This window comes from Casimicrobium huifangae (assembly GCF_009746125.1).
GTDB classification, from domain to species: Bacteria; Pseudomonadota; Gammaproteobacteria; order Burkholderiales; family Casimicrobiaceae; genus Casimicrobium; species Casimicrobium huifangae.
In genome coordinates this window covers 3,102,712-3,217,465 of the sequence record NZ_CP041352.1, presented here as the reverse complement: position 1 = coordinate 3,217,465, position 114,754 = coordinate 3,102,712, and the positions used below count along the sequence as shown (strand labels likewise).

At 61.8% G+C, this 114,754-nt stretch carries 105 protein-coding genes and 1 tRNA gene (2 of these 106 running past the window's edge); 48 read left to right on the top strand and 58 right to left on the bottom strand.

All coding sequences use genetic code 11. The features are described 5' to 3' along the window. The 3 genes from FKL89_RS14535 to moaA all read right to left on the bottom strand — a co-directional run. Positions 1-1,007, bottom strand: the 5' portion of a protein-coding gene (locus FKL89_RS14535) for an NAD-dependent succinate-semialdehyde dehydrogenase (RefSeq protein WP_156863488.1). The gene continues 430 nt to the left of window position 1, outside the view; the window shows 1,007 of its 1,437 coding nt (coding positions 1-1,007); the start codon lies at positions 1,005-1,007; its stop codon lies off the left edge, out of view. 275 nt (positions 1,008-1,282) lie between these two features. After that, entirely contained in the window at positions 1,283-1,552 is a 270-nt protein-coding gene (locus FKL89_RS14530) for a hypothetical protein (protein ID WP_156863487.1), read from the bottom strand. A gap of 35 nt (positions 1,553-1,587) precedes the next feature. Further along, a complete protein-coding gene (gene moaA / locus FKL89_RS14525; protein WP_156863486.1) occupies positions 1,588-2,724 on the bottom strand; it encodes a GTP 3',8-cyclase MoaA in 1,137 nt (378 codons plus the stop codon). Positions 2,725-2,782: 58 nt separating this feature from the next. Here moaA and FKL89_RS14520 point away from each other — a divergent pair, with 58 nt between their 5' ends. The 12 genes from FKL89_RS14520 (at position 2,783) to FKL89_RS14465 (ending at position 13,568) form a co-directional block, all read left to right on the top strand. After that, a complete protein-coding gene (locus FKL89_RS14520) occupies positions 2,783-3,340 on the top strand; it encodes a DUF3305 domain-containing protein (RefSeq protein WP_238363371.1) in 558 nt (185 codons plus the stop codon). Further along, entirely contained in the window at positions 3,333-4,094 is a 762-nt protein-coding gene (locus FKL89_RS14515; protein ID WP_162527530.1) for a DUF3306 domain-containing protein, read from the top strand. The genes FKL89_RS14520 and FKL89_RS14515 overlap by 8 nt, the downstream gene beginning before the upstream one ends. Before the next feature lie 35 nt (positions 4,095-4,129). Next, complete coding sequence (locus tag FKL89_RS14510) at positions 4,130-6,169, top strand: 4Fe-4S binding protein (protein ID WP_238363370.1); 2,040 nt, start codon at positions 4,130-4,132, stop codon at positions 6,167-6,169. Then, a complete protein-coding gene (locus tag FKL89_RS14505; RefSeq protein WP_156863483.1) occupies positions 6,166-6,819 on the top strand; it encodes a TorD/DmsD family molecular chaperone in 654 nt (217 codons plus the stop codon). Before FKL89_RS14510 ends, FKL89_RS14505 begins: the two co-directional genes overlap by 4 nt. A gap of 32 nt (positions 6,820-6,851) precedes the next feature. Continuing rightward, the gene (locus FKL89_RS14500; RefSeq protein ID WP_156863482.1) at positions 6,852-7,058 is read left to right on the top strand and encodes a formate dehydrogenase; all 207 of its coding nucleotides are present in this window, start codon (positions 6,852-6,854) and stop codon (positions 7,056-7,058) included. Positions 7,059-7,109: 51 nt separating this feature from the next. Then, on the top strand, positions 7,110-10,028 hold the full coding sequence (locus FKL89_RS14495) for a formate dehydrogenase subunit alpha (protein ID WP_156863481.1): 2,919 nt from the start codon (positions 7,110-7,112) through the stop codon (positions 10,026-10,028). A gap of 10 nt (positions 10,029-10,038) precedes the next feature. Beyond that, positions 10,039-10,680, top strand: a complete 642-nt coding sequence (gene fdh3B / locus FKL89_RS14490) for a formate dehydrogenase FDH3 subunit beta (protein WP_181955199.1) — start codon at positions 10,039-10,041, stop codon at positions 10,678-10,680. Further along, positions 10,677-10,898 carry a hypothetical protein gene (locus tag FKL89_RS14485; RefSeq protein ID WP_156863480.1) on the top strand — a complete coding sequence of 74 codons (222 nt, stop codon included), beginning with the start codon at positions 10,677-10,679 and terminating at the stop codon, positions 10,896-10,898. Before fdh3B ends, FKL89_RS14485 begins: the two co-directional genes overlap by 4 nt. 28 nt (positions 10,899-10,926) lie before the next feature. Beyond that, positions 10,927-11,985 carry a formate dehydrogenase subunit gamma gene (locus FKL89_RS14480; protein WP_156863479.1) on the top strand — a complete coding sequence of 353 codons (1,059 nt, stop codon included), beginning with the start codon at positions 10,927-10,929 and terminating at the stop codon, positions 11,983-11,985. After that, complete coding sequence (locus FKL89_RS14475; RefSeq protein ID WP_156863478.1) at positions 11,985-12,386, top strand: hypothetical protein; 402 nt, start codon at positions 11,985-11,987, stop codon at positions 12,384-12,386. Before FKL89_RS14480 ends, FKL89_RS14475 begins: the two co-directional genes overlap by 1 nt. A 65-nt stretch (positions 12,387-12,451) precedes the next feature. After that, positions 12,452-12,539 (top strand) — tRNA-Ser (locus FKL89_RS14470). A gap of 252 nt (positions 12,540-12,791) precedes the next feature. After that, complete coding sequence (locus FKL89_RS14465; protein WP_156863477.1) at positions 12,792-13,568, top strand: hypothetical protein; 777 nt, start codon at positions 12,792-12,794, stop codon at positions 13,566-13,568. On the opposite strand, the gene FKL89_RS14460 is transcribed toward FKL89_RS14465, so the two are convergent. The 9 genes from FKL89_RS14460 to FKL89_RS14420 all read right to left on the bottom strand — a co-directional run bounded on the left by FKL89_RS14460 (position 13,558) and on the right by FKL89_RS14420 (position 18,166). Further along, on the bottom strand, positions 13,558-13,845 hold the full coding sequence (locus tag FKL89_RS14460; protein ID WP_156863476.1) for a hypothetical protein: 288 nt from the start codon (positions 13,843-13,845) through the stop codon (positions 13,558-13,560). The two genes, FKL89_RS14465 and FKL89_RS14460, sit on opposite strands and share 11 nt — an antisense overlap. After that, positions 13,842-14,153, bottom strand: coding sequence for a hypothetical protein (locus tag FKL89_RS14455; protein ID WP_156863475.1), 312 nt, complete (start codon positions 14,151-14,153; stop codon positions 13,842-13,844). The genes FKL89_RS14460 and FKL89_RS14455 overlap by 4 nt, the downstream gene beginning before the upstream one ends. A gap of 186 nt (positions 14,154-14,339) precedes the next feature. Beyond that, positions 14,340-14,819, bottom strand: coding sequence for a hypothetical protein (locus FKL89_RS14450; protein ID WP_156863474.1), 480 nt, complete (start codon positions 14,817-14,819; stop codon positions 14,340-14,342). 2 nt (positions 14,820-14,821) lie between these two features. Next, positions 14,822-14,977 (bottom strand): hypothetical protein, encoded by a 156-nt coding sequence (locus FKL89_RS14445; protein ID WP_156863473.1) that lies wholly within the window; start codon positions 14,975-14,977, stop codon positions 14,822-14,824. Further along, positions 14,974-15,363 carry a hypothetical protein gene (locus FKL89_RS14440; RefSeq protein ID WP_156863472.1) on the bottom strand — a complete coding sequence of 130 codons (390 nt, stop codon included), beginning with the start codon at positions 15,361-15,363 and terminating at the stop codon, positions 14,974-14,976. The genes FKL89_RS14445 and FKL89_RS14440 overlap by 4 nt, the downstream gene beginning before the upstream one ends. After that, the gene (locus FKL89_RS14435; RefSeq protein WP_156863471.1) at positions 15,360-15,584 is read right to left on the bottom strand and encodes a helix-turn-helix transcriptional regulator; all 225 of its coding nucleotides are present in this window, start codon (positions 15,582-15,584) and stop codon (positions 15,360-15,362) included. Before FKL89_RS14435 ends, FKL89_RS14440 begins: the two co-directional genes overlap by 4 nt. A 105-nt stretch (positions 15,585-15,689) precedes the next feature. After that, the gene (locus tag FKL89_RS14430) at positions 15,690-16,541 is read right to left on the bottom strand and encodes a hypothetical protein (protein ID WP_156863470.1); all 852 of its coding nucleotides are present in this window, start codon (positions 16,539-16,541) and stop codon (positions 15,690-15,692) included. Between the two features lie 18 nt (positions 16,542-16,559). Further along, the gene (locus FKL89_RS14425) at positions 16,560-16,862 is read right to left on the bottom strand and encodes a hypothetical protein (protein WP_156863469.1); all 303 of its coding nucleotides are present in this window, start codon (positions 16,860-16,862) and stop codon (positions 16,560-16,562) included. Between the two features lie 50 nt (positions 16,863-16,912). After that, the gene (locus tag FKL89_RS14420) at positions 16,913-18,166 is read right to left on the bottom strand and encodes a tyrosine-type recombinase/integrase (protein WP_156863468.1); all 1,254 of its coding nucleotides are present in this window, start codon (positions 18,164-18,166) and stop codon (positions 16,913-16,915) included. Between the two features lie 489 nt (positions 18,167-18,655). Here FKL89_RS14420 and FKL89_RS14415 point away from each other — a divergent pair, with 489 nt between their 5' ends. Then, the gene (locus FKL89_RS14415) at positions 18,656-19,501 is read left to right on the top strand and encodes a HoxN/HupN/NixA family nickel/cobalt transporter (protein WP_156863467.1); all 846 of its coding nucleotides are present in this window, start codon (positions 18,656-18,658) and stop codon (positions 19,499-19,501) included. A gap of 215 nt (positions 19,502-19,716) precedes the next feature. Here FKL89_RS14415 and FKL89_RS14405 read toward each other — a convergent pair whose 3' ends face one another. The 6 genes from FKL89_RS14405 to FKL89_RS14380 all read right to left on the bottom strand — a co-directional run bounded on the left by FKL89_RS14405 (position 19,717) and on the right by FKL89_RS14380 (position 29,674). Further along, positions 19,717-21,936 carry a TRAP transporter large permease subunit gene (locus FKL89_RS14405; RefSeq protein WP_238363609.1) on the bottom strand — a complete coding sequence of 740 codons (2,220 nt, stop codon included), beginning with the start codon at positions 21,934-21,936 and terminating at the stop codon, positions 19,717-19,719. An 8-nt stretch (positions 21,937-21,944) separates the two neighbouring features. Next, entirely contained in the window at positions 21,945-22,550 is a 606-nt protein-coding gene (locus tag FKL89_RS14400) for a TRAP transporter small permease subunit (RefSeq protein ID WP_156863466.1), read from the bottom strand. A 128-nt stretch (positions 22,551-22,678) separates the two neighbouring features. Further along, complete coding sequence (locus FKL89_RS14395; protein ID WP_156863465.1) at positions 22,679-23,794, bottom strand: TRAP transporter substrate-binding protein; 1,116 nt, start codon at positions 23,792-23,794, stop codon at positions 22,679-22,681. Between the two features lie 242 nt (positions 23,795-24,036). Next, on the bottom strand, positions 24,037-27,150 hold the full coding sequence (locus FKL89_RS14390; protein ID WP_156863464.1) for an error-prone DNA polymerase: 3,114 nt from the start codon (positions 27,148-27,150) through the stop codon (positions 24,037-24,039). Positions 27,151-27,183: 33 nt separating this feature from the next. Next, on the bottom strand, positions 27,184-28,614 hold the full coding sequence (locus FKL89_RS14385) for a Y-family DNA polymerase (RefSeq protein WP_156863463.1): 1,431 nt from the start codon (positions 28,612-28,614) through the stop codon (positions 27,184-27,186). A 13-nt stretch (positions 28,615-28,627) separates the two neighbouring features. Continuing rightward, positions 28,628-29,674 carry a hypothetical protein gene (locus FKL89_RS14380; protein WP_156863462.1) on the bottom strand — a complete coding sequence of 349 codons (1,047 nt, stop codon included), beginning with the start codon at positions 29,672-29,674 and terminating at the stop codon, positions 28,628-28,630. A gap of 126 nt (positions 29,675-29,800) precedes the next feature. Here FKL89_RS14380 and FKL89_RS14375 point away from each other — a divergent pair, with 126 nt between their 5' ends. After that, a complete protein-coding gene (locus tag FKL89_RS14375) occupies positions 29,801-30,130 on the top strand; it encodes an MmcQ/YjbR family DNA-binding protein (RefSeq protein WP_156863461.1) in 330 nt (109 codons plus the stop codon). On the opposite strand, the gene recJ is transcribed toward FKL89_RS14375, so the two are convergent. The 3 genes from recJ to FKL89_RS14360 are packed head-to-tail and all read right to left on the bottom strand — an operon-like array spanning position 30,121 to position 35,777. Continuing rightward, the gene (gene recJ, locus FKL89_RS14370; RefSeq protein ID WP_156863460.1) at positions 30,121-31,866 is read right to left on the bottom strand and encodes a single-stranded-DNA-specific exonuclease RecJ; all 1,746 of its coding nucleotides are present in this window, start codon (positions 31,864-31,866) and stop codon (positions 30,121-30,123) included. The two genes, FKL89_RS14375 and recJ, sit on opposite strands and share 10 nt — an antisense overlap. After that, positions 31,863-32,795 carry a hypothetical protein gene (locus tag FKL89_RS14365; RefSeq protein ID WP_156863459.1) on the bottom strand — a complete coding sequence of 311 codons (933 nt, stop codon included), beginning with the start codon at positions 32,793-32,795 and terminating at the stop codon, positions 31,863-31,865. Before FKL89_RS14365 ends, recJ begins: the two co-directional genes overlap by 4 nt. A 15-nt stretch (positions 32,796-32,810) precedes the next feature. Further along, positions 32,811-35,777, bottom strand: coding sequence for a DUF349 domain-containing protein (locus tag FKL89_RS14360; RefSeq protein WP_156863458.1), 2,967 nt, complete (start codon positions 35,775-35,777; stop codon positions 32,811-32,813). 126 nt (positions 35,778-35,903) lie between these two features. On the opposite strand from FKL89_RS14360, the gene FKL89_RS14355 reads away from it, so the two are divergent. After that, entirely contained in the window at positions 35,904-37,853 is a 1,950-nt protein-coding gene (locus FKL89_RS14355) for a DNA repair helicase YoaA (RefSeq protein ID WP_238363369.1), read from the top strand. Positions 37,854-38,158: 305 nt separating this feature from the next. Next, entirely contained in the window at positions 38,159-38,842 is a 684-nt protein-coding gene (locus FKL89_RS14350) for a DUF4286 family protein (protein WP_156863457.1), read from the top strand. Between the two features lie 19 nt (positions 38,843-38,861). Here the strand turns inward: FKL89_RS14350 and FKL89_RS14345 are convergent, their stop codons facing one another. Further along, positions 38,862-39,626: an outer membrane protein assembly factor BamD gene (locus FKL89_RS14345; RefSeq protein WP_238363368.1), complete on the bottom strand. Its 765-nt coding sequence runs from the start codon at positions 39,624-39,626 to the stop codon at positions 38,862-38,864. Positions 39,627-39,806: 180 nt separating this feature from the next. On the opposite strand from FKL89_RS14345, the gene FKL89_RS14340 reads away from it, so the two are divergent. From FKL89_RS14340 to FKL89_RS14325, 4 genes are all read left to right on the top strand, one after another. Then, positions 39,807-40,811: an RluA family pseudouridine synthase gene (locus FKL89_RS14340; RefSeq protein ID WP_156863455.1), complete on the top strand. Its 1,005-nt coding sequence runs from the start codon at positions 39,807-39,809 to the stop codon at positions 40,809-40,811. 51 nt (positions 40,812-40,862) lie between these two features. Continuing rightward, entirely contained in the window at positions 40,863-41,594 is a 732-nt protein-coding gene (gene pgeF, locus FKL89_RS14335; protein ID WP_156863454.1) for a peptidoglycan editing factor PgeF, read from the top strand. Positions 41,595-41,609: 15 nt separating this feature from the next. After that, a complete protein-coding gene (locus FKL89_RS14330; RefSeq protein ID WP_156863453.1) occupies positions 41,610-43,796 on the top strand; it encodes a RelA/SpoT family protein in 2,187 nt (728 codons plus the stop codon). A 100-nt stretch (positions 43,797-43,896) separates the two neighbouring features. After that, positions 43,897-44,868: a tripartite tricarboxylate transporter substrate binding protein gene (locus tag FKL89_RS14325; RefSeq protein WP_156863452.1), complete on the top strand. Its 972-nt coding sequence runs from the start codon at positions 43,897-43,899 to the stop codon at positions 44,866-44,868. 122 nt (positions 44,869-44,990) lie between these two features. Here FKL89_RS14325 and FKL89_RS14320 read toward each other — a convergent pair whose 3' ends face one another. Beyond that, the gene (locus FKL89_RS14320) at positions 44,991-45,737 is read right to left on the bottom strand and encodes an SDR family NAD(P)-dependent oxidoreductase (RefSeq protein ID WP_156863451.1); all 747 of its coding nucleotides are present in this window, start codon (positions 45,735-45,737) and stop codon (positions 44,991-44,993) included. A 138-nt stretch (positions 45,738-45,875) separates the two neighbouring features. Here FKL89_RS14320 and FKL89_RS14315 point away from each other — a divergent pair, with 138 nt between their 5' ends. From FKL89_RS14315 to FKL89_RS14275, 9 genes are all read left to right on the top strand, one after another. Next, a complete protein-coding gene (locus FKL89_RS14315; protein WP_156863450.1) occupies positions 45,876-46,604 on the top strand; it encodes a glycine-rich domain-containing protein in 729 nt (242 codons plus the stop codon). Between the two features lie 284 nt (positions 46,605-46,888). After that, positions 46,889-47,809, top strand: a complete 921-nt coding sequence (locus FKL89_RS14310) for a FadR/GntR family transcriptional regulator (protein ID WP_156863449.1) — start codon at positions 46,889-46,891, stop codon at positions 47,807-47,809. A gap of 2 nt (positions 47,810-47,811) precedes the next feature. Continuing rightward, complete coding sequence (locus tag FKL89_RS14305; RefSeq protein ID WP_156863448.1) at positions 47,812-49,278, top strand: FAD-linked oxidase C-terminal domain-containing protein; 1,467 nt, start codon at positions 47,812-47,814, stop codon at positions 49,276-49,278. Positions 49,279-49,360: 82 nt separating this feature from the next. Further along, positions 49,361-50,764: an FAD-binding oxidoreductase gene (locus FKL89_RS14300; RefSeq protein WP_156863447.1), complete on the top strand. Its 1,404-nt coding sequence runs from the start codon at positions 49,361-49,363 to the stop codon at positions 50,762-50,764. A 147-nt stretch (positions 50,765-50,911) separates the two neighbouring features. Then, positions 50,912-51,586, top strand: coding sequence for a glutathione S-transferase family protein (locus FKL89_RS14295; RefSeq protein ID WP_156863446.1), 675 nt, complete (start codon positions 50,912-50,914; stop codon positions 51,584-51,586). Positions 51,587-51,605: 19 nt separating this feature from the next. Then, a complete protein-coding gene (glcE, locus tag FKL89_RS14290; RefSeq protein WP_156863445.1) occupies positions 51,606-52,667 on the top strand; it encodes a glycolate oxidase subunit GlcE in 1,062 nt (353 codons plus the stop codon). Between the two features lie 80 nt (positions 52,668-52,747). Further along, positions 52,748-53,980, top strand: a complete 1,233-nt coding sequence (glcF, locus tag FKL89_RS14285; protein WP_156863444.1) for a glycolate oxidase subunit GlcF — start codon at positions 52,748-52,750, stop codon at positions 53,978-53,980. A 31-nt stretch (positions 53,981-54,011) separates the two neighbouring features. Further along, positions 54,012-54,428, top strand: a complete 417-nt coding sequence (locus FKL89_RS14280; RefSeq protein WP_156863443.1) for a thioesterase family protein — start codon at positions 54,012-54,014, stop codon at positions 54,426-54,428. Between the two features lie 108 nt (positions 54,429-54,536). Next, positions 54,537-54,920: a nuclear transport factor 2 family protein gene (locus tag FKL89_RS14275; RefSeq protein WP_156863442.1), complete on the top strand. Its 384-nt coding sequence runs from the start codon at positions 54,537-54,539 to the stop codon at positions 54,918-54,920. Between the two features lie 79 nt (positions 54,921-54,999). On the opposite strand, the gene FKL89_RS14270 is transcribed toward FKL89_RS14275, so the two are convergent. Further along, positions 55,000-57,645: a ligase-associated DNA damage response DEXH box helicase gene (locus FKL89_RS14270; RefSeq protein WP_162527528.1), complete on the bottom strand. Its 2,646-nt coding sequence runs from the start codon at positions 57,643-57,645 to the stop codon at positions 55,000-55,002. A 74-nt stretch (positions 57,646-57,719) separates the two neighbouring features. On the opposite strand from FKL89_RS14270, the gene FKL89_RS14265 reads away from it, so the two are divergent. Together FKL89_RS14265 and FKL89_RS14260 are read left to right on the top strand one after the other, a co-directional pair. Further along, on the top strand, positions 57,720-58,289 hold the full coding sequence (locus FKL89_RS14265) for an ECF-type sigma factor (RefSeq protein WP_238363367.1): 570 nt from the start codon (positions 57,720-57,722) through the stop codon (positions 58,287-58,289). Then, entirely contained in the window at positions 58,286-61,069 is a 2,784-nt protein-coding gene (locus FKL89_RS14260; protein WP_156863440.1) for a serine/threonine-protein kinase, read from the top strand. Before FKL89_RS14265 ends, FKL89_RS14260 begins: the two co-directional genes overlap by 4 nt. 219 nt (positions 61,070-61,288) lie before the next feature. Here FKL89_RS14260 and FKL89_RS14255 read toward each other — a convergent pair whose 3' ends face one another. The 7 genes from FKL89_RS14255 to FKL89_RS14225 form a co-directional block, all read right to left on the bottom strand. After that, entirely contained in the window at positions 61,289-61,753 is a 465-nt protein-coding gene (locus FKL89_RS14255) for a hypothetical protein (RefSeq protein ID WP_162527527.1), read from the bottom strand. A gap of 128 nt (positions 61,754-61,881) precedes the next feature. Beyond that, on the bottom strand, positions 61,882-62,466 hold the full coding sequence (locus FKL89_RS14250; RefSeq protein WP_156863438.1) for a hypothetical protein: 585 nt from the start codon (positions 62,464-62,466) through the stop codon (positions 61,882-61,884). Positions 62,467-62,650: 184 nt separating this feature from the next. Next, positions 62,651-62,983, bottom strand: coding sequence for a VOC family protein (locus FKL89_RS14245; RefSeq protein WP_156863437.1), 333 nt, complete (start codon positions 62,981-62,983; stop codon positions 62,651-62,653). A gap of 19 nt (positions 62,984-63,002) precedes the next feature. Continuing rightward, a complete protein-coding gene (locus tag FKL89_RS14240) occupies positions 63,003-63,572 on the bottom strand; it encodes a TIR domain-containing protein (RefSeq protein WP_156863436.1) in 570 nt (189 codons plus the stop codon). Positions 63,573-63,962: 390 nt separating this feature from the next. Then, positions 63,963-64,856: a thymidylate synthase gene (locus FKL89_RS14235; protein WP_156863435.1), complete on the bottom strand. Its 894-nt coding sequence runs from the start codon at positions 64,854-64,856 to the stop codon at positions 63,963-63,965. Positions 64,857-65,099: 243 nt separating this feature from the next. Continuing rightward, positions 65,100-66,359 carry a sensor domain-containing diguanylate cyclase gene (locus tag FKL89_RS14230; protein ID WP_156863434.1) on the bottom strand — a complete coding sequence of 420 codons (1,260 nt, stop codon included), beginning with the start codon at positions 66,357-66,359 and terminating at the stop codon, positions 65,100-65,102. 72 nt (positions 66,360-66,431) lie between these two features. Further along, positions 66,432-67,073: a glutathione S-transferase family protein gene (locus FKL89_RS14225; protein WP_156863433.1), complete on the bottom strand. Its 642-nt coding sequence runs from the start codon at positions 67,071-67,073 to the stop codon at positions 66,432-66,434. 102 nt (positions 67,074-67,175) lie between these two features. Between FKL89_RS14225 and FKL89_RS14220 the strand changes: the two genes are divergently transcribed. Beyond that, on the top strand, positions 67,176-67,967 hold the full coding sequence (locus tag FKL89_RS14220) for a CsgG/HfaB family protein (protein WP_156863432.1): 792 nt from the start codon (positions 67,176-67,178) through the stop codon (positions 67,965-67,967). A 202-nt stretch (positions 67,968-68,169) separates the two neighbouring features. Then, entirely contained in the window at positions 68,170-70,026 is a 1,857-nt protein-coding gene (locus FKL89_RS14215) for a GGDEF domain-containing protein (RefSeq protein ID WP_162527526.1), read from the top strand. Positions 70,027-70,045: 19 nt separating this feature from the next. Here the strand turns inward: FKL89_RS14215 and FKL89_RS14210 are convergent, their stop codons facing one another. From FKL89_RS14210 to FKL89_RS14150, 13 genes are all read right to left on the bottom strand, one after another. Further along, the gene (locus FKL89_RS14210) at positions 70,046-71,860 is read right to left on the bottom strand and encodes a M61 family metallopeptidase (protein ID WP_156863430.1); all 1,815 of its coding nucleotides are present in this window, start codon (positions 71,858-71,860) and stop codon (positions 70,046-70,048) included. Positions 71,861-71,921: 61 nt separating this feature from the next. Further along, on the bottom strand, positions 71,922-72,635 hold the full coding sequence (locus FKL89_RS14205) for an ABC transporter ATP-binding protein (protein ID WP_156863429.1): 714 nt from the start codon (positions 72,633-72,635) through the stop codon (positions 71,922-71,924). Next, entirely contained in the window at positions 72,632-73,375 is a 744-nt protein-coding gene (locus FKL89_RS14200; RefSeq protein WP_156863428.1) for an ABC transporter ATP-binding protein, read from the bottom strand. The genes FKL89_RS14205 and FKL89_RS14200 overlap by 4 nt, the downstream gene beginning before the upstream one ends. Positions 73,376-73,397: 22 nt before the next feature. After that, the gene (locus FKL89_RS14195) at positions 73,398-74,408 is read right to left on the bottom strand and encodes a branched-chain amino acid ABC transporter permease (protein ID WP_156863427.1); all 1,011 of its coding nucleotides are present in this window, start codon (positions 74,406-74,408) and stop codon (positions 73,398-73,400) included. After that, positions 74,405-75,334 (bottom strand): branched-chain amino acid ABC transporter permease, encoded by a 930-nt coding sequence (locus FKL89_RS14190; protein ID WP_156863426.1) that lies wholly within the window; start codon positions 75,332-75,334, stop codon positions 74,405-74,407. The genes FKL89_RS14195 and FKL89_RS14190 overlap by 4 nt, the downstream gene beginning before the upstream one ends. A 227-nt stretch (positions 75,335-75,561) precedes the next feature. Then, positions 75,562-76,737, bottom strand: coding sequence for an ABC transporter substrate-binding protein (locus FKL89_RS14185; RefSeq protein WP_156863425.1), 1,176 nt, complete (start codon positions 76,735-76,737; stop codon positions 75,562-75,564). Between the two features lie 129 nt (positions 76,738-76,866). Continuing rightward, positions 76,867-77,871: an amidohydrolase family protein gene (locus FKL89_RS14180; protein ID WP_156863424.1), complete on the bottom strand. Its 1,005-nt coding sequence runs from the start codon at positions 77,869-77,871 to the stop codon at positions 76,867-76,869. Between the two features lie 96 nt (positions 77,872-77,967). Continuing rightward, a complete protein-coding gene (locus tag FKL89_RS14175; RefSeq protein WP_156863423.1) occupies positions 77,968-80,088 on the bottom strand; it encodes an acyltransferase family protein in 2,121 nt (706 codons plus the stop codon). Between the two features lies 1 nt (position 80,089). Beyond that, a complete protein-coding gene (locus FKL89_RS14170) occupies positions 80,090-81,043 on the bottom strand; it encodes a DUF1853 family protein (protein WP_238363608.1) in 954 nt (317 codons plus the stop codon). Between the two features lie 40 nt (positions 81,044-81,083). Next, positions 81,084-81,746 carry an alpha/beta hydrolase gene (locus FKL89_RS14165; RefSeq protein ID WP_156863421.1) on the bottom strand — a complete coding sequence of 221 codons (663 nt, stop codon included), beginning with the start codon at positions 81,744-81,746 and terminating at the stop codon, positions 81,084-81,086. A 238-nt stretch (positions 81,747-81,984) separates the two neighbouring features. After that, positions 81,985-83,070: an ABC transporter substrate-binding protein gene (locus FKL89_RS14160; protein ID WP_156863420.1), complete on the bottom strand. Its 1,086-nt coding sequence runs from the start codon at positions 83,068-83,070 to the stop codon at positions 81,985-81,987. A gap of 237 nt (positions 83,071-83,307) precedes the next feature. Continuing rightward, the gene (locus tag FKL89_RS14155; RefSeq protein WP_156863419.1) at positions 83,308-84,348 is read right to left on the bottom strand and encodes an L-idonate 5-dehydrogenase; all 1,041 of its coding nucleotides are present in this window, start codon (positions 84,346-84,348) and stop codon (positions 83,308-83,310) included. Positions 84,349-84,476: 128 nt separating this feature from the next. After that, entirely contained in the window at positions 84,477-86,174 is a 1,698-nt protein-coding gene (locus FKL89_RS14150; protein ID WP_156863418.1) for an RCC1 domain-containing protein, read from the bottom strand. 173 nt (positions 86,175-86,347) lie between these two features. On the opposite strand from FKL89_RS14150, the gene FKL89_RS14145 reads away from it, so the two are divergent. Beyond that, on the top strand, positions 86,348-87,118 hold the full coding sequence (locus tag FKL89_RS14145; RefSeq protein WP_156863417.1) for a glucose 1-dehydrogenase: 771 nt from the start codon (positions 86,348-86,350) through the stop codon (positions 87,116-87,118). A gap of 60 nt (positions 87,119-87,178) precedes the next feature. Here FKL89_RS14145 and FKL89_RS14140 read toward each other — a convergent pair whose 3' ends face one another. Both FKL89_RS14140 and FKL89_RS14135 read right to left on the bottom strand, forming a co-directional pair. Then, positions 87,179-87,619 carry an acyl-CoA thioesterase gene (locus FKL89_RS14140; RefSeq protein ID WP_156863416.1) on the bottom strand — a complete coding sequence of 147 codons (441 nt, stop codon included), beginning with the start codon at positions 87,617-87,619 and terminating at the stop codon, positions 87,179-87,181. Positions 87,620-87,770: 151 nt separating this feature from the next. Continuing rightward, the gene (locus FKL89_RS14135; protein ID WP_162527523.1) at positions 87,771-88,361 is read right to left on the bottom strand and encodes a YkgJ family cysteine cluster protein; all 591 of its coding nucleotides are present in this window, start codon (positions 88,359-88,361) and stop codon (positions 87,771-87,773) included. Positions 88,362-88,559: 198 nt separating this feature from the next. Between FKL89_RS14135 and FKL89_RS14130 the strand changes: the two genes are divergently transcribed. The 4 genes from FKL89_RS14130 to FKL89_RS14115 all read left to right on the top strand — a co-directional run bounded on the left by FKL89_RS14130 (position 88,560) and on the right by FKL89_RS14115 (position 94,255). Continuing rightward, positions 88,560-92,123: an indolepyruvate ferredoxin oxidoreductase family protein gene (locus FKL89_RS14130; protein WP_156863414.1), complete on the top strand. Its 3,564-nt coding sequence runs from the start codon at positions 88,560-88,562 to the stop codon at positions 92,121-92,123. 35 nt (positions 92,124-92,158) lie between these two features. Next, positions 92,159-92,725 (top strand): DUF1439 domain-containing protein, encoded by a 567-nt coding sequence (locus FKL89_RS14125; protein ID WP_156863413.1) that lies wholly within the window; start codon positions 92,159-92,161, stop codon positions 92,723-92,725. A 24-nt stretch (positions 92,726-92,749) separates the two neighbouring features. Continuing rightward, positions 92,750-93,178, top strand: a complete 429-nt coding sequence (locus FKL89_RS14120; protein WP_156863412.1) for a GFA family protein — start codon at positions 92,750-92,752, stop codon at positions 93,176-93,178. Positions 93,179-93,349: 171 nt separating this feature from the next. Next, positions 93,350-94,255, top strand: a complete 906-nt coding sequence (locus FKL89_RS14115; RefSeq protein WP_156863411.1) for a hypothetical protein — start codon at positions 93,350-93,352, stop codon at positions 94,253-94,255. An 88-nt stretch (positions 94,256-94,343) separates the two neighbouring features. Here FKL89_RS14115 and FKL89_RS14110 read toward each other — a convergent pair whose 3' ends face one another. Both FKL89_RS14110 and FKL89_RS14105 read right to left on the bottom strand, forming a co-directional pair. Then, on the bottom strand, positions 94,344-95,633 hold the full coding sequence (locus FKL89_RS14110; RefSeq protein ID WP_156863410.1) for a choice-of-anchor X domain-containing protein: 1,290 nt from the start codon (positions 95,631-95,633) through the stop codon (positions 94,344-94,346). Beyond that, positions 95,623-96,483: a hypothetical protein gene (locus FKL89_RS14105; protein WP_156864717.1), complete on the bottom strand. Its 861-nt coding sequence runs from the start codon at positions 96,481-96,483 to the stop codon at positions 95,623-95,625. Before FKL89_RS14105 ends, FKL89_RS14110 begins: the two co-directional genes overlap by 11 nt. Before the next feature lie 433 nt (positions 96,484-96,916). Between FKL89_RS14105 and FKL89_RS14100 the strand changes: the two genes are divergently transcribed. Then, positions 96,917-98,158, top strand: coding sequence for a YjgN family protein (locus tag FKL89_RS14100; RefSeq protein WP_156863409.1), 1,242 nt, complete (start codon positions 96,917-96,919; stop codon positions 98,156-98,158). A 5-nt stretch (positions 98,159-98,163) separates the two neighbouring features. Next, positions 98,164-99,393, top strand: coding sequence for a M48 family metallopeptidase (locus FKL89_RS14095; protein WP_162527522.1), 1,230 nt, complete (start codon positions 98,164-98,166; stop codon positions 99,391-99,393). 24 nt (positions 99,394-99,417) lie between these two features. Here the strand turns inward: FKL89_RS14095 and FKL89_RS14090 are convergent, their stop codons facing one another. From FKL89_RS14090 to FKL89_RS14075, 4 genes are all read right to left on the bottom strand, one after another. Beyond that, positions 99,418-100,293 (bottom strand): alpha/beta hydrolase, encoded by an 876-nt coding sequence (locus tag FKL89_RS14090; RefSeq protein ID WP_156863407.1) that lies wholly within the window; start codon positions 100,291-100,293, stop codon positions 99,418-99,420. Between the two features lie 87 nt (positions 100,294-100,380). Continuing rightward, entirely contained in the window at positions 100,381-100,863 is a 483-nt protein-coding gene (bfr, locus tag FKL89_RS14085; protein WP_156863406.1) for a bacterioferritin, read from the bottom strand. Positions 100,864-101,136: 273 nt separating this feature from the next. Further along, positions 101,137-101,322: a (2Fe-2S)-binding protein gene (locus FKL89_RS14080; protein ID WP_156863405.1), complete on the bottom strand. Its 186-nt coding sequence runs from the start codon at positions 101,320-101,322 to the stop codon at positions 101,137-101,139. Further along, on the bottom strand, positions 101,319-102,110 hold the full coding sequence (locus tag FKL89_RS14075) for an FTR1 family iron permease (protein WP_156863404.1): 792 nt from the start codon (positions 102,108-102,110) through the stop codon (positions 101,319-101,321). Before FKL89_RS14075 ends, FKL89_RS14080 begins: the two co-directional genes overlap by 4 nt. A 109-nt stretch (positions 102,111-102,219) precedes the next feature. Between FKL89_RS14075 and FKL89_RS20375 the strand changes: the two genes are divergently transcribed. Then, a complete protein-coding gene (locus tag FKL89_RS20375) occupies positions 102,220-102,621 on the top strand; it encodes a hemin uptake protein HemP (protein WP_238363366.1) in 402 nt (133 codons plus the stop codon). A gap of 221 nt (positions 102,622-102,842) precedes the next feature. Here FKL89_RS20375 and FKL89_RS14065 read toward each other — a convergent pair whose 3' ends face one another. Continuing rightward, positions 102,843-104,054, bottom strand: a complete 1,212-nt coding sequence (locus tag FKL89_RS14065; RefSeq protein ID WP_156863403.1) for a BaiN/RdsA family NAD(P)/FAD-dependent oxidoreductase — start codon at positions 104,052-104,054, stop codon at positions 102,843-102,845. A gap of 33 nt (positions 104,055-104,087) precedes the next feature. Here FKL89_RS14065 and FKL89_RS14060 point away from each other — a divergent pair, with 33 nt between their 5' ends. The 4 genes from FKL89_RS14060 to FKL89_RS14045 all read left to right on the top strand — a co-directional run bounded on the left by FKL89_RS14060 (position 104,088) and on the right by FKL89_RS14045 (position 107,236). Further along, on the top strand, positions 104,088-104,540 hold the full coding sequence (locus FKL89_RS14060; protein WP_238363365.1) for a methyltransferase family protein: 453 nt from the start codon (positions 104,088-104,090) through the stop codon (positions 104,538-104,540). After that, positions 104,531-106,129, top strand: a complete 1,599-nt coding sequence (locus tag FKL89_RS14055) for a hypothetical protein (RefSeq protein WP_156863402.1) — start codon at positions 104,531-104,533, stop codon at positions 106,127-106,129. Before FKL89_RS14060 ends, FKL89_RS14055 begins: the two co-directional genes overlap by 10 nt. A gap of 151 nt (positions 106,130-106,280) precedes the next feature. After that, positions 106,281-106,487: a DUF2970 domain-containing protein gene (locus tag FKL89_RS20190; protein ID WP_162527521.1), complete on the top strand. Its 207-nt coding sequence runs from the start codon at positions 106,281-106,283 to the stop codon at positions 106,485-106,487. Next, on the top strand, positions 106,487-107,236 hold the full coding sequence (locus tag FKL89_RS14045) for a YoaK family protein (RefSeq protein WP_156863400.1): 750 nt from the start codon (positions 106,487-106,489) through the stop codon (positions 107,234-107,236). The genes FKL89_RS20190 and FKL89_RS14045 overlap by 1 nt, the downstream gene beginning before the upstream one ends. Positions 107,237-107,257: 21 nt before the next feature. On the opposite strand, the gene FKL89_RS14040 is transcribed toward FKL89_RS14045, so the two are convergent. The 4 genes from FKL89_RS14040 to FKL89_RS14025 form a co-directional block, all read right to left on the bottom strand. Further along, the gene (locus tag FKL89_RS14040; RefSeq protein ID WP_156863399.1) at positions 107,258-107,668 is read right to left on the bottom strand and encodes a carboxymuconolactone decarboxylase family protein; all 411 of its coding nucleotides are present in this window, start codon (positions 107,666-107,668) and stop codon (positions 107,258-107,260) included. A 20-nt stretch (positions 107,669-107,688) separates the two neighbouring features. Next, positions 107,689-108,039 carry a DUF2200 domain-containing protein gene (locus FKL89_RS14035; protein WP_156863398.1) on the bottom strand — a complete coding sequence of 117 codons (351 nt, stop codon included), beginning with the start codon at positions 108,037-108,039 and terminating at the stop codon, positions 107,689-107,691. Positions 108,040-108,051: 12 nt separating this feature from the next. Further along, a complete protein-coding gene (locus tag FKL89_RS14030; RefSeq protein WP_156863397.1) occupies positions 108,052-108,588 on the bottom strand; it encodes a hypothetical protein in 537 nt (178 codons plus the stop codon). 99 nt (positions 108,589-108,687) lie between these two features. Next, positions 108,688-109,128, bottom strand: a complete 441-nt coding sequence (locus tag FKL89_RS14025) for a hypothetical protein (RefSeq protein ID WP_156863396.1) — start codon at positions 109,126-109,128, stop codon at positions 108,688-108,690. A gap of 1,006 nt (positions 109,129-110,134) precedes the next feature. Here FKL89_RS14025 and FKL89_RS14020 point away from each other — a divergent pair. From FKL89_RS14020 to FKL89_RS14010, 3 genes are all read left to right on the top strand, one after another. Further along, entirely contained in the window at positions 110,135-112,372 is a 2,238-nt protein-coding gene (locus FKL89_RS14020) for a DEAD/DEAH box helicase (RefSeq protein WP_156863395.1), read from the top strand. 66 nt (positions 112,373-112,438) lie between these two features. After that, complete coding sequence (locus FKL89_RS14015; protein WP_420361127.1) at positions 112,439-113,467, top strand: Bug family tripartite tricarboxylate transporter substrate binding protein; 1,029 nt, start codon at positions 112,439-112,441, stop codon at positions 113,465-113,467. Between the two features lie 60 nt (positions 113,468-113,527). After that, positions 113,528-114,427, top strand: coding sequence for a DUF1932 domain-containing protein (locus tag FKL89_RS14010; RefSeq protein ID WP_156863394.1), 900 nt, complete (start codon positions 113,528-113,530; stop codon positions 114,425-114,427). Between the two features lie 24 nt (positions 114,428-114,451). Here the strand turns inward: FKL89_RS14010 and FKL89_RS14005 are convergent, their stop codons facing one another. Next, positions 114,452-114,754, bottom strand: partial view of a hypothetical protein gene (locus FKL89_RS14005; RefSeq protein WP_156863393.1) — the 3' portion only. It continues 234 nt past the right edge of the window; 303 of the gene's 537 nt are visible here — the last part of the coding sequence; its start codon lies beyond the right edge, outside the window — the gene reads right to left on this strand; its stop codon occupies positions 114,452-114,454.

Below are 114,754 nucleotides of genomic sequence, written 5' to 3'. Positions count from 1 at the left end.
TGCATCGCACTGACGCGGCGCGGGTTGGCTAGCGGGCCCATCTGGATGCCGGCTTCGAGGCCGGAGCCGACTTTCAGTCCCTGCGAGTATTTCACCAGGCCCGCGACGAACTCGTCGCGCGCTGCTTCTTCGACGAGAAAGCGCGTCGGAGAGATGCAGACCTGCCCGGCGTTGCGGAACTTGGCGCCGGCGATCACTTTCACGGCATGCGCGATGTTGGCGTCTGCTGCGACGATCACCGGCGCGTGACCGCCGAGTTCCATGGTCAGGCGCTTCATGTGCTTGCCCGCGAGCGAGGCGAGCATCTTGCCCACCGGCGTCGAGCCGGTGAACGTGATCTTGCGGATGACCGGGTGCGGAATCAGGTAGTTGCTGATCTCGGCGGGGTCACCGTAAACGAGGCCGACGACGCCTGCGGGCAGACCGGCGTCCACGAAGGCACGGATGAGTTCGGCGGGCGAGGCGGGCGTTTCTTCGGCCGCCTTGACGATCATCGAGCAGCCCGTGGCGAGCGCGGCGGAGAGCTTGCGCACCACCTGATTGATCGGGAAGTTCCACGGCGTGAACGCGGCGACCGGGCCGACCGGCTCCTTCAGCACCATTTGCTGCTGGGCCAGCGAGCGCGGCGAAACAATGCGTCCGTAGACGCGGCGGCTCTCCTCGGCGAACCATTCGATGATGTCGCAGGACATGCCAATCTCGATCTTGGCTTCGGCGAGCGGTTTGCCCTGCTCCATCGTCATCACGGTGGCGATGGCATCGGTACGCTCGCGCAGCAGCGCGGCAGCGGCGCGCATCACCTTGGCGCGTTCGACCGCAGGCGTGTTTTTCCACACTTCAAAACCCTTGGCCGCTGCGGCCAGCGCGTCGTCGAGGTCGGCCGTGTTGGCCTTGGCAACCGTGCCAATCGTGCTGCCGTCGGCGGGGTTGTGCACCGGCAGGGTCGCGCCGCCACGGGCTGCGCGCCATTCGTTGTTGATCAGGAGCTGAACGTTGGAGTAGGTCATAGTGATGCTTGGCTGCTAGAGGAAATTGAAACTGATGGTGCTTGTGTAGCGTGGATGGCGTGCGGCAAGGTGTGCGTGAAATTGCCTGTTGGTGGTTTATCAGCTTTTTGATGAAATGGCGTCGGCAATGGGCTTCATACGCGATTCGTCCTAAAGTCGATAACTACAGAAAAATGGCTTCACGCCCTTTATGAACGCCATTTGAGAAAAAAGCTGATACATCGGTTGTCGCATTTGTGGCTGCGTGCATGACCCACGGCTGGACAAAGGCGGCGCTACCGCTTGAGGAACCCGATCGCACTTTCCTGCTCGGTTTCGACGTACCAGCGCACCATCGCATGCGGGATGTTGAGGGCGATGGTGCTGCCGTGTTCGCCATCCACGCCGGTGTCGATCATCATGGTGAAGAAGGGGCCGCTGACGTCCACCTCCTCACAGCGGAAGTAGTAGCCCACCGTGTTCTTCTTGGCGTAGGCGAGGAAGGGCTGCAACTGGCGGACGCCGTCTTCGGTGAGTTGCACGGCGATGGTTTTCGTTTTGTTCATCTCATTCCTGTGATCGCTGTTGGCGGCGACGCCGTTCAGCCGCCGATGTAGCTCATCTCGACCTTGCGCAGGCTGGCAGTCTCTGCCGTGCGGATCTCGCTGTAGCGATCCGTTCGCGTCTGCCAGACGCCGGCGAGCAGCGCCGCGATGTCATCGTCACTGGCGCCGCCGCGCAGCAGGGCGCGGAAATCGGTGCCCTGATCGGCGAACAGGCAGGTAAAGATCTTGCCGTCGGTGGACAGTCGCGCGCGGGTGCAGGTGCCGCAGAACGCGTGCGTCACGCTGGAAATGACGCCGATTTCGCCACTGCCGTCCGCATAGCGCCAGCGTTCGGCCACTTCCCCTTCGTATTGGGCGTCAACCGCCATCAGCGGCGCGTCGGCGTGGATTGCTGCCACGATGTCGCGGCTCGGCACCACGTCATCCATGCGCCAGCCGTTGGTCGAGCCCACATCCATGAATTCGATGAAGCGCACGATGACGCCGGTGCCGCGAAAATGGCGCGCCATATCGACGACGGTGTGGTCGTTGACACCGCGCTTGACCACCATGTTGACCTTCACCGGCACCAGGCCGGCTGCCAGCGCCGCGTCGATGCCGCGCAGCACGTCGGCTACCGGAAAGTCAACGTCGTTCATGGCGCGAAACACCGCGTCATCCATCGAGTCGAGCGAGACAGTGATACGCGACAGCCCCGCCGCTTTCAACGCCGCCGCCTGCTTGACCAGCGTCGAGCCGTTGGTGGTGAGTGTCAGGTCCAGCGGCTTGCCGGCAGGCGTGCGCAACTGCGCCAGCATCTCGATCAGTGTTGACAGGTGACGACGCAACGTTGGCTCGCCGCCAGTCAGGCGCAGTTTCTCGACGCCGAGGCCCGCTGCAATACGGGCGAAGCGGGTGATTTCTTCAAACGAGAGCAGGGCGTCGTGCGGCAGGAATTTGTAGCCGGGGCCGAATACTTCCTTCGGCATGCAGTAGGTGCAGCGGAAGTTGCACTTGTCGGTGACCGAGATGCGCAGGTCGTGCAGATGCCGCGACCGCGAATCGGCAACGCGCCGCGCTGCGCGCAATTCCGCCAGCGAGCCCGCGGCGACCGGCAATGCCGACGCACCGCGCAGCTTGCCAACTGGCGTCAGCGGGATGACGGTGCCGGGAACATGCGATCGCTCGCCCATGATGCGTTGCAGGTTTTCACGAATCGTTAATCACGCGGTATTCTGCTAGATTCGTTGCGTGAGTGCCGTTGTAACCCCTGCCGATCTCCCTGTTGCCGACGTGGCCTCGTGGTCGGTGACCGTCTGTTTTCGCCAGCGGCCGGTGCAAAGCCGGTGGGTCGATTTTGAATGGGAAACCGCGACGGTCGAAGTGGTGGCAACCGCGCAAAAGCTGGTGCCCGCAAATGCTGCCTTCGAGGAGATGATTGCTGGCGAGACCCGCTGGTGCTACACGGCGCAGCCTGTCGATCTGCATCCGTCGGAGGGGGAGGGCTACTGGCTCAACCTCAATTCCCCCGCACCCTGCATCTTCGTCATGTGGCGCCTGGAAGAGGGCGATCAGGTCCCCCGACCAGTGGTGGTGACACTCTCCTACAACGAGGCTGGCCGCATGCTCGACGCCGGCGACCACGTTGACAACGTGCCCATGCCTGCAGAAATGCGTGACGTGCTGATCGCCTATACCGCTGCGCACTACAAGCCCGAGCCGCGCAAGAAGGTGCGCCGCAACGATCCGTTCCGCGAAGGCGCCTTCCGCCGCGAATCATCGTCGGGATCGGGTGAATCGCGTGGCTGAAAAAAGTAACGAGCTGCCAACGTCTACCGCAGACGAGCGCTTCACGCTGTCGCGCTGGTCGCGACTCAAGCGCGGCGCCGGGGCTGTGCCCGCTGTCGCTACGGACGAAGGCCCTCTCAGCCCCAAACCATCATTGGACGCGGCGCCGGGGTCTGCCGCGTCTGCAGCGGCCAGTGGGCCAACCGCCGCTGCCGGGGACTTGCAATTGCCTCCGCTGTCGTCGATTTCGCTGAATGCCGATTTCACCCCTTTCATGCAGGCGAAGGTACCGGCAGCGCTGCGCCAGCAGGCCCTGAAGGCCCTGTTCCGCGAGCCACACTTCAATGCGATGGACGGGCTCGACACCTACATCGACGACTACACGCAATTCGAGCCGATTGCACCCGAGGTGCTGGAAAAGCTCTCCGCCTGGCAGGCGATCAAGAATCCGCCACAGATGGTGGTCGCCGACGGCGGCTATGCGGTCGATGTGACCAGCGACGAAGGGCGGGCGATTCTCGCTGCCCGCGCGGCGCGTGACGCGGAAGACAACCCGCAGGAGGACAGTGCGGCCGAGGCCGCTGCCGACTCGCCTGACACCCCGCCGCCGCCCGCTTTGCATGCCCGGTATGGCACCCGTGTTGGCGACTTTTCCGCAGCTACGGCTGCTGACCCCGAACCTGCGCTGACCGATCCCGTGCCTGATTCAGTGACCCCGGTACCCGCACACGCCGGCAGCACTGGCGCTGCGTCAGACAAACCACCTGCACCATGACCCGAAATGCTTACCTGTGCTCGTGCAATCGCACGATGCCCTTTGCCGCGACCGCGCTGACCGAGGCCGCGCGCGCTGCTGGCGCCGACCGCGTTGAGACTTTCGAGGCCATGTGCCAGCATCAGCTCGAACGCTTTGGTGCAGTCCTTGAAGGCGATGCCGTTGTGGCCTGCACGCAGGAAGCGCGCCTGCTGACCGAGGTGGCCGCCGATTTGCCCAAGGTATCGACTGTCCGCTTTTTCAATATCCGTGAGACGGCCGGTTGGGCCACAGAGGCACCGTTCGCGACGCCGAAGCTCGCTGCCCTGATTGCCAGTGCGATGTTGCCGGACGCCGAGCCCACCACGCAGGTGAGCTACAAAAGCGCCGGGCAGACGCTGATCATCGGTGCGCTGGCCGATGCGATAGCCGTGGCCAATCTGCTGAAGGGGTCCGTACCGGTCAGCGTGCTGGCAACGACTAGAGAGGGTGACACAGCCGGCGAGTTGCCCGCCACGCGAGATTTTGCGGTGGTCACTGGCTCCAAGGTCCGCGCGACGGGATGGCTGGGCGCGTTCGACGTGCAGTGGCAACAGGCGAACCCGATCGACCTTGACGCATGTACCCGCTGTGGCGCCTGCGTGAAGGCTTGTCCGGAGCAGGCCATTGATGCCAGCTTTCAGGTCGATCTGCAGAGGTGCAAATCGCATCGCGCCTGCGTCGCAGCCTGCGGCGAGATTGGCGCGATCGACTTTTCGCGAATTGAAGCTGAGCGCAGCGGCCGTTTCGACGTTGTTCTCAATCTCACCGCGCAACCGCTGTTCACGCAACACCAGCCGCCGCAGGGCTATTTTCAGCCGGGCGACGATGCCATGGCGCGTTTGCGTGCGATCACGGAAATCGTGGCGTTGACCGGTGAGTTCGAGAAGCCGAAATTCTTTGACTATCGCCCGCGCATTTGTGCGCATGGCCGCAATCGCAAGAGCGGATGTACGCAGTGCGTCGATGTCTGCTCTACGCGCGCCATCGCGTCAAGGGGGGACCAGATTGAGGTGTCGCCGCAGCTTTGCATGGGCTGCGGTGCCTGCACCACCGTGTGCCCATCCGGGGCGCTGAGCTACACGGTGCCGCGCGTGGCTGATCTCGGAGCGCAGATCAAGACGGTGCTGCGCACTTACCACGGTGCTGGTGGCAAGGATGCCATTCTGCTGCTGCACGACGGCGAGCAGGGCGCAGCAGCAATCGCCGCGTTGGCCCGCCACGGCGAAGGCCTGCCAGCACGCTGCATTCCGCTGGCGTTGCATCACGCGGCGGCGGCCGGGCTTGACGTCTGGCTCGGTGCCGTCGCCTACGGCGCCACCGAGGTCGCGGTGCTGGTCACACCGTCGGTGGCGCCGGAATACCTGATCACGCTCAGCGCGCAGGCGGCCGTCGCGAATCGCATACTCGCTGCGCTTGGCTATCAGGGGGCACGCGTCCGCATTGTGGATGAGCGCGAGCTGGCGTTCCCGGCCTGGGCCGAGACGCGCGGCCTGGGCGTACGCGTTGCGGCGGGCTTTAACCTGAGCAACGACAAGCGTGGGACGCTGGACGCTGTTTTTGCTCATTTGCATGAGCATGCACCGACACCAGTGCCATTGATCTCGCTGGACGCCGGGGCGCCGTTCGGGGCGATTGCGGCGGATGCGGATCGTTGCACGATGTGCCTCGCCTGCGTGGGCAGTTGCCCCGAGGGTGCGCTGGCTGATAACCCCGAAAAGCTGGAGCTTCGCTTTGTCGAGAGCAAGTGCGTGCAATGCGGGCTATGCCAGAAGACCTGCCCGGAACGGGCGATCACGCTGGTACCGCGACTTAACCTCGTTGCTGAAGCGAAAAAGCCGGTGGTGCTGAACGCGGCGGAAATTCTTAATTGCACACGTTGCAGCAAGCCGCTGGGTGCCAAGAAGATGATTGAAAACATGGCTGGCAAACTCGCCTCGCACAGCATGTTCGCCGACGAACGGTCGAAGGCCCGCATCTTCATGTGTGCCGACTGTCGCGTCGCGGACCTCTACAGCGAAGAAAAGCCGCTGGACGTCCGGGACCTGCCACGATGAGCGATCACGACAACACAGCCGCTGGTGCGGCACCGGTCTCTTTCCGCACGTGGATTTCGCCGGAGGATCACGGTCGCGCCAATTTCTACGCGCTGATTTCGCGGCTGTTTGCCGATGCTCCGGACGCCCCCTTGCTGCGGGCGATCGCAGGGTCGCCGCCGCTTGCTACCGACGACGACGGCATGCCGCTGGCGCTGGCGTGGTCACGCCTTATCGCCGCGTGTACCGTTGTGGACGTTGATGCCGCAGCGGCGGAGTACGAGACACTTTTTGTCGGCGTCGGCAAGGCGCCGCTGAATTTGCATGCTTCCCACCACCTGACCGGGTTCATGATGGAGCAGCCGCTGGCGGATGTGCGTACCGCCCTTGCAACACTAGGGTTTGCCCGCGTCGGAGCACAAACGATGGTCGAGGATCACCTGTCTGCTCTGTGCGAAGTGATGCGCTTGCTCATTGTGGGCGGCAGCGGGGTTGAGCCAGCGCCCCTTGCCGTGCAGCGCCGGTTTTTTGAGGCACACATCGCGCCCTGGTTTGATCGATGTTGCGCCGCAATAGCGGAATCCTCGCTTGCCAATTTCTATCGCGTCGTTGCACAATTCACATGTAATTACTTGCAGATTGAGCGTGACGCGTTCGCAATTGGCGAGTAGCTGCATACCAAGTTGTGCCAAGGAGTGTTCACATGAAAAACGGTAAGTCCGGCGCTGATCTCAAGCGTCGCGGTTTTTTGCTGGCTGGTGGAACTGGCGCGGTCGGCGCCGTGGCGGTTGCCATGTCACCCACGTCGGCGCCGGTGACCACTGCGGCCAAGCGCGCGCCGGTTAACGGAGACGCCGGTTATCAGGAAAGCGAACACGTTCGCACCTACTACGATCTGGCGCGCGTCTAGGCGCACTCGCGGCGATTGCGTCGCCGCTCCAAGGTTTTACGGAGATTCATCATGCTGGTTCGCAAATCTCACCACGTTGACGGCACGCCGCTGTCTGCCCCTACCGTCCGCCGCTTCAGTGCAAGTCGCCAGAGCAATACGCTCGACCGCCGCAGTTTTCTCAAGCGCTCGGGCATTGGCCTTGGCGCCGGTGCGTTCGCCAGCCAGCTGCCGCTGGGAGTGATCGGCAAGGCGGAAGCTGCCGACGCACCTGCCGCAGGTGCAAAGGCGGAAGTCAAGCGCACGGTTTGCACCCACTGTTCGGTCGGATGCGCTATTGACGCAATCGTCGAGAACGGCGTGTGGACGCGGCAGGAGCCGGTTTTTGATTCGCCGATCAACCTCGGCGCCCACTGTGCCAAAGGTGCCGCGATTCGCGAGCACGGCCATGGCGAACATCGCCTGAAATACCCAATGAAACTGGTGAACGGCAAGTACGTTCGCATCAGTTGGGAACAGGCCATGAGCGAGGTGGGCGACAAGCTGCTCGACCTGCGCAAGACGGCCGGGCCGGACAGCGTGTTCTGGGTTGGTTCGTCGAAGCACAACAACGAACAGGCCTACATGTTCCGCAAGTTTGTGAGCATGTTTGGCTCCAACAACTGTGACCATCAGGCCCGCATCTGCCACTCGACTACGGTCGCCGGCGTAGCCAATACCTGGGGCTACGGTGCGATGACCAACTCGTACAACGACATGCAGAACACCAAGTGTGCGCTGTATATCGGTTCCAATGCCGCCGAGGCGCACCCGGTGTCGATGCTGCATATGCTGCACGCCAAGGAAACCGGCGCCAAGATGATCGTGGTTGACCCGCGCTATACGCGCACGGCTGCGAAGGCGGACGAATACGTGCGCATCCGCTCAGGCTCGGACATTCCGTTCCTGTTTGGCCTGCTGCATCACGTCTTCAAGAACGGCTGGGAAGACAAGAAGTACATCAATGATCGTGTCTACGGCATGGACAAGATCAAGGAAGAGGTGATGACCAAGTGGACGCCGGACAAGGTCGAAGAGGCCTGCGGCGTGCCCGAGGCGCGTATGGCCGAGATCGCGAAAATGTTCGCAACCAACCGGCCGTCCACCATCGTGTGGTGCATGGGGCAGACCCAGCACACCATCGGTAACGCGATGGTTCGCGCCAGCTGCATCCTGCAACTGGCGCTCGGCAACATTGGCGTGTCCGGCGGCGGCGCCAACATCTTCCGTGGTCACGACAACGTTCAAGGTGCCACCGACGTCGGCCCCAATCCGGATTCGCTGCCCGGTTACTACGGCATTGCGACCGGTGCCTGGAAGCACTGGGCAACGGTGTGGGGTGTTGACTACGAGTGGCTGAAGAAGCAGTTCGCCTCGCAGGCGATGATGGAAAAGCCTGGCATGACGGTGTCGCGCTGGATCGACGGTGTGCTCGATCCGAACGAGACCATTGATCAGGATTCCAACCTGCGCGCCATCGTCTATTGGGGCCACGCGCCGAACTCGCAGACACGCGGCCCGGAAATGAAAAAGGCGATGGAAAAGGTCGATTTGATGGTGATCATCGACCCGTATCCAACGGCCTCGGCGGCGATGCCCGATCGCAAGGACGGTGTTTACCTGTTGCCGGCGTGCACCCAGTTTGAGACCAGTGGCTCGGCCACGGCATCGAACCGCTCGATCCAGTGGCGCGAGCGGGTGATCGCTCCGCTGTTCGAATCACAGACTGATCACGCGATCATGTACGCGTTCGCGAAGAAGTTCGGCTTTGCCGAGCAGTTCGCCAAGAACTGCAAGATCGTGAAGCCTGATGGCGAGCGCAAGTGGGAAGAACCGTTGATCGAAGACATTCTTCGCGAGATCAACAAGGGCACCTGGACGATTGGCTACACCGGGCAATCGCCGGAGCGCCTGAAGCTTCACATGAAGCACATGAACACCTTCGATCCGAAAACGCTCAAGGCGAACGGTGGTCCCTGCAACGGTGATTACTTTGGCCTGCCGTGGCCCTGCTATGGCACCCCGGAAATGAAGCATCCGGGCTCGCCCAATCTGTACGACACGTCCAAGCATGTGATGGACGGTGGCGGCAATTTCCGCGCGAACTTTGGCGTCGAGCGCGATGGCGTGTCGCTGCTGGCCGAAGACGGTTCGTATTCGAAGGGGGCCGACCTGACGACTGGCTACCCTGAGCTTGATCACGTGTTGCTCAAGAAGCTTGGCTGGTGGGACGAACTCACCGAAGCAGAGAAGAAGGGCGCCGAGGGCAAGAACTGGAAGACTGACCTCACGGGCGGTCAAATCCGTGTATTCATGAAGAACCACGGCTGTCATCCCTTTGGCAATGCCAAAGCGCGCGCGGTTGTATGGAACTTCCCGGATGCAATTCCGCAGCACCGTGAACCGCTCTATGGCACCAGCGCCGAACTGGCGAAGAAGTATCCGACTCATGCCGACAAAGGCGGTGCCTTCTGGCGACTGAAGACGCTGTACAAGTCAGTGCAGGACAAAGCAGTGGCTGACAAGGTCTATGAAAAATTCCCCCTGGTGCTGACCTCGGGCCGCCTTGTTGAATATGAGGGTGGCGGCGAAGAAACTCGCAGTAACCCTTGGCTGGCCGAGTTGCAGCAGGAGAACTTCATCGAGATCAACACGAAGGACGCCAATGATCGCGATGTGCGCAACAACGACTACGTGTGGGTCAAGGCGGCGACTGGTGCACAGATCAAGGTGAAGGCGCTGGTTACCGAACGTGTCGGGCCAGGAACGACCTTCATTCCGTTCCACTTCTCGGGGTGGTGGCAGGGCAAGGACCTGCTCGAGAAATATCCCGACGGTGCAGCCCCAATCGTGCGTGCTGAAGCAGTCAACACTGCAACCACCTACGGGTACGACTCGGTCACGATGATGCAGGAAACCAAGACCACGGTTTGCCAAGTGGTAAAGGCCTAAGGAGAACGTCATGGCACGAATGAAGTTTATTTGTGACGCCGAGCGCTGCATCGAGTGCAATGGCTGTGTCACTGCCTGCAAGAACGAGCATGATGTTCCCTGGGGTGTGAACCGCCGCCGCGTGGTCACGCTCAATGACGGCATCGTTGGCGCCGAGCGCTCAATCTCGGTCGCCTGCATGCATTGTTCGGACGCGCCTTGCCAGGCGGTGTGCCCCGTCAACTGCTTCTACAAGACTGAAGACGGTGTCGTCTTGCACGACAAGGATCTCTGCATTGGCTGCGGTTACTGCTTCTATGCCTGCCCGTTTGGTGCGCCGCAATTCCCGCAGGCGGGTGCATTCGGCCTGCGTGGCAAGATGGACAAGTGCACGTTCTGCGCCGGTGGTCCCGAGAAGGATCACAGCAAGGCTGAAGTCGAGAAGTACGGCCGCAATCGTCTCGCCGAAGGCAAGCTGCCGGCGTGTGCAGAAATGTGCTCCACCAAGGCATTGCTGGCGGGCGACGGTGATGTGCTCTCCGACATCTATCGTGAGCGCGTGATGCGGCGCGGTCGTGGCGGTGACCTCTGGGGGCATGCCACCGCATACGGTCGCCCGGACGCCAAGCAGGCTGCCCCCGCAGCGGCTCAGCCGGCAGCGCAAAAATCATGAGCAAGCTTGTTTTCATCACCACTGGCGCAGCGGTCGCCTTGATGTTGTCCGCTTGCGGCGAGCAGCCGCAAACGATCGCCGCCAAGCCGGGCACCTCGGCCGCCAAGCCGGACGACAAACCGTATAACAACGAAAAGTTCAACAACGATCGTGCAACCTGGGAAAAGCAGTTGCGCGCGCGTGCTGACAACCAGAACGAATACAAGCGGGTCAATTGAGCCTGATGGCTGTACCAGGGAGCGGTTTATGAAGCGCTTGATTGCGTGGGTGGGAGCACTGGCGCTCGGTGGCTCACTGCTGGCGGGCACAATGTCTGCCCAGCAAAGCTCCGGGCCGTCGCTGCCTCGTGAAGAGCTGACGCAGCAACAGCAGCAGCGTACCGTGCAGCAGCCGTACAACAACGCGCCGATCTGGAAGGAAGTGCGTGGTGCAGTTCAGGGCTACGCCAGCATTCCGGCGCCGGAGGCGGGTGTGCTGATCCAGGATGGCGGGCAGAACTGGCGGGCTTTGCGCAACGGCAAGGTGTCGGTCATCGGCGGCTGGGCGCTGGTGGTCATGGCGCTGGTGGTCGCTGCGTTCTACATGTGGCGCGGCACGATCCAGTTGCATGAGGCGCCGTCTGGCCGGATGCTGCCGCGTTTTTCGGTGGTTGAACGCATGTCGCACTGGACAACGGCGATCACGTTCTGCGTTCTTGCTGTATCCGGATTGATCATGGCGTTTGGCAAGACGCTGTTGATCCCGGTGTTCGGCTTTACGCTGTTCTCGTGGCTGGCGATCATCGCCAAGAATCTGCATAACTTCCTTGGTCCGCTATTCGTGCTGAGCTGTATCGTGACTTTCGTCGTGTTTGTTCGCGACAATGTGCCGAAGCTCGTCGACATCAAGTGGGTCGCCAGTTTTGGCGGGCTTTTCTCGGACGGGCATGTGCCCAGCGAAAAATTCAATGCTGGTGAGAAAGTCTGGTTCTGGGGTGGTGTGACGGTGCTTGGCCTGGTGGTGGGCATCTCTGGCCTCGTGCTTAACTTCCCGAACTTCGGACAAACGCGGGCTACCATGCAGATAGCGAGCCTGGTGCATCTGGCTGGCGCCATCCTGTTCATGCTCGGTGCGCTGGGGCACATCTACATGGGCACACTCGGCGTGGCGGGCGCCTATGGTGCGATGAAGACCGGAGAAGTTGACGAGGTGTGGGCGAAAGAGCACCACGAGATCTGGTACCACAAGGCAAAGGCTGAGGCTGCGAAACCTCAGTCGCAGACGCCTGCCCAAGGCAAGCCGGCTATTGTCGGAGGAGATGATTGATGAAAAGACTGAATCACTGGCTCGTGCTGTGCATCGGCAGCGCCCTGACCACGTTGGCGATCGCGAAGTTGCCGACGCCTGTTCTCACCGACGAACAGAAAGCCAAGGCCGAGGAAACCAAGGCAAAGGCGGCTGAAGTTGCCAAGAAGGAAGCTGCGGACCTCGGGCGCTATCAGGACAAAAGCGCAGAGCGCTACTTCCGCGAAATGAAGGCCGCCGGCAAGACTGTGCCGCCATCAACATGGGTGCCCCCAGCGCCACCGCCGGTAGCTGCGGCGCAACCGTCGTCTTCTGAAGCATTGGGCCAAAAGCAGGCAGCGGCGCCAAAAACACAGAACACCGCGAATCCGGCGGCGGCGAAAGCGAGCACCGGCGCCAAGCCGACGCCAGCCAAGGGTTGAGACGACGCAACACGTAATCTCGCGGCGGTGATGGTGCAGTGATCTTGCGCTACAATCATCGGTTCGGAGAGGTGGCAGAGTGGTTGAATGTACCTGACTCGAAATCAGGCGTACCGCAAGGTATCGGGGGTTCGAATCCCCCCCTCTCCGCCAAGACCATAAGCTAAGGCCCTGATTTTCAGGGCTTTTTCGTTTCTGGGCTAGGCGAGTCCCCCAAACTGTCCCACAGTGAGGCTCTCCGTTGCGAGCGGTTGACGCTGCCATTCTCGCTGTTGCTGTTGCGCAACACCCTCGCGCGCGTGCGCCTGCGCGGATCGTATTTTTGTGCGTTCACCGATAGCCATGCGGGTGCGATTTGTCAGCCCTGAGCCAACGACAAAGAGCGTTGTAATTTGAGATAAGTAATTGATTTACAAGGATTTTTCCGTCCTCGCGCGCGTGCCTGCGCGCGGAATCGGGAAGTTGCCGCGCATCAAGTGGCTATTTGGCCTTTCATGCGATGATCAAAGCTTGCGATTGGAGGGGCTTATGAGAGTGTTGGGGCTGCTGCTTCTGGCAACGGTTGCGGGATCGGCGCACGCGACCAACGATTGGCCAAGCGACTTCTTCGGGACCACCGCAGTAAAGGCAGAACCGATTTACACCCGTGGCGAGTTAGCTGGATGCTCCATGTTGTTCGCTGCGACAACGAAAGACACTGCTTACTGGCGCGGTGAGGTCGCAGTGGTGCGCGGCGCTTTCGTCCTGAATCTGTTTGGGAAACCCGGCGAAAAGTTCATTGCGCCCGCGTTGAGAGTCGGCGTGTTCAAGCCCAACGCTGACGGGTCTATCGGAGCCAGTAAGGCGCCGGACTTTATCTACGCGGTTGGATCAGCAGGATCGACAGCAAAGGATACGGTCGCCTCGCAGCCGTCGGATGAGCCCGGATACGTTGTTGCCTCCATCAAACTCGACAGTGCAATCATTGGCCTCATCGCTGACGCTTCGCTGGGGAAGTCAATAACGATTGGCTACAGTCGTGGTGAAAAGGGAATTGACCAACGAGTTGACGTGGACTTATCTGTTACCAACACTGACATGCGCAACGGAAAATTTGTAAGGGAGCGTTCAACTCAGCCCGGCAGTGCTTTCGAGGACTGTTTCACCAAGTTGGTTAAAGAGCTGACGATACCTAAGCGTTAGCTGGCTCAACTAACAGAGTTACGGCACGCGCCCGCATCAACACCTTGCCGACGGGTTGCAAAGCAATTTCTCCCGTGACGGTGAGCATCGCGCCCGCGTCCAACTTGCGCAACGTCCGGCCTAGATCGTCGTCGGTCGTTTCGATAAGCACCTGCGTTGCCCGGTTTGCGGCGTCGGTCGCGATCATCGTGGCAGTCGTGATCGTCGTGACGCGCGGCATCTTGATATGCCATTTGGCTTTCTCCTTCAGTCTGCCAGAGACCATGCAAGCAATCATTTGCTGTCGCCTTTCTTCTTGTTGAATTGATGCCACCATTGGGATAGCTCGGCGTCGGTCATTTCATCTAGTTCCTGCGGCGTCGCTTGCCCGTCCGGGATGTAACCTAAGCCCCGCTTGTACCAAGGTTGATTTGGTACGTCGGCGGCCTGAACGACGATTCCCGGTTCGCTAGGCCCGAGCAGGCCCCTTCGTGTTGTAACTCCCGGCGTAACGTCAGTGTTTCCAAGCAAGCCGGTTCCGCTTGCTGGTCGCGATGACAGCCAACCGAAAAGACGCTGAAAAAATGGGTCGCGTGAGTCAATCATGATGTTCTCCTGAGTTTTCGGTGTGAAGATCATCCTTGCAGGCTTCTCACTTGAGACCGTGCAAGATGGTATTTCTAGAAAGGTCTACAGCAGGCGTAGTAGGGGGGATTGAAATTGGCCCGCGATAGCTACAGCAGGCGTAGTAGCAAGGCCGCCTTTTGGATTTCCCTACTACAGCGGGCGTAGCTATACGGTCTCCTCTACTACAGCAGGCGTAGTAAGCGATTCGTTTTGCGACGGCAGTTTGCCGATGACAAACGGCATCGGTTCAAGCAGTTTCCATGCGCCGCGCGGGAACGTGCGCCGGGTGACTTCTAATCGCGAGTCCTCATCGAGATCGTAGAACGTCACAGCAAAGTAGCTGACACGATTTGGACGTGAACCCATTCGTGTTTCGTGAATCAGCTTGCGCGCTACCAGCTCCTGCTTTGCCTTGAACAGTGTCGCCTCGCTTTTCCATCCGCGTTTTTTCATTTGGGTAAACGGACACGCGAGAGCACCATTGTTTTTCCCGTTGTACTGTGCCAACAGATCAAACAAGAGCATGCGGGCGTGTGCGGATAAACCGACGTATGCGACCGATTGCAACACCACGCAAGGCACAGGAACGAACGCATTGCCGTCCCTGCGCTCGCGGGCGCCTTTCCACTTGGAAGGCTTGCCCATGACTACAGAATCGCTTCCAAGGCCCGTTTAGCCTCAAGAAACGCGATCAGGCCGGACAATTCAGCCGTGGACATTAAGGCCAGGTCGTGAACGGCACCCATTGCCGGGAAGCGGGCGCATAGTTGCGCTGCCCATTCGAGCAAGTAGGCGCGGGTCATTGTTCGGCCTCGTCACGTTGTCCGAGTGCTGCGCGGGCGCGCTTCAGGTTGTCCGGGTTCGGGTCAAGCCAGTAGCGCATTACCCTCGTCGTCGCCTGTCCCTTGAGGCAGGGCACGGTTTCAAACTTTCGCCCGCACTCGATGCCGAGGTCACGCCGTAGGCTCGCAATCGACGTGTGTAAGCAGTGATCGTGAACCGCTGTTTCCGCCTCGAATCGGTTCAATGAACCGACGTTCAGCAGGTAGCGCAAAACGGATTCCCATTTCTTGCCGGGTAAGCTAGCATTTGCCCCGTAGCTGGTTTGCTTTGCGAACCCTTCAGCGCCCGTCTGCAAACGGGCGTTGTCGTTTTCATGGGTAGCGCCTTGCGGCGCTCCCGTGGTCATGCGGTCTCCTTGGTGCGGTACTCAACCGGTTGTAGAGCGTCCCGCCATGCGATTAGCTCGCTCACTTTCCAACCGCGACGATTCGCGCCGATTGGGTAGGGCTTAGGGAAGGTGCCCTCGCTCATCCATTTGTAGATCGTGCTGACGCCGGGGCCACCTGCGAATTCGCGCGTGGCTTCAAGGTTCAGGAAGCCGTCTGGTGATTGCAATTTGTCTTGCATTGTTGCCTTTCAATCACGCTGCTCCCGGTGGAATTACCGGGCTACAGCGCAATTCAGGCGCATGCTACAAACCGACTTTCACGGGTTCGATAAACCGTGAACGAATCAGCTTTTCGGGCGTAACTCCGACACCAAATTTCGAAATCTGGGCATCTTCATTTGCACGGTTTCCCGTCGGTCGCGTCGCCGTATTTCGGGTTCATAGCCCATGTATCTAGGCCGGTGAAAGTCGTATTTATTTCCAATCGCCTGCTTTGCCAACGCATCAAAAACTTCGTCGGCAGATGCCTTACTGTGTCTCAGCAAATAGCTTTCGATTGCCTTAGAAATGTCGCTCCGCTTCTCCTTTCGGGTCTGGTTCGTTTCGAAGCGTTCGTAGGCTTTCAAGCGTGGTCGGGCGTAGTCAATTTCCTGTTGACGCAGAGCCAAAGCACGCCCTTGCTCATCAATTGCAACGCGGCTTTTGTCGAGGATGCTCTCAAGCGCAATCATGCGCACTGGCTTCCACGCAATGTTCATCATCGCCTGTGCGAACAGCGCAATGTTGGTCATCGCCGCGTCAACTTTGAAGGTCTTTTTGTCTTGTGCGCCCTTGAGTGTGACTAGCGCGGCATGGCAAGCAACCAAAGGCCAGTGTTCTTGCGGATAACGACTGTCGCGCATGCCAGCGATGACGAACTCGAATGCGAGTGCAAGGTAAGCATCAACCTTTTCGTTCGTGTCCGGGTAGCCATGCTTCGCGATGTAGCTATCAATCACGCGATTGAAGATTGTCTTGTCGCGCTCTAAATCATCGTCGGACATGCCCACGGCAGCGCGTTGCTGTTGGCAATCATGCGCGGTCAAGTTGAGCATCGCAAACGGAGACCGGAAAGGTTGACCTGTTGTCGTCTGTTGCCGGTAGTAGCTGGCGTTTTTGCTGTCAGCGGTCTCCGCCGCCTTGGATGACTTTCTCACTGTCTTTCCCCGTTGACCCTATGGGCGCGGTAACACATAGACGCGTTCGCGCAGGTCGGTCACCGCCATATCGGGCTCGCCAATTGCCGACATGATCGCGGAATTGAGCGATTTGATTCGCGCAACGATACCGCGAAGCGCGAGCGATTCCGTTCCGGGCGGGATATTGGATAACGCGATGTCCGCAAGCCCTTCGATTTCCCACGTCGCGTTCAGTGCGATGTCCGCGCGTTCGCCGGAAATTGAAGTCCTAGAATCAGTTTTAGCCATGATGAAAAAACACCTTTCGTTTTGGTCAGGCGGGCGCGATGTTGTTGTCATCGCGTCCCGTCGCATGCCCTGAATACTCCGCGTCAGGGCTTCGCGGTTTTCTATGCCTTTGCCTTACGATTGATCGGCGTCACGGTCGCAGCGTCGTTCGGCTTCGTGTTGCAATACGTGGCCCATGCGCTCATCAGGCGGGCGCGCTTCTCTAGCAAGTCGCTACGTTGATAGGCCTGCTCGGTGTCGCTGCCAATCGTGTGGGCAAGCGCCATTTCGCAAACCTCGCGCGGGAAGTTGGTTTGCTCTGCTGCCCAATCGCGAAAGGTTGACCGGAAGCCATGCGGGGTTATGTCGGCGCGCTTCATGCGCTTTAGCAGTTGCAACATTCCCATGTTTGACAGCGGGCGCGGGCGTCCTGCGGTGCTGTTCGGCGACGGGAAAACGTAGTCATTGACGCGCATTGCGTAGCAGTTGCGCAGCACTTGCAATGCGGGCGCCGACAACGGGACGCGGTGCTCCTTTTTCATTTTCATTCTGCTTGCAGGAACAGTCCAGACTGCGGCTTCAAAGTCAATTTCTTCCCACGTTGCGCCGACGACTTCGGCGGTACGCAGTCCGGTGTAGATGACAGTTTCGAGTGCGCGCGCTGCGGTCGCGTCAGAGTTCGCCAGCAGTTGCAAAAAGGCGTACACGTCGCGATAAGGCAAGGCCGGATGATGTTCGACTTTGGCAATCTTTCCCGGCTTCGGCAGCAGCTTGTCCAGATTGCCGCGCCAGCGTGCCGGGTTCTCGCCGCTGCGCAGCTTTGAAGCGGTAGCCCAATCGAGAACCGCCTCAATGCGCCCGCGCACGCGGCTAGCGGTTTCCGTTTTGGTTGTCCAGATCGGGGTTAGCGCCTTGAGCACTATGTCGGTGTCAACGGCCTGAACCGGCAATGCTCCGAAGTGCGGCGCTGCGTAGGTGTCTAGCGTGCTGCGCCACTGTGCCCGATGCTTGGTGTTCGTCCACTCTGCAGACTTTGCCGCTAGGAAGCGGTCAACGCAATCGCTGAATGTGCTTTTCCTCGCCTGCGCGACTTTCTTGGCTTGCTCGCGTTCGTCGCGGGCTTCAATGGGGTCCACACCGTCCGCAATGCGCTGGCGTTCAGCGTTGCGCCGTTCGCGAGCGTCGGCAAGGCCAAAAGCAGGGTAGGGGCCTAAGCCCATCTCGCGGGCTTTGCCTGCGACCATGTAGCGAAGAATCCAAGACTTCGCGCCGCTCGGCTTCACGCACAGGTAAAGCCCGTTGCCGTCACCGTGATAGCCCGGCTTCTTAATTGCCTTGACGGTGCGGTCGGTCAGTTTGTCGATTGCCTTAGCCATACTGCCCCATATCGGTGCTGGGTTGCAGGGCTAGGGAGTCCCCCAAAGCGTCCCACAAACCATGCCTAGATTTTGTGGGACGGCGCTGGAAGCGTCAAGAATTACATTCGATGTGGATTGGCTATTTTCCTATGGGAAATGGCGCTGCTTTGGATTCTCTGGGACGGGTTTGGAAGACGGTTTGTATGCCCCCCTCTCCGCCAAGATATATCGCAAAAAGCCCCGCAGTGCGGGGCTTTTGCTTTCGCGGAGCCTGGACTGGCAAGCGCATACGCCACGACATCGTTGGCGCCTGCTTCTGCTGTAGTGGATCGCCTTCGACTCGAACTCGACGGCAACGTACACAGACGCCATCGGCCGCGGTGAACCGCAAGCGCGCTTGACGCACATTGGTGACAAGGGTGGCACGATTTGTGTATCAAGCAAGCGGATCTTATTGAGCATAAGGAGCCGTACCGTGGATAGTCAGTGTTGCTGGCCGGGTTGCCCATGAGCCCAACGGAGATTCCGCACGATCTCGGCGGTATTGCTGCCGTGGCGTTGCTGCTTGGCATGAAGCACGGATTTGATGCCGATCATCTGGCTGCCATCGACGGCCTGACCCGTTGCAACTACGCCACGCGCCCGCGCCTCGCACGCCTGTCCGGCGTTCTGTTTTCGCTCGGACACGGCGCCGTTGTCGTCGCTATGGCGATGATCGTGGCAACGCTGGCGCAGGCGTGGCGAGTGCCCGAATGGCTGGAGTCGTTCGGCGCCTGGGTATCGATTGTTGTGCTCTGCCTGCTCGCGGCGTTGAACATTGACAGTGCGCTCTCGACGCCGTCACATCATGTGGCCCGGCTGGTTGGCTGGCGAAGCCGCCGCTTCTCGCGTTTGCTGACCAGTGGCAATCCTCTGGCCGTGGCGGCGATTGGTGCGCTGTTTGCGCTTTCGTTCGATACCCTGAGCCAGGCTTCGCTGTTTGCCGTGGCCGCCAACCCGTTTGGTGGATGGATGACGGCGCTCTTGCTGGCGAGTCTGTTTGTCGTCGGCATGCTGCTGTCGGACGGCCTGAACGGCATCTGGATTTCGCGTCTCATTCGCCGCTCCGATGAAACTGCACGTGTCGCTTCGCGGGTCATGGCGGTCGCGGTGTCGGCGGTCAGCCTGCTCACGGCGGCGTTCGGTGCCAGCAAGCTGCTGTTGCCGCAACTGGATGCCTGGGCCGACGGCAAGGAGTTGTGGGCGGGCGCCTTCGTCATGCTGATCATTTTTTCCGGCTTTCTGCTCGGGATGCGGCTGGCGCGCAGGCACGAGGCAAAGGCGTCTGCTGCGGCTGCGGTGCCGCCGAACTGATCCGACTGGCGCTCGCCGCGCGGCCGCAGGCGCGATCACGAAGATCCTGATCGAGCGAATCGCCGCAGACCGAGTTTTCCGGGGCGATCAGCTTTTTGCTGAACGCCCTATTCAACGAGGCCTCCAGGCTCCTTTCGACCAAATCTCGACTTTGCCAGAAATAACGGCTACGCCCTCAACCAACGGTCGTTGTGTGGAAAAGCTGCTGACCCTGACTACTTGTAAAGCACCTCGGGCAGCCACAGACCGATCGCCGGGAAGATGTAGAGCAGCAGCAGCGCGATTACCTGAATCACCATGAACGGCATCATGCCCGCGAAAATCTGGTTCAGCGTGACATGCGGTGGCGCTACGCCCTTGAGGTAGAAGGCGGCCATCGCCACCGGTGGCGACAGGAATGCGGTCTGCAAATTGAGCGCGACCAGCAGCCCGAAGAACAGCGGATCAACGTTGAACTTGGCCAGCAGCGGGATGAAGATCGGCATGAAGATTACGATGATCTCGGTCCATTCAAGCGGCCAGCCGAGGATGAAGATGATGAATTGCGACAGCAGCATGAACTGTGTCGTCGTCAGCCCGAGCGAAAGCACCCATTTTTCGATCACTTCCTGCCCGCCCAGCAGCGCGAACGCGGCCGAGAAGATCGATGAGCCAACAAACAGCCAGCACACCATCGCCGACGTCTTGGCGGTCAGGAATACCGATTCCGACAGCACACCTTGCAGCTTTACCTGAACAGTCGCCAGCGCGCACCAGACGACAAAGGCGGTCATCGACAGCCAGCCCAGCCACATCGGTACCGGACTGACGATGAACTCGGACTTCAGCAGCGCAAACCAGACCACGGCGGCCAGCACCACGGCCCATAGTGGCAGCCACAGGCGCAGTATCTTCGTCCGCTCGGCTGCGGGGCGCGCGATGGCGAGGTAGGCTGCAGCGAGTACGAAACCACCGATCGAGCCGACGGCAGCGGCCTCGGTCGGCGTGGCGAGCCCAAATACGATGGTGCCGAGCACCGCCAGAATCAGGAACGCCAGCGGAAAGAACGAGGCCAGCAGCAGTTTGTAGACTTCGTAGCGCTGCCAGTCGAGCACCGCGTAAAGCAATACCAGCGCCGCGACCACGATGCCGAGCGTCCACCAGAACCAGCCAGGAGCGGGAACTGTTTTCGCGCCCTCCGCTGCTGGCGCCGACACGGCACGGCTTGCGTCGCTGCCCGCCTTGGTGCCATCGGTGGCGGCTTTCATGGCGGCAGTGCTGGCGGTGGCCTCCTTGCCGTTATCGGTGGGCGGTTCCTTGAGGTCGGCGGGCGGCTCCTTCAGCTCCGAAAGGGAGGAGGCCGCTGGCGGTTCCTTGACACCGTCGGCGGTGGGCTCCTTGAGTTCGTTGCTGCCCGCCGCATCGTTGCCTGAGTTGGTCTTCGCGGCGTCGCTCGCACTGCCCATTTCGACCAGACCAGTGGTTTCGACGGCGGCAGGTTCCGTGGTCACGGCGCGATGAATTGCCAGCAGCAACAGGCCGAATACGATGGCTGGCAACAGCGCCACCAGCAGTTCCTTGAGCAGGCTTTTGCGCCCGATGGCTGCCGCACGGTGTCCGCGAACCGCGGTCAGCAGCGCCGGGAGCGCTCGCTGGCCCGGCGCAGTGGCAACAGCTGCCGGTACTGCAGAAAGCGCCACCACACGGTCTTCGGCCGACAGCGGCGGCGCCAGCTTCGGATTGAGTTTCGCACGGATCATCACGTAGACGATGTAGAGCACCGCGAGCATGATGCCGGGGAAGAATGCACCCGCGTAGAGCTTGACCACCGACACGCCTGCCGTGGCGCCGTAGACGATCAGCATGACTGACGGCGGAATCAGGATACCAAGGCAGCCACCGGCCGTGATGGCACCAGCGGAGAGCTTCATGTCGTAGCCAGCGCGCATCATTGCGGGCAGCGCGAGTAGCCCCATCAAAGTGACGACGGCGCCGACGATGCCCGTCGCTGTGGCGAAGATCGCGCAGGTCACCAGTGTGGCGACCGCCAGTGAACCGGGTACACGGGCCAGCGCGAGGTGCAGTGATTTGAACAGTTTCTCGATCAGGTTGGCGCGTTCAACCAGATAGCCCATGAAAACAAACAGCGGTATTGAAATCAGCACTTCGTTGGTCATCACGCCGTAAGTGCGTTGCACCATCAGGTCCAGCGTGTGCTTCACGGCGACATTGGGGTCACCACCTTTCTGGGCGAAGTAGGCGATGAAAGCGAAGATTACGCCCATACCCATCAGCGTGAACGCCGTCGGGAAGCCAAGCATGATGGCGACCACCACCAGCGCCAGCATCATCAGGCCATAGTGGCCCAGGGTCATGCTGCTCCACGGCATGAGGATCAGCGTGGGCAGCGCGATGGCCGCCATGATGATGAGCCCGAACCAGAGTTCCTTGCGCAGTTTCAACATTACCGTGCTCCCTGTGCGCCGGCGTCGGTACTACTGGTATGTGACGTGACCATCGCTTTCAGCTTGTCGACATCGACCTCCTCGACGTCCTCCTCGCGCGAGGGCCAGTCGCCTGTTCTCAGGCAGATCACACAGCGAACGATCTCCACCAGACCCTGAATGAGCAGCAGCAGGCCCGCTGCCGGGATGATTGCCTTGAACGGATAGATCGGCGGGCCGTCGGCGGCAATCGACGAACGTTCGTTCTGCGCCAGCGAGGTAGTGAAGAAATCCCAGCCGGCATAGACCAGTGCCACGATACCGCCGACGAAAAACAGCAGGTACAACATCAGATCAAAAAATGCCTGGGTGCGTGGCTGGAAGAAACCATACAGGACGTCACCTCGCACATGGCCGTTCTTCGACAGTGTGTAGGCACCTGCCAGCATGAACAGCGCCCCGTAAAGCATGTTGCTCGCATCCATCACCCACGGATGCGGATTTGACAATACATACCGCGAGAACACTTCCCAACCAATGAGCAGGGTCAGCGCGACAATGCTCCACGCAGCGAGTTGGCCCACGCGGGTCGAAATTTTGTCGACCAACAGCAAAACGGATTGCATTCAGATCTCCTCGGACACGGTGCACTGCAATTGCGCTGACCGCAGTATTTCCGGCGACTTGGCGGTCGCCCGACATAAAAAAGCCCCCGGGGTGCTTGCACTGCGGGGGCTGATTCGTGAGCCGTGATTTATGACTTCTTGCTGGTGGCGTGGCGGAACGCCATCTTGAAGTCGACGTTGGTGTCGTTCTGCCAGCGGCAGGCGCGCATCGCGAACTTCTCCATCGATTCCAGCACTTTCTTGAACATCGCGTTCTCGGCCGACTTCTTCTTGGTGATGTCGTCCCAGGCCTTGAGCTGCGCCTGCAGGATGGCATCGGGTGTCTTGTAGAACTTGACACCCATCTTCTGCAGCTCGATGTAGTCCTGCGAGTAGCGGTCGATGGCCTTCCAGCTCATGTCGGCCGAGGCTGCCTGTACAGCATTGCTGACTACCGCTTTCAGATCAGCCGGCAATGCGTTGTATTTGGTCTTGTTGAACAGGATCTCGAACTGTTCGCCGCTTTGATGGAAGGACTGCAGCATGCAGACCTTCGATACATCCGGGAAGCCGAGCACCTTGTCGGAGCTGGTGTTGTTGAACTCGGCGGCGTCGAGCAGGCCACGATCCATCGCCGCCACGATCTCACCGCCTGGTAGTGCATTCACGGCTGCGCCAAGCGCAGTGAAAATGTCGATGGAGAGACCGACCGTGCGGTACTTCAGGCCCTTGAAGTCTTCAACCTTGGTGACGGGCTTCTTGAACCAGCCCAGTGGCTGTGTTGGCATCGGGCCGTAGACAAACGACTGCACATCGAGGTTGAGGCCCTTGTAGATTTCGTCGAGCAGAGCACGACCACCGCCGTATTCGTGCCAGGCAAGCACCATGTTGGCGTCCATGCCGAATGCCGGGCCGGAGCCCCAAAGCGCCATGGCGGAATTCTTGCCGTACCAGTAAGCGAGTACGCCGTGACCGCCATCGAGCGTGCCTTTGGATACGGCATCAATCAGGTCAAATGCCTTGACCACGGCGCCTGACGGCAGCACGTCGATCTTGAGGCGCCCCCCCGACATGTCATTGACCTTCTTCGCGTAGTCGAGCGCGTACTCGTGAAAGATATCTTTCGCGGGCCAGGTGGATTGCCAGCGGAACGTGATCGGCGATTGTGCGACGCTGACCATCGGCGCGGCGCCCACGACGGCACCGCCGACGATGGTGGCGGACTTCAGAAACTTGCGGCGATCAATTGTTGTTTCATCGGACATGGGAGCCTCCTTGTATGCAGATCCGCAGTGGACCTTGTTGAGTAAGTGTCGAGCCGGAAGCGCTCGGGCCATTGGGCGCATGCAACGCAATTTCTTACGAGTCCTGCGTTTCGCAGGCGACGCAAACGATCAGTGGCGGCAATAGAATTCTGAAACTCGCCTCAACATGCTGTTTCAGGGCTTACCCGTAGCTGGCTGAAAACAGGTTCCATTTTTCTGTTGTGCAATGCGCAATGGCGGACTCAGTGAAAGTCATGCGAGGCCACGGCAAGATCAGCAAGCAGATGCGAGGCGTCTTCCATGTGCGCTGCAACAAGATGGCTGATTGGGCCCTGATGTTGAAGCTTGCCGTGGACAATCATCAGCCGGGAAGCAATCAGCGCACGTCGTTCTTTCTCGGCCAGATCGCGCCAGACGATGACGTTGGTGTTGCCGGTTTCGTCTTCCAGCGTGACGAAGGTGACGCCGCTGGCTGTGCCGGGGCGCTGGCGACAGGTAACAAGCCCTGCCACACGGATATTGCGACCGGAGGGAATCTTTTTGAGACTCGCAGCCTGCTGGGTGCCAGCCAGCAGACCGCGCAGCAGTTTCAGGGGATGCACGCGCAGTGTGAGTCCGGTGCTGCGGTAATCGGCGATGACTTCCTGGCCAAGCGTGAGGGGCTTGAGCGGCGCTGCTGCGTTGCTGATGTCTGATGGTGCCGCCGGAAGATCGGGCAATTTCGAAGCGGCGGCCATCCACTTTGACTGGATCCGGTTACCGGCCAGTAGCCTGAAAGCGTCGGCGTCAGCCAGTGCGTTGATGACTTTGGTGCCAATACCCGTTCTCTGCACAACGTCGCGAATGCTCGAAAACGGAATCTCCTGCCGTAGCCTGACGATGTCACCAGCGACCGTCTCGCTGATGCCGCTAACCATGCGTAACCCGAGGCGCAGCATGGTTTTGCCTGCGGTTCTTTTTTCTGGATCCGGATGATTAAAGATCAGTGCGCAATCCCAGTCACTCGCATTGATGTCAACGGGCAATATCTGTACGCCATTCTTTTGCGCGTCCTGTATCAACTGTGATGGCGAATAGAAGCCCATCGGCTGACTGTTGAGCAGGGCACAACAAAAGGCGGCAGGATGATGGCACTTAACCCATGCCGAGTTGTAGGCCAGAATGGCAAAGCTCGCTGCGTGTGATTCCGGGAAGCCGTAGCTGCCGAAGCCCTCTACCTGTCTGTAAATGGATTCCGCAAACTCGGAGGTATAGCCGCGCTCAAGCATGCCATTGATCAATTTCTCCTTCAGATGACCCAGGCCGCCCTTGCGTTTCCAGGCTGCCATTGAGCGGCGCAGATTGTCGGCCTGACCGGCTGAAAAACCGGCCGCTTTCATGGATAGCTCCATGACTTGCTCCTGAAAAATCGGAATGCCCAACGTACGTTTCAGGATGCTCTCGACGGCCGACGAAGGGTAGCTTTGAGCCTCAACCCCCTGGCGACGCTTGAGATAGGGGTGAACCATGCCACCTTGTATCGGCCCGGGGCGAACGATGGCAATCTGTACGACCAGATCGAAATAATTTTCTGGCTTCAGCCTCGGCAGCATGTTCATTTGCGCGCGAGATTCGACCTGGAAGACACCCGTACTCTCGCCGCAACAAAGCATCTCGTACACAGCCGGATCTTCCTTCGGGATATCGTGCATGGTGAACGGCTGACCGGTCTGCTGTGCGACCAGTGCCATGGAGCGGCGCAGGCAGGACAACATGCCGAGCCCGAGGATGTCGACCTTCATCATGCCCAGCTCTTCAATGTCATCCTTGTCCCATTGAATCACGGTGCGGTTGGGCATCGTTGCGTTTTCGATGGGGACCTTCTTGTCGAGCCGGTGCTCGGCCAGCACAAAGCCCCCCGGGTGCTGCGAGAGGTGTCGGGGAAAACCGCGTAGCTCGGCGGTGTATTTGAGCAACTGCTGAACGCGATGCACCTGAGCATCGAAGCCAATTTCGGCGAGCCGCTGGTGCAGTTCAGACCTTTTGTCCCACCACGAGAGATTCCTGCTGATGCGGTCAAGCTGATCTTCAGAAAACCCGAGCGCCTTGCCGACATCACGGATTGCGCCCTTGGTGCGATAGCAAATGACCGTTGCGCAGAGCGCTGCACGATGACGGCCGTACTGTTTGAACACGTATTGAATGATTTCTTCCCTTCGCTCGTGTTCGAAGTCGACGTCGATATCCGGCGGCTCGTCGCGTTCTTTGGAGATGAAGCGCTCAAAGAGCAGATGACATCGTGCGGGATCAAGTTCCGTGATGTGCAGGCAATAGCAGATCGCGGAATTCGCCGAAGAGCCACGGCCCTGACAAAGAATCTCCAGACGCCGTGCCTCACGCACGATGTCGTACACGGTCAGAAAATAGGCCTCATACTTTTTCTCGGTGACCAGTCGGAATTCTTTCCTCAGCTGGCTTCTGACTTTCGATGGAATGTGGTTTTGATAGCGGCGGTTGGCACCGAGGCGGGTCAACTTGCGAAGGTATCTTGCTGCAGACAGTCCCGCAGGAACAAACTCCTCAGGGTATTGATAGCGAAGCTCTGCCAGCGTAAAAGTGCAAAGCCTCGCAATTGCCACGCTGTTCAACAGCAATTCAGCGGGGTAGAGATGTGTCAGCGCGGTGAGCGGCCTCAGACAACGCTCTGCATTTTGTTCGGCAAGTTCGCCCAATTGATCCACTGTGGTGTGATTCCTGACTGCGCACAAAATGTCGCGCAAACCCTGTCGGGATTTGTCATGAATGAGTACATCGCCGCAAGCGGTTAAAGGCAGGGTGTGCTTCTGTGCCACAGAAAGCGCATGCTCGAAGCGCAGGGGATCGGTTGCGGTCAATTTGCGCACGAAGCCAATGGCGCATGAAAGCTGGCTGGTCTTCTCTATTAGTGTGCCCAGCACTTCTGAGGATGAACCGGGAATGATGATTGCACAGCATTGCCTGATTGCTGACAGCTCGCCCGGATCGAAGGAATAGGTGCCCTTGTCGGTATCGATCCGACACCGGGTCACAAGCTGGCATAGATGTTCGTAGCCGCTGAGGGTTTTCGCCAGCAGGATGATCTCGCTGTCATCACAGCGGAAGCAGGCACCAACGATCAGGCGCAGCGGAGAGCTTTCAATTGAATGCCCTCTCTTTTCACAGGCATCTCGCCATGAGGTAAAGGCGCGCGCTACACCCGCCAGCGAGCATTCGTCAGTGATGGCAAGGGCACCATAGCCAAGGTCGTACGCAGTTTCAACCAGCTCCTCCGGGTGGGATGCGCCATGCTGGAAGCTGAAATTGGAGCGACAAAAAAGCTCCGCATAGACAGGTTTCATCGGTAATGCCTGATACCGGGACGTTGTGCTTGCCTAAGCAAAGATGCCCTGCAAAAACCAGCAATCTGTCGCCCGTTCACGATACACCCACCAGTAGCTATGACGTTCAGCGATGGCGATGTAGTAGTCGCGATGAACCGCGTTGACCTGATCAGCTGAGGTGTTGCCATCCAGTGTCTCGATGCGCTCTGGCTGTCGCAGTACCAGTGAGTGACGTAAACGGCGTAATGTGTCGCCGTACAGGCGACGCGGCGGATCGATCAGCCAGGTGGGTCGCAGTGAAGTTGCATTGCCGGATGAGGGCGGGCTTGATGCAATACTTCTGGATTCCGGTAGCGCGCTTTGATGGTTGCGCGGTTTCAGCAGCAGGTACTGCATTCCGATACGCGCAGTCAGCAGATCGAGCAGCGATTGCCATATTTGTTGCCGATTTCTATGCTGATCGAACAAATCCAGCGCCTGGACTTGCAATGCTTTTGAGTCGCTGCAGAACAGATCAATTCGCGATATTTCATGATGGATTGAACTGCGCTCAAGCTGGGCTTGCAGCAGCCGCAACCATTCGCTGGCCAGATGAATGCCATGAGCTGATGCCAAACTCAGCTGGCTCGTCTGCTGGCGACCGTTTGAAAATGAAAACAAAACTGATATTGCTGCTTGCGAACGCAGTCGCAGGAACTCCTGCAATTGATGCAGAAGAACGGAGACGCCAGGCCACCAGTGCTGCTGGTCGGTGACAAGCTCCAGAAATTCGACATACTGGTGGAAGGCCTGTGCAGGCTTCCAGAATGGCAACGACCATGAGACTTTGCCGTAGGCGTGATCGAGTGCCATTGTCAATTCCGTGCCGAAACGCTGGTTAAGTTCGGCAGTTTCAATACGGCGGATTGACGACAGGAAATGCAGATTGAGCTCGCCGAGAGCTTTGATGAGATCAGGTTTGATATCCATGCACCTGACTGGCAGATCGTCCAGCCATTCGTCAATCTGCTCCTCGATCAGCAGTTCCCGGTGTGCTTTTGCCAGCCAGCGTGCGCCACGAGCGGTTGGCGCAAGCACATGGTTCGCGCGAAGGCGTTGGGCATCAACCAGCACGATGGCGTTGCGCAGAAGCTTCTCGTAGCCATCGAATAGTGCGCGCGAAGAGCCAACTTCAAGAAGCAGGCCAAAGTCATCGCTGATGTGGATGTTGGGCGTCAGTACCGCCAGTACGTTGGCCAGATGTTGCAGGCATTCCGTCTCGCGTCCTGGATTACGGGGCAGGGCCACAAGCTGGTTGCTTAGTGCGTGAGCCTCAGCCAGTTGCAGCCCGGGTTTGACGCCAAGTTCTGCGGCGATACGGGTGCAGGCGATTACGACATCACGTCGCCCGACCCGGTCAAAAATCAGGGCTGGGACCGATTGCTGAATAGAGTCCGACAGTGCCTGCAGAGGCAGATGAGGGACGTGAACCGCCAGCCACATTGCTTAACACGCCCTAGTGCGCCGTGCTGGTGGAAATAGGTGGGTGTGTAGCGTGCTGATCTTCGGAATGGCTCGGCTGCGTGTTGGCCCGGCCCGATTTTTCTTTCGCCTCGTGTGTTGCGTTTGCTGCAATGACTGCGAACGTTGTTGAGGCGTATTGGGTTGCTGCGTTAATGTGCGGTAGGGACGTGATGCCAAATTCGACAGTGCTATCGAGCAGCTGTGACGCGACCCTTTGCCGATAAAGTCTGGCCTGCACTGCGGCACGATCCAGCGTAATAAGTGGTCGCGTCAGTTCACGCCCCCGGCACTTGATGATTTGCAGACGAATATGTGCATCATCCGCCGCATAGCCAAAGCGCAACCAGGCCGGTGAGGGCTGCGACATGGATGAGGCGCCACGGAAGTGAATCAGTACAGGGGGCGTCGTCGCAGCAGGCGCATTGCCTGCGCCCGCCAGGCTCGCCAGATGCAACCGTCGCAAGATTTCCGGTGTCAATATCGAGTGCGCAGGAGTCCACAGCACCACTATGCCCGGTAGCCCAGTTCGCAAGGCTTGTTCGGCGGACCACAAGTTCTCCTTGAAGTGTTTTGATGATGAGCTGGCTGAATGAATTTGCGTGACGTAATCCGGGTCAACACCTGTCTGCGCCAGAGCCGGTGCAAACAATTCATGAGGCGCGCCGATGCAAAGAATTGGACGCTTTTGCTGGGTCAACCGCGCCATTGCAGGCAGCAGTAATGACAGTTCACCGCACCCGGATGCGTCGGTCATGATTTCGGTCATCGCGCCCGCAGGCCAGCCCTGCCATGGCAGATAGGCATCCAGTACAGCAAAGCTGCTGGCTACGCCCCTGAGTCCGTTATTGCCTGATACCGCGCCATTCGCTGTGCTGGTGGAGGTCTCTGCTCCCAATCGCACATGATCGCGCAGTACAGGGTGACTAGCAGCAAGTTGAGTGAAAAACTGCGCCTTCATAACTGTAATTTTATACAGTATTTTGACGGCGTGCAATTTCACCTGCACTTCAGAAGTTATCGCCGCGAGCTTCGTCGCCACGGCCTGTTCAGATAAGCGCCAAGCTGCTTTTTCTGACCTTTGCTCTGAATTGCTACCAAGACATCTGTCGTTTCGCACGACACATCAATGGTTGCCATTGCATGCCGCGGGGGCTAATGTCCGGGCATGATGCCAATCGCTGCTGTGCGTCTATTTGCGTTGTCGCTGTCCGAAGTGGCAGAGCAGCCGCATTTCCACTACACATCGTTCCGCGTTTGCGGCAAGATCTTTGTAACCATCCCGCCGGAGGAGACGCACATTCATGTGTTCGTGCCGGATCAGGCGCGCGAGGTTGCGCTGACGTTGCATCCCGAGTTCGTCGAGAAACTGTTGTGGGGTGGTAAGGTCGTTGGCGTGCGTATCAGACTAAGTGATGCAAACCCCGAAGTCGTGCAGCAACTGATCCGCCAGGCCTGGCTGGCAAAGGCCCCGAAAAAACTGGCCGCTCAGACCTGATTTGCAGGCCACCAATGCTCCACGATGAGCTCCAGCCGCTGCGCGCCCTGATACTCCGATAGCGACACGCGGTACGCGGCTCGCATTGGCTGCGGTGGCGGCTCGGTGGTGTTGAAGCGGATTGCATCAAAGATGCGCGCCGGTGCGTTACGGCCGCCCGCAGTTGAGCGCTTGAGCCTGAGCTTGGTGTGCTTGAGGCCGACAATGCGCGAATCCATCACGGCGAATTCGTCATCGAACATCGGCGCCGGAAAGGCCTGCCCCCAGACATGACGATGCAGGGCTTCGGCGGTGTCAAAGTCAAACTCTGCGAGATCGAACGACCCGTCACTATCGACCCGTTGCTCCAGTTGTTCAGGAGTGAGCCACTCATTCGCGACTTGCTCAAAAGCCATTGCGAAAGCGCTGAAATCGGCCTGGGCGATGGTGAGCCCCGCAGCCATCGCGTGGCCCCCAAATTTGCGCATCACCGCCGGCGCGCGCTTGGATACGAGGTCAAGTGCATCACGTAAATGAAAACCGGGGATTGACCGGCCCGAGCCCTTCAGTTCGCCCTCGTCGCCCGGTGCGAACACGATGGTGGGCCGATGATGCCGCTCGCGCAGCCGTCCGGCGACGATGCCCACCACGCCCTGATGCCAGGTGGGATCGGTGACAACGATGCTCTTTTGCGTGGCGTCGATGCTGGCTGCGATCATGCGGTCCGCCTCGTCGCGCATGCCGGATTCGATGCCTTTACGTTCACGGTTGAGGCGGTCAAGTTCGCCAGCAATTTCGGTGGCACGGGCGGGGTCGTCGGTAGTCAGGCACTCGATGCCCAGCGAGATGTCGTCAAGCCGGCCAGCTGCGTTGACCCGTGGACCGAGCATGAAGCCAAGGTCATAGGCGGTTGCTCGTGTCACATCGCGCTTGGCGACCTCGAACAGCGCGTTGACACCGGCGCAGGCCTTGCCGTCGCGCATCCGGCGCAGCCCTGCCTCGACCAGCCGACGGTTGACGGCATCGAGCGGCACCACGTCGGCTACCGTGCCAAGCGCAACGAGGTCGAGCAGGCCATTCAGGTCGGGCTGCGTGTCAGCGTTGAACACGCCACGTTCGCGAAGCGTCGCACGCAAAGCCAGCAGCACATAGAACATCACGGCAACACCGGCGATGGCCTTGCTCGGAAAAGTGCAACCCGGCTGGTTCGGGTTCACGATGGTCGGCGTGTCGGGCAACGTCGCGCCGGGTAGATGGTGATCGGTCACGACCACGTCGATGCCCAGCGCGCGCGCTGCTGCGACGCCCTCGACGCTGGCGATGCCGTTGTCGACAGTGACAATAACCTGCGGCGATTCCTGCGCCGCGAGCGCCACGATTTCCGGCGTCAGTCCATAGCCATACTCAAAGCGGTTGGGCACGATGTAGCCAACCTCGGCCCCCATCGCCCGCAGGCCACGCAGGGCAACAGCGCAGGCGGTGGCGCCATCAGCGTCGTAGTCGGCAACAACCAGGATGCGTTCGCGCTGGCCGATGGCCCGGAGCAGACGCTCGCAAACGGCGTCGATGCCCTTGAGCAAGTTGGGCGGCGGCAGTTGCGAGAGTTTCCATTCGATATCGCTGGCATTGGCAATGCCGCGTGCCGCATAGAGCCGTGAAAACAGTGGCGAAATTCCCTGCGTGCGCAGTGACTGCTCGGCCTCGGTGTCAATTGGTCGTCGTCGCAGCGAGGGTGCGCTGCCGGTATGGGCTGTCATGACCGGACTTCGGCAACTTGCTCGCGCAGACTTGCAAGCGTTCCGGCGAGCGCGGGTGGTCGAGCGAAGCGGGCGAACAGGCTGTGCATGATGCCCGGCTTGTTCGGCGTGACTCTCAACAGTGGATGGTTGTCACCGAAAATGATCTGGTCGGCGTCGAGAATGGCCTCTGCATGGGCAGACCATGCCTGCTGCCAGCCGGTCAGATCACCGTTGCGCAACGCCGTTGCGAAGTCTGCAATTGTCGTGATGGCTACGTACGGTTCAGTAGCCTCGGTGCCAGTGGCCGACGTTGACGAGAAACCCCAGAGCCAGATCACATTGACTGGTGGCAGGCCGCGATCCTCGCGGGCGATGTTCACCGGATGGGTGTAGAGCAGCATCTGCAGCTCATTCATCCAGCGCTCCACCAGACGGGCGTCAGTGCCGCGTGGCAGGTTGGGGCGCAGGTTCTCCCCGATCAGCCAGTCAGGACGTTCGGTCAATACATTGACGGGGTGATTGCAGCTTATCAGCCAGCGGTGGGCATCGACGAAAGTCAGGTCGATGTCTTCTGCCCGCAGGTGTTCGCTACAGGTATCGCAGAGCGCTCGCGCTTCCGCGTCCGTGAGTTGCAGCGTGCCAGGATCCAGTGGCGTTAGATCGGTGAGACCCAGCGCCGCAGACAGAGGTGATGCAACTGCAAGCGTGGCTGCGGTGTTGGTGAACGTGTTGACGGTAGCGGCGTGCAAAAGCAACCCGCCAGGCAAATCACCGGTGCAACTGCCCGCCGCGCGTTCCGCATCACTCCACGAGCCTTCGAGCTTGGCGACACTGGCGCCGCGCAACTTTGCAGCAAGGGCCGGATGCGGTGGCAAACCCTCGGTCAAGGCGCGGAGCGTTGCCTGATCATGAGGCAAGGCTCCGGGCAGCAGTAAGACGTTGGCCAAGGGCAGGACGGCGCGTCAGGCGGCGCCTACCGCCTCAATCGCCCGCGTCAACCGCTCACGTTCACCGAGGGTGATCTTGGCACCAGTGGCGTTGAAGGCGCCAAGCAGCGTGCGGATGGCGGTGATCTTGGCGTCAGGCGCGGTCGGCAGTTGCCGGCGCTCCGACAGCCAGCGCAATTGCTGCATGCGGCGAGCGGTGGCGATTTCGGCAGGTGAATCAATACCAGCGATCAGCTCGGCATCAATCACCAGCGCTGCCGCAGTCTTGTCGGCGGCTTCGGTGGCAGTGATCGCAGCGAGTGTGTTCTTCATCGCCTCGATCACGCTGCCGCGCGACAGCACGGTGGCGCGCTTCTTCGCCGCCACCAGCGCGTCGTCGAATTTGCGGTCGAGATCGCGCGCCTTTTCGCGCTCGACGAAGGGCAGATTGCGCCACTTCGTGCGCGTGGCAGCAATACCAGCATCAATCGCCTTGGCGTCATCGCCATTCGCCAGCGCCTTGACCTCGTCAATCACGGCGTAGCGTGCCTTGGTCGCCTCGCTGAACTGCGCTTTCACCTGGTCGCGCTGGGCGTCACGCGCTTTGAACACGGCATCGGTGTGCTTTTTGAAGTCGTCCCACAGCTTCTGCTCGTCCTTGCGGCGCAGATGTGGCAGGTTCTGCGGACGTTCGGCAGCCCAGCGACGTTGCAACGTGATGGTGGCGTCGGTGGTCTCGCGCGACGGCGTTGCCTTGGCTAATTCCTCGGCCTGTGCGATCAGGCGCCTGCGCCGCGCAATCTCGGGCTCGCGCGCGCCATCGAGGGCGCTGTCGAGTTTTTTGAGGGCGACATCGAATTTCTCGTCCAGCGCCTTCCACGCGGCGTTGGCGACACCACCGCCTTTCTTCCATTGGTCGAAGAGGGCTGACTTGCGCTTTTCCAGATCGTGCCAGTCGCGTGTTTGCCCCTCGGTGAGGGGGGCGGCGGCTTCATCGCCAAGTGCAGCCATCGCGTCGATGATCTTCTCACGACCCGATGCGTTCTCGTTGCGCTGTTTGCGCAGACTGTCGAAGTGGGCTTTGGCCGGGGCGTAGGCTTCCTTGCAGACTGCGTTGAACTTGTCCCACTTGGGCTTCGGCGCGCCGCCATTTTTCTTGTCCAGCGCTTTCCATTCGTCCTGGATGGCGCGGATTTCTTTCGCCAACTGGTCAGGCGGCAGTGGCGAGCCCTTGAGAGCCTCGGCTTTGGCCATCAGGCCGTCACGCGCCTGCCCATCACTCCACTTGAGCCAGCTTTCGAGGCGCTTGACCTCACCGTCCAGTTCGTTGAGGCGCTGCTCTTCGAGTTTCGGGAAGCGTTTGGCAGTGAACTGCTGATACAGCCTGGTCGCAGCGTGACGGGAGCCACGCACATCGCCCGCGGCAATCAGTTCGGCCAGCTTGGTCAATGCCTCATTGGCGGCGGCAAGATCGGCATCCTCTGCGCGCGGTACCACCGTACGCTCAGGCCGGGGCGCGGCAGCCGGCTTTTCCAGCGCGTGCAGACGCTTCTCGAAGTGTTCGCGCGTGGTGGCATCGACCGTGGCGAGCCAGGCTGCCCACTTTGCCTTCCATTCGGCGTGCGCTGCTTCATAGGCGCTTTGCTGCTGGGCGGCGGCGATCGCAGCATGCTGCTCTTCTGCTGATGGCTCCGACGCTACGGATGTACCAGCAGCAGCCGATTCAGCGGTGTCAGTCGCTTCGGTGGCAGCAGCGGCAACAGGCGCATCTGTCGTGCTCGCTGCCATCGGTTCGGTTGCAGCGACCTCGGTGGTCGAAGCTGCGGGCTCGGAAGCTGTGTCTGCCGCAGTCTCAGGCAACGCTGCCACTGTGGTGGCGGTGGGTGTTGCAACATCAGCGCCGGGTTCGGCAACGGTTTCCGCCTCTGCTTGCGTGGGTTCCGCTGCTGCCACCGTCTCGACCGCCACCGGCGCGTCAGCCTTGCTCTTGTCCTTTTTCGCGGCGGGCTTGTCAGCCCGTTTGACCGGAGCCGGACGCACCGGCATCGCCGCCAGCAGCGCCTCACCGGCGGTATTGCGCTCGCGCAGTTGCTGTTCGGCGGCAATGGCAGCATGAACCTGTTGCAGCTGCTGCGCGAGGCCAGCATCGAGTACAGGTGAGCTTTGTGCGTGGGTAGCTTCGGTCGCCAGCGCGGTCAGCTCATCATTGCCGAGCTCAGCGGCCTTCTTGCTCTTGAGTGACAGCCCGGCTACCTGCATGGCGAGCGCTTCGTGCATGCGGCGCGCGACAGCTTCGTTCTGCATCTTGCGCTGCAATCCCGCGAGCAGGGTGTCAAACTGTGTTTTGCGTTCACTGTCAACGCTCAGCTTGGCCCAGGCCCGCTGGGTGTCGACCAGCCGGGTCAGCGGCACTTCGTCGGCATCCGACCAGCTCTGCATCTGCGCCAGCAGTACGTCTGCTTCCTGCGCGGCCTTGTCCCGCGATTGCAGGCTTTCCATGCGGTCATGACAGGCCTTGCCAAGCCGTTTGTCGTGGTCGCGCCAATAGAGGTGCAATTTGTCGAGCAGGGCGACGTCGGTGGCTGCATTGATGGCATCGAGCTTGCTGCCGAGCGTTGCGCTTGACGCAAGCCACGCGGTAAGGTCGCTTGACGCAGCCTTCGCGGCGGCGGCTTTCCACTCGTCTGACGAATCGTCCCGCAGCGCAGCGGCAATCACCGCCAGCGGCAGATCGTCGCTCGGTGCACCACCGGCGGCAAGATGTCCCCAGCGCGACGCCGCAGCAGCGCGCACGCTGGCATCGGCATCGTTGTGCGCCGTTTTCAGCGAGGCGACATCAACCGTGCGGCCGACAGCGGTGGCACGCACACGTGCATCAGCGTCGGACGCGATCAGGGTGGCAAGGGCGGGATCATCTGCTGCAAGATCTGCAACAGCGGTCAGCCGTTCGTCGGCGTTCGGGCTTTGCCATTTCGGCGTACCCGCGAAAAGCGATTTCAGCACGTGAGTGGTCGGTGAATTCAGTGGAACCAATGATTTTAGGCGCCCGGCACGATTCGCGAGTTGACACAGAGTCAGCCAGGTTGCACCGCGTCGGTCTGGCAGGTGGTCGCCGCCTACAATCGCCCGGTGATCCCAGAACTCGAACGCATTTTTGGCCCCGATGGCCAGCTCGCGCAGGCGTTGCCCAATTTCCGTGCAAGACCGCAGCAGATCGAGCTGGCACGAGCGATTGCGGAGGCCATCGCCGACAACAGTCAGTTGCTCGCCGAGGCCGGCACCGGTACCGGCAAGACCTTCGCCTATCTGGTGCCGGCGCTGCTTTCGGGGGGTAAGGTCATCATCGCGACCGGTACCAAAACGCTGCAGGATCAGTTGTTTGATCGCGACTTGCCGCGCGTTCGCGACGCCCTCAAGCTGCCGGTGGAGAGCGCATTGCTCAAGGGGCGCAGCAACTACGTCTGCCACTATCACCTGGCGCGCACCCGCAGCGAGGGGCGCTTCACGGCGCGCGACCACATCATGCACGTGCAGCGCGTGGCCGCTTTTGCCGAACGCAGCGTCACTGGCGACCGTGCCGATTGCGAGACGGTGCCTGAGAGCTCTCCAGTGTGGCCGCTGGTCACGTCCACGCGGGACAACTGCCTGGGCAGCGAGTGTGGTCACTACAAGGAGTGCTTCGTGCTGAAGGCGCGCAAGGAGGCATTGCTCGCTGACGTCGTGGTGGTCAACCACCACCTGTTGTTCGCCGACATCGCGCTCAAGGATGATGGCCTTGGCGAGCTGCTGCCCGCCTGCAACACCGTCATCATTGATGAGGCACATCGCGCGCCCGACGTGGCCACGGTGTTTTTTGGCGAATCGACCAGCATGCTGCAGCTGACCGAGCTTGCCCGCGACGCCGAACTCGAACAGCGGCGCAAGGCGGCCGACGCGAAGGCGCTGCTCGATGCTGCGCAGGCCGTGGGCATGGCGGCGCGCGCGGTGCGGCTTGGCTTCGATGCCGGCGCAGGCAAACTTCTGCGCAGCGATGCGCTGGCCCGGCGCGAGTTTCTCGATGCGCTGGATCGTTTGATTGAGGAGACCAGCACGCTGGCTGATGAAATCGAGGCGCAGCGTGACCGCAGCGAAGAGCTGCCCGCACTGCACAATCGTGCAACCGCAGCGGCAGATCGCCTTTCGGCCTGGCGCGACGATTCGCGCGGCGACCTGATCCGCTGGGCGGACGTGACCACCAGCGGTTGGCAATTGCACGCGACGCCACTGTCGGTAGCCGAAATCTTCCGCAAGGAGACCGAATCGAGTGCGCGGAGCTGGGTGTTCACCAGCGCCACGCTGTCGGTCGCCGGCGATTTCTCGCTGTTTGCCCGTCAGCTTGGGCTCGAGGCGGCGCGCTCGCAGAGCTGGGCGAGCCCGTTTGACTACGCCAGCGCAGGCCGCATTTATGTGCCGCGCAACCTGCCGCCGCCAAATTCGCCGCAACATACCAGTGCCGTGATTGACGAGGCGCTGGAGCTGGTCACGCTGTCCGGCGGCCGGGCATTTTTGCTGTTCACCAGCCTGCGCGCGCTGCGGCAGTGTGCGGAAGCGCTGCCACGCCTGTTGCGCGAGCGCGATCTGGATTTCCCGGTGCTGACCCAGAACGAGGCCCCGAAAGGCGAACTGCTGCGCCGGTTCCGAACGTTGGGCAATGCCGTGTTGATCGGTTCGCAGAGCTTCTGGGAAGGCGTGGACGTCGCCGGCGATGCGCTGTCGCTGGTGGTGATTGACAAGCTGCCGTTCGCGCCACCGGACGATCCGGTACTGGCTGCGCGCATGAAGCATCTGGAGGAAGCGGGCGGCAGCCCGTTCATGGACTGGCAGGTGCCGCAAGCCGCCATCTCACTCAAGCAGGGCGCCGGCCGGCTGATCCGCTCCGAGACTGACCGCGGCGTGCTGGCGATCTGCGATGATCGTCTGGTGACCAAAGGCTACGGCAAGACGCTGCGCAGTAGCCTGCCGCCGATGCCCTTCACCCGCGAACGTGAGGACGTTGCGGCGTTTTTTGGGTCGCAACGGGCGTGGCAGGCTTCGCAGTGATGCCCGGTGGCTGCTGATGGGATGCGTGCAAGCGTTGATCAGGTCAGCAGCTTTTTGACGGAAGCCTTATCCGAATTGGGCTCAGGGTGGTATTTTTGATAAAGTCGATTCAGGCATTTTCTGGCTATGAGGCCCCATGCGAAGGTCGATAGCGAAAAAAGCTGTAGATCGCATCTTCTCTCATTCACTCGTAACTGCCGGTCACGAGGTGGTCGCTGTTGAACAATAGGTTCGATTGCAGGCGTGCGATCAACTATTAACCAACCGTTGACACGTCGGCATCGGTACTCAGCACAGGAAATACCATGCCATTACTCGGCCAGGCAGCGATGCTGCTCAATTTCGACATCGTGCCGGAGGCAGTCGCCGAACACGACGACTGGCACACGCACGAGCATTTGCCCGAGCGGCTGTCGATCCCTGGATTCCTGCGTGGCACGCGCTGGGCTGCGACCAGCGCCGGGCCCGCGTACTGCGTGCTGTACGAGGTCGAGCAGCTCGCCACGCTGGCTTCCGAGGCTTATCTGGCACGGCTCAACAATCCCTCCCCGTGGACGCAGAAAATGATGCCGCACTACCGTGGCATGTCGCGCGGTCTGTGCAGGGTGATTCGCAGTTGCGGGCTGGGGATGGGTCACTACGCGCTGCAGCTTCGCTTCAAACTGGTGCAGGAGTCTGAGGCATCGCTGCTGCAATGGCTGGGCGACGAATTGATGCCGGTGCTCTGCATGCGCCCCGGCCTCGGCAGCATTCACCTGCTGCAAGGCGGACTGACGGCGACGATGACGTCGGAGCAGCGCATCCGTGGTGCCGACGCCGGCGTTGACTGGGCGTTGCTGGTGACGGGCTATCAGGAGAGTGCGGTGAACAGTCTGGCGCAAGGAGAGCTGGCTGGCGCCGCACTGGAGCAGCGCGGTGCGACGCAGGTCATCGCCACCAGTTATCGGTCAGCCTACACGCTGACCCGGCAGGAAATCAGCGCCGGCTAGCGGCGCTCCGCGTTCCCGACTACCAGAACTTCCACCACGGGCTGTCGCTGGCGTTCGACGCGCGGGCAAAGGTTGCCTTGTAGATGCGCTCGGTGTCGGCCGCGAGCTGGGCGTTGCCGATCGCCTTGTAGCTTTGCACCATGATGCGCAGCGCCTCTTCGTTGGCGGGCGTATTCGGGTAGTTGGTAATGCAGGACTGCGCGCGGTTAATGGCAGCCTGATAGGCGCCGCGGTTGTAGTAATAGCGGGCAATGTGCGATTCGTTCTGTGATAGCGCATTGACGAGATAGCGCATGCGCAGCAGCGAATCGGCGTTGTATCGGCTCTGCGGGAACTTCTCGGCCAGCGTCTTGAAGGTGACGTAGGCCTCACGGGCCGACTTCTGGTCACGTTCGGAGAGGTCCTGCGAAGCGAAGATCGACAGCAGGCCCAGATCTTCGATGAAATTGGCCAGGCCCTTGACGTAGTAGGCGTAGTCGACGTTCTCGTGATTTGGGTAGAGCTTGATGAAACGATCCGCCGCAGCGATGGCCTGAGCGCGCTCGCCCAGCTTGTACTGCGCATAAGCAGTATCGAGAATTGCCTGTTGCGACTGCACGCCGTAGGGGAAGCGCGATTCCAGTGTTTCGTAGAGTTTGATCGCCTCGGCATAGTTGCCACCCTGCAGGGCATCTTTGGCGCGCCGATACAATCCCTCGACGGCCATCTTTTGCGGGTCTTCGGTCTTGGCGAACATTCCGCTGAACGAGCCGCACCCCGACAGCAGCACGCTGGCCGCAAGCATGAGAACGAGACTTTGTAATTTCGCGGTGAGGCGCATGGCAATCCTTGGTCGTCACGAAGCGCCAGTGCCTGGCGCCAGATACAGAAAATCGATTATAGGTGGCGCAGCCCTGAGCGCCCTGCGGCCCGGCGTTGCCGGCTTTTGCAAGTGGCTACCTGTGATCGCTTGGGCTGTGCATCCATGACACAGTCAGTGACGGTGCCGATGGCGATGTCCGGCACCCGGCTCGATGCCGCGCTCGCCATCTTGTTCCCGGACCATTCGCGCAACCGCCTCAAGGCCTGGCTCGACGACGGGCACATCCTCGTTGACGGTGCAGTATGGGCAGGCAAGCAGCGGCTCGAAGGCAATGAAACGATCACCGCGACCTTGCCTGAGGCGACGCAGGAGACCGATGCCCAGCCGGAGGACATCCCGCTCGAAATCATCTTTGAAGATGAGCACCTGATCATCATCAACAAGCCGCCTGGCCTCGTGGTGCATCCGGGCGCCGGCAACCGGGAAGGGACGCTGCTCAACGCCCTGCTGCATCATGCCCCGGAGCTTGCCAACGTGGCGCGTGCCGGTATCGTGCATCGGCTCGACAAGGACACGAGCGGCGTCATGATGGTGGCCCGCACGCCGCAGGCGCAGACGCATCTGGTGCGCCAGTTGCAGACGCACGCAGCGTCACGTGAGTACGTGGCATTGGTGCACGGTGCCGTGCGCAAATCGGGCACCGTCGAGGGCGCGATCGGACGCCACGGTCGCGACCGCACCAAAATGGCAATGGTGGTCGTCGGTGGCAAACCGGCGGTGACGCATTACAAGCTGCGCGAATCGTTCGGCGGTGCTGCCATGCTCGGCAAACACTACAGCCTGCTCGAATGCAAGCTCGAGACCGGCCGCACGCACCAGATTCGCGTACATCTGGCGAGCATCAAGCACCCGTTGGTGGGTGACGCGACCTACGGCAAGCGCGGTGACTCGATGTTCCATCGGCAGGCGTTGCACGCCTGGCGACTGACATTGGCGCATCCGGCAACCGGTGAAACAGTCCGCTTCATCGCACCGATGGCGAAGGACATGAAGCATCTGCTGAAGGAACTTCGTGCGCAGCGCGACAATCGTACGCTGGATGACGGTTTCGATGACGACGAGGACTTTGATGATGATGGTGTCGAAGTCATTTACGTGAGGGATTGACGGGTGCTCATCCATCCCGAGTGGCGCGTATCGCCCCGCGTTCATGCAGCGATGACTACGCGGATTGGCGGCGTCAGTCCGCCACCTTTTGGCGAACTCAACCTCGGTTACTCGACGGCTGATCTGCGCGACAATGTGATCGAGAACGAACGCCGTACTGCGCAGGCACTGGGTGTCGATACGGAGGCCATCCGCTGGGTGTATCAGGTGCATGGCAATGAGGTACGGCATGCTGAATCTTTGCCGGTCAATGCGCCACTGGGTGGCACCGAAATTCAGGCCGATGCGATTGTCAGCCGCACCCCCGGGCTGGTGTGTGGCGTCAAGATCGCCGACTGCATGCCGGTGCTGCTGGCCGCTCGCGACGGGTCGGTGGTAGCAGCAGCCCATGCTGGCTGGCGAGGGCTAGCGTCGGGTGTTGTCGAAAACACGCTGCGCACGATGGGCGTCACAGGCGAGCGGGTGACGGCATGGCTCGGTCCGTGCATCGGCCCCAAAGCCTTCGAGGTGGGCGAAGATGTGCGCGCTGCGTTTGTCTCGCAGGACTCTGACGCGGCCGCCCATTTTTACGCCCTGCCGAAGTTGCCAAACTCGGACACCGTGCCATCACCTCCCAAGTTTCTTTGCGACCTCGCAGCAATAGCACGCCAGCGGCTGGCAGCTCTGGGCGTCGCCGAGGTGGTCAGCAGCGACGCCTGCACCTACAGCGAACCAGAGCGCTTTTTTTCCCATCGTCGCGACCGCACGACCGGGCGCATGGCCGCCTTCGTGTGGATCGAGTGACGCGATAATCCGGTGATGTCCGACTTGCCCGTTTCCGAGCCTATTGTTGTCCCGTCGTCAGCGGAAGGCAATGGCGTGCGCAATGACGTCTCGGTCTGGGTGGCGGCGCGCGCCGGCGAAGCAGCTGCGGCGCGTGGCGAAGCCGCCGCGGTGTTGATGGAACGCCTGCGTATGGGGGACGACTGCGTTGCTGCCGCGCGACTGATTGGTTTGCCCGCCGACGCCGACACGGAGCAGGCGGTGCAACAGCAGTTCGGCGCCGAAATCGGGCAATTGTTCGTTGGTGTTCACCGCATGGCTACCATGCAGGGGCTGCAGCGGGGGGCGGGTACATCAGCATCCACGGCACCGCCGACCGCTGCGCAACAGGCGCAGCAGACCGAGGCGCTGCGCAAGATGCTGCTGGCGATGGTGGACGACGTGCGCGTCGTACTGTTGAAGCTCGCCGAACGGCTGGTGTCGCTGCGCAGCGCCGCGCTATCGACCGAGGCGCGGCGCAATGAAAGCGCCCAGGCCGAAGCCCGCGAGGTCATGGAAGTGTTCGCGCCGCTCGCCAACCGCCTCGGCGTATGGCAGCTCAAGTGGGAACTTGAAGATCTCTCGTTGCGCCTGCTGGAGCCGCACCAATATCACTCGATCGCCCGCTATCTCGATGAAACCCGCATTGAGCGCGAAGCCTACATCGACACCACCAAGGCCTTGCTGCGCGATGCCCTGGCCGCTGCAGGGATAGATTGCGAGATCAGCGGCCGCTCGAAACACATTTATTCAATCTACGAGAAGCTCAAACGCAAGCATTGCAGCATTGAGGAGCTGTACGACATTCGCGCGGTGCGTGTCATGGTGGACGAAGTCAAGGATTGCTATGCCGCGCTTGGCATCGTACACAGCATGTTTCAGCCAGTGCCGGGCGAGTTTGACGACTACATCGCCAAGCCGAAGGCCAACAACTACCGCTCGCTGCACACCAGTGTGATCGGGCCGCAGCAGCGTGCGCTGGAGGTGCAGATTCGCACCCGCGAAATGCATCAGGCCAGCGAGTACGGCGTCGCCGCTCACTGGAACTACAAGGAGGGTGGCAATGCCGCCCGGGACACGGGATTTGCGAGCAAGCTGGCGAGCCTGCGCCAGGTACTGTCGTGGGGCAAGGATGTCAGCTCGCCCGGCGAGTTTCTGGCGGGCTTCAAGTCATCGTTGTTCGAAGAAACCATCTTCGTGCTGACACCGCAGGGCAAGATTATCGATCTGCCAAAGGACGCCACCCCGATCGATTTCGCCTATGCCGTGCACAGCGGTCTTGGCCATCGCTGCCGCGGTGCCAAGGTCGACGGCGTGATGGTGCCGCTCAACACGCCGTTGAAGAACGGCCAGCGCATCGAGATCACCACCGTCAAGGAGGGCGGCCCGTCGCGCGACTGGCTGAACCCGGACAACGGCTATATCCGCAGCAACCGCGCACGCGGCAAGGTGCGGCAGTGGTTCAACACGCTCGAGTTGCAGGAGACATTGGCGCATGGCCGTGCGGTGGTCGAGAAGGATCTGCAGCGCCACGGCCAGACGGCGCTCAATCTCGACAAGCTCACGCACGAAGCCGGCTTCAAGTCGCAGGACGACTTTTTTGCTGCGGTTGGTCGCGCCGAGGTCAATAGCCGCGATCTCGACATCGCTATCCGCAAGGCGGCTGGATTGCTTGATGAGGCGGCAGAAACTGCGTCACGTGGCGAAGTGCACACCAGCCGCAGTCGCGCCAAAGCGGAGAGTGGCGGCATCCTGGTGGTCGGCGTCGACAAGCTGATGACCGGGCTCGCCAAGTGCTGCAAGCCGGTACCGCCAGATCCGATCGTAGGATTCGTCACGCGGCTGAAGGGGATCACGATCCACCGCGCTGACTGCAGCAATGTGCAGCGGATGATGGCCAGCGAGCCCAACCGCATCATTGATGCTGACTGGGGCGACGCCGCGCAGAACGATCTGTTCAGCGTGCAGATTGACGTCATCGCCAGTGACCGTCAGGGATTGCTGCGTGACATTTCTGACGTGCTGGCACGCGAAAAAATCAACGTGACTGCGGTGAACACACTCACCCGCGACTTCGTCGCCAAGATGAAGTTCACCGCCGAAGTGCGCAGCATGGACCAATTGCGTGCGGCCCTGGTGCAAGTGGCGCAGGTCAAGGGCGTGCAGAGTGCGCGCCGGGTTTAGCGACGGCAGACCGTGAGCCACGTCGCTGTGGCCGCCTCAACATCTGTTGTGCAGTCGCGGCGCAGCCGCTCCTACAATGAGTCGTTATCGAGGAGGAGTTATGACATCACTTTGCAAACGCGCGCTTTTGGCTGGCCTTGGCGCGCTGAGTCTCAGCGCTGCCGCCTTTGCGCAGTACCCCAACAAGCCCATCAAAATCATTGTGCCCTTCCTGGCAGGAGGCACCACTGACATCATGGCGCGCGCCGTGGCGGCGGACCTGCAGAAGGCTTTCGGACAGGCGGTCGTCGTGGAGAACCGCGCTGGCGCTGGCGGCAACATCGGCGCCGACGCGGTGGCCAAATCTGCGCCGGACGGCTACACGTTCCTGATGGGCACGGTAGGTACCCACGCGATCAACATGGCGCTTTATGCAAAGATGCCCTATGACGCGGTGAAGGATTTCGCCCCGGTGTCGCTGGTGGCCGCAGTGCCGAACATCCTCGTCGCCACGCCATCGTTTCCGGTCAACAGTGTGAAAGAGTTGATTGATCTGGCGAAGAAGGAGGACGGCAAACTTACTTTCGCGTCCAGCGGCTCCGGCACCTCGATTCACCTGTCTGGCGAGCTGTTCAAGCAACTGGCCGGCGTGCAGATGACGCATGTGCCCTACAAGGGCTCTTCTGCTGCGCTGCCTGATGTAATGAGTGGTCAGGTCAATGTGATGTTTGACAATGCGCCATCAGTCATGCCGCACATCAAGGGCGGCAAGCTGAAAGCCATTGCCGTGACCAGCGGCAAGCGCGCGCCAGCTTTGCCGAACGTGCCGACCATCGCCGAGAGCGGCCTGCCGGGGTTTGAAGCCAGCTCCTGGTTCGGCTTGCTGGCGCCTGCCGGCACGCCGAAGGAAATCGTCGAGAAGGTCTCCGCACAGATCCAGAAGATGCTGCAGACACCCGAGATGAAGGAGCGCCTCGCGAGTCAGGGCGCCGACGGCGTCGGCAATACCCCCGAGCAGTTCGCCGCCCACATCAAGACCGAGATCGACAAATGGGCGAAAGTGGTCAAGGCCTCGGGGGCGAAGGCTGACTAGCGGCTATCGCCGCAGGACGAATGACGAAAGACGAGTGACGAGATGGCTGGGTTCGTCTTTCGCCATTTGCCTCTCAGCATTCGTCCTTCGTCATTCGTCTTTCGTCCTGTGGCGGAACGCCACTAATACGTGGCCCGCCCGCCCGAAATATCAAACACGCCGCCGGTGGTGAACGAGCAATCCTCGCTCGCGAGCCACGCCACCATGGCGGCGATTTCCTCGACCTGCACAAAACGGTTCATCGGAATTTTTGATTTCATGAACGCGATGTGCGCTTCGGTCATCTGCTTGAAGATGTCAGTCTCTGCGGCGGCGGGCGTCACACAGTTGCACAGTACGCCGCTGGTCGCCAGCTCCTTGCCGAGCGACTTGGTCAGGCCGATCAGCCCCGCCTTGGCGGCGCTGTAGGCTGGCGCGTTCGGGTTGCCCTCCTTGCCGGCCACGCTGGCAATGTTGACGATGCGGCCGTAACCGCGCTCGATCATGTGCGGCACCAGCGCCCGTGACACCAGATAGGGCGCCACCAGATCAATCTCGACGACGCGGCGGAAATCGGCCGGCGGATATTCCCAGGTCTTCACGTTTGGGCCGGTGATGCCGGCGTTGTTGACCACGATATCAATCTGGCCGAACGCTTCGAGCGTTGATTGCCGCGCCGCGTTGATTCCGCCTTCGTTGGCGACGTCAACGACAAAGCCCCTCGCGGCTGCTCCAAGGCTGGCAACGGCGGCTGTGATCGCATCCCCATCGAGGTCCCACAGCGCTACGCGGGCACCGCTGTCGATGAAACGCTGCGCGCAGGCGAAACCTATGCCACGGGCGCCGCCAGTAATCACGGCCACGCGGCCCTTGAGGTCTATCTGGTTCATGGTTGTCCCTTTCGTGCCGTCATTATCGTGCTGTCACAATCGCATCAGGTTGTCACAATCCAGTCATACAGATCGTCTATCAATGTGGGCAAAAGAAGCATCGCTACTCAACAACGATAAGTAAAAGAGGAGATAAAGATGACATCAACAATTCTCGGCATCATTGTGCTGGTGACCGTTCTTGGCGGTTCGTTTTACCTGTCCCGCCGCAACAACCGCGTACGGCGCGAGCGAGCGGAATTCATCTGCGGCTATCGCTTCCCGTCCGGGCTGCGATTCAAGCTGGATCAGGCTTACCCCGATCTCTCCGGAGAGCAGGTCAACCTGATCCTTGAAGGGCTGCGCGCCTGGTTCATGCTGATTGCGGAGAATCCGAACACCAAGTTTGGAATGCCCAGCAAGGCGGTCGATACGGCCTGGCATGAGTTCATCCTGATGACACACAACTACTCAGCGTTCTGTGAGAAGGCGTTTGGCAAATTCCTGCACCATGTCCCGCACGATGGCAACGCCAAGGCAGAAGCCGACGGGCTGGCGATGACCTACGGCACGCGCAGCGGACTGTTCGGTTCCGGCGCGCTGGCGGCAGGCATGGCCGGCGGCCTCGCAGCGGCGGCGATTGCGTCGCCGAGGGATCTGTTCGGTATCGACCAGAAGCTTGGGATCGCGGGCGGCAACAGCTACGCCGAGGATGACTTTGCGCGCATGCAAAAGCGTCACGACCAAATGGCGTCCAGCAGCGGGGGTGACGGCGGTGGCAGCAGCGGCGATTCGTCCAGTTGCTCCGACAGCAGCAGTTGCGGCGATGGTGGCAGCAGCGGTTGTGGCGGCGGTGGCGGCTGCGGCGGAGGCGGCTGCGGCAGCTAGGTGCATCACGCAGCTGGCGGCGAACACGTCACTGGCATCGCATCAAGAGCGCGGTCTGACTGCGCTCTTTTCATTTTCAGCAGTCCGTTCGGGGTGAGTTTCTCAATATGGCTTTTTGTTGAACGGCCCATCGCAAAAGGGCTTAGCAGGGCTATTCAATAGAACTCGACTTTGCCAAAAAGAGGCGCTTAGCCCATATCGAATGGGCGTTCGCAGAGAAAGCTGCTCGTTGACTCCGGGAAAACCAGCAGAAGACCTTTGCCTGAGGTACCTACAATGTTGTCATGCTGTCTGACAACTTTTCGACTGCCAAGGATGCAAGTCTGGACATTGCGCAAGGCGTGCGATCGTCTGCGCTAACGCATGCCGCCCGTGCGCTGACGGCCGCGCTGGATGCGGCGACTGGTGAGATCACTGGCACCGCGCTGAACACGGTGGCCCGCCCGCAGTCGCTGGCTGATGAGGCACACCGGCAGCTTCTGCTGCAGCTTGACATGGGCCTCTGGAAGGTTGGCAGCAAGTTGCCGCCCGAGAAAGCGCTGGCCGATTCGCTGGGCGTGTCGCGCCCGATCGTGCGCGAGGCGCTGGCGCGGCTCAAGGCAGATGGTCGCATCGAGTCGCGTCAGGGCTCTGGCGCCTTCGTCGCCGAGCGCAACAAGATCGCTGCATTCCGACTCCAATCCGGCGTGACGGCGAGCGGCAGCGAGCTCGGTGATGCGCTACCCGCCACGGCATCTGACATCGCCGATACCGCCGAACGCGAGCTGCTAGAACTGCGGCAGATTGTCGAAGCAGGTGCCGCTGAGCTGGCGGCGCAACGACGGACCGACACAGACCTCGTGGCGATTCGTGCTGCGCTGGCGGACATGGGCGAAGCGCTTGCGACCGGCGCCGACGGCTCCGACGCTGACGACCGCTTTCACAACGCCATCGCGGCAGCAACCCACAACAGGCAGATCACGCGCTTCGTCGAGTTTCTCGGCGCACAGTTCTCGGCCTCTCGCAAGGCGACCTGGGACCGCACCGGTTACGCCGTCGGCATCACCGAGGTTGGCCACGGTGATCACGCAGCGATCCTGCAGGCCATTGAATCCGCGGACGCCGTGCAGGCGAAAACGCTTGCGCAGGCGCATGTGCAGCGCGCGCTGGACCGAGTGCTGGTGCGCCTCATCGGGCGTGCCGCAACCACTTCTCAGGGAGCATGAACATGCAATCGGCCACCTTCTTCGAGGCGCTCGCCCACATCCTGCCCGCAGATTGCCTGAAGACGGCCGCCGAAGACATGCGGCCTTATGAATGCGACGGACTCTCGATGTATCGCGCGCTGCCCAAGTGCGTTGCGCTGCCCGAGAACGAGGCACAGCTTGCTGCCGTGATGAAGGTGTGCCACGCCCACCGGGTGCCGGTCGTGGCACGCGGCGCCGGCACCGGGCTCTCGGGCGGAGCGATGCCGGACCCGAACGCGCTCCTGCTGTCCACTGCCAAGATGATGCGCATCCTTGATGTCGATGCGCTCGCGTGCACGGCCCGCGTGCAGCCCGGCGTGCGCAATCTCGCGATCAGCGAGGCGGTAGCGCCGCTGGGCCTCTACTACGCACCCGACCCGTCATCACAGATCGCTTGCACGATAGGCGGCAACGTCGCCGAAAACTCCGGCGGCGTGCACTGCCTGAAGTACGGCCTCACCGTGCACAACATCCGCAAGCTGCGGGTGGTGCTGATGACAGGCGATATCGTCGACGTCGGTTCTGATTCACTGGACGAAGCCTCGCCCGGTGGCTACGATCTGCTGGCGCTGATGATCGGCTCGGAAGGCTTGCTCGGCATCGTGACGGAGGTCACCGTCAAGCTGACGCCGAAGCCACAGCTGGCTCAGGTTGCGATGGCCTCATTCGCCAGCGTCGAGGCGGCGGGTGCCGCAGTGGGCGACATCATCGCGGCGGGCATCATCCCCGGCGGTCTCGAAATGATGGACCGCATCGCGACCGAGGCCGTCGAAGGTTTCGTGCACGCAGGCTATGACCTCACGGCTGCGGCGATCCTGCTCTGCGAAAGCGATGGCACGCCGGATGAAGTGGCAGACGAGATGGCGCGCGTTTCGGACGTGCTGCGCAGGGCAGGTGCCACCGACATCAAGGTCTCGCAGAACGAGGCCGAGCGCCTGCGCTACTGGAGTGGCCGCAAGAACGCTTTCCCGGCGACGGGTCGCATCTCGCCCGACTATTACTGCATGGACGGCACCATCCCGCGTAAGGAATTGCCGCGCGTGCTCAACGAGATCGAGCGGCTGTCGGGCAAATACGGCCTGCGTTGCGCCAACGTGTTTCATGCGGGGGATGGCAATCTGCATCCGCTGATCATGTTCGATGCCAATGTGCCCGGTGAACTGGAACGCGCCGAAGAGTTCGGCGCCGAAATCCTCGAGCTTTGCGTCGAGGTGGGCGGGACCATCACCGGTGAGCACGGCGTCGGCATCGAAAAGATCAACCAGATGTGCGTGCAGTTCTCGCCGAAGGAACTGGCGCGCATGCACGAGATCAAGCACGCCTTCGACGAGCACGGCCTCTTGAATCCCGGCAAGGCGGTACCGACGCTGCACCGCTGTGCCGAATTTGGAAAGATGCGCGTTGGCAAGGGTAAGCCGATGCCTTTTGCGGACTTGCCGAGGTTTTGATTCGATTGGTAGGGCGGGCATTGCTCGCCCGGTGAACAGGAAAGGCGGGCACACATTGACGTGAGCGCCCAAGGAGAACCAGATGCTGACCTTTGATCGTCCAACTGAAGCTACCGTGTCGTCTGCGGTCGCGACCCTTTGCAAAACCTACGGCGAACGCGCAGTCACCTCGCAGTCGGTGCGCGAGCACCACAGCCACGGCGAGGGCATGCAGGACGCAGGCTTGCCCGATGTGGTCGTGTTCCCCGAGTCGAACGAGGAAGTTGCCAGCATCCTGAAGCTTTGCAATCAGGCGCGCATCCCGGTCATCGCTTACGGCACGGGTACCTCGCTCGAAGGCCATCTGAAAGCGCTTTACGGCGGGGTCTGCCTCGATCTCTCGCGCATGAATCGGGTGCTTGAGATCAATGCTGAAGACCTCGACTGCCGCGTGCAGGCGGGCGTCACCCGCGAGCAGCTCAATGCCGACATCCGTCATACGGGATTGTTCTTCCCGATCGATCCGGGCGCCAACGCGAGCATTGGCGGCATGTCGGCGACGCGCGCCAGCGGCACCAACGCCGTGCGCTACGGCACCATGCGCGAGAACATCCTCGGGCTCACCGTCATCACGCCCGACGGCCGCATCATCAAGACCGGCACTCGCGCCAAAAAATCGAGCGCGGGTTACGACCTCACGCGACTCTACATCGGCAGCGAAGGCACGCTCGGCATCATCACCGAAATCCAGCTCAAGCTTTATGGCGTGCCCGAGCGCATCAGCGCTGCGGTCACCCAGTTCGAGGACCTGCCGTCGGCCGTCAACTCGGTGATCACCGCGATGCAGCTGGGCATCCCGATGGCACGCATCGAGCTGCTCGACGAGGTGCAGATGGATGCCTCGATCAAGTACAGCAAGCTCGACGGATTCGCCGTCAAGCCGACGCTGTTCATGGAATTCCACGGCACCGACGCCTACGTCAGCGAGCAGATTGAGCTGATGAAGTCGATCACGGCCGAACATGGCGCCAGCGACTATCGCTTTGCCGACAAGCCCGAGGACCGCAGCAAGCTCTGGAAAGCACGCCACGATGCGTACTGGGCGGGCATGAACTACGTGCCGGGCAAGCAGGCGTTCTCGACCGACACCTGCGTGCCGATCTCGCGCCTGGCGGACTGCGTCAAGGCCGCCAAGGACGAGGTCGCGAAGAGTGGGCTCGTCTGCATGATCGTGGGCCACGTCGGCGACGGCAACTTCCATGTGCTCATCACTTTCGACCCCAACAGCGCGGACGAGCGGCAGCGCGCGGAAGTTGCGGCTGACCGCATCGCCCATATCGCGATCGGCATGGGCGGCACCTGCACTGGCGAGCACGGTATCGGCATCCACAAGCTCGACGCGCTCAAGGCAGAGCACGGCGAGGCTGTTGACGTGATGCGCACGCTCAAGAAGGCGCTCGACCCGAACAACATCATGAACCCGGGGAAGACGATCCCGATGCAATAGCGTCGTGCGCGACCTTGCATTGATCCTTAGGGTGGGCAACTCGTTGCCCACGCGCCTGGAACGCAGCCTAGCCAGCGAAATCCTCAAACACACGCAATCGTGATCCCATAAATTAATCGGCCCTCCAACTCGCCAACAAAGACAGTCATGGCCTATACCCTGCTCATCGGCAACAAAAACTACTCGTCGTGGTCCCTGCGTCCCTGGTTGCTGCTGCATGCCTCGGGCATTGCATTTGCCGAAGAGAAGCATCTCTTCGAGACACCCGAATTCGCTGCCGAGATCAGTTCACGCAAACGCTCGCCCAATGGCCGCGTGCCGGTGCTGGTTGACGGTGATGTCAAGGTGTGGGATTCGCTCGCCATTGCCGAATACCTCGCCGAACGTCATCCGGGCCTGTGGCCCGCTGATGCCGCTGCGCGTGCCCATGCCCGTAGCGCCTGCGCGGAGATGCACTCCAGCTTTGGCGCACTTCGCAACTGGATGCCGATGAACGTGCGCCGCAGCTATCCGGTTGCGACGCCGCGCGAGGACGTGCAGAAGGACATTGATCGCATGCAGGCGTTGTGGACAGAGGCACGCAGCCGCTTTGGCGCGGGTGGCCCTTATCTCTACGGCACATTCAGCAATGCCGACGCCTACTTCGCACCGGTGGTGTTCCGCTTCAACACCTATGGCGTGAAGTGCTCGCCCGTGGTCGCGAGCTACGTGAAAGCGATGCTCGCACATCCGTCGATGCAGCAATGGATCGCTGACTCCAGGGCAGAGCCGCAAGTCGTTGATCACGAAGAGCCGGAATTCATTTACGAGAAGCAGGCGTAAGCCTGCGAACGACGACAAGATGAGCATCGACATCTGGCAAGCGCAAATCAAGGAAGCCGCGGCGCGGGGCGGAAAAATCTGCATTCGCGGCTCGGGCAGCAAATCGTTCTGCGCGCCTCCGGTCATCCAGGACGCGTTGACGCTTGATACGCGCGTCAACGCCGGGATCGTCGAATACGAACCCAACGAGCTCGTCATCGTCGTTCGCACCGGTACACCGCTTGCCGAGGTGGAGCGGGTGATGGCCGAAGCTGGGCAGATGCTGGCGTTCGAGCCGCCACACTTTGGGGCCGGGGCCACGGTCGGCGGTGCACTTGCCACCGGCCTTTCCGGCCCGCGCCGCCCTTACGCTGGGGCGCTGCGTGACTACGTGCTCGGCGCCAAAGTCGTCGACGGCAAGGGCGATTACCTGTCATTCGGAGGCAAGGTGATGAAGAACGTCGCCGGCTTTGACATCGCTCGCCTGCTCGCCGGATCGATGGGCACGCTGGGCATGATCACCGAGGTCGCGTTCAAATGCCTGCCTCTGCACACGGCACAACAGACGCGAGTCTTCGAACTCGATGCGGCCGCTGCGATCACCGCCATGAACCGCTGCTACGCCGAGGCCAACCCGGTCACTGCCAGTACCTGGGTGGCGGGTCGGCTCTATCTGCGTCTCGCCGGTGCTGAGTCCGCTGTGGCATCTGCGGTAAGCAGGCTCGGCGGGGAATTGCTTGCTGACGACGCTGCCTGGTGGCGGGCGTGGCGCGAACAGCAGCACGGGTACTTCGCCGGTGTCGATGAAAGCAACCCGCTGATCCGCGTGTCCTGCAAGTCCACTGCAGCGCTTGGTGATCTTGCCAATGGGGCGGACCAGCAGGCGATCGACTGGGGTGGCGCACAGCGCTGGCTGCGTACGCAGGCGATTGCGCTACCCGCCATCCGCGAATGGGCGCGGGTGGAAGGCGGCAACGCCCATGTATTTCGTGGCGCAACGAGCGACGCCGAGCGCGTCGTTCCGATGGCCGCTGCATTGAGTGACGTGCAGCAAAAGATCAAAGCCAGTTTCGATCCGTACAACATCTTCCCCGCAATGTAGGAGCGGCTCTACCGCGACCGCAGTGCAGGCGGACCCTCACACGTCGCGGTAGAACCGCGCCCACAATCCCGTCTTGACGTATGCAAACCAACCTCGCTGACTTCATCAAGGACACGCCCGAGGGCCTGGAGGCAGACGCGATCCTGCGCTCCTGTGTGCACTGCGGTTTCTGCACGGCAACCTGCCCAACCTATCAGGTGCTTGGCGACGAACTCGATGGGCCACGCGGCCGCATTTACCTGATCAAGCAGGTGCTGGAAGGCACCGAGCCCACCGCGAAGACGCAGCAGCATCTCGACCGCTGCCTGACCTGTCGCAACTGCGAAAGCACTTGCCCGAGTGGCGTGCAATACGGTCGTCTGGTCGATATCGGGCGCGCGGTGGTCGAGAAAAAAGTCGGACGCAGTGCAGGCGACAGTTTGCGTCGGCGTGTACTGCATCGTGGCCTGCTGAGCAAGAAGGCATTTGCTGCCGCACTCGCGCTGGGCCGGGCGGCGCGCCCCCTGCTGCCGACCTCGCTCAAGGCCAAGGTGCAGCCGCTCCGCGCACCGGGCAGCTGGTCCGCTGCGCAACATGCGCGCACGATGCTGCTGCTCGACAACTGCGTGCAGGACGCGATGGCACCGTCTATCGATGCAGCGGCCGCACGAGTGCTGGATCGCGCTGGCATCACGCTCAAACGCGTCGCTGCCGGCGGCTGCTGCGGTGCGCTGAGCCATCATCTGAACGAGCACGATGCCGCAGTCGCCCGTGTCCGCGCCAACATTGACGCCTGGTGGCCACTGGTGGAGGCTGGTGCCGAAGCGATTGTCGTCACCGCGTCCGGCTGTTCGGTGATGGTGAAGGACTATGGTCACTTCATGCAGCACGATGCGGTCTATGCGGAGAAAGCCACACGCATCGCGGCGATCTCGAAGGATGTGTCCGAAGTGATTGCCGACGCCTGGGTGCAACTCAAACCATCGTTGAAGCCCATCCGTGATGCGCTGCCGGCGATTGCCTACCACCCGCCGTGCACGCTGCAGCACGGCATGAAGCTGCGCGGCGGTGTTGAGGGTATCCTGCGTGATGCGGGCTTCACGCTGACGCCCGTGACCGATAGCCATCTGTGTTGCGGCTCGGCGGGTACCTACTCGGTGCTGCAACCCGAAATCAGCGGAGAGCTCAAGCATCGCAAGCTGGGCAATCTTGTGGCCGGCAAGCCCGCGCAGATCGCCACCGCCAACATCGGCTGCATGACGCATCTGCAAAGCGGCACCGAGTTGCCGGTCAAGCACTGGATCGAGTTGATTGACGAGCGGCTTGCCGCGTAGCACCGATAAGCGCCGCTCCTACAATGCGCCGATGAGCCACGCCGACTACAAGCACTTTCTCACCATCCCCACCCGCTGGATGGACAATGACATCTACGGTCACGTCAACAACGTCGTCTACTACAGCTGGTTTGACACCGTCATCAACGAGTACCTGATCCGCGCCGGCGGGCTGGACATTCACAACGCGCCCATCGTTGGTTTCTGCGTGGATTCGGGTTGCACCTACAAACAGAGTTTTTCTTTTCCCGAGCCGGTCCACGCGGGGTTGCGCGTCACAAAGCTGGGCAATAGCTCGGTACGCTACGAGGTGGGCCTGTTCGGTGAGGGCGATGAGCAACCGCGTGCCACTGGTTTCTTTGTGCACGTCTTCGTTGACCGCGCATCAAACCGCAGCGTACCAATCCCGTCCGCTATCCGGCAAGCATTGCAGGCGATCCGGGCGTAGATTCGTTGTCCCTTTGCCTCGATGCAGCGCAGCGGAATCGAGGCATTTTTTCGTCCAGCCACCGTCACCCTCGATTCCGCGTTGCTGCACCGAGGCTACTTATTGCGAATGTCCAACATGCCCGCTAGCCACGACCCCGCCTCCATCGTTCAACGCCAGCTCGATGCTTACAACGCACGCGACCTTGACGCGCTGATGGCCACCTACGCAGAAGACGTTGAGCACTTTGAGTTCCCGTCTACCTTGGTTGCAAAAGGCACGGCCGATGTGCGCGCACGGCTGAGCATTCGCTTGCAGGAGCCCGACTTGCACGCGCGCTTGCTGGGGCGCACGGTGATGGGCAACCTCGTGATTGATCATGAAATCGTCACCCGCAATTTCCCCGAAGGCCTCGGCACGATCGAGATGATTGCGATGTACGAAGTGAGCGGAGACCGGATCGGCCGCGGCTGGTTCAAGTTTGGCGAAAAGCGGATGGGCGCGCCAGCGTAGCCCCCATGCGTTGGCCGCTCGCAACCGGGTTCCCGTGATTCAAATCCCCGGCTGCGAGCAGCCGGGCTACAAGACTTCGCTAGATCGACTGGCCCTCAATCTCTGCAATCATCCGCGCTACTCGCTGCTCAATTTGCTCTGTAGAGAGTTTCTCGCGCAGGCGCTCCACCATCAGCGGAAACGAGAAAGGTGTTGGCCGTTCGCATGCCATCAGGAGCGCCTTGCTGCCACGCAGTCGCAACAGTGCAGCCGCGAGGCGCGAGGCCTCAAGTTGCCGCTCCATCACTTCGCGAACGGCCTGCTTGAGCAGCAGGTTGTCGCTGTCGTAGGTGGTGAACACGTCATAGAGCAGACCGCTGGATGCCTGCAACTGCTTGCTCGACTTGTTCTGTCCCGGATAGCCCTGGTCGATCAGCCCGGCCACGCGCGCAATCTCGCGGAACTGGCGCTTGCCCAGCTCTGCCGCGTTGAGACCGGCGAGGATGTCGGCTTCCACATGGCGTGAATCAAGCAGCTCACGCAACTCGCGTGCGTTGATCTGCACCTCGGTCGGCGACAGCAACTCAAAGCCGTAATCGTTGATCGCAATCGAGAAGGTTTTACCCAGTTCCGGGTGCTTTTGCGCGAGGCGGTAGCTGAACAGCGTGGCGAGCCCCAAGTGAACCAGTCGTCCTTCAAACGGGTAGAAGAACAGGTGCCAGCCCTCGCGGCTCTTCAGCGACTCGACTAGCCATTCCTTCATGTCCGGTAACGCCGAAAGTCTTGTCTGTAAAGCGAAGATGGGCTCACACAGCCGCATCTCGGGCGTGGTGTAAGCGCAATGTTTCGCCTCGGCGATCAGCTCGCGCGTTGCGCCCGCAAGCTGCGTGGAGAGTGGCATCTTGCCGCCCGCCCAGCGCGGTACCAGATTGCGCTTTTTCGTCGCGCGACGCACATAGGCGGTCATTTCGCGCACGCGGATGAACTCCACCACCCGTCCCGCAAAGATGAAGGCATCACCGGGGTTGAGTCGCGCGATGAAGTCTTCCTCGACATGACCCAACCGCGCGCCGCCCTGAAACTGCACTGTGATTGATGCTTCCGACACGATGGTGCCGATGTTCATGCGGTGGCGCTGCGCGATGCGGCGGTCCTTCACGATGTAACGCCTGGTGTCGTCGTCAAACACCACCTTGTGAAAGTCTGGGTAAGCCGATAGCGACGCGCCGCCGCGAACCACAAAGTCGAGCGCCCATTGCCACTCGGCATCGCTCAGGTTCTGGTAGGTGAAACTTTTCTCCACCTCAGCGCGTAACTCGTCAGCATCGAAGCCGCCGCCCAGCGCGCAGGTGACGAGATGTTGCGTCAGCACGTCGAGTGGTCGCCATGCCTTGCTGGCGCCAAGGTTACCTGTGCCACCGCTGCCTAGTGGCGAGCGCGACTCAATGTGCCGTGCGTCCGCTGCCTGCCGCGATGCTGCTGCCTCGACCAGCTCCAGCGCATGTGTCGGCACCACAGTGACACGGCTCGTCGCGCCCGGCTGATGGCCGCTACGCCCGGCGCGTTGCAGGATGCGCGCGATGCCTTTGGGGGAGCCGATCTGCAGCACCTGTTCAACCGGGCGAAAGTCAACGCCAAGATCGAGCGAACTGGTGCACACCACGGCACGCAAGGCGCCACTGCGAATGCCTTGCTCCACATACTCACGCGTCTCACGGTCCAGCGAGCCGTGATGCAGCGCGATCTGGCCGGCAAGGTCGGGCTCGGCGTCGAGCAGCGCCTGATACCAGAGCTCGGTCTGCGAGCGGGTGTTGGTAAAGATCAGCGTGCTCTTCGCGCGCTTGACGTGCTCCACGACGGGCCGCACCATGCGCACGCCGAGATGCCCGCCCCACGGAAAGCGCTCAATGGTCGCCGGCAGCAGCGAGTCGATCACGATCTTCTTGTCGATCTTGCCGCTGATCAGCACGCCCTGCCGCGCCAGCGCCGCGTCTGGGCCGATCAGCACGCGCATCGCTTCGTCCAGATTGCCCAGCGTGGCGCTCATGCCCCAGGTTTGCAGCTGACGGTTGGCGCCGCGCAGGCGCGTGAGACACAGCTCCAGCAGCACGCCCCGCTTCGACGACAGCAACTCATGCCATTCGTCCACGATCACCGTACGCAGTGTGCCAAGCCGCTCGCGCCAATCGGCGCGGGCGAGCATCAGCGCGAGCGACTCCGGCGTGGTCACCAGCACCGTCGGCAAACGACGATCCTGCTTCGCGCGCTCGCTGCTCGACACGTCACCCGTGCGCAGCCCGACGGTCCACGTCGGCTGCATCGCGGCGCTCGCTTCCTTGAGGCTCAGTGTCGTATCAGCGGCGAGGGCTTTTAGGGGAGTTACCCAGAGGATGGCGATCGGCGGTGACGCGTTTTCTCCCCTCCCCCTTGAGGGGGGAGGGGTGGGGGAGAGGGTGACGTTTGCTTTGGCAGTCAAGGTGGCAGTAGCAGCAACCGCTGCGGCCCCCACCACCGTCCCCCTCTCCCGCCGCTGCGCGGCACCCTCCCCCACCGGGGGGGAGGGTACACGGGCGTTACCCGCTGGCCCCAGCGCACACGCTGCACAAAACGCGGCGTAGGTTTTGCCGAATCCTGTCGGCGCGTGGATCAGCCCGCTCTTGCCTTGCGCGTAGGCGGCCCAAGCGTCGCGCTGGAAGGGGAATGGCGTCCAGCCGCGAGCGGAAAGGAAAGCCTCAGCATCCGCCACAGCAGGATGCGGCTTCGAACGTTTGGGCGAGGCTTGATATGCTTTTGACAAACGATCTGACAATTGAAGCAGGCGTGTCTGAACAGTTTACTGTCGCAGCGGAGGATATCGCGGCGTGCCGGCGCGGTGACCGTGCGGCGCTCGATCGTGTTTATCCAGTCGTCTACGAGGAGTTGCGTCGCGTTGCCCGGAGCTACCTGGCTCGCGAGACACCCGGCCACACGTTGCAACCCACGGCGCTGGTGAACGAGGTGTACCTGCGACTCTGCGGTCAGCGAGAGGTTGACTGGAGCAGCCGTGCCTACGTCTTTGGGTTGGCCGCCACCATGATGCGGCGGATTCTGGTGAATCACGCTCGCGAGGCCAACGCGCAGAAGCGCGGTTCAGGTGCTGCGATCCTGACGCTATCCGCAGCGGACGCCAGCGGCGTGGCGACAGATGGTGGCGTTGATCTGCTCGCGGTTCATGATGCGCTCGATGCGCTCGCGGCGCTTGACGCGCGGCAGGCGCAGATCGTCGAGTTAAAGTTTTTCGGCGGCATGGATGTCGATGAAATTGCCGCGTTACTCAACATCTCGAACGCGACGGTTCGCAGGGACTGGACCATGGCCAAACTCTGGCTTGGCCGGGCGCTCGCGCCATGAGTTCGACGATGACGGCGGCCCAGTGGCAAGCCCTGCAGGCGCAGCTCGATGTGCTGTTGCCACTCGATCCCGCAGGCCGGCAATTGGCGCTGCAGAACATTGCGCGCGACGACGTACCCACCGCTGAGCTCTTGCAGGCGCTCCTTGCCGCAGAGGATCGCATGCCGGATGCGCCAGACGCAGTGACCGTCGCGCGCGCGTTTGCGACGGCTTCAGCCGGGCAGACCGTTGGCGCTTTTGTGCTGGACGCACTGGTCGGGGAGGGCGGAAGCAGTGTGGTTTTCCGTGCGCATCGGGCGAGCGACTTCACACAGACCGTCGCGATCAAGATTTTGCGAACGGTGTCGGGCAAAGACTTTCACACGCGATTTCAGCGAGAACGCGACATTCTCGCCGGCCTGAATCATCCGAACATCGCACGCTTGTATGACGCGGGCGCGACGCCGGATGGACAGCCCTTCCTCGTCCTCGAGCATGTCGAAGGGACAGAGCTGGTCACATGGGCGCGCCGACCGCATCAGACACTCGCCGACGTAGTGACGGTGATGATCAAGGTGTGCGATGCCGTTGACTATGCGCACCGCAGTCTCCTGGTACACCGTGATCTCAAACCCGCGAACATTCTCATCGACGAGTTGGGTGAACCCAAGTTGCTCGACTTTGGGGTCGCAAAGCTCCTCGACTCCGACAGCAATGACTTGACGCGCGACGCCGGTGCGCCGCTCACCGCAGCCTACGCTGCGCCTGAACAGTTGCAGGGTGGCCCCATCACGACTGCGACCGATGTCTATGCGCTCGGCGTGATCCTTTATGAAGTCCTGACTGGACGCCATCCTTACCGGCAAACCGGTGACACGGCACTGCAGGTGCTGCATCATTTGGTAACGTCAGAACCGGCGCGCCCCAGTGCGACCGCTGCGACCCATTCAGCCGGCGGCGGCCCGACTGCGCTACTGGCTCGTCGCAGCGATCTGGATGACGTGATTCTTTGCGCGATCGACAAGCGGCCCGAAGCGCGATACGCATCGGCCCGGGCATTGGGCGATGATCTGCGTGCTGCGCTCGCGGGGCGCCCGGTCGCTGCCCGGCCGCGCACATGGCGCTACCTCGCAGGCCGGTTCGTGGCACGCCACCGCTGGCCGGTGGCGGTGAGTGCTGCGGCATTGACGGCCGTTGTGGGTGCTGTCGCCGTCGCGCTCTGGCAAGGGCAGGTGGCTGAAGCGCAACGCAGCGTTGCTGAACGACGCTTTGGTGACGTGCGACAGCAGGCCAACCGCCTCATTTTTTCGTACTACGATGGCATCAAATCGCTCCCTGGTTCGCTGCCGGTTCAGCGGCAGCTCGTGCAGGATGCGTTGCAATACCTGTCAGCCCTGCGCCGTGAGGCTGGCGGCAATGCGCACGACGCACAACTCCTGATTGAGCTCGCGGACGCCTACGCCCGGATCGGCGACATTCAGGGCAACTTTACCGAGGCAAACCAGGGAGATTTTGACGGGGCCGCGGGGAGTTACCGTACCGCCAACAACCTGCTGGAGCTTGCCGTCAGTGCGGGAGGTGAAGCGCAGGCCGTGACCGAAGCGCGTGCCAGTTTGCTGCTGAAAGAGGCGCACTTGGCGTATCAGCGCGTCGATTTGCCGGTGGCGAGCGGAAGATACGAATCTGCAGTCGCAGCATGGCGCCAGGCCAGTGGGTCGCAACCGCGCCGTACTGAGGCGCGTTTGAACCTGGCCGCCGCGCTCGATGCCCACGGGGATTTTCTCGGGCGCGACGGTGGCAAAGGCATGTCGAATCCTGCCGCTGCCCTTGCGCTGTATGCGGAGGCTCGCCAGATCCGCGCTGAGATCGCGAAGAGCGCACCGGACTTTCCAGGACTGCAGTCGGCGCTGTACGAGAGCGACTTGCGCGACGGCGAGAGTGCTTGGGCGTTGGGTCGCAAGACTGACGCCGTGGCTTTGTACGAAACAGCGCTGGCGCGCGCACGGCGCCTGGCTGCCGCAGAACCGAACAACAGCTATCGCCAGCGCGAACTGGCCATTGTGCTGACGCGGCTGGTTCCTGCGTACGAGGCCGTGGACCGACTCGACGCGTCGGTCGCGGCGGCGGTGGACGCGGCCCAGCTCATGCAAAAAATGCTCTCGGCCGACGCCGGCAACGAGGCGATGCGTTCGGGCGTGACGTCGTCGGCGGGGTGGGCGGCGCGGCAGCTCATCAAGGCCGGTCGCCTGGATGACGCAGAGCCCTATGTACGCATCGAAATGAAAATGGCTCAAGAGCGCCTCGAGGCGGCACCCGGCGACGTGGATGCGCAGGCAACTCTGGCGCTGGCGCACCGGCGCGCAGGCAACCTCGCGTTTGGCCGCAATCAGTTTGATCTTGCAGCGGAAGCGCACATGCGGGCGCGGGCGATGCAGATGAAGTTTCGGGACACCGCACCGGAGAACGCGGCGGCAGCCGCGCTGTCGTTGATGCACGCCGGACGCGCACATGTGGGTGCGCGACGCGGGGCGGAGGCGCGGCATGCGCTCAACACCGCCATCATCGAGATGCAGGCGCTCGTCGCGACGCACCCGAACGCCCGTTTTCAGGACAGTCTGATCGAGGCATTCGAACTGCTCGGTGATGCGCTGTTGTTGCCGAAGTCGCACGCCGCGAAGGCGCACAAGGCGTATCGCAACGCACTGGAAATTATCGATGTCGCTGCGGCGAAGCGTACGCTCGCCGCGTCGGAAGTGCGTCGTCGCACCCTGATTGCCGATAAGCTCCGCAAGATTCAGTAGCGCTGCCGGAGCACTGCCGCCAGCACGCCGATCACGATCGCCAGAAACGGAAGCAGCTGAACGGCGCCATGCCATCGGCGCTGTTGCAGGTGGAAGCGTTGATGACAGGCCGCGCACCAGATACCGGACGTGGGCGTGGGCGATGGAGCGTGTCGCAATTCACCCGCGCTACCGCAACGCTGGCACCGCAACGCATCGGACGCTGGCGACGCGAGCGGACTACCACCGCCCATTGATTGACAATGCCTCGTTGAGTGCGCAGTTGCCGCCGGTGATCCTGCCGCGCTCGTCCAGTACGCGGAAATTGCCCTCGCTTTGCCTTTGATAACTCAGTCCCTTCGATGAGCCAGACACGAGCCGCAGGATGCCCGTGCGCTGGTCGAACGTGTAAGTGCCGCGTTTGCCGTCGAAGTTGCGGTAGGTGCTGCCATCGACGATGCCGAAATAGGCGCCGGTGAACATGCCGATACCGGGCAACGTGCACCGATAGACGCTGCCTGGCCTCAGCGCACCTTTGCCAGTCGCAGAGTAGCCGGCAGGGCGCGGCGGTGCCGGTTTGACATCGCTACCCATATTCCACCAAAGGTCGCGGCCGTCCTCGGTCCTCCAGAAGCAGCCTCCCCGCTTGTCAGGCGGGGTGCCTCGCGCCGTCACGCGCGTGTCGCCGGTAAAGCCCTTGATCACGTACTCCGCACCGGCAGGCGGGCACGCTGCGTGCGAGGTTGACAGGGCAGCGGCGAATGTCGCCGCACCAACCCAGCACAAGTGACGGGAGCCACTGCGTCGCGCCGAAGTGCAAGCCCAGACCGGCATCATGCACCCCAGCGGCGACGCAGGCCGAACAGAGCGGCGATCCCGATCAATCCGCCCAGCAGGCCGATACTACGCCCGTCGAGCGTTGGCACCACGCTGGGTGCTTCGGCCGAGATCGCCTGTGATGTGCGCACGCGGGCGGTGCCGGCCCAGCCGACCAATGTGCCGAAGTTGCAGCCGTTCACCGTGCCTTCTGCACGAATCGCAACCGTGTGAGTGCCGGCTGAGACCGGACCGAGCGTGACGAAGCCGGTACTCTGATTGGCCGCCAGTACGGCCGGAGAGGTGTAAACCGGCGTTGCGGTGTTGCCGTCCAGTTCAAAGCGAATGAACATACTCGAACAATGCCCCGGGCTGGTGGTGAATTCCACATCCAGCGTGCCAGTCGTATTGACGGTGATTGGGTAGGCAACCGCCGATAGCTGAGTGCCAGTTGGGTTCCCCGTGGTGATCGAAATGCCTGGGTAGGTGGTCGTGACGATTTGTTGCGTCTGGGCGCCAACCGTGCCGACGGCGAGTATCAAGGCGAAAACGGGTGTGGCGGCGCGGCGCAGGAGCGCTTTGCGGGAGCTGGGTTGGAACATGGGGTTCTCCGGGTGTGATGGATTTCCGTCGCCGCGCCCACGGGAACGCAGGGCGCAGTGCGTCACCTTCAAACGCACGGAGTTGCGCTGAAAACGCTCATCGCCGGTAATAATTTCTGTTGAGCTGCACGCCTTCCCACGATGGGCAACGCGTTGCCCGCGAACAAACTGTCTGTCTACTCGCTCACCCGCGCAACCCGATGCAATTGCCCCACGGGTCGCGCACCTGGCACATTTGTTCGCCGTTTTCGATGCGGCCGGGGCCGCGATAGAGCGCGGCGCCGAGCGATTGCAGGTGCGCGAGCGTCGCATCGAAATCGTCGGTGGCCCAGTACACCACGCTGCCAGCGGCACCGGCGGTGACCTTTTCGTCGGCCGGATGAAACTCGATCTGGACACTGTCGATCTCCAGACACTCGAACTCGCCACCCGACCAGACGATGCGCTTCGGCTCCGCTCGCGGAAAGGCGCGGGCGTACCACGCCATTGCTTCAGCGGTATCGGAGGCGTGGATCATGATCGCGCGGATGGACAATCTAGTCGCCAGCTTCGAGGTTGAACGGGCCACGACCGAGAGTTGCCAGTATGCGACTTTTCAGACGAGCGGATGCAGTCGCGCGGTCGTCCGGCGTCCAAAAAATCATGTTGTACTGCCGCGTATCAAAGTGCAACGGTGTCCCGTCGCGCACCATGAAAATGACCGGTAAGCCAAGTCCATGAGCGAATCCGGCCTCGTAGTAAGTGTTGCAACGCTCGCCGGTGTAGTCGGCTACGACAAACCGTGACGAGCGTATGGCAGCGATGATTTCGTCGTCAATCTTGTTGTTGTGCTCTTTCTGATCGATGCGAAATGCCTCATATCCTGCCGCCTCTATCCCAGGTTTCATGATCTCATCAAAGAGGTATCGAATTTCTTCGTTGAACCACATGGCGCAAAACGCAACATTAGCGGCAGTACTTGAGTTCGATTCGAGTGCAACGTAGCCCTTGGGGCTAATGCAATAGTCTCCCTGCGGTCTAAGGCTCAGCAACTGCATTTCTTCGCATAGGACATCGCCCAGCATGTACCGTGCTTCGCTTTCGTCCAAATTCCAGCCGACTGCCAACAGCGGGTTTGCTATCGGTCGACTTGCACCCCCCACCCCGTCGGGGACTACATGTGAGAAAGTGCCGTATTGAAAGGATTCACCTAGACGCACTCGTTGCGAGACAAACCGGAGCATTGCGTCGGCGCGTCGCAATAGACTCGGTCGTCGCAAGACCGCTGCCGCGTTGACGTCCGCAGTGCGTACTAGTCGTTTGCCAGACTGCCTGATCCAAGCTGACAAGTGTGCTCGGGTTTTGGCGTCTTCCTGCGCTAATTGATTGGCGGCGTCAACCAGAATGTCAAATTCACCGCATTGCGCACAGGTTGTGCGCTTGAAAAGTGCGCCTGGCTGAATCTTCGCCCCAACGGACGCGCATACGGGGCAGCGACTGCTGTTGTTGGGCATAGCCTACACCGCCACCGGCGCCTTGATCGCCGCGTGGCTTTGATACCCGGCGATCTCGAAGTCCTCGTATTCGTAGTCAAAAATTGACGCCGGTTTGCGTTTGATGACGAGCGTCGGCGGCGGATCAATCGGCGCGCGGGTCAGTTGCAGATCGACCTGTTCAAAGTGGTTTTGGTAGATGTGGCAGTCGCCGCCGGTCCAGATGAATTCGCCGACGTCGAGGTCGCACTGCTGCGCGAGCATGTGGGTGAGCAGCGCGTAGCTTGCGATGTTGAACGGCACGCCAAGGAAGAGGTCGGCGCTGCGCTGATAGAGCTGGCAGGAGAGGCGCGGCTTGGGGAGCGTGTCGGCCAGGCCCTCGCGTGCGGCGCGTGCGCGGTCTGCGGGCGCGACCGGGTCGGCGACGTAGAACTGGAAGAACGCATGGCAGGGCATCAGCGCCATCTTCGAGAGTTCACTCACGTTCCACGCGCTGACGATGATGCGGCGCGAATCAGGGGTCGTTTTCAGTTGCTTGACGACTTCAGCAATCTGGTCGATGTGTCCACCATCCGGCGTGGGCCAACTGCGCCATTGCACGCCGTAAACCGGGCCGAGGTCGCCGTCGGGTTTGGCCCATTCGTCCCAGATGGTGACTCCGCGTTCCTGCAGCCACTTGGCATTGCTGTCCCCGCGCAGGAACCAGAGCAATTCGTAGGCGATCGCCTTCCAGAACACCTTTTTGGTGGTGATCAGCGGAAAGCCGCGCTGCAGATCAAAGCGTAGCTGCGCACCGAAGGTGGACAGCGTGCCGGTGCCGGTGCGGTCGGTTTTGGTCGCGCCTTGCGTGCGCACCTGGCGCAGCAGGTCGAGGTAGGGCTGTTCAAGCGGCGGAAGGGGGGGCGTGGCGGACTGCATGGCGCACAGTGTATTGATTGCCGGGATGGGTAGCAGTGACGATCCGGCACATACCGATTGGATGTCTATGACTTTTGCGCGAAACCCTTATTCTTATTGGGCTAAAGAGGAAAATAGTCTCTCAGTCGACTTTTTATCAAATCGGGCTCCACGCCCTGTACATAAACGGTTTGGGACAATAGCTGATGTGATTCCCGGGCTTGCAGCGACGAGCAGATCGGTCCGCGGTCGCTTGGCGCGCGGCTATCCGGGCGCGTCCGTGCCTGGCTTGCCCAAGGGCATCACGCGATTCTTGCCGCTGTACTTGGCGGCATCCGCATATTGCAACAGCGCTACCGGGTCGCGGGTGTCGGTCGGCGCGATGGCGAAGCCGATGCTGGCGCTGACGTTCACGCCAGCGGCCGTTGCGGTGGCCTGCACAGTGCGCCGCAGTTGCTCCGCCAGCGCCTGCGCCTGGGCGCGGCCGCAGCCTCGCGCGAGCACCAGAAACTCATCACCACCGAAACGGCCGACGGCGTCCTCAGCGCGAACCGCGCCGCGCAGCGCGGCGGCGACAGCCGCCAGCAGACGGTCGCCGGCGTGATGCCCCTTTTCGTCGTTGACCGCCTTGAAACCATCGAGATCGATGAAGAACAGCGCGTATTCCTGCTTGGTGTCGGTCAGCGAGTATTCGATGCAGGACATCATCGTCTGCCGGCTCAGGGCGTCGGTGAGCGCGTCGCGCTCCAGGCTCCGGCGCAGTCGCTCCTGCGTCGAGGTCAGCTCATGCACGTCGGTGGAGAGGGTGTAGATGCCCACGACGTGTCCGCCGTCGTCGAAGTCCGGGTAGTAGCTGGTGCGCATCCAGCGCGGACCACCCACAATGCGGCGCACTAATCGCGAGAAATGTGACGGCTCGCCGGCCAGTGCTTTGTCGTAGTACGGTTTCTGCTCCAGCCAGATGGCTTCGCCGCGGACTTCGCTGACGTGGCGGCCGAGGGCGTTTTCACTGGCATCGCCCACCATTTCGCGCCAGGCGCGGTTGACAAAGCGCAGCCGGCACTCGACGTCGAGATAAACCAGCGGCATCGGGATGTTGTCGGTGAAGCGGTCCAGCCGCTTGCGGGCGGCGATCAGTGCGTCGCGCTGAACCACATCCTGATGAATGTCGGTGGCGATTGTGAATACCGACGCGACGGTGCCATCGGAGCCGGCCTCGGGGAACACCTGGATGCGGACCCAGCGCTCGGGATGCGGCGCGTGCGTCAGCAGTCGCTCGTAGCTGCTGATCTCGCCCTGAAAGGCGCGCTCGAACGCCGGGCGCGCTGCTTGCCATGCTGCTTCGCCGAACAGTGCGGTCAGCGTGCCGCCAAGCAATTCTTCTTGTCGACGCCCCGCCCACGCGAGGTAGGGCGTGTTGCAGAAAATCAGGCGTGCATTGCGATCCCAGCGCCCGATTGGCAGCGCAACGACATTGGCCAGTCGTTCGAATTGCGATGTCGGGGCCGTGACAGTGGGCTGCATGGCGGCTCAGATGTCCTGGAGATTCTGGATAGTACCGCCGTTGTGCCGATCGCAGCGCACTTCGTCGAGATTTCAGGTCAAACCGATCACCACGATATCGCGGTAATTCTGCATCGCCTGCAACTGGTCGTACCAGCGCCAGACATTGGTGAGCTTCGGTCGACAGTGCTCCAGCCCGACCTTGCCGAGCGGCAGTTCCATCCAGGTGTAGGCAAGAATGCCCAGCGGCACGTCGCCCATCGTGAACTCGTCACCGGCCAGCCACTTCGTCTGTCCGAGCTGGCGGTCGACGATTTGCCAAATTTCGCCAGACTTCGCGACGTTTCGCCGGATCATTTCCATGTCCCACTCACGTTCGGGCTGACGGACGAGTTGCATGAACGGCGGCCCCAATGCAGGCCCCATAGTCCCTTGCTGAAAGTCCATCCAGCGGTCCGCGGCGCCACGAACATGCAAGTCATCCGGCCAAAAGGGGGCCTTGGGATACTTGGCGCACAGGTAGCGCACGATGGCATTCGATTCCCACAGCACAAAACCATCGTCGTCGATCACCGGGATCATGCCGTTCGGGTTCATCGCGCGGTACTCGTCACTGTTGACCACGCCGAAGTGCAGCCCGGCGTCAACGCGTTCGTAGGGAATGTCCAGCTCGGCGCAGGTCCAGCGCACCTTCTTGACGTTGGATGAATTGACGCGGCCCCAGAGTTTCAGCATGACGTGATATCCGTTTGATGGCGCCGCCAGTGCGGACAATTCGGCTCCGCAGCGACGGCGTATTCGGGTTAAATGTGGGCAAATCGTAACTGCTTGCCTGCCATGCCGTCCCGCCCCGTCTTGCTTATCGCTTTTGCGGCCATTGCCGTCGTTGCGCTCGCGTCGTGCCGGCAAACCGATCTTGGCGAAGGTGGCAGCAAAGTGTCGGGCTCGGCGGGGCCTGCCGGGCCGAAGGATGCCGCGAAGGAACTGGTGACCTGCGACGCACCGATTGCCACCATCGCACTCGCCGAGAGCCCGAACGGCTACACCGTGCTCTCGCAGTACCAGTTACCGCCGACGCCGCTGCCGCTGATCCGCGTGATGATGCAGCAGTCGGGCTGCTTCCGGGTGGTTGATCGCGCCGCCGGTTTGCGTGGCACGATCCAGGAGCAGGAACTGAAGGATGCGGGCATCCTCAAGGCGGAGACCGTACCGAAGAAGGGCGAAGGTATCGGCGCACGCATGACCCTGACGCCTTCGCTGACCTTCAGCGAGAACAACGCGGGCGGTGGTATCGCCGCAATACTTGGCATGATTCCTGCGCTTCGCGATTGGGCGGGTGTGGCCAGCGGTGTGAAGTTCAAGGAAGCGCAGGTCGTTCTGCTTCTGACTGACAACGAGACGACCGAACAGCTGGCGGCGGCGACCGGTGCGGCACGGGCAACCGATCTTGGCGTGGGTGGCATTGTGATTGGCAAGGTGCTTGGCGGTGCGGCCGGATGGGGGATTACCAACGAAGGCAAGGTCATTGCTGCGGCTTTCCTTGATGCCCACAACAAGCTGGTGGTGCAAGCCCGCGCGTTGGGGCCAACGGGCGCGGCGGCTGTAGGTGGCGGGCCTGGAAAAAAGTAGCGTCCATCGACGAGCTTCCGGCTCGCGATGTTGGCAACAAGAGGTGGCAGTAGTAATGGGACGACGCGATGGGTGGCTGCTGGCTGATGGGATGACCCGCAGCCAGACGTCACCCGCTTCGCATGACGTCGGCATGAGGCTGGCAATGGTGAAGTCATGCGCGCATGACGTCGTCACGAAACGTTGGTGGCGACATGCTGTGTTGCTGCTTGTATTGGCCGCGCTGACCACGCTTGCCGGTGTGGTGCATGCGGCGATTACCGATGCCGAGCTTGCCGGATTGCGGCAGCAGCGTGACGCGGGTGCGCAGACATTGCGCTCCAATCTCATCGATGCGATCAACCGGCTCGACGCCAGCGATCCGCCCAAACTGATCGCTGAACTCATCTTTCAGTTCGGTGACTTCCGCTATGCCGAGGGCGGCAGTGAATCTGCGCTTCCCGCGGTGGAGGCGGCGCTGGAGCTGGCCCGTCAGACTGGTGACGCGTCGCGTATTGCGTCGCTCGATGCACTCGCCGGGCAGATGCTGCTTGCCCTGCGGCGCCAGTCGCCAACTTCGGCCCGTGAACGGATCGAGCGGGCTCTGCAGATGCAGCGCGCAGCGGGCAACCAGATTGAGCTGGCGCGTCAGCTGAGCGCCTACGCGACGCTGTTGCAGGAAGCGGACGAGTACGCTGCGGCGATGCGGTTGTCCAACGAGGCAATGGTGATCGTTGAAGGCAGTGGCCAGAAGATGAACACGGTTACGTTTGCGGTTCTTTATGGCCGCGTCGAGCTGCTGCGTTCGGTCGGTGATGCTGCTTCGGCGCTGGCTGCGGCAGAGACTTTGCTCGATCGCGCGGCGGCCTCGGGCAACCCGGAGTTCATCGGAACCACGCAACACGCAGTCGCGCGAGCCAGTCGCGCGGTCGGGCTCAAGTCCCGCGCGGCGCAACTGCTGGAGGCCAGTCACCAGCAGGCTAAGGAATATGCGGATCCGCTCGGTCAATTCCTTACGGCGCTGGATCGCGTGAATCTGGCCATCGAGCAGCAGGAGTTTGACATCGCGCGGCAGTGGATCGAACGGGCGATGCCATTGCGTGACGCAATTGACGACCCGATCCTGCGCGGCCGGCTCGATCTTGCCGATGCCCGCGTTGCAGCGAGGGAGAGCAAGCCGGCGAAAGCACGCGAAGCCTATGTGCGGGCGCGTGACGCGCTGGCACCGTCCGCCGAGATCTGGCTGGTTGCCATGTTGCGGGAAGCCGACGCCGATGTGCTGGTGGCAGAGGGCAAGCGCGCGGAGGCGGTGGATACCCTGCGTGACGCCCTTAACCTGCGCGTCGAGAGCGAACGCCAGTTGCAGCGCGGTGTGCTGGCCGCGCAAGGCGATCTGCACCGGCTCAGCGAACGCGAGTTTCGCGAAAAGCAACTGGAGCAGGAGGCGCGTCTGCGCGAAACGCAGCTGGAGGCCACCGAGCAGCGGCTGCTCAATCAGCGCCTGATTGTTGCTGTCGTGGCGCTGGCTGCACTGCTGGCTGGCTCTGTCGCGGTGTGGCAATTGCAGCGTGCACGCCGCTTCCGCCGCCGCGCCGATACCGACAGTCTTACGGGCGTGTTGTCGCGCTCGGCAATTGAAGGCACTGCCGTCGCGCGCTTCCGTCGGGCGCGGATCGAGAATCGGCCTTTTGCGGTACTGCTGTTTGACGTGGACGGCCTCAAGCCCGTCAATGATCGCTTCGGGCATGCCCGTGGTGATGAACTGCTGCAGGAGGTTGCGCTGGTCATCGCCCGCGGCTTGCGTACCCGCGATCGGCTGGGCCGCTGGGGCGGTGACGAGTTCATCGTGCTGCTTGACTCGGCCGATCTTGCGACGGCACGCAACATGGGCGAGCGGTTGCGGCAAAGTATCGTGGATGGTCTGGCCGACGCCGGGTTCGCGGATGGTTCGTGCAGTGTCGGGCTCGCCGCGTCCGTCGCCGAAGACGGCAGTTTCGCCGAGATGCTGGCCCGCGCCGACGCGGCGCTATACACCGCCAAGCAGGGCGGCAAGAATCGCGCGGTCGTTGCCAGCGACTGAGTCGTAAACTCCGCCGGAGTTACGGCGCAGTAGCGGAGCCAAGCCAACGATCCCGCCGCGCGGTGCAAAGCGGATCGTCGCTCTTTGCCTCAAGCCACGCTGTGTCGAGCGGGGGCTCGGGGATCTCAATCGTCGCACTTCGCAGCTCGTCATGCCGGAAGTACATCATCTCAAGCCGGTCCCCTTTGCCGAACCGGGCGAGGTGCTTGCCGAGCGTTGCACTGCCGGCACGCAGACCGTCGATGGCAATGAGCGTGTCACCGGCACTGAGCCCCGCCCGCCAGGCGGAAGAACCGGCAAGCACGTGCTTGAGCACCGGCAACGCGCCGCCGTCGCCGATCTGCATGCCAAGCGTACGGGCATTGGTGGCGATGTCTGACTCGTCACGGCCGCCTCGGTCGGCGGCGGTGGCAGCAGGGCGCGTTCGGTAGACAATGCCGAACGATGCGAACAGCGTGGCCCAGTCCGGATCCTCGGTGCCATTCACGTACTGCTGGAAGAACGGCCCGAGATCCCGTTGCGCCCATTGTGAAAAGAATGCTTCCGGGTTTTCCGGGACGCCACGACCGGTCTGCCCGAATTCACGCCACAGCGCGTGCATCAGGTCGTCCAGCGTCGGCGCGTCCTCGCCCGCAGCCCGTTGCATCAGATCAAGTGCCATTGCCACGAAGCTGCCGCGCAGGTAGTAGCTGAACTGCGAGTTCACTGCATTTTCGTCGGCGCGGTAATACTTGATCCAGGCATCGAAACTGGCGTCGGCAACCGACTGCCGCTGTCGGCCCGGTGAGCGCAGCAGCTGAGTCAAACGGCGCCCGATCAGTTTCAGATAGTCCGCGTCCGTCACCAGACCGACGCGCTTCAGCATCAGGTCGTCGTAGTAGCTGGTGAAGCCCTCAAACAGCCACAACAGACGCGTGTATGCCTCTTGCGTAGTGTCGTAGCCGTGCTGGCCTACGAAGGCGGCCGGCCGGATTTTCTTGACGTTCCATGCGTGGAAATACTCATGGCTGATCAGCCCCAGTAATTCGCGATAGCCCTCCGAAATCGTGCTGTCGCCCGCCGCCGGCAAATCGTTGCGGGGCATGATCAGGGCCGTGCTTGAGCGATGCTCGAGGCCACCATAGCCGTCGTCGACCACATGCAACTGGAACAAGTACGATGGAAATGGCGGGGGTCCACCAAAGAGATCGCAGTGGCCCTGACAAATCTTCTGGGCGTCGGTTTGCAGCCGTTGCAGGTCGCCACGATGGCGACCGGTCACCACGAAGCGGTGCGCCACGCCACCTGCGACAAAACTGAATTCGTCGAAGTTGGCACACTCGAGCGGATGGTCAATCAGCTCGTCGTAGCTGGCCGCGTGATAACGGCCGAAGCCACGCTCGCTGACCGCGACTGGTGCCATCGTGGTGGCGCAGCGCCATTGCTCGCTACCGGCAAACGCTGGCGCGTGAACGTCCAGCACACACGATCCGTCGGGACTGGAAACATCTTGCAGCAGACAGGCGGCGGGATTGATGAAGCCACGCGAGGAGTCGAACTGGCAACCGCGAACCGAGCGATCCCAGGCGTAGACGCGATAACGGACGCGCAGGGGCAGATCAGGGTTGGCGCGCAGCGACCACGTGGATTTGTCAATCTTGCCGGCGGCAACAACCTGTCCATCTTGTTCGGCCGTGAGCTCAATCACGTGGCGGGCAAATTCCCGCATCAGATAGCTGCCCGGAATCCATGAGGGCATCGCCAGCTTTTGCTCGGCCGCAGGGTGCGTGAAGGAAATCTCGATGTCGAGAACGTGACCGGCCGGATCGCCGAACGTCAATGCGTAGTGCGCCATGGCGAGGATTATGCCGAAGCTGGTGCGGCGTCTGGAGCGGCAGGCAAAGCCCGACAGACTCCTAGACGCCAATCAGCGTGTGCAGCCGCTCCTGCTGGGCCGATACTTCGCTGGACGAGCCAGCAATCACAACGCGGCCCTTTTCCAGGCCGGTGTGGTGATCGGCCAGCGGCAGCAGGGCACGCAGGTCCTTGTCGATCACCAGCATCGCCAGCTTTTCGCTCTTGAGTTTGCCGAGTGCGCGCCAGATATCCATGCGTACCAGCGGCGCGAGTCCTTCGGTCGCTTCATCCAGAATCAACAGGCGCGGGTTGGTCATCAGCGCGCGACCGATGGCAAGCATCTGCTGCTCACCGCCGGAGAGCGTCCCGGCCATCTGGTTCATGCGTTCACCGAGACGCGGGAAGAAGGCGACAACGCGTTCGATAGTCCATGGCGCTGCACTGGCGCTCTGCGGCGGTCTTGCGGTTGCAACCAGATTTTCGCGGATAGTCAGCGTCGGAAACACCTGCCGCCCTTCCGGCACCAGCCCGAGCCCCAGTTTGCCAATCACATGTGCAGGGGCGCCAGCCACCGGCTTGCCATTGAACTCGATGCTGCCAGAGCTTGGTTTGAGCCAGCCGCAGAGACACTTCACCAGCGTGCTCTTGCCCATGCCGTTGCGTCCAAGCAGGGTGGCAACTTCGCCTTCGCGGATGGTGAGATCAACATCGAACAGTACATTGCTGGCGCCGTAGCCAGCGCAGAGACGCCTCACCTGCAGGAGTTCACTCATGCAGCCTCTCCCAGATAGGCGGCACGCACTTCCGGATTGTTGCGCACGCCGTCCGGCGTATCGGTGGCGATGATGCGACCGTAGACAAGTACGCTGACGCGATCGGCCAGCGCGAAAACGGCTTCCATGTCATGTTCGACCAGCAACATCGGATAGCGCCCACGCAGTGATTGCAGCAGTGCCACGATCGCGGCCGACTCGCCCTGGCTCATGCCGGCGAGCGGTTCGTCGAGCAGCAGCAGCTTCGGCTCGGTCGCCAGTGCCATCGCGATTTCGAGTTGCCGTTGCTCGCCGTGCGCCATGGTGCCGACCGTTGCGTGATGCATGGCACCCAGGCCGACCGTGGCGAGCGCGGTGGTTGCCTTGGCCATCGCGGTCGCGTCATCGTGTGCGTTGCGCCAGAAGCGGAAGTTGTGTCGCTCGCGGGCGTTGACTGCCAGAAGCACGTTGTCGAGCGCAGTGAATTCCCTGGCGAGCTGCGTGACCTGATAGGTTCGTGCGAGACCGCGCTGCGCGCGCTGATGCGTCCGTACTTGGGTGACGTCCTCGTCGAACATCAGCACGTGACCTTCGTCGGACGCGATCTCGCCCGCGAGCTGCCCAATCAGCGTGCTCTTGCCAGCACCGTTGGGGCCGATGATGGCGTGGATTTCACCGGGCTCGACGGTCAGCGACACATGATCGGTCGCCAGCACGCCGCCGAAACGCTTGACCAGTGATTGGGTGACAAGAGCGCTCATCGCGGTGCCTTCAATCCGGCGCTCATCCTTGCCCACCGCGATGCTTGCCGATGTCGGGGAGCGAGCCAAAGACGCCACGTTTGAGCACGAGTGCGACGACAAAGATGAACAGCCCGAGGAGAAGCATCCAGTTAGCTTTGTAGTCGGGTGTCACCATTTCCACCAGGCTGGGCAACAGTTCTTCAAGCACCAGCAGGATGATGGCGCCGACCACCGGGCCGAACACCGTTCCGATACCGCCAAGGATAACGATAACGATCAGCTCGCCCGACAGCGTCCACGCGCCATATGAAGGCGAGGCAAATTTGGTCAGATTGGCCAGCAACACGCCAGCCACCGCGCAGACTACGGCAGAGACGACGTAAGCCGTCAACTGGTAACGAAACACTGGATGCCCGAGCGCCGTTGCGCGTCTTGCGTTCGCCTTGGTCGCGCGCAGCACCAACCCGAACGGGCTCAATACAGCGCGCCAGGAAAGGTAAAGCGCAAGCAGCACGGTCACCAGCGCGACGTAGTAGAGAGTGGTCGGATTCGACAGGTCGTAGAGCCCGGCGATGCTGCGTTCGGCAACGGTGAGGCCATCATCGCCGCCGTAGTCCTTCAGTCCGACCGCACCGAAGTAAAGCATCTGCGCGAACGCCAGCGTGATCATGATGAACGCAATGCCGCTGGTGCGCAAGGCAACGGCGCCGACGCCGGCAGCGAGTACCGCAGTAGCTGCAACCGCAACCGCGAGATGTAGCCAGCCGGAGACAATGCCATGCGTTGACGGAATCGCTACCGCGTAGGCGCCCAGCATCACGTACATCGCGTGTCCCAAGCTCACCATGCCGCCGAAGCCGAGGATGAAGTTGAGCCCGATCGCCGCGAGAGCATAGATCAGCACTCGTGTGCCGAAGCCGACGTAGTAGTCGGAACCGATGCTTCCGGCGATGAAAGGCAAGAGCGCCAGCAGCGCCAGCACCACGACTGCGGCAATTGTCCGTGGCGCACCCCAGCCAACGCTGACGGGAAACAATGTATTGCCGCTCATCGCGTTGCTCCTGCGTTGGCCGGGAACAGGCCCTGCGGTTTCAACGCCAGCACCACGGCCATGAACAGGTAAATCAGCATTGACGCCAGCGCAGGGCCCGCTGCATCGGCGGTACTGCGCTCGAACAGCGTCCGCATGATGGTCGGCATGAAGGCGCGGCCCAGCGTATCGACGACACCCACGATCAGCGCGGCGTAGAACGCGCCGCGAATCGAACCAAGGCCGCCGATGATGATGACCACCAGCGTGAGGATCAGCACCGGCTCACCCATGCCAGGCTGCACTGACACGATAGGTCCTGCCATCACACCAGCGAGACCGGCCAGCGCAGCACCCAGCGCGAACACCAGCGTGTTGAGCCATTTGATGTTGACGCCGAGTGCGGCGACCATGCCGGCATTGGTGGCGCCGGCCCGGATCAGCATGCCAACGCGCGTCTTCTGAATCAGCAGCCAGAGGCCGAGCGCCACTGCCACCCCGGCGGCGATGATTGCCAGGCGGTAACTTGGGTAACTGAAGCCGGCAATTTCCACGGTGCTCGACAAGGCATCGGGCACCTGCATGAAGACTGAGGACGGCCCCCAGATGATGCGGATCAGTTCGTTGAAAAACAGGATCAGCCCGAAGGTTGCCAGCACCTGATCGAGGTGATCGCGCTCGTAGAGTTTGGTCAGGGCGAAGCGGTCAAGCAGCAGGCCGACCAGGCCGGCGCCGACGACCGCCGCGATCAGTCCGAGCAGGAACGACTCGGTGCGCGCAAACATTGCGGCACCGAAATACGCGCCCAGCATGTAGAGCGAGCCATGCGCGAGATTGACGAAGCTCATGATGCCGAATACCAGCGTAAGCCCCGCCGCGAGCAGGAACAGCAGCACGCCAAGTTGCAAGCCGTTTAGCAGTTGTGAGAAGGCAAGTTGAGCAGTCATGACGCCACGGATGATCGCAAACCGGTTTCAGTGACTTCCGCCCAGGCGGCAATCCACGTTGAAAAGTTACTTACAGCTTTTCTGCAAAAACCCCATTCAATCGGGGCCTGAACGCCATTGACGCGTTATGTCGATATCAGGCAAAAAGCGCCGCCAGCCCGCATGAAATATACGTTTCATGCCAAAGCTGATCGCGATTTCGCCCTTCACTTCGGCGAAGGCTTCGCTTACAGCGCCTTCATGTTGCACTGCGCCGCGTAGGCATCGACGTGGTTCACCAGCGGCTTGGCGACGGTCCGCAGGCTCACGCGGCCCTTGCTGTCCTTGGCGACGTCGAACATGTACATGTCCTGCACCGGGAACTGGTTGTTGCCGAACTTGAAGTTGCCGCGGATCGACTTGAAGTCGGCCGCCTTGAGCGCTGCGTGGAAGGCCTTCTTGTCCTCCACCTTGCCCTTGACCTTGCGGATCGCGCTGTCGAGCAGTTGCGCCGCGTCATAGCCCTGCGCCGCATACTGCGAGGGAATGCGGTTGTACTTCTTCTCGAAGGCCGCGACGAATTTCTGGTTGGCTTCGTTCGGGAAGTCAGGGCCCCAGAAGGTGCCCGACAGCATGCCGATCGCAGCGTCGCGCAGCGCAGGCAGAGTGCTGCCATCGACGGTCGAGGTGCTCATGACGGTGATGCTCTTGTTGAGACCAGCCTGCTGGAACTGCTTGACGAAATTGACACCGAGGCCGCCCGGATAGAACACGTAGAGCGCGTCGGGCTTCTTGCTGGCGACCTGTGCCAACTCGGCCGAGAAATCCTGCTGGTTAAGCGGCGTGTAGATCTCGTCGGTGATGGTGCCACCCTTGAACGAGCGCTTGAAGCCGGCTACGAAATCCTTGCCGGCCTGATAGTTCGGTGCCATGGCGATCACGTTCTTGTAGCCCTTGTCGCTGGCGTATTTGCCGACGACCTCAGCCTGATTGTCGTTCTGCCAGGAGGTGCTGAAGAAATACGGCGAGCACTGTGCGCCAGCCACCGGCGATGGCCCCGCGTTGGAGCCGATCAGGAAGACGCCCTTGTCGGTGATCTTCTTGTGCACGGCCATCATGATGTTCGAGAAGGTGACGCCGGTGATGATCGGCACCTTGTCTTTCTCGAGCAGCTTGTCGACCACCTGATTGGCGACGTCGGGCTTCAGCTGCGAGTCTTCCTTGATGACCTGCACCGGCACACCGCCGAGCTTGCCGCCGTTCTGCTCAATCACCAGCATCAGCGCATCGTACTGGTCCTGTCCGAGTGGTGCCTGCGGGCCGGAGAGTTCGGCCACGAAGCCGATTTTTAGTGGCGACGACTGCGCGAACGCTGCCCCCGAGACAATGCCGGCAGCCAGCAATGCGATGACCAGTTTATGCATGATAGTTCCTCCGTTTACGTGCAGAACAGCCTGAGTGGCCGCAGATTTGCGTATGAATCTAGATGATTTCCACAAAAAATGCAACATAGTGCATTTTCGGTTTCCGGCATGCGTCCAACGCACGTGGACTCAGAGCCGGAAAAAGGTCTTTGCATTGTCCCTCAAAATTGCGGCCCGGTCAGCGGGGTTAACGTCCGGCTGATTGCGCACCAGATCGCCAATGTGCTCTTCGCCGAGCGGGAAGGGCGCGTCGCTGCCAACCATGATGCGATTTGTGCCCATCGTATCGATCAGCAGCCGCAGCGCGCGTGGGTCAAACACCGCGCTGTCGACGCTGAAACGGTCGAGATAGTGACTCGGCGGATGTTTCGAATCACCACGCACGACGTCACGGCGATGCCACGCATTCTCCAGGCGGCCAAGCAGGTACGGAAAACCACCGCCGCCATGCGCAAAACAGATGCGGAGATCACGCGGCAGCCGGTCAAACGCGCCGCCCAGAATCATTGCCATGATGCCGAATTGCGTCTCGGCTGGCATCGCGACAGTCCAGGCGCTCATCCAGCGCTTGAGCCGTTCGCCGCCCATCATGTCCCAGGGATGCACCAGCACGGCAGCGCCCTCATGCGCACAATGCGCCAAAAAACGCACGATGCCTTCGTCGTCCATTTCGCGCGGACCGACGTGGTTGCCAATCTGCACGCCGACGCATCCTGCGCGCATCGCGCGGGTCAGCTCGGCACAGGCAAGGTCGGCGTCCTGCAGTGGCACCTGTGCGAGCGCGCGGATGCGCCCGCCTGAAGGTGCGCAGAACTCGATCGCAAGGTCGTTGTACGAGGCAGCGACATAAGCTGCCTCCACGGCGGGCGCGTCGTAGGCAAACATCACCGGCGTCGCGCAGATGATTTGCGTTTCAACGTGGCTGGCATCCATCTCGACCAGCCGCGCTGCCGTGTCCCACAACGCCGAATGCACCGGTCGGAACGGCTTGTCGCCAAGCATCATCATGCCGGTGCCATCGCCATGGTCGTGCAGCGTCACCCACGGCCCCGATCCGGCGCCGAGTTTCCGGGCGAAGTCGGGTGCGTTACGCGGGAAGAAATGACTGTGGATATCGATGCAGGGCGCAGACATCACGCAACTCTAGCGTATGGCCGCCTGACGAATTCGCCATCGCTTCGTTCTCGCTTGCCGGCCGCATCCTCGCCAATCTGCGCGTCGGCCGGGCGCTTAACGTCCCGTCGTCATCAGCGCCGTCACCGTACTGCGGAACGCCGGATAGAGCCGTGCGTTGCCATAAGCGCTCAGGTGGTCACCATCGAAGAACAGTGGGCGCTGCCCCTGCAGGGCGCTGCAGGTCGCCTCCGGGCACAGCAGCGGCAAGCTGTCCCACACAGCAATCGCGGGATTGCCGCTGGCGACAGCGCTGATGCTGTCCATAACCGGCGCGCGCAGATTCTCCAGCGAGGAACGCGTTTGCTGCAGGCCGCCTCGACACACCGGATTGCCGCGATTGAACCAGTCTGCACAGCGGAAGGTCGGGCTCAAGAACACAGGTTTTGGTGCATCGAAGAGCACCTTCACGCCTGCCGCCAGCACCGGTCGCAGCAGCACCGGCGCCTCATCGCGTGCTTCACGTGACCACTGCCGCAGCGTATCGCTTTGGGCAACGGCAAGCACTTCGCTCTGGTCAAACGCCGCCCATTGATCGGCAAAACGCGGCTGCCGCAGGGAGGCGAGGAACAGTACATCCGAGGGACTTGCGTCGCGTGCTACTTCGGCCGCTGCCTCGCGGGCAAATGCAACGCAGCCTGGTCCGCGACCGATGTTCATCGGCATCCGAAGGTCGACAAACGCGCAACCGGGGTAGGTATAGACGTTGACTTTGACGCCCAGCTCCGCGCTCAACTGATCGAACAGCGGCAAGTAGGCGGTGGCATGCGAGTCGCCAATCACGCTGAGCTTGCCGTTCAGAGGTTTGGGCACATTCGGGCAGCGGGCGGGCTCGAATGAGATGACCTGACCACCGGCCAGTGCACGATATCGGACACCAACCTCACAGTGCCGCGTACTTGTCTCGGGTGGCATCAGTTGCACCGGCATGCGGCTGGTGACGTACCACTCGTCGGCGTTGCGTGCCACCGTGCTGAGGCTCAGGTGCCGTTGCTGGGTCAGGATCAGGCGGGCGGCTCCCCATCCCAGCACAATCATGGCAAGCAGCACGCCGATTCGCATCGCCGGTGATAGTCGGGCAAGGCCGCGGTGCTGGCGAACCGGCAATTCAACCCATCGGTAGGCGAGTGTGGCCAGCACAAATGACAACAGCAGGGCTGCAGCACGGGTGGCGAAGTCGTCCAGCCCCATGGTCCAGCGCAACAGCACAAACACCGGCCAATGCCAGAGGTAGAGCGAATAGGAGCGCTTGCCAATCCAGACGGCCATCGGATGAGCCAGCAGGCGGCGCACCGGATGTTCGACATTGGCGTTGCAACCCCCGATGACTGCTGCCGCCGCCAGCACCGGTGGCAGCGCCCAGAACCACGGGAACGCCGTGGCGTCGACCAACGCGAAGCTGGCAGCAATAGCCGCAGCACCCAGCCATGGTCCGGCACTCGCCAGCCACCTCGACACATTGCGACGATCGGGTGCTTCTGCGTTGCTGTTGCTCGCGGTCAGCTGAAACAGCAGCACGCCAACGGCCAGCTCCCAGAAGCGAAACGCGATGCCGTAGAAGGCAGCAGCTGGCATCTGTTTCGTCGCCCACACGCAGGCTGCGAGCGATGCAGCGCCAAGCAGCGCCAGCGCCGCGGTTGCCGCAACGCGGCCTCGCTTGCTGTCGCGCAGCTTGACCCAGGCGAAAAACAGGAAGGGGAAGGCCAGATAAAACTGCTCTTCCACGCCAAGCGACCAGGTGTGGGTGTAAGGATTGAACTCCGCGCGAGGCGCGAAGTAGGTGTCTGCGTTGGTTTGCAAGACCCAGTTGCTGAGACCGAAGAACGCGTACAGCGCCGTGCGTTCGTTGAATTCGCTCAGCCACGCGCGTGGAATGAACAGCGAAGCCGCAAGCACCGAGGTCAGCAACACCAGCACCAGCGCCGGGCCGATGCGCAGCAGCCGTCGGGCATAGAAAAAGGCGACGAAGCGGTGAAAGCGGTCGCTCGGCGCATGGGTGAGCGAGGCACTCACCACAAAGCCGGAAATGACGAAGAAGATGTCAACGCCGACAAAACCACCGGGCAGCCAGTGTGCGCTCAGGTGATAGAGCATCACCGACAGGACGGCGACTGCGCGCAGTCCGTCGATATCGGCCCGGTAATCGGTGGCTGCCGGCAGGCGGTCGTTTATCGTCATTTCAGACCGATTTGAGCAGACCGGCGTCTGCGCGCACGACAAAGCGACGCGCAACCTCGCACACGGTGGCGTCTTCGCCAACGCCCGCGACCTGCGCCAATAGTCGTGGCATTGCCGGATCAATGGGCCATCCGCTTTCCTGCGGGTTGCCGCGATAGTTGCCCAGCCACTCGCGGCCACTGAGCAGGCGCCACTGGTCCGGTACGACGTCTGGCAGCGGCTGTTCGTCGGTCTGCCACAGGCCGCGGTTGTGGACGGGTGACAGCTCGACCGGTATCGCCACGTCTGCCGCTGTGTGAAACACATAGCCTCTGGCGAGGGCGTGGTTTTCCACAAGCAGCGCATCAGCGTCGACCGTCTCGCCACTGCATTGCTCCAGCCAGCGTGCGATGGTGGCGCGCCCGGCGTCGGTGTGGCCGAGATCGGTCTGCCGCGTGGTCATCTTGGCGTATTTGTCGCTCATGCGGTCGAAGGCGCGCGGACCGATGCAGCCATCGATACCGAGATCGGGGCGCAGATTCAGGTAGAACTTGACCGTCACTTCCAGGGTTTCAATCACGCCATCGTGGCGCAACAGCACGATGTCGAATTCGCCGCGGGTGCGCCCGCCCTCACGTACGATCAGGCCGCGCGTCGCGGCGCGCACATCTGGTCGCGCCGCCTGCCAGAACAGCACGAACTTTTCGAAGGTATGGCCGAGCGGCGTGGCGACTGTCGGGTCGCCCAGCGCCTCGTACAGCGACGCCGGATCACGGTCGAGCGCGAGCAGCCATTCGTGGCAGCGCGTCAGCTCTTGCTGCGACCAGTCATCGTCGCGCAGCCGGCCTTGCCATTCGGGGCGGCGGGCGTCGAACAGTGCTGGCGAGCCGATGCTCCAGGCGAGGCGGCGTACGTCCGCATCGTGCAGCTCATCAAGCAGCGCGTCGAGCGGCGACGGGCAGGACGTCACCGCCACGATGCGCAACGCTGCATGCTGTTGATGGAATGAAGCCGGATCAAAGCGCCAGCACGCGCTTCAGGAACGCCGCGATGTCGTCAATTTCCTCGGCGCACACTGAGTGCGGCATGCCGTATTCATGCCATTCGACTTTGTAGCCGTGGGTCTCCAGTCGTGCCTTCGACAGCTTGGCGAGCGCGACCGGAATCACCGGGTCCATCGAACCATGCACCATGAACAGCGGAATCTGCCGGTTGGCGGCCGAAGCCTCAACCCCGAGCGAGTCAGCGCAGGCCAGATAGGTGGAGAGCGCCATGATGCCGGCGAGCTTGTCCGGGTGTCGCAAACCCGTCTGCAAGGCGATCACGCCACCCTGTGAGAAACCCGCGAGCAGGATGCGATCAGCGGCAATGCCCTTGCTGCGCTGGTCGGCGATCAGTTCCTCGATCAGCGCCTGACTGCGGCGCACGCCGCCCTCGTCGGCGCGTTTGTCCAGCTCGGCAGAGATGATGTCGTACCAGGCGCGCATGACATAGCCGCCGTTGATGGTGACTGGCATCGTTGGTGCGTTGGGGAATACAAAGCGCACGCCGTGCCCGGTGGGCAGATTCAGCTCAGGGACGATGGGGACGAAATCGTTGCCGTCAGCGCCAAGGCCATGCATCCAGATGACACAGGCGGTGGCGGGTGAGTCGGGTTCGAGGGTGATGCAGTCGAGCATGAGCGGGCGGCAGAAAGCGGGCGCCGTTACCGACGCGATTGCCCGATTTTATGGACGCGAGAAACTTCCCTTCGTCAGGCGGCTTGCGTCGGCAGGACGCAATGCCACAGCCTGGTCAATCAGCTTTTCATGAAAATCCGCATTTCAATTGGGCTTAAAGCACGTTTTTGCACTAACTCGACTTTATGGGAAATCGGCACCCAAGCCCAGTTCGGATGCTGGTTTCAGCGAATGGCTGTTAACGCACAATCGAGCCGGAACGGTCGATGGTGACGAAATCGACGTAGTTGCTGCCGCCGCGCTTCAAGTCCGAGTAGTCGACGCTGACGCCGCCCAGGTCAAGTGCGCGGATCGACTTCAGCCCCTGCTGCAGGCCATCGGGCGTGGCCTTGCCGCGCTGCAGCCCAGCCACGATCACCCGCGCTGTCACGTAGCCCTCAAGCGAGCGAATGCCGTAGTCTGGCGAGGGATTGGCAGCCTTGAGCTTCAGGTAGTCGCGGATGATGGGCAGCGAGGTGCGGGTTTCGATCGGCCCCACGGTGGAGGCGACATAGCCGCGCAATTGCTCCTTGCTGAGGTTCTTCTGCAGATAGGCAATATCCACCGGCGACGGGCCGATCAGCATGGCGGTGCCGCCACGCTGCTTGTAACCCTTGATGAAGTTGGCTGCCGGCGCCGAAATGGCGGCGAGAAAGATGACTTGCGTATCGACCTTGAGCAAGTCGTTGATCGGCTTCTCGACGTTGCCGGTGATCCGGTCGTAGGGGCTGCGGGCCACCAGCTCGATCTTGTATTTCGGGGCCAGTGCGTTGGCGCTGTTGAGCAGGTCGCGGCCATAGCCGTCGTCCTGATAAAGCACAGCCACACGTGACAGCCCCATGCTGTTGAGCGTGGAAAAGAGCTGGTTCACCTCATCGGCGTAGCTGGCCTTGGTGCTGTAAATGCCCGGCTGGCCAATCACGCTGCCGGCGCCGGAACTCGGGCCCACCAGCGGCACGCCGCTTTCCGTCAGTACGCCGGCCTTGATCAGGGCATCGGCGTTGGCGGTGCCCACCGTGGCGGCAAAGGCCACCGGCGATTCCCTGGCGAGCAGTTCTTTGGCCAGCCGCACGGTTTCTTCGGGCTTGTAGGCATCGTCAACCGTGACCAGCCGCACCGGGACGCCATTGATGCCGCCGTTCGCGTTGGCGGCAGTGAATCCCAGCCGCAGACCGGCGGTGTAGGCCTTGCCCGAGCTGGCCTGGACGCCCGTTTGCGGCGCCACCTGTGCGATCACGATGTCGCGGGCCGGTGCCGCCAACGCGATCGACGATGCCAATAGCATGACAGACGCCACCGCTGAACGCCATGTGCGGTCGCAAACGGCCAAAAAAGGACGTTCAGTATGACAGTGTTCTCGATTTGCAAGCACAGCAACACCTCGTACAGCTTATGAAAATGACAATGGGATAGTACATTGTCATTGACATATGTGTACGCAGAATTCCGCCCAGCGAAACAAATCGCCCGACGACGTGCACTGTTCGATCACTCGCGCCCTGCTAAAGGCGCCGGTGGGGTGTCAGCCGAACACCAGATGCACCTTCATGCTTTGTGACCGGTCTGCCGCGACGGCGAAGGCATCGTTGGCCGCGGTCATCTTGAAGGTATGGGTTAGCAGCGGCGACACGTCGATGCCGCCCGTGGCCAGCTCACGCACTGCGGCCCCATATTCGCTGTCAAAGCGGAAGGCGCCGAGCAGATCCACTTCGCGCGAGACGAAGCGGTTGACCGGGATGTCGGCCGTCGGCCCTGCGATCATCCCCACCTGCACCACGCAACCGCCCGACGCGGTGGCCTGAATGGCGGTGGTCATGGCGGCAGCATTGCCGGAGCATTCAAAGGTCACGTCGAAGCTGCCCTTGTTGGCGTACCAGGCCTCAACGCGCTCGGGCGCACTCACGGCGTTGACGGCGTCGTCGATGCCCAGCGCCCCGGCGCGCTTCAGCGCCCCGTCGGCAACGTCGGTTACCACGATGCGGGCGGCGCCCGCCCGCCGCGCCGCGAGCACGCAAAGGCTGCCGATCGGGCCGACGCCAGTGACCAGCACCGACTTGCCGACCAGCGAGCCAGCGCGGCGTACCGCGTGCAGCGCCACGGCCAGCGGCTCCGCCATCGCTGCCGTGCGGAAGTCACAGCTTTGTGGCACCGGAAAGCACTGTGCCTCGCTGGCGACAATCACCTCGCGGAACACGCCCTGAATGTGCGGAAACACCGCTGCGCTGCCGTAGAAATTCATTTTCAGACACAGATGCCCTTTGCCAGCCACGCAAGTGCGACAGATGCGGCAAGGCTGGTTCGGGTTGATCGCCACGCGATCGCCCTTTTTCACGCGGGTAACACCGGCGCCCACTTCCACCACCTCGCCGGAAACTTCGTGGCCAAGGCAAAGCGGCTGCATCACCGCGAAATCTCCCACGCGGCCTTTGCCGTAGTACGAAAGGTCACTGCCACAGATGCCGCCCGCGCCGAAGCGCACCTTGACCTGTCCGTCGCCCACCGGCGGCTCGTCGCCGCGTTCCAGGCGCAAATCTTTCGCGCCGTAAAGCATTGCCATCAACATGTTCTCGTCCCTTCGTCCTCGGCCCCAGGCAGTTGCCCACCGAGGCAGACGTGGCGCCGCAGCCGTCGTTTTATACAGGCTTGCTGTCTGGTCGCTGCGTGACGTGATGTCAGGGCTTCAGCGCCCGATCAAGGCTTCAGCGCGTCGATCCAGGTCAGCACATCCGCGTCGCTGTTGGGGCCACGATTGACGCCTGCAGTTACCGCTGCGCCGTCGAGGCCGAGTAGCCGGCGCAGAATCATCAGGCCGTCAGTCAGCGCAAGCGTTTGACCGTCGCGATCTACATCAAGCGCACCGAGATTGGCGGCGAGATACGCTTCGATCTCGGTTGCATCGCGCAGCGGGCTGGCGCCCGCGCTGCCACGGGCGTTGGCGATCAGCGTTGCGCCGCGGAACCCGAGCAGGTAGCGCAGCAGCAATATGCCGTCGGTCGCCGGGTCTGCCGCAGTCGCGGCGGCGGAGTTGTCAATATTGAGCATCGGCTTGCCAAAGATGACGCGTACGTTCGCCTGACCGAACGAAGGCAGGTCGAGCGCGAATGAGCACGTCGGGCCGGTGTTCCCTTCAGTGCAGGTAACGCCATCCCACCGCAGGAGGGTCGCGCCAGCCGTGGGCGTTGCAGTGAGCACCACATTGCTGTTGTAGACAAACCATGCACGGCAGATGCCGCCGCAGTTGACTTCCCCGCCTTGGGAGGTGACCGTACCGTTCCCAGGCCCAAATCGGCTGACGTTCACCGGGACATCAAAGAAAAAGCCGAGACGTGAACTGCCGTCTGATCCCCAACAACGCACCCCGCCATTCACGATCGCACAGGTGTGTGCTGTCGCAGCGGCGACGCGTGTTGCGCCAGACCCGGCAGGAAATGTTGGCACTTGTATGGGAGAAGGCTGGATTCCACCAGTGACATCGTTGCCAAGTATGGACAACGATAAGTTGTTTCCCCAGCACTGGATGCCGCCATTCACGATCGCGCACGCATGACCGAGACCCAGCGACACGTCGGACGCTCCACTGGAAATCGCAGGGGCCAAGGTCTGGACAAGGAGGCCATTGCCGAGCTGTCCCGACGCGGCATAGCCGTAGCACCAGACGCTGGTATCGGCGAGCAGACCACACGAGGCACTTGTGCCCGCTCGGACGGCACTAACCGGCGCAGAAAGGTCCGCCTGGAACGGCAAAAACGCAGTCGTAGGCGAATTGCGAAAAAGTTGACCATAAGTGTTTTGCCCCCAGCAATACAGCCCCCCGCTCGCGCTGGTGGCGGCGCAGGCGTGAAAGCCTCCAGCAGCCAGCGCGACGTAACCGGTGCCGGAACCCATACCCGTGACATCGCCGAACGCAGAGCGAGACGCGGCCGTGTTGTCGCCCAGTTGCCCCATCGTGTTCGTGCCAGTGCAGCGGACGCCGCCGCCTTGCAGTACACACGTGAAACTGTCGCCGGCTGCCACCGCCGTGATTCCCGCGCCGGCGGAGACGGATTGCACGGGGGTGGTGTAGCCGGAAGTCGCGCCATTGCCGAGGGCGCCGGCTGTCTGGTTGCCCCAACACACGAGGCCACCTGCCACCACCGCGCAGGCATGGTCGCGCCCGACAGCGACGCGAGTGGCCCCACTGCTGGCGGCGATCATCTGCACGGGCGCGGTCGACTGGCCGTCCGAGGCGCCAACAGCGCTGCCGCCGCTGCCCCAGCATCGCACGCCGCCGTCGACCACGATGCACGTCGCCGCGTAACCTGCTGCGATGTCGTCAATAGCGGCGCTCGCGGACTGCGACGCGAGCACGGCAAACGCCGCGCCGACGACGCTGACCAGGTGTTTTGCCAACGCCCATTGATTGGGGCATGGCCGCCCGGTCACCGACGCCGCGCTTGGGCTCTGGATTTGACGTTGCAACTGTTGCTCCCCATCGACAGTATCTGTCCGTATTATTGCTGGCGGCCGAGTGCACGACAAGCAGCCCGTCCGACAACGTACGCCTTCTACTCCTCCTAGTCGCCATGAACACGCATCCACTATTCGACCTTTCCGGCAAACGCGCCCTCATCACTGGCTCCTCGCAGGGCATTGGCCTTGCGCTGGCAGAGGCGCTGGCGAGTGCGGGTGCGCATGTGATCCTGAACGGCCGCGACCGTGCCAAGTGCGAGCGCGTGGCCGCCGCCTTTGTGGCGCGCGGAGAACAGGGATCGGTACAGGCGTTTGACGTGACCGACACCGCCAACGCCGCGCAGCACATTGACGCCATCGAGCGCGACATCGGTGCCATCGACATCCTCGTCAACAATACCGGCGTCACCCATCGCAGCGCCTTCGTTGACTTTCCGCTCACCGAATACCAGCGCATCCTGCAAACCAATGTGGAGAGCGCCTTTGCACTGTCGCAGGCAACCGTGCGCCACATGATCCCGCGTGGTCGCGGCAAGATCATCAACGTCTGCTCGGTCAACGCCGAGCTCGGTCGCGCCAGTATCGTGCCTTATACCGCGTCAAAAGGCGCGCTCAAGATGCTGACCAAGGGCATGTGTGTTGAGCTGGCGAAGCACGGCATTCAGATCAACGGCCTTGGGCCAGGCTATTTCGACACTGAACTCACACAGTCGCTGGTGCAGAACGCCGAGTTCACCTCCTGGCTCAAGCAGCGCACGCCGGCCGGCCGCTGGGGTAATGTCGAAGAGTTGAAAGGCGCCGTCATCTTCCTCGCCGCGCCAGCGAGTGACTTTGTCAACGGGCACATCCTTTACGTGGATGGTGGCATGACGGCGGGGGTGTAGTCACGCCCGCCTGCGACCTGCTGGGCAATGGGCAAACAGCGACTTGCCGCCAAACTTCTTTCACACGCCGTCCGGCGTGACCCGCTCCAGTTCGCCGATGCGGGCGCGCCACGCCGCCGGGATGGCGACCGATTTCTTCTCGTTAGCGTCGGCGTACACGTAGACCAGTTCGCCATCAATCAGGTGCTCGTCACCACGGAAGATCGCAAGTGCCATGGTCATGCTGCTGCGGCCCAGGCGGGCGCAGCGAACGCCGATGTCGATCTCGTCATCGAAGCCGGCCGACCCGTGATACTCGATCTGCGCCTTGCGTACGAACAGTTCGGCGCCCGCCGCCTGCTGCGCCAAAGGATCAGGTAGTCCGGTGTGGCGCCAGTACTCGGTGAAGGCGACATCAAAGTAGAGCAAGTAGTTGCCGTTGAAGACGACGCGCTGCAGGTCTACCTCGGCCCAACGGACGCGCAGGCGGTGAAAGAACGAAAACTGGGAACGGTTAACCATGACGTGATGCTACGTTGTGCAGCACCGCACCTACCCACCCGATACCCAAAAAGCACCGATGCCGATCGACTTTCACCGAAATAGGGCGTCAAGCCCCGATTGACAGGCAATCTCGCTGAAAAGCTGTTAGCCCGAGTCAGTGCGGTTGACGCTATGCCGGCGGGAAGAAATCGCGGATGTCTGCCTTGATTGTCGCCGGCCCATCGCCGACGACGCCGTCGTAGGCTCGTCGTGCGCCGCTGAAGCGCAGCAGTTGCATCTGTACTGTGGTGGATCGTTCCGGCGCGCACCAATGCGCGGTGGCATCGAAGCTGAAATGGCTACGACAAACCAGTGGACGGACGTCGTACACGGAGCATGCGTTGTCGACCAGAAACGGGCAGGGCTGGCCGAGAAATTCGCGGTTGTCATGTTCGCGACTCGTCGCCAGCGGTGCGGCGATACGGCCACTCGCTTCGGCAATCATTCTTGCCTCCTGTGCGGAGATAGTCACATTCATGCGGCAGCAGTCTGCGCAACCGCGCTGACAGGCGACGTAGCCTTCCGTCGCGGCACTCAACCGGTCCATCACACCGTAGATGCGGCGCAGCTTGACCTTTGCCGAGGCGCTCATCGCGGCCACGTCCTGTGGCAGGTAGGCCTCGTCGCGGCGCAGCTCCATGGGCAGCGAGTTGACGTAAGCGCCGATTCGGGTGTCCCAGGTTCTGGCGCTTTCTTCCGGCGTGGGGGTGGAATCCGACATGTTCGTCGCAGGCCCTGTGGGGTGGTAATGCCGCAATGCTAGCGGCATGGCGATCATGCTTTCCCGTGCAGACAAAACGGCTGTAAACGGGTAAATTTCGGGTATTGCAAAAAGGTCAACAAAATTGACCTAAATGCCACATTTCCAGCATGCAGAGGCGATCCCGTCTGTTGTGCGAACCCATAAGGAGAGTCCCCGATGTCGCAAGCCCCGCTTCCCACCCAGTCGTTACCGGAGGCCGTGCAACGGGCCATCCAGGACGTCGCGCTCGACGACCGCTTTACGCTGCCCTCGGGGCGCGTCTACATGAACGGCTCGCAGGCGTTGCTGCGCCTGATGATGCTGCAGCGGCAGATCGACGAACGGGCCGGGCTCAACACTGGCGGTTTCATTTCGGGCTATCGTGGCTCGCCACTCGGCGCGATTGACCAGAACGCGTGGAAAGCGAAAAAGCACCTCGAAAAATCTCACATCAAGTTTGTGCCGGGCGTCAACGAGGAATTGGGTGCCACCGCCGTGTGGGGCACGCAGCAGCTCAATCTTTACCCGAACGCCAAGTACGACGGCGTGTTCGCCATGTGGTACGGCAAGGGGCCGGGCGTGGACCGCTGCGGTGACGTGTTCAAGCATGGCAATCACGCGGGCACCAGCAAGCACGGCGGTGTGCTGCTGATTGCAGGCGATGACCACGGCGCCAAGTCGTCCACGCTGCCGCACCAGTCCGATCATGAGTTCATCAGCGCGGTGGTGCCGGTGCTGTATCCGGCGGGCGTGCAGGAATATCTCGATCTCGGCGTGCATGGTTACGCCATGAGCCGTTATTCCGGCTGCTATGTGGGCATGAAGGCGGTGACGGACACCGTGGAATCCACCGCCAGCGTGATCGTGGACCCGGACCGTGTGAAGCCGATCATCCCGGATGATTTTCCGTTGCCGGAAGGCGGCGTCAATATCCGCTGGCCGCACACGCCGCTTGAGCAGGAAAAGCTCATGCACGATTACAAGATTTACATGGCGATTCACTACGCCCGTGTAAACAAACTGAATCGCATCGTGATCGATTCACCGCGCCCGCGCCTGGGCATCATGGCCGCAGGCAAGGCGTATCTGGATGTGCGCCAGGCGCTGGAAGATCTGGGGATTGACGACGAGCTCGCCAAGGCCATCGGCCTGCGGGTGTTCAAGGTCGGCATGGTGTGGCCGCTGGAGCCGGAGGGTGTGCACGAGTTCGCGTCGGGCCTCGAAGAAATCCTTGTCGTCGAAGAAAAGCGGCAGGTGCTCGAATATCAGCTGAAAGAGCAGCTCTACAACTGGAAGGAAGATGTGCGCCCGCAGGTGGTCGGCAAGTTCGACGCCAAGGGCGAATGGGTGCGTCCGCATGGTGACTGGCTGCTGCCGGCGCCGTTCGAGCTGACCCCAGCCATGATTGCGCGGGTGATCGCGGGCCGCATTGCCAAGTTCTACGTGAGCGACAAGGTCAAGCAGCGCGTTGAGTGGATCAATGAGAAAGAGCGCGCGCTGGCAAAGACCACTATCAACATCGCGCGTGCGCCGTACTTCTGCTCGGGCTGCCCGCACAACACCAGCACGCGTGTGCCCGAGGGATCGCGTGCCGTGGCCGGCATTGGTTGCCACTACATGGCGGTGTGGATGGACCGCGCCAGCACCTTCACCCAGATGGGCGGCGAGGGCGTGCCCTGGGTCGGCCAGGCACCATTCACCAACGAGAAGCACATCTTCGCCAACCTCGGTGATGGCACCTACTACCACTCGGGCCTGCTGGCGATCCGCCAGAGCATTGCCGCGAAGGTGAACATCACCTACAAGATCCTCTACAACGACGCCGTGGCGATGACGGGTGGCCAGCCGCACGATGGTCCGCTGTCGCCGCTGTCCATCATCAATCAGGTGCGCGCCGAGGGCGTGCAGAAGATTGCTGTGGTGACCGACGAGCCGGAGAAGTACGAAAGCGTGTCGTTGCCGTCCAACGTGCCGGTCCATCACCGTGAGAAGCTCGACGAAATCCAGCGTGAATTCCGCGAGGCACCCGGCTGTACGGTGATCGTGTACGACCAGACCTGTGCCGCCGAGAAGCGTCGTCGCCGCAAGATCGGCAAATTCCCCGATCCGGCCAAGCGCGTGGTCATCAACGAGGCCGTCTGCGAAGGCTGCGGCGACTGTGGCGTCAAGTCGAACTGCGTGTCGGTGATGCCGCTGGAGACCGAGTTTGGTCGCAAGCGCACCATCGATCAGTCGAACTGCAACAAGGATTTCTCCTGCGTCAATGGCTTCTGCCCGAGCTTCGTCACTGTCGAGGGCGGCGCGCTCAAGAAGCCAAAGAAAGTCGGTGCCGACGCTGCGGCTGACTTTGGTGACTTGCCGACACCAGCAATTCCTCAACTGACCAAGCCGTTCAACATGCTGGTTACCGGCATCGGCGGCACCGGCGTGCTGACCGTTGGCCAGGTGCTCGGCATGGCCGCCTTCCTCGAAGGCAAGGGCCTCACCATTCTCGACATGTCGGGCCTGGCGCAGAAGAATGGCAGCGTGATGAGCCACGTGCGCATTGCGCCGACGCAGGCCATGCTCAATGCCACCCGCGTGGCGGCGGGCGAGGCCAATCTGGTGCTCGGCTGCGACGTGCTGACGACGACCGCGGAGGATTCGCTCGCAAAGATGGCCGTTGGTGTGACAAAAGCTGTGATCAACTCGGCGGTGGTAATGCCGGCAACCTTCACCAAAAATGCTGACCTCAAGTTCCCGCTGGGCAGCATGGAGCGTGAGATCAGCGAGGCGTGCGGCGCCGATGCGGTGTCGTTCCTTGATGCGACGAAGCTGGCAACGCGCCTGATGGGCGACTCGATCGCGACCAACCTGTTCGTGCTCGGCTACGCGTGGCAGAAAGGGCTGGTTCCGGTGCTGGAAGCGACCATCCTGCGCGCGATTGAGCTGAACGGCGCCGCCATCGAAATGAACAAAAACGCGTTCCTCTGGGGCCGCCGCGCAGCCGTGGACCTGAAGCGCGTGGAAGAGATTGCGGCACCGAAAATTGCTGTCGCATCTACCATCAAGCTCAGCGAATCGCTCGACGAAATGATCGAGCGCCGCACCAAGTTCCTGACCGACTATCAGGACGCGGCCTACGCCAAAACCTACAGCGATTTCGTGGCCTTTGTGCGTCAGGCGGAAGGCGCCAAACTGCCGGGCAAAACCGCCCTGACTGAAGCGGTCGCGCGCTACTACTTCAAGCTGCTTGCCGTGAAGGACGAGTACGAAGTCGCCCGTCTGCACAGCAACGGTGATTTTGAAGCCCGCGTCGCGCGGGAGTTCGAGGGTGACTACAAGCTCAACTTCCACCTCGCACCGCCGCTGTTTGCCAAGAAGGATCCGGTCACCGGCGAACTCAAGAAGCGCCAGTACGGCCCGTGGATGATGAAGGCGTTCCGCTTCCTCGCATCCCGCAAGGGCTTGCGTGGCGGTGCGTTCGACATCTTCAAGAACACCGACGAACGCCGCATGGAGCAGCAGCTGAAGGTGGACTACCGTCGCCTGATCGAAGAGGTTGTCGCCAAACTGGCGCCGCACAATCACGCGCTAGCGGTGCAGCTCGCGTCCGTCCCAGAAGACATTCGCGGCTACGGTCATGTCAAGGAGCGTCACGTCAAGGCAGCCAAGGCCAAAGAGGTCCAGCTGAAGGCGGATTTTGATGCGACGAAAGTGGTGATTGGCATTGCCAGCGCGGAAGCAGTGAAAGCGGCTTGAGGCGCGTCTCTGAACCAAGTGGCGACTGCTAACGGATGCTGAAGCGACGAGCCATCCTCACCAGTGTGGCGACCCTCGTCGCACTGGTGGTTGCTGGCTTTCTTGTGTGGCGCAGTTCGCCGGAATTTCGCATCAATATCGAGCAGAGTGAGATCCAGTCTCGCGTGTCAGCCAAGCTTCCGCTGCGCAGTTGTGCGCTGGTGGTTGCCTGTCTGGAAATCGTGAACGCCAGCGTCGTCCTCAGCGAAGGCAGTGATCGCATCGGCATTCGTTCGGAGCTGCTTGCCAGTCTTGGCAGCCGTCAATATCCCGGCGTTGCGGCGTTTACCGGCAAGCCCCGATACGTGCCGGGTGAGGCGAAAGTCTTTGTTGACGATCTCCGCATAGACGAGCTGCAGATGAAAGGGATGTCACCAGAAGTTGCGGAACTCGTCAAGCTGCGCGGGCCGTTGCTGCTGCGTGGTGTGTTGCAGACGACGCCGATCTACACGATCCGTGGCAATACGCTGAAAGACAGCTTTGCCAGATTCGCGTTGCAGAAGGTGGAAGTCATCGATGGCATGCTGCAGTTGACACTTCGCCGGCCGAATGACGGTGGATAAGTCGCCTCAGTCTGGAGATCGCAAGTGTTGATTCAAGGCAGTTGCCACTGTGGCAATATCCGCTACGAACTCGACTGGACGCCCAACCCAGTAGAGATTCCGGCGCGGGCGTGTAGCTGTTCATTCTGCGTCAAACACGGCGGAGTCTGGACGTCGTGCCCGACCGGTTTGCTGACCGTGCTCTATGGCGACTCCAGGCGTGTCAACAAGTACCACTTCGGCACCAAGACGGCAGACTTTCACGTCTGCGCAACTTGCGGTGTCGCACCCGTGGTGACCAGCGAAATCGACGGGAAAATCTACGCCGTCGTGAGCGTCAATGCGATGGACAACGTCGATTCGTCAATGCTTAAACGCGGAATCATCTCGTTTGACGGCGAGGATGTTGATGTCCGCTTGCAGCGTCGGGCGCGTGGCTGGATCGCGAACGTGCGTATTCATAGCGCCGCTTAGCGTTGTAATTTCGATTCTCGCCAGATTCCGCTGTTGCTCCCTTGTCGCCGAGGATGGTGCCAAGACCGCGTGCAAGTGACTATGCTCCCACATAGACTTACAATGTAAGAATTGATCATCAATTCTGTGTTGTACCGCTTACGGTGCGCATGTCATTGGATAGGAGTTGCCATGAGTACAGTGCGAAAGATGTGGAAAACGGTAGTAGCGATGATCTTGGCTTGCATCGCTCTGCCGACTGTTTGTCATTCTGCAATCGTTCAATTGCCGAGTTGCCTGGTGCCACCTGAACAGGCCGACAACAATCCGCTGATCGCTTGGGTCGAAGTCAAGATTGACAGTCACGGCAACTTCTACGCACCGTGGGTCTCGGACGTGATCAACTGGACGGCGCTGGAAACTTATGGTGTGCCTGTGTGGACGCGCCGCTTGGGTCCGGGCGTTACTGGCTCGTGGGGCGTGGACTACTACACCACTGCCGCACTTGAACAAAAGATTTGTGCGAAGGGGAAGCAAATCATTGTTCAGGAGCGAAGCGATTTCCGAGGCGTCAAGCCGAAGCCATATACGTTGGTGCGCGAGTTGCAGACGGTCGCCAATACGTCCGATCAGCAGTTGTATTTCCTGTCATCCGTTGGTGCTGATACAGACTTCGTACTGCGCGGCTTTGTTGGGGGTGGCTGGTCTTCAACGTCGAATGAGTTTCGGCTGCCGCGTGTCGGCGACGACCTCGTGCCTGTGCATCGCTTCTTTGGGGTTGTTGGAACAGGTACGCCGTCCCATCTTTACACAGCTGATGAAGTGGAAGTGGCAAACCTCCGCAGTATGGCAGTCGCGGGAGGCAAGCTTAGCTACGACGGCATCGTATTCATGGCGCCAAAGGCAATTGCTACAAGCGATGGTGTGTGGACCTGCAGTTCAGCCGACTACGCGCCCGTGCGTCGCTTGTACATGTCGTCCAACAAACCAGATGCGCCGGCAAGGTACCGGTATGTTGCAGATGAATCCATCACAATGAGAATGCGCGCTGCTGGATGGCAAGATCAGGGCGCTGCGTTCTGCGCGCTGCGTGACTGAGTCAATGCAGTTTCCCTCGTCCACTTAGTCTGCCTTTTTGCGACAGGAGCGCGTCGAGTTGGCGAGAACCGCATTCACAGCCCTGTACTCAGGGCTTCATCGACCTTCGCACATGCTCCAGATGCGCGCGCGCGGACTCCACGTCGCGGCCATATTCTTCGAGGTAGCGGCGACGTTCTTCGCTGTCCCATTCGGCTTCGGAGAATGCGGTCAACGGGTAGCTTCGTGAGGTGTGCAGCTTGCCTTCTCTGCGTGCCATCAGGGCGCGGTCGGGGTCGGCATCGGGGATCAGCAGGAAGCCGTCAACGTCGCGCAGCGTGAGCGGAAACGCAGGCTTTTCGTCGACCAGCAGCTTGCCGAACAGGTTGAGCTTGATGTCCTGCGTGCCCTTGGCCAGCTCGTGGTTGAAGCTGATTAGCGCGAACGGCTGGCCTTTGGCGTCGTCGATGCGCCCTGTGATGACATAGCGGCCGGGGCGCAATACGTCAGCCTTCAAATAGAAATTGAGTGATCCGGCCTCGACGGCCTCACGTACGCCACCGACCCAGGTCGCTGGCGAATCGGGCGTGTAGAACACGTCGAAGAACTTGAAGCCGGTCTGGTTGCCAACTTGCAAAGTGAGCTCGACGCGGATCACGCCAAAGTGGCCGGCGAAGCCCTGCGTGGCGGGTGACAGGCGCGCACTCCAGGCGCCGTCAGCAGCGGCAGCGTCGCCGGCGTTGCCTTCGTCATTGAACGGCAGATTGACACTGTTGCGTTGTGAAGGCTTGCCATCCTTCGGCGGGTCAAGTGCGACCGCGCGCGTGACCTGTAGCGGCAACGCCGAGCCGGTGTCGTCAACTGCGCTGACGGTGAACAGCACGGTCTCGTTGCCCGCTACATAGATGCGTTCCTGTGACGAGACGATGCGCACATTCGGCGCCGGCTTCTGCCCGGGATTGACCAGCCGGCCTTCCTCGCGCACTGGCTGGTTCGGGTACATCTGGTCGGCGTGCTCGCGGGCCGGGCGCGAGTCGAACGGATACTTGGTGTGCTCGCGATAGTGGTCAAGCACTTCGGTGGCACGGGCCAGGCGCTGCGCCCAGAGTGCCTCCTGCGCCTTCGGGTCGCCATTGGCGGCTGCGATGGCAAGTGGGTCCTGCGGGCCACCGGGTTGTGCCATGCCGGGGTGCCGGGGTTGTATCTGCGCGCCGTTGATGGTGGTGACGCCGGGCGGCAGTGCCGCAATCGATGCCGGGCTCGTCTGCGGTGGCTCCGGGAAGGCGAGCCGCTTGAGCGTAATGACGCCGCCGCCGATGCCTGCTGCTGCGATCAGCAGCAGGGCAATCAGCCAGCGGCGGGGGGCTCGGGGACGCGCAGCGCTGTCGCTACTGGGCATTCGCCACCATGTCGGCCACTGCGCGCGACACGATGCCGCCCCAGCCGCCGTTGGTGTAGTGGTTGTATGCCTCGTTGTTGTCGCGGAACTGAACGTTGTGGTTGGTCCACTTGGCGCGGCCACCTTCGTTGGCTGCCGTGCCCATGGTCAGGTCATTGCAGAACCAGTCGGACGCGTTGCAGTAGCTGCCGCCAGACGAGCCCGATACGCCGCCGCTGGAGTGATAGGCAATCGCCTCATCGTCCTGCCCCGGCAGGATGCCGGAGTAGAGCGTGCCCTTGGCGCCGGCGAACATGTAGAAGATCTTGCCGCGCGTCTGGTTATGGTCGTACATCGCGCGTGAGGTGGATGTCTTGAGATCGCTGACCAGCGGCTCGCTCAGCGCCCAGCTGCCAGCGTCGGCCAGCTCGGACCCTCCCGCTGCGCCACCGGCGATGTCCACCCATTTGATGTTCCAGCCGGTTTGCGTTCCGGCGCCCGAAGCACCGCAGACGCCTGACGAATTGGGTGAAGCGTTGGTGATCGTACGTGACGATCCGCCGTACATCGCGAGGGTGTAGCCGACCTGCAGATTGCCAGCGCTATGGGCGCCGATGTAGCACCAGTTGCTGCCGGTGCAGTAGCAATCGAGCGCGTTGCGTACCAGGTAATTCTGGTTGGAGATGCTGTTGTAGCCGTCCCAGTTGACGGCCTTCTTGTTGACGCCAGCAGCGGTGCCTGCCGGGCCCCAATAGGTGAAGTCGGCATAGTTGCCCAGCTGGCCACCACCGGTGCGACCGTTCACCCAGAGTGTGTAGTTGGTGGCGTGTGCCAGCGCTGCCAGACCAAGGCCCGCTGCGGCGGCACCCATGGCGATCTTGCGCCATCCCGATTGCTTCAATTTCATTGCATCTCCTCCCGTGTTGAATTTCGTACGCGACAACATGAATGGGTGCGCGACCCTCTTGTGAAGGGTGCGCGTCGTTGCGGCAAAGGGGATGCACGAAGCCATCGTGCCGCCTGGTAGCAGCACAGCAGATTCGTTCGATGGAGTTGTTGTAGCGACCGGTTCTGCGCCTCCCCGCGCGTCACCTGTCACCTTGAATCGTCACGGGTAGAGCCCGGTGCAATTCATTCCCCCTTACATGCGCGGCGGACTATAACGCCCGTTCGAAACGAGTGTCAAATTCAAACGCGGCGCGACGCGCAGCCGCACTTTCCTTGGTGAAACAACCCGACTCCGCTACGCTTGCCCACGCAGTCGCTACCGATCCCTTCAACCCGCAAAGCTACACCTGCACCTCATGTCCGATGTCTTTGTGGGCATTCCGCCCACCTACGATGTGCCCGCCAATGCTGCTGAGGGGCGCGAGTCCAATCCCGAATTGAACCTGATGACGCTCGCTCCGGCCGCCCGTCCCGGCGAAGCCGTCGAGCCATTCCGATTTACTGGCGAAGCCGGAGAGTATTTCCGAATCTGGATCGTCAATACTTTCCTCGTCATCGTCACTTGCGGCCTGTGGTCGCCGTGGGCAAAGATTCGCAAACGGCGCTTCTTTCTACGTCACACCTGGGTCGCAGGCGCCAATTTTGAGTACCACGCCGAGCCGTGGCCGATTCTGCGTGGGCGGCTGATTGCTGGTGCAGCCTTCGTCGCGTACTGGTTCACCGGTGAAATCAATCCGCGTTATGCGCCGTGGATTGCATTGATCATTGCGACGCTGGCGCCGTGGCTGGTGGTCAGCTCGTTGCGTTTCAATCTGGGCAATACAAGTCACCGCAATCTGCGTTTCCGGTTTGAGGGCAGTGCAAAGGATGGTCTGCGAGCCTTGTGGCCATTGCCACTCGTTGCGCTGCTGACGCTCATGTATCCGCCGGTATTTGATCCGACCGACTTTGCGAAATTTGACTGGAAGATGCTGCTTCCCACCCTGGTGCTGGCAGTTCTGTATCCCTATCTGAGCGGGGCGTTCCGCCTGCTGCTGCTCAATCACGCGCGTTTTGGCCTCGCGCCGATAGCCTGTACGACGCGTGTCCGCACGTTTTACGCAATTCACCTGCGCGGTCTGCTGGTGGGCATCGGACTGATGCTGGTGGCGGGCCTGCTGTCGGCAGTGATCTTCGGAGCGGTGTTCAGTGTCTGGATGACTGAGCTGATGGCAAAGAGCCGGTGGCTGCCGGTTGTGATGGGGCTCGTCGCGGCGTTACCGGCAGCGTTCGCCGCGTTGCTGTGGTTTGCTTTCACGCAGACGCGCGTGATCAACGCGACGTTCAACCTGACCACCGTCTCGACCAATGTGCGCGTGTTCAGCCAGATTCGCACCTGGCCGATGGCGAAGCTCTACTTTGTCAACACGCTCGCCGTGCTGTTCAGTTGCGGTCTGGCGATTCCCTGGGCGGCAGTACGGACGGCGAAGCAGCGGGTGGAAACAACGGCACTGGCGATGGGTGGCGACATTGACGACATCATCGCCGGCGCTGTACCGCCGAGCAGTGCCGCAGCCGATGCTGCAACCGAGTTCTTCTCTTTTGATGTGGCGCTGTGATGGACATGGAAACGTCAAAGCGCCTGCGGGCACAGTGGTTTGACGGCCATAGCGCGCGGCGAACCAGCGTTGAGCTGGTAGTCGCAGGCACGGTAGTCGAAGTATGTGCATTGCCGCACGAGGCTGCACCGGCGGATGCCGCGGACGCTGGCGTGCCGCCGCCGGTGCTCGCTCAGGTGCCGCTCGCGCAAGTGCGGGTAAGCGAACGCGTCGGCAACACGCCCTACCGGCTGAGCTTTCCTGACGGTGCGCTGGCGGTTACCGCCGATCACGCCGCTGTTGAAGCCGCCTTTCACCTGGCGCCTGCTGCGCACTGGCTGGCACGCATGGAGCGCGCGAGCGGGTTTGTGGTGCTGGCAATAGTCGGGCTCGGCGTGGCGCTGTACTTTGCCTGGCAAACGCTGATTCCGAAAGCGGCAGAGGCGGTGGCGCACCGCATTCCGCGCGACGCCGAGAAGTCGCTCGGCACCATCGCCTTGCAGGGGCTTGATCGCTGGCTGCTCAAAACTTCGCGACTTGAGGCGGCAGAGATGTGGAGCGTGCGGCGATTGTTCGATGAACTTGCTGACAAGGCTGGGCTCGCCGATACGGTAGTGCTGCAGTTTCGTGACACCGCACCAAATGCACTGGCGCTGCCAGGCGGCACCATTGTGGTCACCGACGGGCTGGTGAAACTGTTCCGCTCGGATGAGCGGCTGCTCGCGGCCGTGATCGCTCACGAGCTCGGGCATATCCAGCATCGCCACTCGCTGCGGCATCTGCTGGAAGGCTCGGCGAGCGCCCTGATCGTGGGCGCGCTGGTGGGTGATGTCAGTGGCGTCTCAGCGTTGACCGTGAACGCACCGATCCTGCTTTCGACCCTGCACTACACGCGTGAGTCGGAGCGTGAGGCCGATCAGTATGCGTTTGATCTGCTGCGCCGCAGTGGAAGGTCACCGAAAGACTTCGCTGATGCCATGCGACGGTTCGACGCGATGGAGCTTTGCATCGCGCTGCGCACCAAGTACCGCGACGACGCCCTGAAGCAGGCGCAGGGGAGCGTTGACCGAAGCGATGAACCGGCGGCGAGGGCGCGCATCAGCGACTCCTGCACCGACAACCCTGAAAAGGCGCTGGAAGGCCGAGACAGCGAGCTTGCAGATCTGCGGCGACAGGACCGCGAGACAGGCTACATGCACACCCATCCCGTCACCCGCGAACGCATCGCAGCGGCAGAGGCAGCTGCCGGCAAGTAGCTACATGGAAAGAGCTACCGCAAATCAGGCTTTGGCGCAGGCGCCGCGCGGTCGCGCCGCGAGCGTGCGGAAATCATTCAACGCAGCGCTCCACTGTGCGGTGTAGCGGGTCGGGATGTCGATGTGGCGAGCGCCTTCCACCAGCAGCCAGCGTTTGGGCTCGGGCGCCGCAGCATAGAGCTTCTGCGCCACTTCGACCGGGATGCGGTAATCGTTGCTGCCGTGCATCACCAGCGTCGGCATGCAGAGCTTGGGCGCTTTGGCGAGTGAATCGAAAAACTGCGTTTGCACTGCGGCCAGCGGAATCCACTTGTACGCCGTGTATTGCTGCATCTCGCGCACGCTGGTGAACGAGCTTTCGACCACCAGCCCTGCTGCATCCTGCGCGGCTGGCGTGGCAGCGAGATGCACGGCGATGGCGCCGCCGAGCGAGTGGCCGTAGATGTAGCGTTTACCTTGCGGCGAGCGGCGTTTCAGCTCGGCCCAGGCGGCATCGGCGTCCTCATAGGCGCTTTCTTCTGAGGGCAGGCCGCCTTCGCTCCTGCCAAAGCCACGGTAGTCGATCGCCAGCACCGCGAAGCCTTCGTCGTGCAGTTTCATGATGCGCGGCAGGTTGGCGGAGATTCCGAATCCGGCGCCGTGCAGGTAAAGCGCTGCCGGCGCATCCTTGCCGCCCGTCTTTGCCGGAATCCACCACGCGTGCAGCTTGCCCGGCTGGCTGCCAGCGGTGAGCCACACGTCCTCGAACGGTGCATTGAATTCGGTCGGCGTGCGCCCCGCCTCCTTGCTCGGGCGAAAGATCACCTGCCGCTGGAAGTCATCCAGCGTGGTGCAGGCGGCAAGCAGGGTGCCGGCAACGGCGGCGACGAGCAGGGTGGTGAAGAGCGAACGACGCGACATGATGGGCCGGATACGCCAAAAGTGGCGCGGTGGTTTTCTGCGATCTTCTTGGGTTTGGGCCGCCGCGCAAAGTTCCGTGCGGGTGGGTCAGGAACTGGATTTGGCGTCGATCTGGCTTTGCTGGTAGTTCTGGATGCCGACGCGTTCGATCAGTTGCAATTGCGTCTCCAGCCAGTCGATGTGCTCTTCCTCGCTATCGAGGATTTCACGCAGCAGGTCGCGCGAGACGTAGTCCTGCACCTGCTCGCACCAGGCGATGCCGGCGCGCAGGTCGGGGTGCGCAGCCATCTCTACTTTGAGATCACAGGCGAGGCATTCCTTCACGTCCTCGCCGATCATCAGCTTGCCGAGGTCCTGCAGATTGGGCAACCCGTCGAGAAAGAGGATTCGCTCAATCAGCTTGTCGGCGTGCTTCATCTCGTCGATCGACTCGTGCATCTCGTGGGCGCCGAGCTTGTCGAGCCCCCAGTTTTTGAACATGCGGGCATGCAGGAAATACTGGTTGATCGCGATCAGTTCGTTGTAGAGCACCTTGTTCAGATGCTTGATGACCTGCGGGTCGCCTTTCATGGGAAGCTCCTGCGTGATGGGCGCTGCCGAGTGGCTGCCCGTTGAAACTGGGGTGAGACGAATCGTAGCTTAGCCAGCACATGCCCAGCACGCTGCCAAGGCTATCGGCTTTTCGTGAAAAGCCTCATCCGAATTGGGCTTACAGGTCAATTACCTCAATAGTCGACTAAGGCACAAAATAACCAGCGAGCCCTTATTAAGTGGGCGTTTCGTTGAAATGCTGTAGAGCGCGGAGCCCGCCACAGCTCTGCCGCGCAAGACTCCCGCTGCAGCTCAAGCCGCCAGCGGCAAACGCTCAGCCAGCGCCTCGTCGAGCACCTCGCGCGCGCAGTCGGCGCAGCAGCCGCAGCAGGTCGACACGCCGGTGGCGCTGACCAGATCGCTCATCGTGCTGGCGCCGTCGTCCACGGCCTTGCGCAGCGTGCGGTCATTGATGCCGTGGCAGATGCAGACGATCATGATTGCCTCGCCGAAGCGGTTGCAGCCGCGGGTGCAATCCGCGCGCGCAGCCCGACCCAGAGCAGAAACGCCAGCGGAACTGCCACCATCGACCAGGTCAGCATCTGACCCCAGTAGCCCTCGGGACCATACGGCTCGCTGACCAGATGCAGCCATTCGTTGTCGATGCCGGGTAGCGCGTTCGCCTCCGACAGTTCGTGCACGGCGTAGATCACCAGTTGTAGCGAGAAGATCAGCAGAAAGATCGCCGTGACCTGGAAGAAGCGCGCCAGATTGACGCGCCGACCGTAGCGTGCCCACAGCCAGGCAATCGCTGCCGCGCCAGCGACACCGAGCACGGCACCGGTGAGCAGTGCCTCGGACCCTTTCTCCATCGCCAGCGTGGATAGCACCAAGGCGGTTTCCATGCCTTCCCGGGTGATCATCAGCAGCACGAAGGCGAACACCGCCCACCATCCCGCACCGCGGTCGCGATTGGCCAGCGCCGCCTCAATGCCGCGGCCGATGTTGGCGCGCAGGTGCCGCGCCGCCTTCAGCATGTAAACGGTCATCGAGATCACCAGCACCGCGGCTACAGTGGCAAGGATGCCTTCCCACAGCGGCTTGTTGTCGGCCTGCGCGAAAAAGTAGGAGGCAATGGCCGAGAGCGCGATGGCGCCGCCGGTGCCCCAGTAAACCGCACTGGCCAGCGCATGGCGCTGCGTCTGCTTCAGGTAGGCCAGCGTGATGGCCACGATCAGGAAGGCTTCGATGCCTTCGCGGAGCGTCATGACGAATACGTTGAGCATGATGATGGGTCCGTGGCAGGTGGGGTGATGGCGACGATTGTGGCGGCTTGCTGCAAGTTTAGTTACGTAAGATATTGCGAACGATTCGCATTTACGTTAAATTTATCACATGAATTCGATTCTTGGCAAATGCAGCGAACCTGAGGTGACCAAAATCAACAAACACGACGATCTCGCTGCGAGCCAGCAGGCCATTGCCGACGCGGCGGAAGCCTTCTCCACGATTGCATCGGGCGCCCCCGGGCCGCAAGCCAGCGGCACCAGGCCCCGGTTGACGCTCAAGCGGCGCGTTGTCGTCGGCAACGCGGCTCCGGCGGGTGCCGGCGCTATGGCGCTTGCGCCCAGCGACATGGAGGGAGGCAGTGTCGCAACACCCCTCAAGCGCCTGACGGGTGGTCGCCGCGAGCTGGCCATCGCTCATGCGGGCGAAACTTATCTGCTGCGAGTGACCAAGGCGAACAAGCTGATCCTCACCAAAGCCTGTGCATCGGTGCCGGAGGCCGTCACCTGACCTGATCGCACCAACCGTTTTCGCCGATCAGCCAAGCCGGACTTGCACTCCCCGGCACTAGCCAGTTGGCAACCCATCGGCCCTACCGCCAGACGGCCTGTCGCTATCTGACAGAGTCGCTGCTACCGCAATCCGTTCGTGGTGAGCTTGTCGAACCATGAACGGCTAGCCTGCATCCGCACCAACACTTCAAGGCAATGGTGGTCGCGGCGAAGCCGCTCCTACAGGGCTTCCGCGCACGCCGCCGCGCTGGCCCATGCCCACTGGAAGTTGTAGCCCCCGAGCCAGCCGGTCACATCGACCACTTCGCCGATGAAATGCAACCCCGGCACCGCTCGTGCCTCCATCGTCTGCTGCGACAGCGCGCGGGTGTCCACGCCACCGAGCGTGACCTCGGCTTTTTTGTAGCCCAGCGTTCCCGACGGCCGTAACGACCAGCGTTTGAGCTGCGCAGCCACGTTGTCCAGTTCGCTCCGAGTCCATTGCGCGACGGCCTTGGCGCCGCCCTCGGGTGCGTGCGCGTGCGCCCAGGCGTCGGCGAGGCGTTGCGGCAGATGCGCGGCCAATGCTTTGGCGAACGCCGGCGCGGCACCCTTGCGGCCGCGCAGCTCGGCGAGCCACGCATCGGCATCGCAGTCGGGCAGCAGGTCAAAGTGCACCATCGCGCCCGGCTTCCAGTAGTTCGAGATCTTCAGCACCGCCGGGCCGGAGAGGCCGCGATGGGTTAGCAGCGCGGCTTCGCGGAAGTGCGCCTTGCTGTCGTCGCAGGTGGCGATGGCATCAAAGCTCACCCCTGACAGCATGCCGTAGCGCTCAAGTTCCGGTGCATCGAGCGCGAGTGGTACCAGCCCCGGTGTCAGCGGCGTCACCGGGATACCAAACTGCTTTGCTACCTCGTAGCCAAACGCCGTGGCGCCGGTGGCCGGGATCGATAGCCCACCGGTGGCGATCACCAGGCGCGGCGCGTGCAGTTCCCCGCCGGACGTTCCAACGTGGAACGTGGCCTCGGAATCGCCGCGCGCGATGCGCTCCACGCGCAGTGGATGTAGCAACTGCACGCCGCCACGACTGCACTCGTCGAGCAGCATGTCGATGATCTGCTGGGAGGATTCATCGCAGAAGAGCTGGCCGAGCGTTTTTTCGTGAAAGGCGATGCGGTGCTTCGTCACCAGCGCGATGAAATCCTGCGGTGTGAAGCGCGACAGCGCCGAGCGGCAGAAGTGCGGGTTCTGCGACAGATAGTTCGCCGGCCCGGCGCCGACATTGGTGAAATTGCAGCGGCCGCCGCCCGAGATGCGGATTTTTTCGCCGATCGTCTGGGCATGGTCAATCAGCGCCACGCGGCGCCCACGCTGGCCCGCGCGCGCGGCGCAGAAGAGGCCGGCGGCGCCGGCGCCGATGATGATTGCGTCGAAGTGGCGGGGTCGGCTCATGCCGTGAATGTAGCGGGGCATACACTGCAGCGCATGAAAACGCTCATTCCGCCGCCAGTCGTTGTCGCAATTTTTGCGGGCGCGATGTGGTTGCTGGCGCGCTACGTCGAGCCAGGTCGCTTCAGCTTTTCCGGACAGATAGTGCTGGCGGCAGCGCTGCTGGCGGTGGCGGTGGCGTTGATGTTTGCGGCCGTGTTGTCGTTTGCGCGGGCGCGGACGACGGTGAATCCGATGCGCCCGGCACGCGCTTCAACGCTGGTGACGTCCGGCGTGTTCGCCTGGTCGCGCAACCCGATCTATCTCGGCGACCTGTTGCTGCTCGCTGCTTGCGCACTGTGGTTCGGGCAAATCGCTGGGTTTGCGCTGTTGCCGATGTTCGTGCTTTACCTCAATCGCTTCCAGATCGAGCCCGAGGAGGATGCGCTCACGCGATTGTTTGGCGATGACTACCGGCAATACCAGGCGCGGGTGCGGCGATGGCTTTAGGTGAGGCGGCAGCGCCCGTTGCGCGGCACCTGACATGGTTGTTGGCAGCATTGGCCGCTGCGACATACGTGCTGGCGATGGCGCCGCTGAGAACAGCGTGGTTTACCGACGACGACTGGCACTTTCTGGCGTTGTTGCGCCACGTTGATGCCGCGACCGACGCATTCAGTGAGCACTTCATGGGCAGCTACGGTTACCGGCCCGTAGCGATGGTACTGTTCGCGATGACTGCTCTGGTATTTGGCGCCGACGCGCTGCCACAGTATTTGTTGAATGTAGCGCTGCATGCCGCATTGGCGCTGCTGCTTTGGCGCCTGGCCATAGCGTTCGCAGCGCCCAACAGGGTGGCAATGATCCTCGCTGCTGCCTTCCTGCTCGGTCCGGTGACGCAGGCGACACCGCTCTGGATTTCGAATCGGTTTGACTTGCTGGCCACCGCGCTTTGCCTGCTCGCGCTTCTTTGCACGCACCGCTGGCTGCAGGGCGTTTCCGGCGGGCTGGCCGACGCTGTTGGCGCGGTGTTGGCGATGCTGTTTGCCTTGGGCAGCAAGGAAACGGCGCTGGCGATGGTGCCGCCATTGTTGCTGCTGCTGATTGCGTACCCCGCGCCCAATCGCAGGTGCAGCGCGCGGATCGTGCTCGCTTCATTGCTACTCGGCATCGCAGCGATGTACTGGTTGGCGAGATCGCATGCGCTGGGCGCAGCGGCACCCTCGTGGTCGATTGCCGAGCTCGTTGCCGGGATAAGGCAGTGGTGTTGGGCCGGTGTCTCGCTGCTGACGCATCCCGCGATCTTCGTTGGCGCTGCGCTGGTCGCCGCATCCTTTCCACTGTTCTGGGCGGACAGCAAGCGGATGATAGAAGCGCAGCGCGGAGCACGCCCCCCAGGCGCCGACCCGCAGTTGGTAATACGCGGCGCGCTGTTGACATTGGTGGCCGGTGTTGTTGTTCTGCAGGGGCCAGTCGCGGCGATGGCGCTTGGCATAACAACTAACACCGCTGGCGGCGGTGAGGCCGATCTGCCCCTGGTTTCGCGGCGCTTCTACTATTTCGTCATGGCTGGCGTGCTGCTGTTGCCCGCAACTTTTCGTTGGCCGGTAGCGCAGCCTTGGGGCTCGCCGGGCCGCCTGGCGCTATTGCTGGCGAGTGCCGGACTAGGAATCTGGGCGTTCGCGGCGCGCCAGCAAAGTGAGTATTGGGCTCAGGCGACCAACAATGCATTGCATGCTTACCAGTTGCTGCAACCAGAAGTAGGCGAACGACTGACCGCTGCAGCTGCGCAGTCGCAGCAGCACGCAGCGCCGACAGCATGCGTCGTCGATCTGACCGGTACCGCCGGACCTGACCATCGTGCGATGCCTACCTATGGGCTGCCGCTTGATCTGATTGTCAAGGCTCATTTGCCAAAGGGCGATGCCCGCGTCGATTGCGTTCTGATCACGCAGCCGCCACAAGCCATGGCACTGACGCGCGTGTATCCCTGCAGTGCGACAGCGTTCCCTGGCTGGCGCAGCGTGCATCCGGCGATGGCACCGCTCGCCCGCTCAGGAACCTGCACGTTCTTTGCTCAAGTGGTTGCACAGCCATAGGCGAAGTGGAGCGTGTGATGGCGCCGTCATGCGGAAGCCAGATCGGCGAGCGCTAAACTTGGTGATTGTGAAAAATCTTTCCCAGCAAGAAAGTAGCTCGATCATCGCTGAATCAGATGACTCCACGTCGGGTACCGGAGTGGCACCGCCAGTGCGGCAGCTCCAGTGCATCGGCTACGCCATCCGCACCATCTTTCGCGTGCTGCCGGCGCTGGGCCGTTCCGGCGATCACGCGAACCCACCGCCTGGTCTCGGCATCAAGCACTTTGTGGTGGCTGGCGTGATCTGCGCGGCGCTACTGGTGGGCAGTATCGTTGGCGCGGTCAGCGTGATCCTGAGCATGGTCACTCGCCACTAATGCCGGTCGAGTACCTTTCTGCGCTCACGGCCACCGCACGCACCCAGCGGGCCAATCTGCATCTGGGCATCGCACTCGCCTTTGTCGCCGGTGCGCTGAACGCCGGTGGCTTTCTCGCCATCGGGCAATACACGTCGCATATGACCGGCGTGCTGTCATCGGCGGCAGACGATCTGGTGCTTGGCAAGGTGCCGCATGCGATCGCGGGCATCCTCTCGCTGTGTGCCTTTCTGGTGGGCGCCATGACCACGGCGCTGATGGTGAATTTCGCGCGGCGCAGTCAGCCCGACTCCGCCGTCACGTACACCGCGCCGCTGCTGCTGGAAGCAGCGTTGCTGCTGCTGTTCGGCCTGGTGGGCGCAACGCTCAAGCTGCACGAGTTCGTCAGCGTGTCACTCACCGCGATCCTGCTTTGCTACGTGATGGGGCTGCAGAATGCGCTGGTGACCAAGATTTCCAGCGCCGAGATTCGCACCACGCACGTCACCGGGCTGGTCACCGATTTCGGCCTTGAACTCGGCCGCCTGATCTACTGGAACCGCACCGGGCAGGCGTTCGCCCCTGCGGTGCGCGCCAACCGCACCCGCATGCGCGTGCATGGCAGCCTGATTCTCGCCTTCGCGCTCGGCGCACTGATCGGTGCGCTGGGCTTCAAATACGCGGGCTACATCGCCACCGTGCCGCTGGCGATCATGCTGGTGGTGGTGTCGCTGGCGCCGTTCTTCCGCAAGGTGCCCAGTCCGCGCTAGCCGCAGGTCCTGGCCGCGCGGTCAGGACGACGCGCCCGCGTCAAACACCGCATCCACCGGCACCTGCAGCCCGTTGGCCAGATGATTGGTCTTGGCCGCGAGCGACACGATCGCCAGCAGCTCGGCGTGCTGCGCGTCGGTCATGCCCTTTGCCTTCGCGGCGGCGGTATGCGAATGCACGCAATAGCTGCACGAATTGGCGATCGACACGGCGATGTAGATCAGCTCCTTGGTCAGCGGGTCCAGCGTGGTCGGCGTCGCCATCAGCGCCTTCACCTCGGCCCAAGTGTTCTCCAGCAGTGCCGGGTCAAACGCCAGCGAGCGCCACAGGTTATTGATGAAGTCCGTCTTTCGCGTCGCGCGGATGTCGTCGAACACGGCCTTCACGCGGGCGTTGGCTTCGGGACTGGCGGGGATTTTGGTGGTGGCCATGCGGTCTTTCGCGGTTCGGGTTACGAGCGGAGAATTTTCTCCATCGCCTTGCCCTTGGCAAGCTCATCGATGAGTTTGTCGAGATATCGGATTTGCTGCATCAACGGATCCGCAACGTCCTCCACACGCACGCCACAGACGACGCCCTTGATCAGCGCGCGGTTCGGGTGCATGGCGGGTGCTTCGGCTAAGAAAGTTTCGATGTCACAGCCCGCGTCGAGTTGATGCTGCAACCCGTCTGCGCTGTAGCCCGTCAGCCAGCCAATGATCTGGTCAACCTCGGCACGCGTACGGCCTTTGCGCTCGGCCTTCTGCACATACATCGGGTAGACCTTGGCGAAGCTGGTTTTGAAGATGCGGTGTTCGCTCACGGTGTGCTTCCTTCAATCGGTCGGTTGTTCGGTCCGCAGTGTCTCGCCGTTGAACACGATGCGCAGCGCGGGGTGAGCGGGTAGCAACTGCCGTAACCACAGGGCGAGGCTCGTGTTGTCCACACCATCGCCGCCCAGTTCCGGTCGGATGGTGCCGCGGATGGTGTTGCCTGTTTCGCCGGCCGGCGTGACGACGTCCCGCACCTCATGGCCGCATAGCTGCCCGTCTCGAAAGGCGAGACGCAGCATCGCATCCGGCTTGCGCACTTCGATCGTCAGCTCGCTGCATAGCGAATTGATCAGCGACATGCCAATACCCTGCAACTGCACCGGCGCGGCTTCGTTCGAGCCGAACGGATAGTCGAAATGGTTGTAGATGAACTTGAGATAGGGCGCACTCGCCACCGTCCGCGCAATCGCATGCCCGCGCCCGTCGTCACCGACGCTGAATGAATTGCCGTTCGTCGTGACGCGGATGGTCGTCGCGTGGCCGAGTTGGTGTTCGGCTAGGGAGTACAGGACTAAGGCGCGGAGGAGAGTGAACTTCACACGTTATTGGGAAATTGAACCTATGCAGGACAAGTAAATTCGTTGCACGTGGCGGCCGCAAAATGAAGAATCCGTTAGTGCATGCAAACAAAGTCGTCGCTACCGAAACAGCCAACTTGCAATTCGGTACTTCATCGATTCGACCACTTTCTTGTGCGCAGCATAGAGTTCTGGCGAACGCCAAGTGCCGCCTCTCGGCAATAGCGCAAGCATTGCAGCTCGAACGTCTGGCGTGTCTCGTAGGCTCCATTGGCGCGTGAAATCACCAAACCACTCATCTAGAGTGTAGGTGTCATCGAAGTCTCCCGCGCGGATCGTCCCGCGGTAGCCATTGCGGTGCCACTCAAGGAGATTCGGTTGTGCATTTAAGAATGCCTCATAGGCAGACTCAAGATCAAGCACTGGCCAGCGATCTTTGATTGGATACTCCGAGCACAGCGCTTTGACATTTCGTTGTACGATCGCACGCGCTTCTGCAGTGTCTACCAATGGATAGACACCTCGTTCACGAATGGCGTCAAAAAACTGATCAACAGTCAACCTAGTTGTCATAGATTAGACGCTCCGACATATGCACGAATGAGCGCGGAAGTTTTTCCAGATGAGCCTGAGTCGGACATTGCGACATCGCGTGCGATGCCACCGTGGTTACGAATGATCTCGTAAGAATTGGTCAATCGCACGGTGAAGATGGAGTAGCGTCTGCGCGATCTTTGAGCCAGTCGAATTTTTCATCCGACTGAGGCTGACCTCAACGCTCCCTTTTCGAGTCGTCCCGTCGGGGTTCAAGTAGGGAGAGTGACGATTGAGCTGCCGTTCGACCCATGCAAATTCACTCCCCAAATGCTCCGGAAAATGCTTCACAGTCAGGGGGTTGAAGATGTCGTAGGCTTTCAGCAAGCGAGAACGTACGTCGCCAGGACCGATGGCCAAGCAATCAACTGTTTGCGATAGAAGTTGATGTGCATACCAAGCGGGGCCGTGCTGGCGCGGGGTGGCAATACTTGTGTTCATCGCTCAAATTATCCGCAGAAGGTGCAATGCGGCCAGAGCATTCGCTCAACAAATAATCAGCCCAACACTGGCTTTTTGCGCTGCAACATGCCAAAATATTAGCTGTCGCTTGAAAAAGCGACTTCGTTCGCTGATTAGTGCTTCGCCCCACAGTGTTCCCGGATCGCCCCGAAAGCGGCTGCTCCGGCGAGACCCCGGCGCCATTTCATGCCGAACCGCCCCGATCAAGCGGGTAGTGTTCGCCAGGCCGCCCAAACGTCTTGTGGGAAAGACTGATCAAGGCCTCGCGAGTTGCGCATCGTCGCCTCGGGCGGCTGGCAGCGTTACAAAGCCTCGCCGTAGCCCCGCTACGGCTGCGTTTTGTGCCTCGCCATCCATCCCGATCCGCCGGGCGCAATCTCGCGGAGCCTCGATCAGTCTTTCCCTTGTTCCGATTGTTGGTCGATGCGTTTTTCGTCGTTGATCAACATCGTTCCTGAATTGTTTTGAAGGATCGCCGTCCGCGCTCTCTATTTGCGCGCGGCGAGAACATATGAGTTTGCATAATGAAAATGCAGCCGCCGAGCTGCAATCCCCTGATTTCCTCGCTGACGAGGCCATCGTTGACGCGGGCAGTGAATCTGCCGCCGAAGCAAATGGCTTTGCGGCGCTCAACCTCGATTCTTCGCTGCTGAAAGCCGTCGACGCGCTGGGCTACACCCAGCCGACCGCAGTTCAGGTCGCCACTATTCCGGCCGCGTTGGCTGGTGGCGACTGGATGGTGTCGAGCCAGACCGGTAGTGGCAAGACCGCCGCCTTCCTGCTGCCCGCGCTGCAGGTGCTGCTGGATTCGCCGCCGATGCCCAAGGGCGAACAGATCGCCCGCAGCCGTCGTGCCGGCGCCAGCCCGCGTGTGCTGGTGCTCTGCCCCACGCGTGAGCTCGCGCAGCAGGTGGCGCAGGAGGCGATCCGCCTGGTTCGCTTCGTCAAGGGCGTGCGTGTGGCCAATGTCGTCGGCGGTACGCCGTTCGGCAAGCAACTGATGGAGCTGCGCGGTGCGCAGCTTGTCGTCGCCACACCGGGTCGCCTGCTTGACCTCAATCGCAACGGCCAGATTGGTCTTGACTGCGTGCAGACGCTGGTGGTGGATGAAGCCGACCGCATGCTGGACCTTGGTTTCTCCGAGGATCTGGAAGCCATCCACGTCGCCACAGCTCGTCGCGACCGCACGCTGATGTTCAGCGCTACCTTCGCGCCGCGCATCATGGAGCTGGCTTCGCATGTGATGCGCGAGCCGCAGAAGATCGAACTCGCCACCGCGCAAGACACGCACGAGAACATCGAGCAGCGCCTGCACTGGTTTGACGACATGGCGCACAAGAACGCGCTGCTCGAGCACTACCTGCAGGACGAATCGATGGAGCAGGCCGTGGTGTTCACCGCCACGCAGATCGAAACCGACGAACTGGCTGATGAGCTGCGCGAAGCAGGCTATGCCGCATCCGCGCTGCACGGCGCGATGCCACAAACGCTGCGCAACCGCCGCATCAAATCAATGCGCGACGGCACCATCAAGGTGCTGATTGCGACCGACGTTGCTGCGCGCGGTATCGACGTGCCGACCATCACGCACGTCATCAACTATGGCTTGCCGATGAAGCCGGAAGATTACGTGCACCGCATCGGCCGTACCGGTCGTGCTGGTCGCAGCGGCCTGGCCATCACGCTCGCGGGCTTCCGCGACCGTTTCAAGATTCGCAATATTGAACACTTCACCCAGCAGCGCATTGGCGAAGCCGTGGTCGAAGGCCACGAGCCGCGTAGCAAGCCGCCGTCAACGGGCGGCTACGGCGGTGGCTTTGGTGGCGGCCGCGGTGGCTACGGTGGTCGCGGTGGCGATCGTGGCTTCGGAGGTGGTTTTGGCGGCGGTCAAGGTGCGCGCGGTCGCTTCGAGCGTGATGCCTCGGCGGGTGCGGGCGGCTATCGCGGTCGTAGCGCCGGTGGTGCAGGCTTCGGCGGCGAGCGTTCGTTTGATCGCGCGCCGGCGGATCGTCCGCGCCAGGCAGATGATCGCGGCGGTAGCCGCTTCGCTGACGACCGCCCTGATCGCTTTGATCGGAGTGATCGTGCCCCGGCGCGTGACCGTGAATATGCGCCGCGCTTCGATGCGCCGCGTGCTGCCGATGATCGCAGTGGCGCCCGCTTCGAGCGTGATGTTGCCCCGCGTGAAGGCCGCTTGCCGCGCGTCGAAAACGAGCGCTCGGCCCGTTGGGGCGCAGAGCGTGGGGATCGCCCGGAGCGGTCGGAGAGCTTTGGTCGCCCGACCCGCGATGATCGTCCGGGCCGCTTCGAGCGCGCTCCGTACGCCGGCCGCGCGGACCACGGCGAGAGCCGCGAACGCAGCTTCGGTGGTTTTGAGCGCCGTGAACGCGACAGCGGCTTCAGTGGTGATCGCGGCTTTGGCCGTGGCGACCGCGGGGCGTCTGCGGCGTGGACTGATCGTCCGGCACCGGCGCGCGGTGGATTCAGCAACCAGTTCGATGCGCCGTTCAAGCGTCCGCAAGCCGGCTTTGCCGAGCGCAGCGAACGCGCTCCGCGTGAGGCACGCGGTGGTTTCAGCGCGGAAACTCGCGGGCCGTTCGCCCACGAGAATCGTGCGCAGCGGCGTGGCGACAAACCGGCAGGCCCGGCCTACACCGAGCCAGCTGAGGGCGGCAACCGCGCTGCACGTCGCGCAGCCAAACAGGCGGAATACGCCGCACGCATGGCGGGCGAGCAGGGCGGCGAGTAACCGCCGGTAACTGCACAAAGCGCAGCGCCGAAACTGGCGCTGCGGGCAAACTGCGTTGGCGAGACAATGGCGGTTTCAGACATCGTCTCGCTAGCCATGTTGGTCCACACCTCAATGTTCGTCACCCGGCGCGTCCTGCGGCCCATTGTTGCGGCGTCGCTGCTGATGCTGTGCGCTTTTGCATCGGCGCAGTCATTTCCCGCGAAGCCGCTGAAGATTGTTGTGCCGAACGCACCAGGCGGTGCGGCCGACATCACTGCTCGCACGGTCGGGCAGAAGCTTTCCGAAGCGCTGGGGCAACCAGTCGTCATTGAAAACAAGCCCAGTGCCGGCGGCGTGATCGCCGGCGAGCAGGTGGCCAAGGCGGACGCCGATGGCCACACCTTGCTGCTGATCTCCAGTGGCACAGCCGTCAGCGCCGCGCTATTCAAATCGTTGCCGTTCGACACCCGCAAGGATTTCGCGCCGGTATCCAAACTGGCCGCCTTCGATCTGGCTATCGCAGTTGCCGAGGGCGGGCGTTTCAAGACTTTCGCCGAGCTGCTGGCCTACGCCAAAGCCAATCCTGGCAAGCTCAACATTGGTACGCCGCAGGTGGGCACCACGCAGAATCTCGCCGCCGAACTGTTCCGGAGTGCGGCAGGGATCGATGCGCAGGTGGTGCCGTTCAATGGGACGCCACCGGTGATTTCCGCGCTGCGTGGCGGCAGTATCGATGCGATGGTGGATATTCTTGGCCCGCTGATGCCGCAGATTTCGTCGAAAGCGCTACGACCGCTGGCGCTGCTGGGCGACCACCGCGCACCGCAACTGTCGGAGGTGCCCATTGCCCGTGAGGCAGGTGGCTCACTCGCCGGTTTCAGCGCAGCATCGTGGAATGGTCTTGCCGTGCCTTCGAAGACGCCGAAAGACGTGATCGCCCGGCTCAACCGCGAGCTGGTGCGCATTCTTGCCTTGCCGGACGTCAAGCAGCGCCTGTCCGAGCTGACGCTGGTGGCACAAAGCAGCACGCCGGAGCAGCAGGCGGAACTGCTGGAGCGGGACATCAAACGCTGGGCAGACGTCATCGAACGCGCGAAAATCCCGAAGCAGTAGCGCGACCGCGCGTCGACGCGTGCGCTGAGCGACTCTCATAACAGCGGTACGGAGGCAGCGATGGCCAATCTCGATGTCGGTGTGATCGGCTACGGCGAAGTCGGCAAGATTTTCTCCAACGCACTGCGTGCCAAGGGCGTTGCGTGGGTGGGTGCTTGGGACGTCAAGTTTGCCGATGCGCTGATGGGCGGCGCGCAGCGGCTGCACGCACAAGCCCACGGTGTGGTCGCCTGCGAGTCGGCACGCCACGTGTGCAGCAAGGCGAACCTGATCATCTCGGCCGTCACCGCGTCGAACACGCTGGAAGTGGCGCAGGAGGCGGCAAGGCTCATGCAGCGCGGCGCTACCTTTCTTGATCTCAATTCAGCGTCGCCCGGCACCAAGAAACAGGCCGCCATCGCCATCGAAGAAGCCGGCGGGCACTACGTCGAGGCGGGCGTGATGACCTCGGTGCCGCCCTACGGCATCGCAGTGCCCATGCTGCTGGGTGGCAAGCAGGCGTTGCGGCTGGCTGACCGGCTGCGTCCGCTCGGCTTTAACCTCACCCCGGTGTCACCCAAGATCGGGCTGGCGTCGGCGACCAAAATGTCGCGCAGCATCATGATCAAGGGACTGGAAGCGCTGGTGATCGAGAGTTTCACCACGGCGCGCCGCTACGGCGTGGAGGCAGCGATGCTCGACACGCTGCGCGAGACCTTCCCAGGCATCGACTGGGAAAAGCAGGGTGCCTACTTCTTCAGCCGCGTGGTGCAGCATGGCAAACGCCGGGCTGAGGAGATGCGCGAAGCGGCGAACACGGTGAGGGAAGCAGGCCTTGCGCCCACGATGACGGCGCCGATTGCCGAGAAGCACGACTGGATTGCCAGCCTCGCCCGTGAGGGCGTGTTCGACGGTGTCGGCAAGGATGCGCCGTGGCAGGACTACGCTGATCGTCTGTTGAAGCTCAAACCGGCGTCGTAAATCTGTCGTTTGTCGACTGGCGCGTTATGGCGCCAGCCCCGCGCTGCAGATGTTGTTCAGGTGATTGCGGATTTGTGCCCACGACATTCTCGTCGCGCCCGGACCTGTCGCACCAGCGACCAGATTGTCGGACCGGATGCCGGACATGACGCGAACGATGATCAGGCCATCTGTCGAGCTGAGCGACTTCTGATCGCCATCGACATCCAGCGCATCAAGATTTATGCGGGCAAGAATCTGGGCGGGGTCGGTGTACTGCGCGCCCGTGCCCAGCGCGCCGTCGACCAGTGGCTGACCACGCAGACCGTTCAGGGCACGGGTGATGAG

Coding starts and splice junctions, on each gene's coding strand:
- FKL89_RS14345 (WP_238363368.1), bottom strand. CDS start 39,626: ATGCTTGCGGCCAGCGTGCTGCTGTCGGGGTGCGGCTCGTTCAGCGGA.
- FKL89_RS14510 (WP_238363370.1), top strand. CDS start 4,130: ATGCCCTTTGCCGCGACCGCGCTGACCGAGGCCGCGCGCGCTGCTGGC.
- FKL89_RS14020 (WP_156863395.1), top strand. CDS start 110,135: ATGAGTTTGCATAATGAAAATGCAGCCGCCGAGCTGCAATCCCCTGAT.
- fdh3B (WP_181955199.1), top strand. CDS start 10,039: ATGGCACGAATGAAGTTTATTTGTGACGCCGAGCGCTGCATCGAGTGC.
- FKL89_RS14460 (WP_156863476.1), bottom strand. CDS start 13,845: ATGATTGCTTGCATGGTCTCTGGCAGACTGAAGGAGAAAGCCAAATGG.
- FKL89_RS14440 (WP_156863472.1), bottom strand. CDS start 15,363: ATGACCACGGGAGCGCCGCAAGGCGCTACCCATGAAAACGACAACGCC.
- FKL89_RS14130 (WP_156863414.1), top strand. CDS start 88,560: ATGTCGCAAGCCCCGCTTCCCACCCAGTCGTTACCGGAGGCCGTGCAA.
- recJ (WP_156863460.1), bottom strand. CDS start 31,866: ATGACAGCCCATACCGGCAGCGCACCCTCGCTGCGACGACGACCAATT.
- FKL89_RS14135 (WP_162527523.1), bottom strand. CDS start 88,361: ATGTCGGATTCCACCCCCACGCCGGAAGAAAGCGCCAGAACCTGGGAC.
- FKL89_RS14425 (WP_156863469.1), bottom strand. CDS start 16,862: ATGACAACAACATCGCGCCCGCCTGACCAAAACGAAAGGTGTTTTTTC.
- FKL89_RS14010 (WP_156863394.1), top strand. CDS start 113,528: ATGGCCAATCTCGATGTCGGTGTGATCGGCTACGGCGAAGTCGGCAAG.
- FKL89_RS14095 (WP_162527522.1), top strand. CDS start 98,164: ATGGAAACGTCAAAGCGCCTGCGGGCACAGTGGTTTGACGGCCATAGC.
- FKL89_RS14300 (WP_156863447.1), top strand. CDS start 49,361: ATGCTGACCTTTGATCGTCCAACTGAAGCTACCGTGTCGTCTGCGGTC.
- FKL89_RS14310 (WP_156863449.1), top strand. CDS start 46,889: ATGCTGTCTGACAACTTTTCGACTGCCAAGGATGCAAGTCTGGACATT.
- FKL89_RS14200 (WP_156863428.1), bottom strand. CDS start 73,375: ATGAGCGCTCTTGTCACCCAATCACTGGTCAAGCGTTTCGGCGGCGTG.
- FKL89_RS14260 (WP_156863440.1), top strand. CDS start 58,286: ATGAGTTCGACGATGACGGCGGCCCAGTGGCAAGCCCTGCAGGCGCAG.
- FKL89_RS14155 (WP_156863419.1), bottom strand. CDS start 84,348: ATGTTGATGGCAATGCTTTACGGCGCGAAAGATTTGCGCCTGGAACGC.
- FKL89_RS14390 (WP_156863464.1), bottom strand. CDS start 27,150: ATGAAACCTGTCTATGCGGAGCTTTTTTGTCGCTCCAATTTCAGCTTC.
- FKL89_RS14325 (WP_156863452.1), top strand. CDS start 43,897: ATGACATCACTTTGCAAACGCGCGCTTTTGGCTGGCCTTGGCGCGCTG.
- FKL89_RS14395 (WP_156863465.1), bottom strand. CDS start 23,794: ATGTCCGATGAAACAACAATTGATCGCCGCAAGTTTCTGAAGTCCGCC.
- FKL89_RS14145 (WP_156863417.1), top strand. CDS start 86,348: ATGAACACGCATCCACTATTCGACCTTTCCGGCAAACGCGCCCTCATC.
- FKL89_RS14435 (WP_156863471.1), bottom strand. CDS start 15,584: ATGCAAGACAAATTGCAATCACCAGACGGCTTCCTGAACCTTGAAGCC.
- FKL89_RS14375 (WP_156863461.1), top strand. CDS start 29,801: ATGATGCCAATCGCTGCTGTGCGTCTATTTGCGTTGTCGCTGTCCGAA.
- FKL89_RS14175 (WP_156863423.1), bottom strand. CDS start 80,088: ATGACGATAAACGACCGCCTGCCGGCAGCCACCGATTACCGGGCCGAT.
- FKL89_RS14190 (WP_156863426.1), bottom strand. CDS start 75,334: ATGACTGCTCAACTTGCCTTCTCACAACTGCTAAACGGCTTGCAACTT.
- FKL89_RS14065 (WP_156863403.1), bottom strand. CDS start 104,054: ATGAGCCGACCCCGCCACTTCGACGCAATCATCATCGGCGCCGGCGCC.
- FKL89_RS14330 (WP_156863453.1), top strand. CDS start 41,610: ATGTCCGACTTGCCCGTTTCCGAGCCTATTGTTGTCCCGTCGTCAGCG.
- FKL89_RS14475 (WP_156863478.1), top strand. CDS start 11,985: ATGAAAAGACTGAATCACTGGCTCGTGCTGTGCATCGGCAGCGCCCTG.
- FKL89_RS14250 (WP_156863438.1), bottom strand. CDS start 62,466: ATGTTCCAACCCAGCTCCCGCAAAGCGCTCCTGCGCCGCGCCGCCACA.
- FKL89_RS14505 (WP_156863483.1), top strand. CDS start 6,166: ATGAGCGATCACGACAACACAGCCGCTGGTGCGGCACCGGTCTCTTTC.
- FKL89_RS14195 (WP_156863427.1), bottom strand. CDS start 74,408: ATGAGCGGCAATACATTGTTTCCCGTCAGCGTTGGCTGGGGTGCGCCA.
- FKL89_RS14480 (WP_156863479.1), top strand. CDS start 10,927: ATGAAGCGCTTGATTGCGTGGGTGGGAGCACTGGCGCTCGGTGGCTCA.
- FKL89_RS14450 (WP_156863474.1), bottom strand. CDS start 14,819: ATGGGCAAGCCTTCCAAGTGGAAAGGCGCCCGCGAGCGCAGGGACGGC.
- FKL89_RS14385 (WP_156863463.1), bottom strand. CDS start 28,614: ATGTGGCTGGCGGTTCACGTCCCTCATCTGCCTCTGCAGGCACTGTCG.
- FKL89_RS20375 (WP_238363366.1), top strand. CDS start 102,220: ATGAATTCGATTCTTGGCAAATGCAGCGAACCTGAGGTGACCAAAATC.
- FKL89_RS14295 (WP_156863446.1), top strand. CDS start 50,912: ATGGCCTATACCCTGCTCATCGGCAACAAAAACTACTCGTCGTGGTCC.
- FKL89_RS14210 (WP_156863430.1), bottom strand. CDS start 71,860: ATGGCGCACTACGCATTGACGTTCGGCGATCCGGCCGGTCACGTTCTC.
- FKL89_RS14420 (WP_156863468.1), bottom strand. CDS start 18,166: ATGGCTAAGGCAATCGACAAACTGACCGACCGCACCGTCAAGGCAATT.
- FKL89_RS14045 (WP_156863400.1), top strand. CDS start 106,487: ATGCCGGTCGAGTACCTTTCTGCGCTCACGGCCACCGCACGCACCCAG.
- FKL89_RS14315 (WP_156863450.1), top strand. CDS start 45,876: ATGACATCAACAATTCTCGGCATCATTGTGCTGGTGACCGTTCTTGGC.
- FKL89_RS14230 (WP_156863434.1), bottom strand. CDS start 66,359: ATGCAGCCCACTGTCACGGCCCCGACATCGCAATTCGAACGACTGGCC.
- FKL89_RS14455 (WP_156863475.1), bottom strand. CDS start 14,153: ATGATTGACTCACGCGACCCATTTTTTCAGCGTCTTTTCGGTTGGCTG.
- pgeF (WP_156863454.1), top strand. CDS start 40,863: ATGACTACGCGGATTGGCGGCGTCAGTCCGCCACCTTTTGGCGAACTC.
- FKL89_RS14500 (WP_156863482.1), top strand. CDS start 6,852: ATGAAAAACGGTAAGTCCGGCGCTGATCTCAAGCGTCGCGGTTTTTTG.
- FKL89_RS14415 (WP_156863467.1), top strand. CDS start 18,656: ATGAGCCCAACGGAGATTCCGCACGATCTCGGCGGTATTGCTGCCGTG.
- FKL89_RS14090 (WP_156863407.1), bottom strand. CDS start 100,293: ATGTCGCGTCGTTCGCTCTTCACCACCCTGCTCGTCGCCGCCGTTGCC.
- FKL89_RS14110 (WP_156863410.1), bottom strand. CDS start 95,633: ATGCCCAGTAGCGACAGCGCTGCGCGTCCCCGAGCCCCCCGCCGCTGG.
- FKL89_RS14015 (WP_420361127.1), top strand. CDS start 112,439: ATGGCGGTTTCAGACATCGTCTCGCTAGCCATGTTGGTCCACACCTCA.
- FKL89_RS14115 (WP_156863411.1), top strand. CDS start 93,350: ATGAGTACAGTGCGAAAGATGTGGAAAACGGTAGTAGCGATGATCTTG.
- FKL89_RS14280 (WP_156863443.1), top strand. CDS start 54,012: ATGAGCCACGCCGACTACAAGCACTTTCTCACCATCCCCACCCGCTGG.
- FKL89_RS14305 (WP_156863448.1), top strand. CDS start 47,812: ATGCAATCGGCCACCTTCTTCGAGGCGCTCGCCCACATCCTGCCCGCA.
- FKL89_RS14350 (WP_156863457.1), top strand. CDS start 38,159: ATGCCATTACTCGGCCAGGCAGCGATGCTGCTCAATTTCGACATCGTG.
- glcE (WP_156863445.1), top strand. CDS start 51,606: ATGAGCATCGACATCTGGCAAGCGCAAATCAAGGAAGCCGCGGCGCGG.
- FKL89_RS14060 (WP_238363365.1), top strand. CDS start 104,088: ATGAAAACGCTCATTCCGCCGCCAGTCGTTGTCGCAATTTTTGCGGGC.
- FKL89_RS14205 (WP_156863429.1), bottom strand. CDS start 72,635: ATGAGTGAACTCCTGCAGGTGAGGCGTCTCTGCGCTGGCTACGGCGCC.
- FKL89_RS14340 (WP_156863455.1), top strand. CDS start 39,807: ATGACACAGTCAGTGACGGTGCCGATGGCGATGTCCGGCACCCGGCTC.
- FKL89_RS14485 (WP_156863480.1), top strand. CDS start 10,677: ATGAGCAAGCTTGTTTTCATCACCACTGGCGCAGCGGTCGCCTTGATG.
- glcF (WP_156863444.1), top strand. CDS start 52,748: ATGCAAACCAACCTCGCTGACTTCATCAAGGACACGCCCGAGGGCCTG.
- bfr (WP_156863406.1), bottom strand. CDS start 100,863: ATGAAAGGCGACCCGCAGGTCATCAAGCATCTGAACAAGGTGCTCTAC.
- FKL89_RS14055 (WP_156863402.1), top strand. CDS start 104,531: ATGGCTTTAGGTGAGGCGGCAGCGCCCGTTGCGCGGCACCTGACATGG.
- FKL89_RS14225 (WP_156863433.1), bottom strand. CDS start 67,073: ATGCTGAAACTCTGGGGCCGCGTCAATTCATCCAACGTCAAGAAGGTG.
- moaA (WP_156863486.1), bottom strand. CDS start 2,724: ATGGGCGAGCGATCGCATGTTCCCGGCACCGTCATCCCGCTGACGCCA.
- FKL89_RS14075 (WP_156863404.1), bottom strand. CDS start 102,110: ATGCTCAACGTATTCGTCATGACGCTCCGCGAAGGCATCGAAGCCTTC.
- FKL89_RS14105 (WP_156864717.1), bottom strand. CDS start 96,483: ATGGGTGCCGCCGCAGCGGGCCTTGGTCTGGCAGCGCTGGCACACGCC.
- FKL89_RS14140 (WP_156863416.1), bottom strand. CDS start 87,619: ATGGTTAACCGTTCCCAGTTTTCGTTCTTTCACCGCCTGCGCGTCCGT.
- FKL89_RS14185 (WP_156863425.1), bottom strand. CDS start 76,737: ATGCATAAACTGGTCATCGCATTGCTGGCTGCCGGCATTGTCTCGGGG.
- FKL89_RS14180 (WP_156863424.1), bottom strand. CDS start 77,871: ATGTCTGCGCCCTGCATCGATATCCACAGTCATTTCTTCCCGCGTAAC.
- FKL89_RS14530 (WP_156863487.1), bottom strand. CDS start 1,552: ATGAACAAAACGAAAACCATCGCCGTGCAACTCACCGAAGACGGCGTC.
- FKL89_RS14165 (WP_156863421.1), bottom strand. CDS start 81,746: ATGCTCGACTGCATCACCCTCGAACCCGACTCACCCGCCACCGCCTGT.
- FKL89_RS14080 (WP_156863405.1), bottom strand. CDS start 101,322: ATGATCGTCTGCATCTGCCACGGCATCAATGACCGCACGCTGCGCAAG.
- FKL89_RS14125 (WP_156863413.1), top strand. CDS start 92,159: ATGCTGAAGCGACGAGCCATCCTCACCAGTGTGGCGACCCTCGTCGCA.
- FKL89_RS14245 (WP_156863437.1), bottom strand. CDS start 62,983: ATGATCCACGCCTCCGATACCGCTGAAGCAATGGCGTGGTACGCCCGC.
- FKL89_RS14275 (WP_156863442.1), top strand. CDS start 54,537: ATGTCCAACATGCCCGCTAGCCACGACCCCGCCTCCATCGTTCAACGC.
- FKL89_RS14160 (WP_156863420.1), bottom strand. CDS start 83,070: ATGCTATTGGCATCGTCGATCGCGTTGGCGGCACCGGCCCGCGACATC.
- FKL89_RS14235 (WP_156863435.1), bottom strand. CDS start 64,856: ATGCAGTCCGCCACGCCCCCCCTTCCGCCGCTTGAACAGCCCTACCTC.
- FKL89_RS14100 (WP_156863409.1), top strand. CDS start 96,917: ATGTCCGATGTCTTTGTGGGCATTCCGCCCACCTACGATGTGCCCGCC.
- FKL89_RS14400 (WP_156863466.1), bottom strand. CDS start 22,550: ATGCAATCCGTTTTGCTGTTGGTCGACAAAATTTCGACCCGCGTGGGC.
- FKL89_RS14320 (WP_156863451.1), bottom strand. CDS start 45,737: ATGAACCAGATAGACCTCAAGGGCCGCGTGGCCGTGATTACTGGCGGC.
- FKL89_RS14040 (WP_156863399.1), bottom strand. CDS start 107,668: ATGGCCACCACCAAAATCCCCGCCAGTCCCGAAGCCAACGCCCGCGTG.
- FKL89_RS14495 (WP_156863481.1), top strand. CDS start 7,110: ATGCTGGTTCGCAAATCTCACCACGTTGACGGCACGCCGCTGTCTGCC.
- FKL89_RS14220 (WP_156863432.1), top strand. CDS start 67,176: ATGCCGTCCCGCCCCGTCTTGCTTATCGCTTTTGCGGCCATTGCCGTC.
- FKL89_RS14445 (WP_156863473.1), bottom strand. CDS start 14,977: ATGACCCGCGCCTACTTGCTCGAATGGGCAGCGCAACTATGCGCCCGC.